This is a genomic window from Duganella sp. Root336D2 (assembly GCF_001425005.1).
GTDB lineage: Bacteria > Pseudomonadota > Gammaproteobacteria > Burkholderiales > Burkholderiaceae_D > Rugamonas.
In genome coordinates, this window is the sequence record NZ_LMDB01000004.1 from 1 (window position 1) to 115343 (window position 115343).

Below are 115343 nucleotides of genomic sequence, written 5' to 3' on the forward strand. Positions count from 1 at the left end.
AAAATGGTCGTCAGGATGGTCTGGAAGATACCGCCGCCAAGTTAGCGGGCAAATTCTCGCTTACTCCAGTGACTGAATTTCCGGTAATTCGAGGCGCCCGACGGAGAAGCAATGAACTGGCCGATTGAAGAACTTGCAGTCGTATTAGACTTCCCCGGCGAGTTCGAGTCCACGCAAGAGGCGGCCAAAAAAGTACGGGGGGCGAAGGCCACGCGCGTGGTTGTACGCGATGTCCAGACGAATCTCCACCTTCGCATAGCGGTCCCTGAAGCGAGCGACGAAATGGCCATTGGAAAAATCATCGTTGTTTCATGGGGAAGGTCCCCGTAGATGTAGAGCTGCAGTTGCTTACCCAGGGGGGTACAAAAAGTGCAAGTCACGCTGGCGTAGGACCGTAGCCTCCCTTCCAGAGTATAAACGTGGACAAAAAAAGTTCATGCGACTCGTGCGCAAACAAAGCACGGTTGATAAGGTGGGGAGCAGCCGGCTGGTCCCACTACCAAAAACAGGTCGCCTTTAATAAATACCTGGGCCGAACGGTGGCGCTAAGGCGCGACCTACTTGCCTTGGGGAGCGGAAGGGGAGTCGATGAGAGCTGTTGGAGCTGTTGGAGCTGTTGGAGCTGTTGGAGCTGTTGGAGCTGTTGGAGCTGTTGGCGCTGTTGGCGCTGTCCGCGCCGTCCACATCGTTTCGCCAAAAAGCGGGACCAGCAGCGCCGCCAGCAATAGCCAAATTCCGGCAATGTACCAAATGCTAGAAATTTGCCATCGGCACCAAACAATGCCCGATTCGAACGCGTTCATCAAAGGGGCTGGCCGGCCATTCAAAAATTCAGGCGAAAACCGATGGCCTGCCCGAAAAAACAGGTCGTCTATCGGCAAATGATTGTGCGGACAATCGGCCTTGAGTGTGTCGTACTCCAGTTGAAACTTCTCTACGTCCTGCAAGGTTGGGATGGCTGGCGGTGTGCTGCTTGCGCTGGCCGCTAAAGAAAGCGCGACTCTCCGCCAGAACCCATTTAGCTTCTCGGCGTTGCCATGCAAAGCCTCCGCCACAGCCCCAGTCCTAGTCCCCCATTCAACAAGGCTTACAGTGAGCAAGAACACGCCGAGGGCAGCCGATATTGTCGAAAGATAGTTATCCGCTGGCATTGCGGACGTCGCATAGACTTTTTGAAGGTAAGCCATCGCTACCGTCAGCGCCGACATGAATGCCAAACTTACCGTCGCAAATATCTCGCGCCGACGAAGACGTCGAGCCGCGTTATACCGGGCACTGGACGTGCGCCATGCATCCTTTTGTAGCGTCTTCAGAGCATCAATCATGGTCTTTTAGTTAGAGAGGGGTGCGGGCTTTCCCTCGTTAATCAGGTCATATCCTCTTCATCAGCAACTGATTAGGTCCCAATGAAGGTGTCAACGTAGTTGAGCCGTACTGCTGGCATGGGGCACTTCCGCTCCTCAAGCAACTTGGGAGGTTCCGCTTTCGCGTAGGGAAAATCCGCACTGAGCCAATTGTATCGAACTCATCAGTAAACTGCACCTTCGTCAGCTTGCATTGCTGCCAAATTATGATTTACGTACTTCTTATACCGAGCGGTAATTTGCTCATCGGTTAGCGTTTCTTCATCGCTAACGCGCCCCCTGACTCTAAGAAAGTCTAGCTGTTGAGCAATCGTGGTAATCGCGTCGTAATCTCGAATGTAGCCGCCATGCGGATTAAACTTCATCTCCCAGTAGGACCGGCGTAATTTCTTAAGGCCTGGCGGAGCTGAGTTATCGAATTCATGCAGACGACTAAAAAGTCCCGAAATTGCACTGTCTAGCTTATGCAGGAGCTCCAAGTCGGTAATTTGACTAAAGTATGCTATCCAACCGTAGCGCTTATCTTCTTGGACCGCCCCTGTTATTCGTTCGTTTAGCTCAAGCAAAAAGATTTCCTTAAGACGCTCCTCATTTAAATACTTAAACCTCTCCAACCGCTTCGCCTTATTGTGCCTAAAATCGCTGAATTTTGCGGCAATGGATTGGATGAGTTTTTCGATTGTCGAATCACGTACAGTAATCGTTTCACCCTGAAAAACGTAACCCAAATACCCAAAAGACTTTGACAACGGGGCAATCTGGCTCTTGCCAGACGTCAGAGAATGCAACCCCAATCCGCGTCGCTGCAGTCTACGTTGAAGTGAACTGAATGCAGCGTGAACTTTTTCATGTGTGCCGTACATTAATACATCATCGACGTATCGATAGTATGTGACTCCATATTTTCCCATCGCTTCGTCAACGTCCTGCATATAGATCGAAGCGAGAATATTGGATATTGCCAGCCCTTGCGGGACGCCATTCTTCTCACGGAACTCCGACTGGCGATGGCGCTGAGTGTTTTTCGGAACGGTTGGGGCCTGTAACGCATGCGACAACAACGAAATCGCCGATTTGGATTTGACTCGCTTCCCAAGAACATTCAGTAGGCGCGGGCGTTGAATTGTGTCATAGAAGGTCTTGATGTCCGTTGAGCAGACCCATGTATCTTCCTGACTGCTTTTAGACAAATCCTCAGCAACTCGCCGGACGTATGTAGCTGCAACATTTTTCGGCACTCGGTCTGGGAAGAGCTGCGCCAAATACCTGTTCAATTGGCAAAGCACTATCCTGTCGCGTACGGTTGGGATACCAATTATCCTTGGGGCTTTTCCTCGCCCTTTTAGTTTCAGAACTTCAAGGTAAGGGGCGAAGCGATAAGTTCCATCCAAGCATTTCCGTGAGGCTATCGAAATCTGATTCTTTGCCTGAAGCGCGAACTGGAAGCCATTAACCCTATCAATACCTTTTCCGCTGGTATCTGAGAATTTCTCATGGAAAACGAACATCAATTCGTCCTCCGAGAACATATGTTCAAAAAGCTCTTCTGGAGTTTTCTTTACCTCCTCAGGGAATACCAACTTGACTAGCTCTTGAATGGTGAGTTTCTTAGGGACAAAAGTCATTATATGGTCCGTATGATGGCCTGGTCGAGTTTTCGATGAACAAATGAAATAGTAGTCAAGATGTCTAGCGCATCTTCCTCGGGCATTTGCCATTCAATCTTTGCTCGATGAGCTAACGGATTTCTAATCATGCCGAAAAGCCCTTTCAGCAGATGCGCGAACCCCTTCTGCTCGCCCTCATCAGTTTGATTTTGGAGTTTGTTAATAGCAATGATGGGGCCGCCCGCCATCCCAAATGCAGCGTCTACAAGTTGCGCGCCATCCCCGTCCTCACCCGACAGTTCATTGATTCGCGTCTTTATCGATTTCATCGCCTCGAAAACAGCATGAAAGTAATTCGACTGAACCAGTTCAGCCTTGCAAAAATCAAGAACCCGGTCATGGACGTTACGCTTCCGCAGTTGTTCGCCCATCTTATTTGCACGCGCAAGTGCCTCATTGAGCGTAGAAACGGGCGTGGTACGGCCGACCTTTCCATCGTCACGAACATAGTACCCAGCAAAAGCCAACACGGCATTAAGAGCGGATTGGCGCCGTTGGAACTTGTCCGGAGTCGAAATATATCGTGCAGGACTCATCACTGCGTTGACAAGCTGGATGGCATGATTCCCGACGCCGTGCTTGTTGTGTAGCACTACAAGCGAGTTGTATAAGCGCTTCCATTTGGTCTGGTTAGCGCCGTCATCAGGGAACGCCAGGTTGGCCAAAAGAACCGTAATTTCCGGTCCTGTTAATCCGTCATCGGTGTCGCCGACGATTCTTGCAATTTGCTCAAGCTGCGGTTGATTTAATGGTGGTAGGCTCTGCGCCATACATATCCCCTGTTACCAATTCCGAAATGCGAACGCCACGTTTCGCTCAATGTATTTGGTCGGCAACTAACGGTCAACCGTCGATTGGGGGGATTGGGTTACAGGGCGGTTACACGGGCAAAGGAAATGCGCCATAAAACAAAAGGGTTATATGCTAGTTGCATATAACCCTTTGTTTCTACTACTTAATTCTGGTGCCGGCTGCAGGACTCGAACCCGCCACCTGATGATTACAAATCAACTGCTCTACCTGATGAGCTAAGCCGGCTGTAAAACTGTCGCCGCGATTATACGCTATTTAATGCGAGTGAGGGTTGGACGGCTGCCTTTCTTTGGTGGCTCGCCGCCATCATCCGGTCCATTGTCGTCGTCGTTGCGTGGCGCCGGGGCGCTTGGCACGGAAGACAGGGTCGGAACGGGCGCAATTTCTTCGACCGGCGCAGGCGTTTTCGCTACGGTGGCCTGGCCCAGCAACGGCTCGAACGCCATGCCTTGGCCATTTTCGTTGGCATAAATCGCCATCACGTTATTGACCGGCACGTAGATTTCGCGCGACACGCCGCCGAAGCGGGCGTGGAAATGAATGGCGTCGTTATCCATCTTCAGGCCGGAGGTGGCGCCGAAGCTGATATTCAGGACGATTTCGCCCTTCCGCACGTATTCCATCGGTACCTGGGTTGCTGCGTCGACCTTGACCGCCAGGTAGGGGGTATAGCCGCAATCGGTGCACCATTCGTAAATGGCGCGCAGCATATAGGGCTTGGTGGAGATTTCTGACATGTTCAAACTATATGGTGCGGCGCGCGCATTGCAAGCAAAGGCGCGCCGCCGGGGCCGCAATTAACGGCGCATTACTTTCTCGGACGGAGTCAGCGCTTCGATGTAGGCAGGGCGCGAGAAGATACGCTCGGCGTACTTCATCAGCGGCGCTGCGGTCTTCGACAGCTCGATACCGTAGTGGTCAAGACGCCACAGCAGCGGGGCCACGGCCACGTCCAGCATGGAGAACTCGTCGCCCAGCATGTACTTGTTCTTCAGGAACAGCGGAGCCAGGGTCGTCAGGCGGTCGCGGATTTCTGCGCGGGCCTTGTCGTGGCTCTTGTCGCTCGTCTTGTTGCGCTCGCTTTCCAGCGTGTGCACGTGAACGAACAGTTCTTTCTCGAAGTTGAACAGCATCAGGCGGGCACGCGCGCGCATCAGCGGGTCGGCCGGCATCAGCTGCGGATGCGGGAAGCGCTCGTCGATGTACTCATTGATGATGTTCGATTCGTACAAAATCAATTCGCGTTCGACCAGGATCGGTACCTGGCCATACGGGTTCATGGTCGAAATATCTTCCGGCTTGTTGAACAGGTCAACATCGCGCACTTCAAAGTCCATGCCCTTTTCGAACAGGACCAGGCGGCAGCGCTGGGAGAATGGGCAGGTTGTGCCCGAATAGAGAACCATCATTTTCCTAGTTCCTTAGAAACAAAGGGGGCGAGACCGCGAACGGTTCACCCCAGTTGGGCCGCCCGGCGTACCTGGCGGCGCAAACAGGCGCCGGAAATCCGGCGCACGCAATTATTTGACTTCTTTCCAGTACGACGCGTTGAGGCGCCATGCCAGGGTAGCGAAGATAGTCATGAAGATCAGCACCCATACGCCCAGCTGCTTGCGCTTCTGTGCGGCTGGCTCGGCCATCCACTCCATGTAGCCAACGATGTCGGCGACGGCAGTGTCGAACTCCAGCTTACTCATGGTGCCCTTCGTAACTGGCTCGAAGCCCACGAACTTGTGCACCTTCTTGCCGTGATCATGCGGGTCTGCCACTTCTTCAAACTTGGCAGCCTGCACGCCCTGCAGCTCCCACAGCACGTGTGGCATGGCCGCATTCGGCAGCACCATGTTGTTGAAGCCGGTTGGGCGGGTGTCGTCCTTGTAGAAGGTACGCAGGTAGGTGTACAGGTAGTCGCTGCCGCTGTTCGACGGCGTTGCCTTGGCGCGGGTGATCACGGACAAGTCCGGCGGCACCGTGCCGAACCAGACCTTGGCATCCTTGGCTGGCATGGCGGTGGTCATCATTTCGCCCACTTTTTCGCCGGTGAACAGCAGGTTGTTCTTGATCTGGTCTTCGCTCAGGCCCAGGTCGCGCAGGCGGTTGAAACGCATGCTCGACGCATTGTGGCAGTTCAGGCAGTAGTTGACGAACAGCTTGGCGCCGTTTTGCAGGGCAGCCATATTGTGCGAGCGATCCGGTGCCTTCTCCAGCGGGAAGCCGCCTTCGTTGGCGAAGGCCAGCACTGGTACCAGGGCCAGGAGGGCCAGCAGTTTCTTTGAAAAGATCATTTATTAGTCCTTTGCTTAGCGTTCTGGTCGTTCGATTAGTGCGCGTGGAACACAACGCGGTCCGGCACTTTTTTGAACGTACCCATGACGCTCCACCATGGCATCAGCAAGAAGAAGCTGAAGTAGTACAGGGTTGCAACCTGGGCGATCAGCGTGCCGACTGGGCTAGGCGGCTGGGTACCCAGGTAGCCCAGGGCTACGAAGGAGATGGCCAGGCCAGCGTACACATACTTGTGCCAATCAGGACGATAACGGATCGATTTCACTGGCGAGTGGTCGAGCCATGGCAGGAAGGCCAGGATCACCACGGAACCGCCGAAGAACACCACGCCCCAGAATTTCGCATCCAGTGCGCCTGGCAGCATGCCCACGATCATCAGCAGCGCGATCACGCTGACCGCGACCTTGACCATGCTCGACAGCTTGGACTTCATCCACAGGAAGGCCGTGTAGGCAGCGATGCCCACCATCAGCACCCACAGGAAGTCCGAAGTCGTGGCGCGCAGCACCGAGTAGAAAGCGGTGAAGTACCAGGTCGGAGCAATGTGCGGCGGGGTCTTCATCGAATCGCCCGGCAGGAAGTTGTTGTACTCCAGGAAGTAGCCGCCCATTTCAGGCGCGAAGAACACCACAGCCGAGAAGATGGTCAGGAACACGGACACGCCGAACAGGTCGTGCACGGTGTAGTACGGGTGCGATGGGATCGAATCCACTGGGTGGCCGTCCGGGCCCAGGTTTTCTTTCACTTCGATGCCGTCCGGGTTGGACGAGCCGACTTCGTGCAGCGCGATCAGGTGGGCAGCCACCAGGCCCAGCAGGACCAGCGGGATGGCGATCACGTGGAAAGCGAAGAAGCGGTTCAGGGTCGCGTCGGACACCACGTAGTCGCCACGGATCCACAGCGACAGGTCAGGGCCGATCAGCGGAATAGCGCCGAACAGGTTGACAATCACCTGGGCGCCCCAGTACGACATCTGGCCCCATGGCAGCAGGTAGCCGAAGAACGCTTCGGCCATCAGGCACAGGAAGATGGCGAAACCGAACAGCCAGATCAGTTCACGTGGCTTGCGGTAGGAACCGTACATCAGGCCGCGCGTCATGTGCAGGTACACGATGATGAAGAAGGCCGAGGCGCCGGTCGAGTGCATATAGCGCACCAGCCAGCCCCATGGCACTTCGCGCATGATGTATTCAACCGACGCGAAGGCCAGGCCGGCGTCCGGCTTGTAGTGCATGGTCAGGAAGATGCCGGTGACGATCTGCAGCACCAGCACCAGCATGGCCAGGGAACCGAAGATGTACCAGAAGTTGAAGTTTTTCGGAGCGTAGTATTTGCCCCATTGGTCGTTCCACAGCTTGGTGGCCGGGAAGCGGTCGTCGACCCAGCCCAAGGCCTTCTTGGCAATTGGTGCGTCGGCAGGGAATTTGGTTTCCTTGAATGCGGCCATGGATTATGCCTCGCCTTTCTCGTCTTTACCGATGATCAGCTTGCTGTCGCCCAGGTACATATGGCGCGGCACTTGCAGGTTGTCCGGGGCAGGCTTGTTCTTGAACACACGGCCGGCCAGGTCGAAGGTCGAACCGTGGCATGGGCACAGGAAGCCGCCGAGCCAGTTGTCTGGCAGCGAAGGCTGTGCGCCAGGGGTGAATTTCGACGAAGGGGAGCAGCCCAGGTGGGAGCAGATGCCCACGGCCACCAGGATTTCAGGCTTGATTGAGCGATGCGGGTTGCGCGCGTATTCCGGCGTCAGGTCGTCCGGGGTACGCTCAGATTTCGGATCGGCCAGCTCGGCCTCGTCTTTCGCCAGCGTTGCCACCATATCCGGGGTACGCTTCAGGATCCAGACTGGCTTACCACGCCATTCGACAGTTTTCATTTCGCCCGGCTGCAGCGTAGAGATATCCACTTCCACCGGTGCACCAGCTGCCTTCGCGCGCTCGGACGGCTGGAACGTGCTTACCAGGGCGCCAGTTGCACCCAAACCGACCACACCACCTGCCGCACACGTTGCGACGAGGAGTCCGCGACGGCTCGAATCGACCTGCTTCTCGTTACTCATACAAACCCCAATCAGTCAAAAATCCAAAATCTTTATTGTCAACAAAGCTTCTAGCAACCTTAAATTATAAAGTAGTGAAGTTGCGATTTAAAGCAAAACCTTGCAATTAGCTAATCCATCCCAATGTTGCGCCCCTTGCGCGTTCCATGAATTTGCAGCAAAGTTGACACAAATCCATAAATTTTTGGGGAGAATATGTTATGGGAATGATGCAAGACTTCAAAGAATTCGCCATGAAGGGCAATGTCATCGACCTGGCGGTCGGTGTCATCATCGGCGCGGCCTTCGGCAAAATCGTCGATTCCCTGGTGGCCGACGTCATCATGCCGCCAATCGGCATGCTGCTCGGCGGCCTCGATTTCGCCAACTATTACATTCCTCTTAACGGACAGGCGCACAACCTGGCCCTGGCCGAAGCGAAGAAACTGGGTGCGGTGATCGCCTATGGCAATTTCTTCACCATCTTGCTGAATTTCGTCATCCTGGCCTTCGTGATCTTCCAGATGGTACGCCTGGTCGCCAAGCTGCGCCGCGAGGAAGCGCCGGCTGCCGCGGCGGCAGAACCTGTACCACCTTCAGAAGATATCGTGCTGCTGCGCGAAATTCGCGATTCTTTGCGAAAATAGGAGTTAACTCCCATTTTGTAGCAATACCGCCATGCGAAGACTCTGGTTATTGTTTGCACAAACGGTGACCATCGCTTTGGCACTGTTCTTTGTATACACGGCCGTGCAGCGGCCGGCGCCGGCCACCGGCACCCCGGCTGCCGCAGCGGCCAGCCGCACTGCAGTGCTGGCCGAGGCCATGCCGCCCTCTCCCGGCTCCTACCGGACCGCCGCCGGCCGCGCCATGCCCGCCGTCGTCAACATCCTGACCACCAAGGCGGTACGCAAGCGCCATCCGCTGTCGCGCGATCCGTTCTTCAAGCGTTTCTTCGGCGACCGCGACGAGGAAGATGACCAGAACAGCCTGGGTTCCGGCGTCATCGTCAGCCCGCAAGGCTACATCCTGACGAATTACCACGTGGTGGAAGCGGCCGACGAAATCCAGGTGGTGCTGCCGGATGGCCGCAAGGCGGCCGCCAAGATGGTCGGCACCGATCCGGAAACCGACCTGGCGGTGGTACGCATCGAACTGGACAAGCTGCCGGTGGTGAACCTGGGCCAGGTCGAACAGGCCAAGGTAGGCGATGTGGTGCTGGCCATCGGCAATCCCTTTGGCGTCGGCCAGACCGTCACCATGGGCATCATCTCCGCCCTGGGCCGCAATAACCTGCATATCAACCACTTCGAAAACTTCATCCAGACCGATGCTGCCATTAATTTCGGCAACTCGGGCGGCGCCCTGATCGACACCCAGGGCAACCTGCTGGGCATTAACTCGGCGATTTACTCGCAGACCGGCGGCTCGGTCGGCATCGGCTTCGCAATCCCCGTCAGCACGGCGCGCAACGTGCTGGAAGCCATTATTAAAGACGGCCATGTGGTGCGCGGCTGGATCGGCGTCGAGTCGCAGGAAATTACGCCGGAACTGGCGCGCAGCTTCAGCCTGGACCGCGATTCCGGCGCCATCATCGCCGGCGTGGTGCGCAACGGCCCGGCCGACAAGGCCGGCATGAAGCCCGGCGACATCCTGCTGTCGGTGGACGGCAAGCCGGTCAAGGACACCAATGAAATGCTGAACCTGATCGCCCAACTCTCGCCCGGCGGCCAGTCGACCATGCGCATCCTGCGCAAGAGCCGCGAAAGCGAACTCCAACTCACCGTGGGCAAACGCCCACCTGCGAAAAAATAGCCATGCACCTGCGCGACCTGACCCGCTACCTGACGGAACTGTCCGACAACAACAACCGCCCGTGGTTCGTGATGAACAAGCCGCGCTACGACATCCTGCGCGAGGAATTCCTGGAGCTGGTGACCCAGGTGATTGCCGAACTGGGCAAGTTCGACGCCCAGGTCAAGTTCTGCAACCCGAAGAAAGCCATGTTCCGCATCAACCGCGACGTGCGCTTCGCCCACGACAAGAGCCCATACAAGACCCACTTCTCGGCAGCTATCGCGCCCAACGATATGCGCCGCCCGAGCATGGCGGGCGGCCCGACCTGGTATTTCCAGATCAGCCCCGACGGCGTGCTGGGCATCGGCGCCGGCGAATATATCCCGCCGCCGCACCGCCTGAAGGCGCTGCGCAAGCATATGGTCAACGATGCCGCCGGCTTCAAGAAGGCCCTGGCCAACAAGGCGCTGAAGGCGCGCTACGGTTCGATCACCGAGGAACACAAGCTGCAGCGCCCGCCGAAGGGTTTCGACCCGGAACATGAGCATATCGAATTCATCAAGCTGAAAAGCTTCTTCGTCTACCAGGAAGTGAAGCTGCCGCTGAACAAACCGGACGAGCTGCTCGGCATGATCGCCGGCGCCTTCAAGGACGCCTGGCCGCTGGTACAGTGGATGCGTTCCGCTCCGGTGGAAGAAGTGGAAGCGGCGTAAAATACCGCATCATGGCACTCCTGCGCATCCTGCTGCTGGCACTGGTCTTTCTGCTCAACCACTCGGTTGCCGCGGCGAAATCGGTGCACACCTGCTGCCTGGACGCCGATTGCCCGGTTTCTGTCTGTGCCGACATGGGCTGCCTGCCCGCTTGCGCGCCGCCGCTGGCGGCAGCAGCGGCCCGACCTGCGCTGCCGCCGCTTGCTGGCAACGGTGACGCGGCCCTGGCGCCGTCGCATCACTTCTCCGATCCGATTGACAGCATCTGGCGCCCACCCCAATAGAGCGGCCGCCTTGTCCGCGCGGGCCAAGCGCCCGCTTCCTGCCACATCTTTGGAGTACACCATGAAGAAAATCATCATTGGCGCCAGCCTGTTGCTGGCATCCGCTGCCGCCTTCGCTGCCAGCAACGACTGCTGCATGAGCATCGAATGCTGCCTGCGCATGCTCGGCTGCTGCTGAAAGGCTAGCTAAAACATGAGCACACACCGCATCGCGGTTATCGCCGGCGACGGCATCGGCAAGGAAGTGATGCCGGAAGGCTTGCGTGCCATGCACGCGGTCGCAGCCCGCTTCGGGCTGGACCTGGAATTCACGACCTTCGATTGGGCCAACTGCGACTACTACGTGCAGCATGGCCAGATGATGCCGCCCGACTAGTTCGACCTGCTGAAGGGCTTTGATGCCATCTACTTCGGCGCAGTCGGCTGGCCCGATGCGGTGCCCGACCATATTTCCCTGTGGGGCTCCCTGATCAAGTTCCGCCGCGAGTTCGACCAGTACGTGAACCTGCGTCCGGTGCGCCTGATGCCGGGCGTGCCTTGTCCGCTGGCCGGGAAGAAACCGGGCGATATCGATTTCTACGTGGTGCGCGAGAACACCGAGGGCGAGTATTCCGCCGTCGGCGGCCGCCTGTTCGAGAACACCGAGCGCGAGGTCGTGCTGCAGGAAGCCGTATTCACGCGCAAAGGCGTCGACCGCATCCTGCAGTTCGCCTTCGACCTGGCGCAATCGCGCCCGAAAAAGCACCTGACTTCCGCCACCAAATCGAACGGCATCGCGATCAGCATGCCGTATTGGGACGAGCGCGTGAAAGCCATGTCCGCCAGCTATCCGGAGGTGCGCTGGGACCAGTACCACGTCGACATCCTGGCGGCGCGCTTTGTGCTGAGCCCTGAGCGCTTTGACGTGGTGGTGGCGTCCAACCTGTTTGGCGATATCCTGAGCGACCTTGGCCCGGCCTGCGCCGGCACCATCGGCATCGCGCCTTCGGCCAACCTGAATCCGGAACGCACCCTGCCGTCCCTGTTCGAGCCGGTGCACGGTTCGGCGCCGGATATCTACGGCAGGAACATCGCCAACCCGGTCGCCATGATCTGGTCCGGCGCCATGATGCTCGATTTCCTCGGCAATGGCGACGCCCGCTACACGCAGGCGCACGACAGCATCATGCGCGCCATCGAAACGGTGCTGGTGCAGGGTCCGCGTACGCCGGACATGGGCGGCTCGGCTTCCACCACCGACGTGGGGATGGCCATCGCCGCCCTGGTTTAAGCACCCAGCAGTGCCCTGACCGCCGGCAGGTGGCGTTCGCTGACCGGCACCCGGTCGCCGCAGCGCAAGACCAGCTGGCTGCCCCCTTCGGCGTCGCGCTCCAGCGACGCCACCTCGTCCACCCGCACCAGGGCGCGCCGGTGCACGCGCAGGAAGCCGGCCGGGTCCAGGTGCTGCTCCAGCCGCGCCAAGGGCACCCGGTGCAGCACGCGCCGCTGCGGCAGGCGCAGTTCGACATAATTGCCCGCCGCCTCGATCCACAGCACTTCCGCAACTTGCACGCATTCGATGCGGCCGACCGAGCGTACGTTCAACTGCTGCAGGTATGTCTTCCCTTGCGGCTCCGCGAAGGCGCGCATGGCGCGGGCATAGGCGGCGCGCTGGCGTTGTTCCAGCATGGCGGCGGCGCGCTCGAGCGCCTGCGCCAGGCGCTGGTCGTCGAAGGGTTTGAGAAGGTAATCCAGCGCATGCACTTCAAAGGCTTCGATGGCATGCTCGTTATAGGCCGTGGCGAAGATCACCAGCGGCGGTTCTTCGCGCTGCGCCAGCTCGCGCGCCAGCGCCAGTCCGGTTTCCTGCGGCATCTGGATGTCGAGGAAGATCACGTCCACTTCCTGGCTTGCCAGGGCTGCGCGCGCCGCCGCGGCACTGGCGCATTCCCCAACCAGCTGCCAGCCCTCATGCGGCGCCAGGCCGTAGCGCAGGTTGATGCGGCCGGGTTCTTCGTCGTCGACGATCAGGGCGCGGATCTTCATGCGGCGAAATACATCGGCATATTGATCTCGGCGACAAAGCGGCCATCGGCGCGCCCGGTGCGCAAGCCGGCGCCGCTGCCGCAAGCGATGCGCAGGCGCGCCTCGATATTGCGCAGGCCCATTCCCATGCCGGGGTTAGCCGTCACTTCACGCGCCGAATTGCTGATATGGATGTGCAGCATGCCTCCTTGCTCGGAGAAGCGCAGCTTGATATCACAGTCGCCGTCATGGCAATCCAGGTCGTGGCGCAGCGCGTTCTCAACCAGGGGCTGCAGCAGCAAGGGCGGGCAATCGGCAGCCAGCACCGCTCCGCTGTCGCCTTCGATGGACACATGTAGCCGGTTACCGTAGCGCATCGACTGCAGCGAAAGATAGTCGCGTACGAACTGCAATTCCTCCGCCAGCGTGACCCAGTCGCGCGAACTGGCCGCCTGGGCATAGCGCAGCAGGCCGCTCAGGCGGCTGATTGCGCTCAGGGTCGCGCCCTTGTCGTCCATGCGCACCAGCGCACTGACGGCGTTCAGGGCGTTGAACAGGAAGTGCGGCTCCAATTGCCCTCGCAGTGCGGCCAGGCGCTGCTGCTCCAGCTCAAGGCGCAGGCTCAGGTTATCGGTCTCGCGCGCACGCTGGATTTGCCAGATGCGGATGCCGGCCACCGTAACAAAGGTGAAGGTGGTCCAGGTCAGCTCGAGGAAGACGGCGAACCAGCTCCTGTCATTTTGCAGGGAGACGAAGGCGCATTCCAGCGGCAGGAACAGGAGCAGGACCAGCAGGTAAGTGCGCACTATCCCGCGCGGGCTGGCCAGCGACTGCGGCCAGCGCTCGAGGACGACATACAGGACGGCGCTGAACAACACCATCAGGGCATGCGCACCGCCCCAGTCGCCGAGGAGCTCCCAATAAGAGGGATTGGCGCCGCGCTGCAGCAGCGAGCCATAGGAGGAGGCAGCCCCGGTCAGGCAGACGACGCTCCACACCAGCACGCTGGTGCCGAGGATACGCAGGAAATGCAAGGTTCTCATGGCTGGACAGTATACCGCTCCTTTTCACCGGGGCCGACGGGCCTTGTCACACGGTCGTCCGCCTTCGTCACACCGGCTTTCCTGCATTTCAGGTCGTCATTTCTGCATTTCGTCGCACACCGGTAGTGCTGGACACCGCACATATCTATAGTTCAATCAACGAAACGCGAAATGAACTTAACCCAACCGAATGGAGAGCAAAATGAACATCGCCAAAAACATGGAATACATCTTCCTCGCAGCAGTTGCCGTCATCAGCGCAACCGGCTTCGCCACCGCGGCCACCCCGCTGAAACACAGCGCGCCGGCAGCCGTCGTCGCCAAGGCCCAAACCCAGGCCATGCCAGTGGTGACGGTCACCGCCAAGCGCCTGACCGCTGCTGAAAAAGCCGCACTGTAATTCGAACGCAATCGATATCCCACGGAGCCTCAACATGAAAAAGTTCTTCACCGCCACGATGATGACCGCAATGATGTTCGCCGCAGGCGGCATCGCCCACGCGGAAGAAATCATCACCGAAGCGCGCACTGTTGACGGCCGCCCTGTGAAAGTAGTCCTGGATGGCGTGGTAGACCTGAAGCTGAAGCAAGGCGCACCGGCACTGGTGCTGTCCGGCGACAAGCGCTACCTGCAAAAGATTACGGTGACGCAGAACGGCGACACCATCCGCATCGGCACCGAAAATATGCGCGGCATCCATATCGGCCCGCGCAACCTGAAAGCGGAACTGAGCCTGCCGCAGCTGCGCGAACTGGTTTCCGCCGGCGTCGGTTCGGCTGAAGTAAAGGGATTCGACGGCGACGAAGTTCGCCTCTCCCTGGAAGGCGCCGGCGCCGTGAGCATGGCATCGCGCTTCAAGAAGGTCGATGCCCGCCTGACCGGCGTGGGCAGCATGACTGTCAGCGATACCCAGGCCGACGTGGTGGACCTGAACCTGAAAGGCGCCGGCCAGATCGCGATCTCCGGCCAGAGCAAGCAGCTCAACGCCAGGTTGGGCGGCATCGGCAGCCTCGATGCAAAACAACTGCAAAGCGATAGCGTGGATGCCGACATGACCGGCCTTGGCAGCGCCACCTTCAACGCAAAGACTTCCGCCAACCTGCGCCTCTCTGGCATGGGTTCGGCAACTGTGTACGGCAAGCCAGCCAACCGCCAGTCCACCGCACGTGGCATGGGCAGCGTGTCCTGGAACTGAAGCCAACGATTCCCTACCAACTCGTGAGTTGTTTCACGGTGCTTGCCGCCCGCTAACCCCGGGCGGCTTTTTTATTCCCGCGTCCTTGCCCAGCACGATGCGCAGTTGCGCCTCGCCGCTGGCGCGGATTTCGACCCGCGTCTGTTCCACATTGAAGGGGATGGTGTTGGTCAGGCGCACGACCTGCATTCCTTCCGCCCGTAAGCGCCGCGCCACCGCGGCGGCCATGCCGCGGATGCCGTTGCCGTTGCTGACTTCCAGGCGCGTCGGCGCGCCGCGCTCCACTCTTGCGACTTCAACCAGCCCGGCGCCGACCTGCCGCACTTCGACGCGCGCCATCCCGTCCGGCCACAGGCCGCCGCCAGCCCCGCTGGCCTTGTCCTGGCCGGCCGCGCCCTCCTCCCGCTCGCGCAACAGGCGCGCATGGCGCATTGCTTCCAGCGCACGGGCGCTGTCTCCGATCGCCTCCAGCAGCGCAGCCAGGTGTTCCCACGCAACCGCGCTGGATGGCGCCATCAGGCAGGCCCGTTCCAACGCCGCCTGCGCTTGTTCCAGCTGTCCGCCAAGGTAGTAGGCGTAGCCAAGGTCGCCAAACAGGGCCGCGCCGGGCGTGCGCCGCGCGCGCTCTTCCAGCAGCGCAATGGCTTCCTGGTAGCGGCCATCCCCGGCCAGCGCTCCGGGGGCGGGCGTGGCGGCCGGCGTGGCCGAACCGAAGGCGGGAGGCGGCGGCAGCACCGGCATGCTGCACGCCGCCACCAGCCCAACGGCGGCGGCAATGATCGTCTTACGCATGGCAAGCTCCTAACGCGCGCTTTGCGCAACAGGATGGAATACGGCTTTCATCTGGATCGATGCGGGCCCCAGCAATACAATCATGAGTGCCGGGAAGATGCAGAAAATCAGGGGAAACAGCAGTTTCAGCGCCACCTTGGCCGCCGCCTCCTGCGCTACCACCGCCCGTTTGCGGCGCAGGTTATCGGCATGCACGCGCAGTGAATCGCCCATGCTGGTGCCGAAGCGCTCTGCCTGCACCAGCATTGCTACCAGCGCGTCCACGTCTTCCACCCCGCTGCGCAGGGCCAGGTTGCGCAGCGCACGCTCCTTGGAAAAGCCGGAGCGCATCTCCATCAATACAAGCTGCAGCTCCTGCGCCAGCGCCACGCTCTTGATGTGGATTTCGCCGGCGACTTTGGCCAGCGCACGCTCCATGCTCAGGCCGGCCTCGACGCAGATGGTCAGCAAGTCGAGCGCGTCGGGCAGGCTTTCGAAAATGTCGCGCTGGCGCAGTTGCGCGCGGCGCGCCAGTACGCCATTCGGCAGGTAGTAGCCGATGGCCGCACTGGCAAACAGTACCAGCAGCAGGTGGCCGCTGCGTCCCGCCAGCGTTGCCACCAGCGCCGGCAGGGCCAGGGCCAGCAGGGATTTGGCCGCAAAATACAGCTTTGGCGCAGCCGGTTGGCGCCAGCCGGCATTCATGAAGCGCGTGCGCAGCAGCGACTGCTCCCAGCCGTCTTCCGGCAAGGACAGGCGGCTGAACGGCTCGGCCACCCGCGCCACTTTTTCGATCCACTCGCCCTGGCCCGGCGCGGGCATCATTTCGGCAGCGCCGGTGAAAGACTTCAGGCGTTCGCGCAAAGGCACGCTGGAAAGCGCCAGCATGGCCCACAAGGCCAGGCCGGCCACCGCGCCAAACACCAGCAGCAGAAACAGGATATCGCGGATATCGGCGCCGCTCATACGCGCACCCTGATCACCTGGCGCATCCATAACATGCCGGCCACCATGGCGCAGGCGCCGTACCACAGCATGCGTTGCCCGCCCGGGTCCTGCCACAGGACCGCGCTGTATTTCGGATTGCTTACCTGCATGGCGGCCATCAGGCCAAGCGGCATCAAGGTCAGGACCCAGGCCGACATGCGGCCTTCCGCCGACATGACCCGCACTTGCGCCAGCAATTGCAGGCGGGCGCGCGTCATGCGCGAGACATTGTCCAGCAGCTCGGCCAGGTTGCCGCCCGATTCGCGCTGGATCAGGACCGCAATCACCAGGTAGCGCAAGTCGGTCAGCGGCACGCGGGCGGCCAGGTTGTGCAGCGCGTCCTGCATGGTGACGCCGAAGTTGACTTCCTCGTAGGTGGCGCGGAATTCGCCGCCCAGCGGATCGGCAACTTCATCGCCCGCCATCTGCATCACATTGGCAAAGGAGTGGCCGGCCCGCAGGCCGCGCGCCAGGAAGTCGGCCATCTCGGGCAGTTGCGATTCGATGCGGCGCACGCGCGCGGCCCGGGTTCGCAACAGCAGCATGGCCGGCGCCGCCAGCGACAGCACGCCAACGATGATCGACGGCAGCGGCGGCATGTGCACGGCGGCCGGCGCCAGCAGTCCCGCCAGCGCAGCGCCGGCCTGCACCTGCAGGAAGCGCGCCACCTGCCAGCGCAGGCCCGCTTGCAGCAGCAGCCGGTCCAGCGCGCCGATGTGCGGGATACGCCGCAGCAGTGCATCAAGCGCCGGCGCTTTGGCGTAGCGGCGCTCCTTGAGGATGCTGATGGCGCCGCCGGCAGTGTCGGTGCGGCCCGACATCAGCCGCAGCCGGCGTGCGATGCGCTGCGCGCTGTGGCCATGCGTGCTGCTCCACCACAGCCAGGCCGCCTCGCACAGGCAGATCACGGCTGCGAACAGCAACACGGAAAATCCGGTCCAGGCGAAATCCATGGCGGCCTCCCTATTCGTACACCTTGCCGGGATCGAAGACGCTGTCCGGCACCGGCACCCCGAACATGCGCAGGCGTTCGGCAAAGCGCGGCCGCACGCCGGTGGCGTAGTAATGCCCCTGCACCTTGCCCTGCGCATCCACGCCGGTCTGCTCGAAGTGGAAAATCTCGTGCATGGCCACCGTGTCGCCCTCCATGCCGGTCACTTCCTGCAGGCTGACCAGCTTGCGCGTGCCGTCGGTCAGGCGCGACAGCTGCATCACCACCGTGATTGCCGAACAGATCTGCTGGCGCGCCGTGCGCGGCGCCAGGTTGGCGCCCGCCATGCCGACCATGCTCTCCAGCCGCGACAGCGCATCGCGCGGCGAGTTGGCATGGATGGTGGCGAACGAGCCCTCGTGGCCGGTGTTCATGGCCTGCAGCATGTCGACCGCCTCGGCGCCGCGCACTTCGCCCAGGATGATGCGGTCGGGCCGCATGCGCAGCGCATTGCGCACCAGCGCGCGCTGCGTCACCTCGCCCTTGCCTTCCACATTCGGCAGGCGCGTTTCCAGGCGCACGATGTGCGGCTGGCGCAGCTGCAGTTCCGCCGCGTCCTCGATGGTCACGATGCGCTCGCTGGGCGGGATGAAGCCGGACAGCACATTGAGCAGCGTGGTCTTGCCGCTGCCGGTGCCGCCGGAGATCAGCACGTTCAGGCGCGCCTGGCCCAGCGCCTTCAGCACTTCCGACATCGGCGGCGTCAGGCTCTTGAACTCGAGCAGCTTCTCCATCGACAGCGGCTGTGCCGAGAAGCGGCGGATCGACAGGATCGGCCCATCCACCGCCAGCGGCGGGATGATGGCATTGACGCGCGAGCCGTCCGGCAGCCGCGCATCGACCATCGGGCTCGACTCGTCGACGCGCCGGCCGACGCGCGACACGATCTTTTCGATGATCTTCATCAGGTGCGTGTTGTCGTGGAAGGTGATGCCGGTCAGCTCCAGCCGGCCGCTGCGCTCGACATAGACCCGGGCATGGGTGTTGACCAGGATATCCGAGACGCCGGGATCGGCCAGCAACGGCTCCAGCGGCCCGAAGCCCAGCATCTCGTTCTGGATGTCCAGCACCAGCTTGTGGCGCTCGCCCTGGTTCAGCACGATGCGTTCGTCGTCGACGATGCGCGCCACCAGCAGCGCCAGTTCGTGCTTGAACTGTTCCGGCGTCAGGCGCTTCAGGCGTTCCAGGTCGATGCGCTCCAGGATCATCTGGTGCATGGACTTCTTCAGATCCTGGTAGGCGCCATCGGCCATTGCCGGGGCGCTCGAGGCCTGCTGCCCATCATCGCCCAGGGCCAGGCGTTCGCGCAGACTCATGGTCGGCTCCCTTTCAATGTTCGGTTTCGGCGCGGCCGAACAGCCGGTCGAACAAGCCTTTGCTCTCGGGCAGGCGGCGCTCGGTGACCGCCTCCACCAGCTCCGCCAGGCTGCGCGCCACCGGGCTGCTGCGCGCCAGCTGCAGCAGCGGAATGCCCTGGTTGACCGAATCGGTGGCCGACAGGTAGTCGTTGGGCACCGTGTGCAGCACGTCGGCCCCGAGCGCCTGCTCCAGGTCGGCCAGGCGCAGCTTGCCGCCCTTCTCGTAACGGTTGACGATCAGGCGCGTGCGTTCCTGCGGGTAGCCCAGCGAACGGAAGATGTCGAGCAGGCGGCGCCCGTCGCGGATATCGGGCAGCGCCAGTTGCAGCACCGGATAGATGGCGTCGGCCTGGTCCAGCGCGCGCAGCGACAGCGCATCGATCTGGCGCCCCACGTCCAGCAGCACATAGTCGTAATGCTGGCGCGCCACGCGCAGGATGGCGTCGATATGGTCCGGCTTCATCTGCGTCGCCAGCGCCGGGTCGTCGGCTGCCGCCAGCACACCGTAGCCCGGCGCCACGTGCACCAGGCACGATTCCAGGAATGCCGCGTCGAGGCGGCCGATCTGGCTGCAGATATCGGACAGGGTCATGGCCGGCTTCTGGTCCGACACGTACAGCGTGGCATCGCCAAACTGGCCGTGCAGGTCGAGCAGCAGCACCTTGCGCCCGGCCAGCGCCGCCAGCGCGTAGCCGAAATTGGTGGCGAGGAAGGTGGCGCCGCTGCCGCCCTTGCAGGAAATGAAGGCCAGCGCCTTGCCCTCGCGCAGCGCCGTCACGCCGCGCTCGATCTCGATGCGGTCCAGCGCCTCATGCAGCGCGCGGTGCACCAGCGGCAGCGGCAGCACTTCGCGCATGCCGACGCGCATGGCGCGGATCAGCAGTTCGTGCTGCGGCGCGCGCGTCAGCAGGATGAACGAGGCGTCGGGATAATGCCGCGCCAGCGGCTCCAGCAGCTCGGCCTGCCCCGGCTCCGCCTCGCTGGCATCGAACAGCACCAGCTCGGGCGGCTGCGGCAGCAGGCGCTCCAGGGTGTCGCGCAAGTTGCGCCGCGTGGCCGCCAGCTGCAAGGCCGGCAGGCGCGCCGAGCCCTGTGCCGCCAGTTCCGCCTGCAGCCGTTCGTCATTGCTGATCAACAGCGCTTTCATGGGACCCTCCTTTGCTTGCGGGTTCAGGGGCAAGGTGCCTGGCCCGGCACGTAGCCCAGCGATTCGGCAGCCACCAGCGTGCTGGCGGACGGCAGCACATGCGGCACCGGCACCAGCGGCAGCAAGGGCTCATAGTCCAGCGCGGGGCAGGCGGCGCCGCTGCCGCACAGGCTGACGCGCACGAAGCTGATGCAGCTCGGGCCATGCGGGTCGCGCGCGCAGTTGACGCGGTTGGCCAGCGGGCAGGCCGGCAGCAGCGGCAGCGGGGCCAGCACGCCGGCGCTGTTCTGCCACAGGTAGTCGATGCGGATACTGGCGCTGCTGACATTGGGGGCCAGCGGCAGCGCGCCGTCGTCGGTACGGAACATTGCGGCCCGGCGCAGCGCCTGCATTGCCGCCGGGTCGCTGAAGTCCGTGATCGCGGCGGCGCGCGCGGCGCGCTGGCTGACTTGCGGCAGCATGTTCCACAGGAACAGCAGGCGGCCGTATTCGAACAGGGCAAACAGCAAAGGCATGAAGACCATGCAGACCAGGCCGAATTCGATGCTGGTGTTGCCGCGCGCGAACCATGCCTTAGTCGCCACGGCCGACCTCCGCATACGCGCTCAGCGTCACCGGGGCGGCGCCGAAATCGACCACGGGCTGGTTGTCGACGACCACCAGCACGCCGATCCTGCTCGGGGTGCTGGTCGCCTGCAGTTCGTCGCAGTGGCCGGGATCGCACATGTACTCGACGTGCAGCGTTTGCACGTCGACCCCGGCGGCGGCCAGCGTTTCATCAATCAGGTAGCGGGCGCTGTCCAGGGCTGCGCCGCGCCGGCTGCCATCGCGCAGGATCTCGAGCGGCACCGTGGACAGCAGGCGCGCGGCGTTGCTGGCGGCCCGGTCCACCGCCGCGCCGTTGATGGCAAGCCGGCCCGTGTTCAGCAGCAGCACCAGCAACGGCGCCAGCGCCGCCATGACCAGGGCGGCCTCGATGGCGGCGACGCCGCGGCAGCGCAGGCGCTTCATCGCAGCAGCTCCACGTCGGTTGCCAGCGCCGCCAGCTCTTGCGCGCTGAGGATGCCGGCGAACTCGCCCGGCACCTCGGCAGCCGAGGCCTGCGCCGTCAGGAAGAAGCGTGCCACCGCCAGCACCGTGCCGTCCACGCTGGTGCCGGCCGCGACCGGGCACGCCAGCAGGGGCACATACAGCAGGCGCCGGTCTTTGCGGCCCGGGTATGCCGTGGGCGCGGTCTTGAACAGGGTGTTGTTATAGGGTCCCAAGGCCGGCCAGTTGCTACCGGTGGCGCTGAACGCCGGCGCGGCGGGGTACAAGCTGTTCCAGTGGCTGGCAAGGAAGGCGCTGTTGTTGCTGCGCCTGGCCGGACCGTATGCCCACAGCGTGCCATATTGCGCCGGGGGCGAGGGCGGCAAGGGGTAAGCGCCATCGGCGACGCTGGCCAGCGGCTTGCCGGCGCCCGGCGTGCTGGACGCGGCCGCGGCCTGCGGCGGATAGCTGCTAAGCCAGCTCGCCAGCGACCCGCGGTATTCGCGCACATTGCTGTCCGGCGGCGCCGTGAACGGATCGCAGGCATCGCTGCCGCTGTAAATCCCGAAGCGCGAGTTGAGCTGCTGCCACAGGCCGAAGCTGCCGCTGCGGCGCAGATGCAGCGCGCCCGCCAGCGAGGGGTAGGCCAGTTTGCCGACGCACATGAAGGGCGCCACCTGGCTGTTCTCGGTGCTGGCTGGCACGGCGGCGCTGCCGGGCGGGCTGGCCGGATCGAGCAGGAAGTACTCGCCGCTGGCGGCGCCCGGTGCCGGATTCAGCGCCAGCAGGTTGTAGGCGACGCCGAAGCGCAGGCCGTAGTCGATGCGCTCGTCCAGGCCGGCGCCGTTAAAGCGCGTCGCGGTCGGCAGGCTGCTGGGGGCGCAGATCGCCAAGGGCAGCACGCGCGTGCCGTTCGGGCCGGCCACGGCGCGCGCGCCTACCGTTGTGGCCGCGCTGCCGCCCAGCAGGCGGCCGAAAGCGACCGGCAGTACGGTGAAGGCTGCGCCTTGCGCGGCCATGTCGGTGCGCACATAGCGCAGCCCAGCGGGCGCGCCCTGCGCCGCGCCGGCGTCCAGCCAGGGCCCGGCCAGGTCGGCGGCGAACGCCAACACGGCGGGATTGAGCACGACACGATCGACGCCGCGCACGTAGCGGCTGCGCACCGCGGAGCCGGCGGCGATGACCGCCTGCGCGACGCCGCCTGCGGTGCCGTCGAGTTGCTGGGCGGCGCTGAGCGCGGCCGAATCGGCCACCTGCTGCAACTGGCTTTGCCGCTGGAAGGCCATCGACAGTTCCAGCGCCAGCGCGCAAACGCCGATCGCCAGCGGCAGCATGACGGCCGTCAGGACCAGGATGGCGCCGCGCTCGCGCTGCCGCTTCATTTGCGTTCTCCCGTCTCCGCTGCGGGAGCGCTGAAGGACTTGCGGTAGCGCGCCTGGGCCGCCGCCGCTGCCGCGCCGTCCAGTCCCGCCCCCTCGCCCTCCGGCTTGACCAGGTGCGCCGTGATGACGAACAGCAGTTCGCTGCGGTCGTTCTGGAAATCGGTGCTGCGGAACAGCGCGCCCAGCACCGGTATTTCGCTCAGCAGCGGCACGCCCCTCATGCTGTTGACCTGCGTGTGCCGGATCAGGCCGCCGATGGCAAAGCTCTGGCCATCCTGCAGCTGCACCGTGGTGCTGGCGCGGCGCGTGGTAATCAACGGGAAGATGGCGCGCCCGCTGAAGCTGCCGTTGCTGACGCCGATGCCATCGCGCGACAGCTCCGACACTTCCGGCGCCACTTTCAGGTTGATGCGCCCGCCCGCCAGCACGGTAGGAGTGAATTTCAGGCCGACGCCGAACTCCTTTTCCTCCAGCGTGGTGCGGTTGTTTTCCTGCGCCACCGGCACCATCACCTTGCCGCCGGCGAGGAAGTTGCCCTCCTGCCCGCTCAGCGCCATCACGGTCGGTTCGGCCAGGATGCGCACCTGGCCGTCCTGCCGCTCCGCATCGAGCCGCAGGCTGCTGCCGTTCGACCTGGACAGCGCCAGGCCGCCGCCCAGTGTGCCGCTCAGGAAATCGGCCAGCACCATGGCAGTCCAGCTGCCGCTGGCGTGGCGCAGCGACAGGCCCGCTTCCAGCTTGTCGAGCAGGGTCTTGGAAACTTCCGCCACTTTCACTTCCAGCCTGACCTGCTGCGGCGCGCTGACCGCCAGCAGGTTCACCAGGCGCGGACCGGCGGCCGCCGCCGGCGTCGCTGCGCCTTCCTTGCGCGCCAGCGGCTGCGGCGCCTGGCGCACGAAGGCTTGCGCCAGGTCCAGCACCTGCGCCAGCGTGGCGCCATCGCTCACGCTGCCGCTCAGGACGATGGCATCGGCGGCGGCACTGGCCTTGATGCCGCTCTCCTGCGGCATCAGCTCGGCCAGGCTGGCGCGCAGCGGCGACACGTCCAGCCCCACCGCCACTTCCACCACGCTGCAGGCGCCGGATCTGCCTTGCACGATCAGGTTGGTGCTGCCGATTTCAGCGCCGACCAGGTACAGCGTATCGGGCGCCACCAGCGTTGCCTGCAGCACGTGCGGGTTGCCGATGCTGCGCCCGCCGACCGTGTCGGGCAGGCGCATCAAGGTGGACTTGCCCAGTTCCAGCGCCAGTTTGCCGGGAACGGCCGGCGAACCGGCACAGCGCAGGTTGTCGCCAAGCGCCGGCGCGGCGGGAAGGAGCAACAGGGCCAGCACGGCTGGCAGGCAGGCAGGGACGGATCGCATGGCGCCTCCTCACAGGCATTCCTTGCTGCTGCGGTTGCCGTCGATGACGCCGATGCAGTAGCGCGCCGGCGCGGCGGAAGGAGGTAATGCGGCGCGCGCCAGGCGCGGCCCGGCGGCAGGCGCCGCGGCGCTGGCGGCGCCGGCAGCTGCCGCGGCGGCTTCCATGCCCAGCACGCTGTGGCGGGTGGCGCCCGGCGTCGCGCCCGGCCGCGGATCGACCTGGTTGCGCAGCACCAGCGACAGCGTGCCGACGCTGCGCGCCAGGTCCAGCTGCTCGGCCTGGCCCGGTGTGACTTCCAGCGTGACGGCGTTGACCACGCGCGGCTTGGTATCGTCGCGCGCCACTTCCTGCGCCACGGCCAGCACCAGGATCCGCTCCAGCACGATCTTCGATAGCGCGGTTTCGCTGGCGCCGTTGCTGCCGTTGTTCTGTGCCGGTGCATACACCAGGATGTCGACGAAGTTACCCGGCAGGGCAAATCCCGCCACGCCCACCACGTCGTTGACGCGCACCGTGATGGCGCGCTTGCCTTCGGCAATCAGGGCAGACAGGCCGCCCAGCGTGCCGGCCGGCGCCAGCTTGGCGTCCGTCACCGGTTCGCCGCGCTGTATGCTGGCCTTCATCACACGGCCCGCCAGCGCTGCCGGCTCGCGCTGGGCCCCGGCCGGCATGCTGTTGGCCGGCCACTCGGCCAGCGCCAGCATGTCCGGCGCCAGGCGCTGGCCGAGGCCGACATCGGCTGCCGCCACCGCAATGCGCACGGTGGACGCAGCTGGCTGGCGCAGCCAGCGCGAGGCCAGCAGCACGGCGGCCAGCCCCAGCACCGTCGCCATCGCCAGCATCGACAGGGCGCGCCGGCTCTTCATACGGCACCATCGGCAAACATGCTGGACCAGGCCTGGTCCAGCGTGGCGGGATTCAGGCTGGGCACGGTGCCGGCGAAGCCGGCAAATTCCGCTACCCGCGCCACGATTTCGCGCGGCAGGCTGGCCAGCAAAGGCTGGCCGCTGCCCCGGTGCAGCTCGCCGACCAGGTAGGCCAGCGCCGCCTCATCGGCTTCCATGCCGCGCGCCCGGCATTGCTGGCGCAGCAGGCTGCGGTAGCTGGCTTCCGGCAGCGGCCCGAGCGCAACCTTGTAGCCGATGCGGCGCAGCGCAGCGCCATCGAGCAGGGTTTGCGGCGCCAGGCTGGTGGCGAAGGCCAGCGCGGCCTGGCATGGCACGCTGAACGCATGCCCGCCGGGCAGTGCAAGCCGCTCGGTGCCGGTATCGAGCAGTTGCGCCAGGCGGTTCAGCAGCGCAGTGGCCGGCAAGCGTTGGCGCCCCAGGTCGTCGATGATCAGCAAGCCGTGGCAAGCCTTCAGCTGCGGCGGCGCCAGATAGCAGCCGCCGGCGGCGTCGTGCCGCAAGTCCAGCATGGCGCCATCGAGTTCCGCCCCCAGCTGCACCACCGGACGCTGGCACAGCAGCCAGCGCAGGTCGCCGCTGCGGGCACTGGAAGCGCGGCCCGGCAAGGGCGGCGGCGCCAGGTGTACCGCAGCGTCGTACAGCTGGATGATGGCGCTGCCCACGGCCACCGCATACGGCACCGCCACCACGCCCTGCAGCAGGCGTCCCAGCTTGCGCGCCAGCGTGGTCTTGCCGCTGCCGGAAGGCCCGTACAGGCAAACCGAACGTCCCGCATGCATGGCCGCGCCCACCAGTTCATGGATGCGCGGCGGCAGGCAGTCGTCGGCAAACAGGCTGGCTACGTCGGCGGCCAGCACTGGCGGCAATTGCAGGGCCTGGCGTTGCAGCAGCGCGCGCCAGGCCTCCAGCGGGACCGGCGCCGGGCCCACATAGGGCGCGCGCTCGAGCCACTCCGCCGCGCGCTGGCGGCCGATGCCGGTCAGCTGGTACTGCACGTCGATATCCGAATCGCCGCGCCACGCCACTTCCACCAGTTGTTCGCCTTGCAGGCCGTCCAGCACTTCCCGCAGCACATTGATCGACAGCCGCAAACGGCCGGTCAGCACCGACAAATGGCATTTGCCCGCGCCCAGCAAAGCCTTGCCCGCCAGCTCGGCCAGCAGCGCCGGCTCCAGGCCGGTGTCGCGCACCGTGCGCGGCGGGGCTGGCAGCAGCGGCTGTTCATCGTCCGCAAAATCGATCATGGTGTCCTCCTTTTGGAAACGATGATAGCCATGGGTTTCCGGTTGGATATTGAGGTGGAGCAAAAGATCAGCGATGCGCCAACGCAACGGTCGCCAAGGTGCCGGCCGCGATCGCTACCGCGTACGGCATGCCTTCCGGCTTGCTGCTGCCGCGCCAGCGCGCCAGTTGCAGCCAGCACAGGGCCAGCAAGCCGCCCGCCAGCGCACTGAGCAAAGAAAGCTGCAGCGCCTGCCAGGGCCCGACGAAGCTGCCCGCCATGGCAAGCAGCTTGACGTCGCCGGCCGCCATCCCGCCCAGCGCATACAAGGGCAGGAACAGCAGCAAGCCCACCGCTGCGCCGGCCAGGCCCTGTACCAGCAGCGCGCCGCCGCCCAGGCGCCAGTGAAGTGCCAGCGCCAGCAGCAAGCCTGCCGCTACCAGTACATTGGGGATCCGGCGCCAGGCCAGGTCCGATACTGCCGCCTGGAGCACCAGGCACAGCAGGATGATCTCGAGTCCGCTCATGGCGTCAAGGCTGGCAACCCGGCCGCCGCCGGGCGCCAGCCCCCCCCATCAAGGCGTCAGCGCGCTCACCACGCTGTTGAACACGGCGGTCAGCTCGCTCGAGACGCTGGTCATTGCCGTGCCGACTGCCAGTGCAATCAGCGAAGCGATCAGGCCATACTCGATCGCCGTCACGCCCCGCTCATCCCTGATGAAACGCCTCACTGCAGAAAGTGCCTTCATGATGAACTCCCTTTCGCTAGGAAAACTCTGATGCCTGGGCTGCGCATCATTGGCTTTACTATAGGAGCCATTCCTACGAGCAAGTTGATATTGCGCAAGTTTTCCGCACAGAACTTTTTCTCTCTGTCCCGTGTTCTATGTCACACTGGAGGTATGGGAGGGGTGTTGCAATGAGGTCGCGTTTCGCATGAAACTACGCAAAGTTAATTGCCGAGAATGCAAAAAAGATTTATCCTGATCAGCTATTCTTTAGAAAGCCCCTTGTTTTGCCGCTGAGCGCCTAGTTATCGGACACTCACATGGATTCCCTTTTGAAACATATGGTGGACATGACCGGCCACCGCGATCACACGATGCTCGACATCTCGGTAATCTCGGCGGTAGCGGAATTGGCATCCGCCACGCAGGCACGTGTGCTGAGCATCGTCAATATACGAGGCCAGCTGTACGTGCGCGCGCGCGCCGTGATCGAGCAAGGCCGTCCCGCGCGCATGGAGGAATACATGGACCCGGCCATTGCGGGCGACCCGGTCAGCAACTTCCCGGCCCTGGCGCGCTGCCTGGCCCACCACGAATCGAGCGCCGACTACATGTCGCCCGAGGGTGAGCACACACTCTGGCTACCGATCTGGATGGGCGACAAGGCCGATACTTGCCTGGAAATCATCAATCCGACCCCGTACACCAGCGACACCATCCATATCATCGGTGGCGTTGTCAGCGTATACCGCAATTTCCAGAACCTGCTCGATTACAGCGAGCGCGATTCGCTGACCGGCCTGCTGAACCGCAAGACCTTCGACGACCAGCTGGCCAAGATGCTGCAGGCTTCGGCCGAGCACGACGTGCTGGCCTTGCCGCCGGACGGGCGCGAGCGCCGCAATCCGCAGGAACAGGAAAAACAGTGGCTGGCCGTGGTCGATGTCGACCATTTCAAGGCAGTCAACGACAAATTCGGGCATTTATACGGCGATGAGGTGCTGATCCTGATCGCCAACCTGCTGCAGTCTTCCTTCCGCGCGCAGGACCGCGTGTTCCGCTTTGGCGGCGAGGAATTCGTGGTGCTGCTGCGTTCTTCGACGCTGGATAACGCCAAGAAGATCATCGAACGCTTCCGCATGAACGTCGAACAGAACGTCTTCCCGCAAGTCGGGCAAGTGACGGTGAGTGTCGGCTTCGTCAGCATCAGCGCCTATGAGGCGCCGGTGATCATCCTCGGCCGTGCCGACCAGGCCCTGTATTACGCCAAGAGCCACGGCCGCAATATGGCCTGCCATTACGATGAGCTGGTCAGCGGCGGCCAGCTGCAGACCGTCGAATCGAACGATACCGCCGAATTCTTCTGACGCTCAGGCCCCTGCCAGGGTCAGGAAGCGCATCGGGTCCACTTGCCACTTGGCCGGCGATTCATGGCCCACGATCTTGTCGCCGCCACCGAAGCCCAGGCCGCGCGACAGGTCGACCGTTTCCGGCTTGATGTAGACATTTTTCCTGGTATTGAAGAACACGTTCACCTTCGGCGCCAGCAGGTTGCTTTCGTGCGGCTCGACCACAACGCCAAGTCGGCCCGATTCCAGCATCACCAGCGTGCCGACCGGGTAGATGCCGACGCAGCGCATGAATTCCTGCACCAGTTTCGGGTTGAAATGGTGCTTGCTCCATTCGTAAATCTTGCGCAGGGCGGCCGCGGCCGGAAGGCCCTTGTGATACACGCGGTCTGCCGTAATGGCATCGTAAACGTCGACAATTGCCGCCATCTGCGCAATCTCGCTGATTTCGTTGCCGGCCAGCTTGTCCGGGTAGCCGGTGCCATCGAGCCGCTCGTGGTGGTGGCGCGTGATGTCCAGCGCCAGCGCCGGCACGTCCGGCGACTCCTTCAGGATGTTGAAGCCATCCATCGGGTGCTTCTTGATGATGGCGAATTCCTCGTCGGTCAGCGGCCCCGGCTTGTTCAGGATCGCGTCCGGCACCAGTGCCTTGCCGGTATCGTGCAGCAGGCCGCCGAGGCCGGCCTCGCGCACGATGTGATCGTCCATCTCGCGCGCATTGGCGAAAGCCACCAGCAGCGCGCACACGCTGACCGAGTGCAGGAAGGTGTAATCGTCCTTGGACTTGATGCGCAGCAGGCCCAGCAAGGCGCCCGGGTTGCGCAGAATGGATTCCGTGATGTTCTGCACCACCGGCTGCACCGAGCCGATCTCGATTGCCTTGCCGAGGCGGGCATCGGCCATCACATTGCGCACCACGCCGGCGGCCTGGTGGCGGATCTGTGCCGCCCGCTGCAACTCCTCGCCGAGGGAAGTGCGGATGATGCGCGACGGCTCTTTAGCGATCTCTTCGACTTCACGCTCGGTGGCGGCCTGTGCTTCGGCGAGCGAAGGCGCATCCTCCACATCGAGTCCTTTGGACGCATCGATCACCACATCATGGATGCCGGCCTGGATGATCTTCTGGATCTGCTCCTGGCTGGAAATCTCGAAGCGGTTGCGGACGAACGGGTGGGTCATCCAGTCGCAACTCAGGTCGTGGATATACATGCCGACCTTTAACTGCGCCGAATCGACTTTCTTTAACATGGTGAGGCTCGCGAGATAAATCCGTGAAGAACGTTAGAATAAGTATACACAATGTTATCCTACGGGAATATGGAACTTCGCCAACTGCGCTATTTTGTCGCCATTGTTGACCACGGATCGTTGTCTCGAGCCGCACTGGTATTGCATGTTGCACAACCCGCGCTGACCCAGCAGCTACGCCAGCTCGAAGAGGAACTGGGCGCCCAGCTGCTGCACCGCAGCGCCCAGGGCGTGGTCAGCACCGATGCCGGCAAAGTGTTTTACGACCATGCGCAAGCAATCCTGAAGCAGGTGGCCGACGCCCGCTCCGCCGTCACCCAGTCGGCGCGACCTTCCGGCAGTGTCACCATGGGCCTGCCGCACAGTATTTCCGGGGCCCTGGCGCTGCCCCTGCTGACCGCCGCGCGCGAGCAATATCCCGACATTACGCTGCAGTTGACCGAAGAACTGACCGGAAACCTGGCAGAACAGCTCAAAAGCGGCCGGGTCAACCTGGCCGTCCTGTTCGACGACGGCCAGTTGACGCCGTTTTCCACCACCCCGCTGGCGGAAGAAGAACTGCGCTTCATATGCCGCCACGACGCCGTGTGGTTTACCGACCGCGACACGGTGACGCTGCAGCAAGCCCTGAACACCACCCTGATCCTGCCCGGCTTGCAGCATGGCGTACGGCCGCGTATCGAAGCGATGGCGCGCGCCGCCGGGCTGGTGATTGGCAACGTCATCGAAATCAACTCGATCGCCATCCTGAAGTCCGCCATCATGGCCGGCATGGGCGCAACAATCTTGCCGGTTGCACCAGTTTTGCCTGAAATCGAACTCGGCCAGATGCGCAGCGTGCGCATCAACAATCCCGCCATCAGCCGTACCGTGGTGTTGTGTGCTTCGCGCAACATCCCCCTGACCAACGCCGCCAACGCCATCGCCGCACTGACCCAGCAAGTCGCCACCGAGCTGTGCCAGCGCAACACCTGGCCCGGCGCCCGCCTCCTCAGTTGAGCCCGTGTCACACCTTGGGGTCACACCCCAAAGGTGACACGAGCTCAACTGTTCGATGCATGTGCTCGTGTCACACTTCGGGTGTGACCCCATGGTGGGACACGGACTGGGCCGTTAGGTCAGCTTATGTCGTGCAAGGATGCGGCGCAAGGTGCCGTCGGCCTGCATTGATTCCAGCGCACGCTGGAACAGGCCGACATCGCTGGCATCAAAATCCAGCGAGCCGGCCAGCCAGGCGGTGCTGGTGCCGACCGGCGCGCTGGTTTCGAACCCGCTTTCGCTCGCCCCTTGGCCTTTCAGCGAAGCGGAAATGATGCGGCGCTCGCCGAACGCCGCGTCGGCCATGCCGCCCAGCAGGAAACGGTGCACTTCATCGATCGAACTGGCTTCGACAAGGCGCGTGAAACCCTGTTCTTTCAAGATGGCGGCCTGGGCGGCGCCGCGCAGCAGGGCGATGCGCTTTTCCTTCATCTGCTCCAGCGGCAGAAGCTTGCCGCGCACTGCGAGCAGCACATAGTTTTCCTCAAATAGCGGCACCAGCCAGCGGTATTGCGCCTCGCGCTCCGGCAGGCGGGTCAGCGGGTAGATGGCAGTGGCGGGCATGGTGGTGGCCAGGAATTGCGCGCGGCGCCAGGGCACGAACTGGGTCGCCGGCCGCACGCCGGCCCGCTGGCATAACTCCGCCACAATTTCTTGCAGGCCGCCTGGCTGGCCGCTTTCATGCACCAGGGAAGGCAAGTGGCTGGTCACCAGCTGCATCTTGCGCGCCACACCGGCCAGCGCCAGCACCGGTCTGGCCAAAAACACGGCTGTCGCCGCCAGGATTGTTCGTCGAGCTATCATTTTTTCTTATACCCCCATCCCCAAACCGTATTTCCGTATACGTAAAGTAAACCGTAAACTCGCCCGTTGAAAAGGCCTGCACACCCGCAGGCGTTGTGACTTAGGCAAGGACGCGCTTACCCGGCGCCGACCAATGCCAGGCACGCACCGAATCATGATTTTGGAGACAGCCACCATGCCAGACGGCAGCAGCTCGCCTGTACTACACGACGTCACCCTCGACGACAAATTCACTTCCACCACCGGTAAAGTCTTCCTGTCCGGCATCCAGGCGCTGGTGCGCTTGCCAATGATGCAACAATTGCGCGATGCGCGCGACGGCCTGAGCACCGGCGGCTTCATTTCCGGCTACCGCGGTTCCCCGCTGGGCGGCCTGGACGAGACCCTGTGGAAGGCGCAAAAGCACCTCGAGAAACACAATGTGCAATTCGTGCCGGGCGTGAACGAGGACCTGGCGGCGACCGCCGTCTGGGGCTCGCAGCAGGTTGACCTGATCGGCCCGGCCAAGTACGACGGCGTGTTCGCCATGTGGTACGGCAAGGGCCCTGGCGTGGACCGCTGCGGCGACGTCTTCAAGCATATGAACCATGCCGGCACGTCCAGGCATGGCGGCATCCTGCTGGTGGCCGGCGACGACCACGGCGCCTATTCCTCCACCCTGCCGCACCAGTCGGACCACATCTTCTCCGCCTGCATGATCCCGGTCCTGTATCCATGCAATGTGCAGGAATACATCGACCTCGGTATCCACGGCTGGGCCATGTCGCGCTTCTCCGGCTGCGCCGTTGCCTTCAAGGCGCTGGCGGACACCGTGGAGTCGAGCGCTTCGATCGACGCCGATCCTTTCCGCGTCGACGTCAAGATTCCGAAGGACTTCGTGATGCCGGAAGGCGGCCTGAATGCCCGCCTGTCCGCGATCCCGCTGGGCCAGCAAGCGCGCAACCAGGAAGCGCTGATGCAGGACTACAAGATCTACGCGGCCTTGGCTTACGCCCGCGAGAACAAACTGAATCACACCACCATCGATTCCAAGAACGCCAAGCTGGGCATCATCGCCTCCGGCAAGTCCTACCTGGACGTGCTGGAAGCGCTGGAAGAACTGGGCATCGACGAAGCCATGGCCGCCACGGTCGGCCTGCGCCTGTTCAAGGTCTCCATGCCATGGCCGCTGGAGCCGGACTCGGTGCGCGAATTCGCGCAAGGCCTGGACGAAATCCTGGTGGTGGAAGAGAAGCGCCAGTTCGTCGAATACCAGCTGAAGGAACAACTGTACAACTGGCGCGACGACGTGCGTCCACACATCATCGGCAAGTTCGACGACAAGGGTGAGTGGGTTGCGCCGCGCGGTGAATGGCTGCTGCCGCCGAAGGCCGACTTCTCCGTGTCGCAGGTGGCGCGCGTGATCGCCAGCCGCGTAGCGCGCTACATCGCCGACGCCGGCATCCAGGACCAGATCAAGGCCCGCCTGAGCTTCCTTGAAGCCAAGGATGCAGTGCTGAAGAAGGCCATCGAGACCCCGTTCCGCCCGGCCTTCTACTGCTCCGGCTGCCCGCACAACACCTCGACCAAGGTGCCGGAAGGTTCCTTCGCGCTGGCCGGCATCGGCTGCCACGTGATGGCCACCTCGATCTACCCTGAGATGAACAAGCTGACCACCCATATGGGCGGAGAAGGCACGCCGTGGATCGGCCAGGCTGCATTCAGCAAGGTGCCGCACGTATTCCAGAACCTGGGCGACGGCACCTACTTCCACTCCGGCTACCTGGCGATCCGCGCCGCCGTGGCTGCGAAGGTCAACATCACCTACAAGATCCTGTACAACGATGCGGTGGCAATGACCGGCGGCCAGCCTGTTGACGGCACTGTTTCCGTGCCGATGATCGCGCAGCAGATGGCGGCCGAAGGCATCAAGCGCATCGCGCTGGTGACCGAAGACCTGTCGCGCTATACCGACCGTTCCGCCCTGCCTGCCATCGTTTCCCTGCACGACCGCAAGGAGATGGACGCCGTACAGCGCGAAATGCGTGAACTGCCCGGCTGCACCGTCATCATCTACGACCAGACCTGCGCCGCCGAGAAGCGCCGCCGCCGCAAGAAGGGCGAGTTCCCTGACCCGAGCAAGCGCATGGTCATCAACGAAGCCGTGTGCGAAGGTTGCGGCGATTGCGGCATCCAGTCCAACTGCGTCTCGATCCTGCCGAAGGAAACTGAATTCGGCCGCAAGCGCACCATCGACCAGTCTTCCTGCAACAAGGACTACTCGTGCACCAAGGGCTTCTGCCCATCCTTCGTCACCGTCGAAGGCGGTACGCTGAAGAAGACCAAGACCGGCACCGCGAAGAACGATGACTGGGGCGATATCCCTGCGCCGGCACTGCCAGGCCTCGAGCACCCATACAATATCCTGATCAATGGTATCGGCGGCACCGGCGTGATTACCGTCGGCGCACTGATGGGCATGGCCGCGCACCTGGAGGGCAAAGGGGCTTCCGTGCTGGACATGACCGGCATGTCGCAGAAGAACGGCTCCGTGACTTCCCACGTCAAAGTGGCGAAGACCCCGGCCCACCTGCGCGCGCAGCGCATCGCCACCGGCGAAGCAGACCTGATCCTGGGCTGCGACATGCTGACCTCCGGCGCCTATGACGCCGTGTCGAAGATGCGCCCTGGCCGCACCTTCGCCATCGTCAACCAGCACGAGCAGCCGCCAGGCACCTTCGCGCAGAACGCCGACTGGCAGTACCCGGCTGAAAGCGTGGAAGCCCTGATCACCGAATCCGTCGGCGGCGCGCAATCGGTGGACTTCATCAACGCCACCAAGCTGGCTACCGCGCTGATGGGCGATTCGATTGCATCCAACCTGTTCATGATGGGTTACGCATGGCAGAAAGGCCGCATCCCGCTGAGCGAAGCCGCCCTGCTGCGCGCCATTGAACTGAATGGCGTGGCGGTTGAATCGAACAAGCGCTCCTTCCTGTGGGGCCGCCGTGCCGCCGTGGACTTCAAGCGCGTGGAAAAGGTTGCGACCCCGACCCAGGCGGTCGTGGTGCAGATGCCACAATCGCTGGAAAACGTGATCAAGAAGCGCGTCGAGTTCCTGACCGCTTACCAGGACGCTGCTTACGCTGCGACCTATGAAGACCTGGTGCAGCAAGTGCGCTCGAAAGAGACCCTGCTGGGCCTGGGCAACAAGCTGTCGACCGCGGTCGCCAAGTCGCTGTTCAAGCTGATGTCCTATAAAGATGAATATGAGGTGGCGCGCCTGTACACCGACGGCCGCTTCGTGGAGCAGCTGAAGACCCAGTTCGAAGGCGATTTCTCGCTGAAGTTCAACCTGGCGCCGCCGCTGTTCGCGAAGAAGGATGCCAAGGGCCACCTGGTCAAGGCGGAGTACGGTTCGTGGATGTGGAAGGCGTTCACCCTGCTGGCCAGGTTCAAGGGCCTGCGCGGTGGTACGTTCGACATCTTCGGCTACACCGAGGAGCGTAAGATGGAACGCGCGCTGATCACCGAGTTCCGCGGCGTTATTGCTGAGCTGCTGGGCGGATTGTCGGCTGCGAACCATGAGCAGGCGGTGGCGATTGCCAACCTGCCGGAGAAGATTCGTGGCTTTGGCCATGTGAAGGAAAAGGCTGTCGCGGAGTACCAGGTGAACCGGGCGAAGATGATGGCTGCGTTCAAGGGCGCGGGTCACGCACACGCTGCTTGAAACCGGCAAGACTGGATCTGACCCAAGGGTCAGACCCGCTATGCGGCAGCCGCCGGTCGGGTCCGACCCTTGGGTCGTACCCTGATTTACCGGTTTAGAATCGCTTGACTTGACGTTAACGTAAACGTCATATAATCAAAATTCCCCCGTTCCAAGGAACAAAAATGAACGACCTCGCCAACGCCAAGAAACTGTCCGCTGAGCCTGAGCAGGCCAAGACCGCGAACAAAGTCCGCTTTGTCACCGCCGCGTCCCTGTTCGACGGCCACGACGCCTCGATCAACATCATGCGCCGCATCCTGCAATCGCAGGGCGCCGAAGTGATCCACCTGGGCCATAACCGCTCGGTGGACGAAGTGGTCACCGCGGCCCTGACCGAAGACGTGCAAGGCATCGCCATCTCCTCCTACCAGGGCGGCCACGTCGAATACTTCAAATACATGATCGACCTGCTGCGCCAGCGCGGCGGCTCGCATATCAAGGTCTTCGGCGGCGGCGGCGGTGTAATCGTCCCGAGCGAAATCGCCGACCTGCACGATTACGGCGTCACCCGCATTTTCTCGCCGGAAGACGGCCAGCGTATGGGCCTGGTCGGCATGATCCAGTGGATGGTGCAGCAATGCGACGTCGACCTGTCCACCTACTCGCCAACCCAGCTGGATGCGATCCGCAACGGCGATATCGAGCAACGCCACCGCCCGCTGGCCCAGTTGATCACCGCGCTGGAAAACGGCAAGGCCTCCGACAAGCTGCGCGCCGAACTGACCGAGGCAGCCAAGGCGGTCACCGCCCCAACCCTGGGCATCACCGGCACCGGCGGCGCAGGTAAATCCTCGCTGACCGATGAACTGATCCGCCGCATCCGCCTGGACCAGGGCGACGCGCTGAACATCGCCGTGATCTCGATCGACCCGTCGCGCCGCAAGTCCGGCGGCGCACTGCTGGGCGACCGTATCCGCATGAACGCGATCAACCCATGGAACGGCAAGATCCGCGTCTTCATGCGCTCCCTGGCGACGCGCGAGGCCGGCTCCGAAATATCCCAGGCCCTGCCTGACGTCGTCGCGGCCTGTAAAGTGGCGGGCTTCGACCTGGTGATCGTGGAAACCTCCGGCATCGGCCAGGGCGACGCCGCGATCGTGCCGCACGTCGACGTCTCCATGTATGTGATGACGCCGGAATTCGGTGCCGCATCGCAGCTGGAAAAGATCGACATGCTGGACTTCGCCGACTTCATCGCGATCAACAAGTTCGACCGCAAGGGCGCGCAGGATGCATTGCGCGACGTGGCCAAGCAATACCAGCGCAACCGCGAAATGTGGAGCAAGCGTCCGGAAGAAATGCCGGTATTCGGTACCCAGGCCTCCCGCTTCAACGACGACGGCGTGACCGCGCTGTACCAGGGCCTGCTGCCGGTACTGGCTGGCAAAGGCCTGAAGACCGTGAAGGGTGTACTGGCCCCGATGGAGGTGCGCTTCAGCTCCGGCAAGAACGTGATCGTGCCGCCGGCACGTGCGCGCTACCTGGCCGAAATCTCCGACGCCGTGCGCGGCTACCACAAGAAGACCCAGGCGCAAGCCAAGCTGGCGCGCGAACGCCAGCAGCTGCAGGAATCCAAGCGCATGCTGGCCGTCGCCGGTAAATCCGTCGTGGACTTCGACGACCTGATCGTCGAGCGCGACCACGCCATGGAGGCCGGTTCCAAGAAGCTGCTGGCGCAATGGCCGGATATGCAGCAAGCCTACGCCGGCGACGAATACGTCGTGAAAATCCGCGACAAGGAAATCCGTACCGGCCTGGTGCAGCACACCCTGTCCGGCACCAAGATCCGCAAGGTGTCGCTGCCGAAGTACCAAGACCACGGCGAGCTGCTGCGCTGGCTGATGCTGGAAAACGTGCCCGGCTCCTACCCGTTCACCGCCGGCGTGTTCGCCTTCAAGCGTGAAGGCGAAGATCCAACCCGCATGTTTGCCGGCGAAGGCGACGCATTCCGTACCAATCGCCGCTTCAAACTGGTTTCCACCGGAATGGACGCCAAACGCCTGTCGACCGCCTTCGACTCCGTCACCCTGTACGGCGCCGACCCTGCGATCCGCCCGGACATCTACGGCAAGATCGGTAACTCCGGCGTGTCCATTGCGACCCTGGACGACATGAAAGTGCTGTACGACGGCTTCGACCTGTGCAACCCAAGCACCTCGGTGTCGATGACCATCAACGGCCCTGCGCCTGCCATCCTGGCGATGTTCATGAACACCGCCATCGACCAGCAGGTCGGGAAGTTCGTCACCGAGAACAAGCGCCAGCCTTCGGAAGACGAATTCCAGAAGATCAAGGACTGGGTGCTGATGAACGTGCGCGGCACCGTGCAGGCCGACATCCTGAAGGAAGACCAGGGACAGAACACCTGCATCTTCTCGACCGAGTTCTCGCTGAAGGTGATGGGCGACATCCAGGAATACTTCGTGCACCACCAGGTGCGCAACTTCTACTCGGTGTCGATCTCCGGCTACCACATCGCGGAAGCGGGCGCGAACCCGATCTCGCAGCTGGCCTTCACGCTGTCGAATGGCTTCACCTTCGTGGAAGCCTACCTGGCACGCGGCATGCACATCGACGATTTCGCGCCGAACCTGTCGTTCTTCTTCTCCAACGGCATGGACCCGGAATACACGGTGCTGGGCCGCGTGGCGCGCCGCATCTGGGCCGTCACCATGAAAGAGAAATACGGTGCCAACGACCGCTCGCAAAAGCTGAAGTACCACATCCAGACTTCCGGCCGTTCGCTGCACGCGCAGGAAATCGACTTCAACGATATCCGCACCACGCTGCAGGCGCTGATCGCGATTTACGACAACTGCAACTCGTTGCACACCAACGCCTACGATGAAGCGATCACCACGCCGACCGACGAATCCGTCCGCCGCGCGCTGGCGATCCAGCTGATCATCAACCGCGAATGGGGCCTGGCCAAGAATGAGAACCCGAACCAGGGCGCCTTCATCATCGAAGAGCTGACCGACATGGTGGAAGAAGCCGTTCTGCAGGAGTTCGAACGCATTGCCGAACGTGGCGGCGTACTGGGCGCGATGGAAACCGGCTACCAGCGCGGCAAGATCCAGGAAGAGTCGCTGCTGTACGAGCACCAGAAACACGACGGCACGCTGCCTATCATCGGCGTTAACACCTTCCGCAACCCGAAAGGTTCGGAAGCCCCGGCCACCATCGAACTGGCCCGTTCCACCGACGACGAAAAGCAATCGCAGCTGACCCGCCTGGCGGACTTCCACGCCCGCAATGCGGATGCGGCACCGGCCGCCCTGGCCGCGCTGCAGAAGGCCGCCATCGACAACGAAAACGTGTTCGCCAAACTGATGGACGCCGCCCGCGTCTGCTCGCTGGGCCAGATCACGACCGCGCTGTTCGAAGTCGGCGGCCAATACCGCCGCAACATGTAATCGAAGCAAGGTGTCAGACCCAACGGGTCTGACACCGGTTTACCGGTTTCAATGGAAAAACAGCCACACCAGCAGCAGCACAATCCCCGGCACCCCCAGCAGCCAAGCCAAGAAATACTTCCCCATGACAGCCTCCCTGTGACGTTGAACAATAGTCACAGGCTACGACCCGCACCGCAGGCCGTCAGTTAGCTGGAACACACGCAGCTCAACGAACAAGCTATCATTTGGTGATTTGATAACCTTGCGGGGATTGCAATGGCATTAGTGTTGGGGCCTATCTTGAAGTTCTGTGGCTGTGCCGACGGCATGTGGGCTGTCAGCGCGCTGGCGGTGTGGACAGGCGAAGTAGCGCCGGCGGTAACAGCGGCCGTGCTGCCTGGTGCCGCGGCCGAGGTTCGACCGCTGGCCGTCGAGTCCCGCCGCTTGCGCACCCGTTTGCACAAGCGCGCAGTGCATGTCGTCGAGAGCTGGCGGTTCACTATTGAGCAGCACGCCACGCGCGAGCAGCAAGTCCAATACCTCGTCGACGGCCAGGCATTCACTTTCACCGTGCCGGCGCGCGACAGCGCCCCCACCTGCGCCTACACCTCCTGCAACGGCTTCTCCGACTACAAGAAAATGAAGGACATCCCGCAGGACCCGGTCTGGAACAAGATGCGCGACAACCACGCGCAGCGTCCCTACCACCTGCTGCTGATGGGCGGCGACCAGATTTACAGCGATGCAATGTGGACCACCACCGCCCTGAACGACTGGGCCGCCGCGCCAAACGACAAAAAACTCGCCAACAAGCCGATTACCAAGACGCTGCAAACCGAAGTCGACGATTTCTTCTTCGGTAACTACCTGAAGGTGTGGGCGTATCCGCATGTGGCGCGCATGTTCGCCACCGTTCCAACAGTGATGATGTGGGACGATCACGACATCATCGATGGCTGGGGCTCGTATCCGGACAAATTCCAGCAGTCGCCCGTGTTCAAGGCGATCTACAACATCGCGCGCGACTACTTCCTGCTATTCCAGCAGCACAGCACATCGGAGGCCGACGTGCCGCTGCGCCTCCCGTCGCAGCCTGGCTTCACCAAGGCCGCCCGCATTGGCGACTACGGCCTGCTGGTGCTCGACCTGCGCAGCGAACGCTCGCCGGAGGTCGTCATGGGCGATCAATCATGGCAGGCCGCCTATACCTGGCTGGAGTCCCAGGAGGACTGCAAGCACTTGCTGATCATGTCCAGCATCCCCGTCGTGCACCCCGACTTCAGCACGCTGGAAATGCTGCTGTGCGCCATGCCGGGCCAGCAGGAACTGGAAGACGACCTGAAAGACCATTGGCTAAGCCGCACCCACCAATGGGAACGCCTGCGCCTGATCCACCGCCTGCAGGAATGGTCGCAGCGTACCGGCGGCCGCGTGACCATCCTCTCCGGCGACGTGCACGTGGGCGCCATCGGCGCCATCGAATCCAGCCAGAAGCAGTATAAGGGCAAGCCGATCACCATCCACCAGCTGACTTCTTCGGGCGTGGTACATCCGCCGCCACCAGCGATGGCGCTGTTCTACCTCGAACACGTCGGCGACAAAGTGGAACAGCTGGAAGGCGGTATCACGACCTCGATGTACAAATTCCCCGGCACCTCGCACCGCTACATCGGCGCACGCAATTACCTGAGCCTTGAGCCTGACCGCATTGTGGACGGCCGCTCGCGCAACCGGCTATGGGCCAACTGGTATGTGGAGAATGAAGCACAGCCTTACCGGCAAGCGATCCTTCCGCTGACAGACTGATTAACTTGCGACGGCACCGGTTGTAGCACCAGCCAGTAGCGCCGGCTGCCATAGTTCCTGAAGGCTGGCAGCGGGCTTGCCGTTGATAAGGGCGAGCAGCATGTCGGCCATCCTGGCGCCGGCGGCGCGGGCGTTGGGCTGGTCGATGGTGGTGACGTCGATGTCGGCCAGGGTGTCGGCCATGCTGCCCCACACGATCAGGGAGATATCCCTGCCGATTACGATGCCGGCGTCGAGCAGCGCGCGCACTGCACCTACGCCGGCGAGGTGGTTGTCGACCACGATTGCGGTCGGTCGCGGCGTGGCGGCCAGGAGCGCTTGTACAGCAGCGTGACCAGCGCGGCGGTCGATGCAATCGTCCACCAGGTGGCGCGGATCGGCAGACAGGCCGGCGCCTGCCAGCGTGGCAAGGAAGCTGGCGCGGCGCTGCGCAGCGAAGTTCATTGCCAGCGGCGCGCTGATCATGGCGATGCGCTGGTGGCCCAGCGACAGCAAGCGCTCCAGCGCCACGCGGATGCCGGCTTCGTTGTCGTAGTCGAACCAGGCGTAAGGCGCATCGAGCTCTGTGCGGCCGTGCGCGATGAAGGGGAAGCCCGCTTTCGTGAGATAGGCAATGCGCTCATCGTGCACCAGCGTGCGGCTCACGACCAGGCCATCAACGCGCCGCCCGCGCACCATCTGCTCATAAGACGGCATTTCGTTGGACGGCGACACCGGGGCAATAATGAAATTCATGCGCTTCTCTTCCAGCGCCGCCGACATGCCCCCAACCACCTCGAGGAACATGGCGTCGCCCAGGTCTGCCGGCAGCAGCGGATAGATCGTGCCGAGCACGTTGCTGCGGCCAACGGCCAGGCTGCGCGCCATGGGATTGGCCTCGTAGCCGGATTCGCGCGCGGCACGCAGCACGCGCTCGCGCGTCAACTCGCTGACTTCGGGATAGCCGTTCAGCGCGCGGCTGACGGTCGTCTTGGACATGCCGAGTTTGTCGGCGAGGCTCTTCAGATTCATGGCGAGATTATAGCGGGAGCATCCAGCCCGTCGTCCGTGCCATCCACTGCCCGCTTGAAGAAATACAGCGTCACCAGCACGATTGCAATCGGGACCAGCGTCAGGTAAAACGCGAAGTGGCCGCTGAAGGCGCCGAACACATAGCCGGTGATCAGGGAACCCGTGGTGCCGCCCAAAGCGGAGAAGATCGCCAGCAGGCCAGTCATCGCCGAATGCTGGTGCTTGGGCAGGGAGCTGAGCATCACCGAGTTGATGCCTGGGTAGACCGGCGCCATGAACAAGCCAATCAGCGGAAACACGAAGGCTGCCAGCGGCGCATCGCGCCACCCGGCACCCGCAGGAACCACAACGTCATGCGTCATCGGCAGCGCAACCAGCACCACCGCGCCCATGCCGAACAGGCAAGCGTTCATCACCGGATACCAGTTCACGCGGCGCATCAGCACCCCGGCCGACAGCCGGCCTGCAGCAAGACAAGCCGCAAAGATGCTGGTGACCTGCACGCTCATGGCGGCCGGCAGGTGCAGGATCTCGTTGTTGAAGGTCGGCAGCCAGGTACCCACGCTCTGCTCGATCAATACGTACAGGAAAGCCGTCAGCACGAATACGCACACCAGCGGCTTGAAGAACAGCTTGAGCATGGCCGCAAATTCCTGCGGCAAGCTGCGCACTCCCGGCGGCGCGGCCAGGCGTTCGTCGAACGGGGTGAGCAGCAACAGCGTGAAAGTCAGCGCGCACAGGCCAGCCAGCGCCCAGTACACATGCAGCCAGCTTTGAGAATGCGAATCGTCAGAATCGATGAAGAAGCTGAACACCCAATAGGCGCACAGCACGCCCACCATGAAAAAGCCTTCCAGCGTATTCATGATGCCTGCATGCTGGCGGCGGTCGGCGGCCACCAGGCCAAGGGTGGAGTAGACCGACACTTTAACCAGCGCGAAGGCAACGCCGACGCACAGGAACAGCATCTTGGTGGTCAGGAAGGAAGGCAGCAGCGGCATCGACAGGCAAGCCGCCGTGACAATGGCGAGCCCGGTCAGCATCGCCTTCTTGTACCCGATGCGCGGCAGGAAGCTCGCCACCAGGAAGGAAACCACGGCAATCGGCAAGTCCTTGAACCCTTCCAGCACGCTGGCGGCGGATTTGCTGACACCGTAGTTGTTGATGACCTGCAGGATCACCGTGCCAACGCTGTTCAACAGGATGGCGAAGGTGAAATAGATCAGGAACAGGACCCAGATGATGCGCCGGTTTTGCATAGTGTCTCCATTATATTTTTGAATTGTTCCAGTCCCGGGATCACCGTATCTGCCTGCCACAGCGTGGCCGCCTGGCCTACGCCAATGGCAAACATGCCGGCCGCCTTGATAGCGCTTACGCCGGCAACAGCGTCTTCCACGCCAACGCAATCGGCCGGGTCTACGCCCAGTTCCGACGCCGCGCGCAGGAAGATTTCGGGATCGGGTTTGCCGCGCGCGATCGTCGCCGCGTCGACGACATAGTCGAACTTCTCGGTGATGCCGAGGCTTTCCAGCACTGTGAAGGCGTTCTTGCTGACCGACGCAAGGCCCACCTTCAAGCCTTGCGCGCGACACCAGTCCAACGCGGCTACTGCGCCGGGCAGCAGGTCGGCGGGCGACATCTCGGCGATCAACGTCTTGTAGTGTTCGTTCTTGCTGTCGGCCAGCGCCAGCTTCTCGGCGTCGCTGTAAGTACGCGGCGCACCGGCCAGTATCAGCTCCAGCGAGCCCATGCGGTCGATGCCCTTCAGGTTTTCGTTGAAGGCTTCGTCGAAGTGCACTTGCTGCGACTGCGCCAGTTTCTGCCAGGCCAGGAAGTGGTAATGGGCGGTATCGGTGATCACGCCATCGAGGTCGAAGATAACGGCTTTCATGCGAGCTCCTGGACCGGCGCGGCCGGGGTAATGGTGACGGGCACGCCGCGGTGCCGGAAGGCCAGTGCTTCGCCGCGCAGCAGGGTGTACTGCGTGCCGCCTGGGCTGACGCGCACCTGCAGCAAGCTGCCATGCAGGTGAATGCGGAACTGGTAGTGCTGCCACTGCTTCGGCAAGGTCGGTGCAAAGCGTACTTCGCCGTTTACAACGCGCATGCCGCCAAAGCCGTAGGCCACGCCCAGCCAGGTGCCGGCCATGGCCGCGGTGTGCACGCCGTAGTGGGTGTTGCCGTGCGTGTTGTCCAGGTCGAGCCGCGCAGTCTCCATGAAGTAGTCGTAGGCCTTCCCTGCGTAGCCCACTTCGGAGGCGATGATGCTGAAGATGCAGGACGACAGCGAGGAATCGTGCGTGGTCACCGCTTCGTAGTAGTCGAAATCGCGCTTCTTGTCGTCCAGCGTGAACTGCTCGCTCAATAGCAGCAGCGCCAGCACCACGTCGGCCTGCTTGCAGACCTGGTGGCGGTAGATCACCATCGGGTGGTAGTTCAGCAGCAGCGGGTATTTGTCGGCCGGCGTTCCTGCGAAGTCCCAAACTTTCTTGTCGAGGAAGCTGTCATCTTGCGGGTGGATGCCGAGCGCTGCGTCGTATGGCAGCAACATGGCGTCAGCGGCGCGGCGGAGTTCTTCCAGTTCGCCGTCGGCCAGCGCCACGGCGGCGGCAATGCGCGGCCATTCCTGCGGGTAATCGCGTTCGATGCGCTCGGCGGCCGCTGCAGCAAACTGCATGTGCAGCTTGGCCATGGCGTTGGTGTAGTAGTTGTTGTTCACCAGCGCGGTGTATTCATCGGGCCCTGTCACTTCGTTGATCACGAAGGCGCCCGCGCGGTTGTAGCTGCCGATGCCGAGCCAGATGCGCGCGGTCTCGATCAGGATTTCGGCGCCGTATTGCAGCAGGTAGGCATCGTCGCCCGTGGCATCCATGTATTGCTTGATGGAGTAGGCCACGTCGGCGTTGATGTGGTACTGCGCGGTGCCGGCGGGGAAATAGGCCGAGCATTCCTCGCCTGCGATGGTGCGCCACGGGTACAACGCGCCTTTGGCGTGCGACATCTGGCGCGCACGTTCGCGCGCGGCAGGCAGCCCGGCATAGCGGTACTCCAGCAGCTTGCGTGCAATCTCGGGCTTGTTGTACAGGAAGAACGGGAAGATGTAGATCTCGGTGTCCCAGAAATAATGGCCTTCGTAGCCCTCGCCCGTCACGCCCTTGGCGGAGATATTCGTTTTACCGTCGCGCCCGACCGACTGCAGCAGGTGGAACTGGTTGAAGCGGATACCCTGCTGCAGCGCGTCGTCGCCCGCCACTTCCACATCGGCCTGGGCCCAGAAGTCGGCCAGGTAGGCTTCCTGCTGCGCTGCCAGCTGGTCGAAGCCGAGGCCGCGCGCCGCCTCGAGTTCCGCGCGCGAACGCGCCATCAATTCGTCGGCGGCATGGTCGCGCGAACTGTAATAGCAGCCGTACTTCACCAGCCGCACGGCCTGGCCGTCGCGTGCATCAACGGAATATGACTGCACCAGGCGCGATCCTTCGACGCGCTGCGCGAAGATATGCTGCACATCGATCACCTGTGCGGCAGCGCTCACCAGCGTGAAGCCGCTGTTGTGGGTGCGCTGCTGCAGGGCGGCGAAATGCGGAGCCAGCTCGGTGCCGGTCAGCGCCAGCGCCGGGCCGGTGGTGGCGGAGCCGACACGCGGATCGTCGCCGGCTTCCAGGTTGCGCACCACGCCATCCACCGCGCATTCCAGCCGAAGCGCACCATCAAAGCCAAGCGGCGTCACCGTAAATTCAATCGCAAACAGGTGTTTGCTGGCGAAGCTGACCAGGCGGCGGCTGCGTACCTGCAGGCGGCGGCCGGACGGCGCTTGCCACACGATTTCGCGCTGCAGCAGGCCGCTGCGGAAGTCGAGGCGGCGCTCGTAGCTCTCCAGGTGGCCCTGCAGCAGGTCGAAGCGCTCTTCGCCCACCCACAGCACGATGCCCTTGGCGTTCGGCACATTCAGCATGAACTGGTTGTTGCGTGCCAGGCCGTAAGCATTCTCGGGGTACTGGATCGGCTCCGATTCATAGAAGCCGTTCAGGTAGGTGCCGTCCAGCGAGGTACCGGCCGGGCCGGCATAGCCTTCTTCCGGCGTGCCGCGCAGGCCGATGTAGCCATTGCCCAGTGCGAACAGGGTCTCATCCAGGAAATTCGACGCCGCATCGAAGGATGTTTCGCGGATACACCAGGCATCGAGGGGGTAGGTATGCTGCATCTTCTTCCTTCTTTTTCGATTCAAACCGGTTTGGATTCGGTATAAAAAATTTTTACGTAGCGCGCACGATGAGCGCCGTCGGCAAGGTTTCGGAAGTCACGGGACGCCCCTCCAGCAAGTCCAGCATCTTCTTGGCCAGCAGCACGCCGCCATCGCGCAGGTACTGGTGCACGCTGGTCAGGGCCGGCACAAAGCTCACTGCACCCGGCGTATCGTCGTAGCCGATAACCGACACCTGTTCCGGTACCCGCACATCGCGCTCGGCCAGCGCACGGATCGCGCCCATCGCCAGCAAGTCGCTGGCGGCAAACACGCCGTCGAACGACAAACCTTTCTTTTTCAGCAGGGAATCCAGGCAATCAAAGCCGGCTTCGAAGGTAAATGCCTTCGGCCGCATGATGTGCACGCTGCCCTGCCCTCCCAGCGCGTCGATGAAGCCCGCACAGCGTTCCTGCACCTCGGCGTGGTCGACGTCGCCAAGGAACAACACCTTCTTGCGACCCAGTTCGATGAAGCGCTGGGCGACACTGATACCGCCCTTGCGGTTGTCACTGCCGACCACCACGGTGTCGGCACCGGCTTCCGGCGCGCCCCACACCACCAGCGGCTGGGTACGCTTTTTGAGCGCCGTCACCGCTTCGCCATGCGAACCCTGGCCCAGCAGGATCAAGCCGTCGGCGCCTTGCACCGGGGCGGTATCCAGCAACTGGCGCGAGGTCAGCACCACGCTGTAGCCGGCAGTCGTCAGCTCCTGCGTGATTCCGCCCAACAATTCCAGCGGGTACGGGTCGGACATTGGCCGCCCCTTCTCGGGCGTCATTTCCACCACAACTGCCACCGAATACGAACGCCCCATGCGCAGGTTGCGCGCGCTGACGTTCAGGCGGTAGCCTTGGGCTTCCGCGATCTGGCGCACTTTCTCCCGCGTTTCTTCCGTGACGAGGGGACTGCCACGCAGGGCGCGCGACACGGTAATTTTCGAAACCCCTGCCAGCTTGGCGAGGTCTTCCATAGTTTTATTGACAGCCATGCGGGGCATTATGACAGATTTCGAAACCACGCAACAACAAAATGACATCGATAACATTTCGTTTGACATCGATATCATTTCTTGTTTCAATGGTCAGGCCTTGGAAAGCCGAATCACATAAAACGAAAGAAGAGACAAGTATGAAAAACCATCGGAAATTCCTGTTGTCGTCCATTTCCATCGCTGTACTGACCTTGATCGGCCAGGCCCAGGCCACGGAACAGGAAGGCCAGCAAGCCGCGGTGGAAGCCGCACCAGCCCCGTCGGCGGCAGACGCCGCCGTCCAGAAAGAAATCCAGCAAGTGGTCGTGACCGGCGTGGCTTCGGCGCGCGGCGCGCGCAAGCTGGACTCCGCCTTTTCCATCACCACCGCGTCGGAAGAACAACTCAAACAAGCCGCTCCGATCAGCACCGCCGACGTCATGAAACTGGTGCCGGGCGCCTTTGCCGAATCCACCGGCGGCCAGTCGGGCGCCAATATCCAGGTGCGCGGCTTCCCGTCCGGTTCCGATTCGCCATTCGTGTCGGTGCAAATGCAGGGCAACCCGCTCTACCCGGTGTCCACCCTGTCGTTCTTCGAAGGCTCTTCGGCTTTCCGCCTGGACGACACCATTGAGCGGGTGGAAGTGCTGCGCGGGGGTCCAAGCACTATCTTCTCCAGCGGCCAGCCGGGCGCCACCATGAATTTCATCCTGAAGAAAGGCGGCGATACGCCGGAAGGCTCGGTGCGCTTCACCACCGGTACCGGCGAACTGCGCCGGGTCGATGTCTTCTACGGCGGCAAGATTTCCGATGGCTGGTATGGCACCGTCGGCGGCTTCTACCGCAACACCCATGGCGTGCGCGATTCCGGCTTCCCTTCCGATGATGGCGGCCAAGTCACTGCGACCCTGACCCGCAAGCTGGACCAGGGCGCAGCGACCTTCTACGTGCGCCGCACCGACGACAAGAACGCTTTCTATACCGGCGTGCCGCTGGTCTCCAGCAACGACGGGCACACCATTACGGAATTCCCGGGCTTCGATCCGCTCAAGGGCACCTTGATGAGCAACGAGATGCGCCGCTTCACCGTGGAAGCCGGCCCGGGCAAGACCCTCAATTACGACCTGGGCGATGGCCGCGGCCTGAAATCGACCGTGCTCGGCATGGAGTTCGACCAGAACATCAACGGCTGGAACGTATCGAACAAGTTCAATCACTTCGACGGCGACTTGAACACCATTGCCATGTTCACCGGTAACAACCCCTTGTCCATGTCGGCTTATAACACTGCCGCACTGGCAGCAAATGGCGGCGCCACCGCTACCGCCACCTACCTGGATGGCACCGCGGTCGCGGGCAACCAGCAGGTGGTGCAAGCCGGCTTGTGGGCGGTCGAGAAGAAACTGAAGTCCTTCACCGACGAGATCCGCGTCAGCAAGGAGTGGATGCAGGACAACACCCTGACCGTGGGCGGCTACTTTGCCAACTACTCCTCGGACGACGTGTGGTACCTGGGCAGCAGCCACCTGATGACGGCCGTGCCGAACGCGCGCCTGATCAACGTCAAGCTGGACAACGGCGTCATCGTCTCCAACAACGGCAAGGACGGCAGCGTGTTCTATGCGCCGGTTGCCTCTTACGACGGCAGCAACACCGCCTTGTTCATCGCCAACGAATGGAAGGTCAACGACCAGGTCAAGATCGACGGCGGCATCCGCCGCGAGCGCCAGAAGCTGGATGCGACGATCTCCAACCTGGCCAGCGGCGACACGGACAACAACCCGCTGACGGTCTACAACAACAATACTTCGATGCCGACCGGCGCCAACACCGCGCTGAACCGCACCGATTCCGCCAACAGCTTCACGATCGGCGGCAACTACAAGCTGGCCAAGGATATGAGCGTGTTCGCACGTGCCAATATGGGCCACACCTTCGTCGCCTTTGACGACCTGCGCAATGCTGGCACCCAGGCCAGGGTCAATGACCGCAGCATCCTGCCGACGCCGAAGATCAAGCAGTACGAGCTGGGCTTCAAGACCGCCGGCCAGTTGTACAGCGCCTATATCAACTACTTCCACACCGACTTTGAAGGCATCGCCTTCCAGCAGATCCTGTCGAACGGCACTATCCTGAATTCGGTGTCCGGCTCCAAGGGCGATGGCGTGGAAGTGGAGCTGGCCGTGCGCCCGATCCGCGACCTCTCGCTCAGCCTGTCCGGCAACTGGCAGGACTCGAAGTACAAGGACAATCCGCTGACCGAAGGCAAACTGGTGCAGCGCCAGCCGAAGCTGCAATATCGCTTCACGCCGACCTACCGTATCCCGATGGGCGAGAACAATGCGCTCAAGCTGTACGGCACTTACACCTATGTGGGCGACCGCTGGGCCGACCAGTCGAACCTGCAATACCTGCCTTCCTACAAGACGGTGGACCTGGGCGCCTTGTACACCATCGGCGACAAGATCGAGCTCCGCCTGAGCGGCAACAACATCACCAACGAGCTCGGCCTGACCGAAGGCAACTCGCGCCTGACCACCGGCGGCAGCGGCCCTATCAATGCGCGCCCGCTGTTCGGCCGCAGCTGGGAGCTGTCGCTGGCCTACCGTTTCTGATGCAGTAACCCTTCCTTAGCTTTCCCCTCCGGGCGCCGCAGGATTTTCCAAGGCTGTGGCGCCCTTTTTTTCGCTTGCAAACTGAGCTCTAGCATTCGCCTGGGTTTTCGCCTAAGCTGACCGTGGTGCCTGAGTGAAAGCTTGCGACGAAGGTAGGATTCGTGGATAGGCTAAATCCCGTTAACGCTCTGCAGACTGGCGCGGCATTTGCTGAACGCAAGGTGCAGCAGGATCGCGACCGGGTCGCGCAAGATGAAGACCGCCTCGACCAAAGCCGCGCAACCCTGGAGCGCGACAGCCAGGAACTTTCCCGTACCCAGCTCGCAAGCCGCCGCGCGGAAGCCGCCAATACGCCCGCGCTTGCCCTACCCCGGCTCGACAACGCGATCGAGCAGCGCATTCCATCCGGCGTGCTGCCCGCGCCACCAACCATCAACTCCCTGGGCCAGGCAATCGGCAAGCTGATCAGTATCGCAGTCTGATCATTTTTTTTGCGGCGGCGGCTGCAGGCGAGCCTGTGCACGAATTGCCGGTGAATAGCCGCCGGCCGCCGACCGCTTGTATAACTCCAGCGCGCGTGCATTGTCCTGGGGCAGCAACTCCCCCTTTTCCAGCACCTCGCCGAGCGCGAATTGTGCCATCCGGTCCTGCTTTCCAGCCCCGTCCTCGAGCAGTTTCAAGCCCAGCTGGGGTTCAACGCCTTCGCGCACCAGCCATGCACCGAGTGCCCCCATGGCCATGGGATTGCCCTGGGCAATGGATTTCTCCAGCAGTTCGCGCCCGCGCTGCTGGTCCTGGACTCCAGCCATCCCGCTCAGCAGCGACACGCCCAAGGCCATTTGTGACTGGGAGCGGCCCTGGGCAGCGGCCTTCTCTGTCCAGGCCCAGCCTTCCTCGGGGTTCCTTGGCGTGTCCTTCCCGGTGATTAACACGTAACCCAAGGCCTCTTGGGCGATGGGATGTCCCAACTCGGCAGACTTGCGCAGCCAGCGCATGGATTCTTCGATATTGCGTTCAGCGCCACGGCGGTTCGCATAGATATTGCTCAGGCGGTACATGGCGTCGGCATCGCCTTGGGCCGCCAGTACCTTGTCCTTCTCGAAATCAGCTTGCAGTTGCTGCGGCGTTCTTTTGGCTTCCAGGGTCCAGACGTACTGCATCCTGGTCCAGGTCGGCTCAGTGCGGCCGACGCTTTCCGGCGGGGTGAACTGGCACTTGGCCAAACCGTCCTGAGCCGCCAGGTCCAGCTGGGCGTGGCCGCTCGACTTTTCAACGCGCGACTCCAACACCTTGCCGTCCAGGCCGACCAGGAAGGCCAGCGTCACCGTGCCGACCTGCTCATTGCGCAGCGCCTCCTTCGGCCATTCAGGCTTGGCGCAAGTCTTCAGGTCAGCGGAAATCTGCTTCGCGGCAGTCCGGTCGGTGCGTCCAACCGTGTCCGCCTGGGCCGGGAGGATAGCCAGGCCGGCCAACAGGGCTGGCAGGAGTTTCAGTAAGGTCATGGTAGTCACTTGCCAGGAAGTTAATATTTTCCTCACTGTAGCACGACTCTCTCTGCTGTGGCAGGGACCACAATTTCAGAAACTGCTGGTACGGTTTCATGGCATCCTCCACCAGGCGGCGCTGGCCTGCGGTTGGGCGATATTCAGCGCTTCGCCGATCATCGGCGTGGCCAGGGTTTGGCTGCGGGCCGCGGCCAGGGCGGTGATCTGCTCGAACGGGTCGTCCCAGCTGTGCATGGCCAGGTCGAAGGTGCCGTTGTGGATCGGCAGCATGACCTTGCCGCGCAAATCGATATGGGCCTGCATGGTTTCTTTCGGCTGCATATGGATGTCCGGCCACTGCGGGTCGTACGCGCCGGTCTCCATCAAGGTCAGGTCGAATGGTCCGAAGCGCTTGCCAATCTCCTTGAAGCCCTTGAAGTAGCCGGTGTCGCCGCTGAAAAAGACCTTCAGGCCGCCGCTTTCTATCACCCATGACGCCCACAGGGTCTTATTGCTGTCCCACAAGGTGCGGCCGGAGAAGTGCTGGGCCGGGGTGGCCGTCAGCTTCAGGCTGCCCGCTGACACCGATTGCCACCAGCCAAGCTGGCGCACTTTTTCGGCCGGCACGCCCCAGGACACCAGCGTGTCGCCCACGCCCAACGGCGCCAGGAAGTACTCGGTCTTGGCTTCCAGCTCGCGAACAGCAGCGTAATCGAGGTGGTCGTAATGGTTGTGCGACAGGATCACGCCCTTGATCGGCGGCAGTTCGGCAATGCTGACCGGTGGCGCATGGAAGCGTGCCGGACCCGCCCACTGCACCGGTGAAGCGCGCTTGGAGAATACCGGATCGGTCAGCCAGAACTCGCCGTTGAGCTTGAGCAGGATGGTCGAATGCCCCAGTCGGAACAAGGTATTGTCCTGTGCCGCCAGCAATTGCTCGCGAGTGAGTGCTTGCACCGGCAGCGCCTGGGCCGGCACGGTGTTGGCCGGCTTATTGAAGGTGAACTCCCAGAAAATCTTCAGCGTCTTGAGCAAGCCCGGCTGCCGGCGCGGGGCATCGTTCCGGTACGCAGGGCGGGAATCGGCAGCATTGCAAATAAGGCTAGTCATGATGGGGCTTGCTCCAGGTCGGCAGGGATGGCACAAAGATATTACACTACACAGTGTAGTTTCGACTTTGGGAAAAGTAAACTACCCGGTGTAAAATATTCTTTATGAACCAAGCCGACAAACTCACCGACCGCAAGCGCGCCGCCATCATCACGGCCGCCATTGCCGAATTCCGTGCCCGTGGCTTCGAAGCCACCAGCATGGACCGCATCGCGGCCGCCGCCAGCGTTTCCAAGCGCACGGTGTACAACCACTTCGCCAGCAAGGACGAGCTGTTCGAACAGATCCTGCAGGAATTGTGGGATTGCAGTGCCGCCCTGAACGCCATCACCTATCAGCAAGGCCAGCCGATCAAGCCGCAGCTGATGGAGCTGATGCGCCAGAAAATGGCCATGCTGCGCGACGCTTACTTCCTCGACCTGGTGCGCGTCGCCATTGCGGAAGCGATCCATGCGCCGCAACGCGCCGGCGACATGATGACCAAACTGGGCAAGAAGGAAGAAGGCGTGGCCAGCTTCCTGCGTGCGGCCCAGGAGGACAAGGCACTGAAGGCGGGCGACCCGGCCTTCATGTCGCATATGCTGCAGGGCCAGTTGAAATCGTTCGCCCTGTGGCCGCAAGTGGCGATGGGCAAAACGCCGCTGACGCCGCAGGAGCAGGAGGCGGTCATCAGCGCCACCGTCGAAATGTTCCTGTCCTACTACGGCATTAATTGAAGCGTACAGCGTACACCGGCGGCAGCGTGGTGGAAATGGTCTGCCAGTGCTCGCCGCCATTGGTCGACAACCAGGCGCCGCCGGTGGTCGACGCCATCAGCAAGGTCTTGCCGTCGTCGGCCACCGCCAGGCCATGGCGATACACCAGGTCGTAGCAATGCTCCTGCGGCAGGCCGCCGCGCAAGGTGCTGAAACTGGCGCCGCCATCGGCGGTGCGGTTGACGGCCAGCGCCGCCTGCACCGGCACCCGCTGCTGGTCGGCCACGGCCGGCGCGAACCAGGCGGTCTTGCCGTCGCGCGGATGCACCGCCACGGCGAAGCCAAAGCTCGACAGCGGCGCCGTGACTTCTTCCCAGCTGGCCCCGTTATCGCGCGACTGCCAGATGCCGTTATGGTGCTGGCACCACAGCACGTCCGGCTCGGCGGCGCAGCGCACGATGCGGTGCGGATCCTGTACCGCGCCGTTGTCCTGCATCTCGGGCGGCATGTAGCGCGCGGCCATGCCTTGGGTGCGCAGCTGCCAGCTTGCGCCGCCATCGCGCGTCAGCCAGGCGCCGCCGCAGGAGACGCCGACCAGCACCGCATTGCTGTCGCGCGGGTCGACGCAGATGCTGTGGATGCCCGGTACGTCGTAGCCGCCGCCAAACCACTGCGCGCGTTCGGCAACGTTCCACAGCGACTCCACCAATTGCCAGCTTGCACCGCGGTCGCCGGAGCGGAACAGGCCGCCCGGCAGGGTGCCGGCCCACAGCACGCCCGGCTGGTCCGCTCCGCCCGTTTCGAGCGACCAGATTTGCTTGAGGGTCCAGTCCAGCTTGTCGCTGCTGTCCTGCGGTTTGGGCGGATAGGCCGGCACCGCGATTTCCTGCCACGCCGTACTGCCGGCATCGCGCCGGTGCAGCTTGGCGCCGAAATGGCCCAGGTTCAGGCACGCATAGGTGGCGCCATCGCGCGCATCGTGCAGCACCATCGATACCGGGTCGCCGAAAAAGGCTTTGTCCTCCTCCAGCGTCCATTCGCCATTGCGGTAAGCCAGTTCGAACAAGCCTTTGCGGCTTGCAATGAAAGCGCGGTCTGCCATGTCACCCTCCGGATAAGGCTTGCAGCACGTAAATCTTGGAATCACTGCGCAGCGGCTCGTTCAGTTCACTGCGCTTGCCGTCGATGAACACCACGACGTTGGCACGCAGGCGGCCCTGTTCGTCCAGCACATAGGCCCCCAGGCGCGGGTTTGCAGCAAAGGCCTCGTCCAGCGCTGCGCGCAAAGTGGCCGCCCGGGTCTCCAGCGTCGGAACCGGCAGGAAGCGCGCCAACTGCTGGGTGAAGATGATCTGGGCCATGGGAAAGCTATTCTAGCGCGCTTTGGCCTACAATAAACTCGTCTGCATAACCGGAGCCGCGCATGGGTATCACCCCGCAGGAACTCGAGCTGCTGATGCACGAAGTGGAGCAGGAAGACCCGATCGATTTTGCCGACCTGCCGTTCGACGAACAGGAGTTGCGCGAACTGGTGGCCAACCATTTGTGCGAAATGGCCGATGCCATGGAGCGCTTCAGTGAAGAAGACCGCCGCCTGACCCTGCTGGCGGTGGCGGCCAAACTGGTGCTGGAAAACCTGGTGCTGCATGTGCAGCTGCTCAGGCGCCACGGCTTGCCGCTCAACGAGCAGACCGCCGCCCTGCTGTCGCGCCTGCGCAAGGGCGACAGCGACGCCGGCTAGACGCGCTGCGCCGGCTGCAGCATATTGCGCGCCAGGCGCAGGCCGAACTTGCCGATGCCCTGGTCCCAGGGCGTGAAGCGCGGCAGCTGGTACCAGTCGGTCTCGCCGCGGCTGACGCCCCACGCGGTGGAGACTGCCGCCTCGAAGCCCATCTCGCGCACCATGGCGACGTGCTCGGGCAGGTAATCCTGGCCCGGCTTGCCGTTCGGGTAAGCGAACACGCGCACCGGCGCATCGAGCGCCGCCTCCAGCGCAGCCCTGCCCTGCGCGATTTCCCGGCGCGCCTCCGCCAGCGGCAAGCGCGCCAGGATCGGATGGTTGACCGTATGCCCGCCAATGCCCATGCCGGCCGCATGCAGCGTGCGCAATTGCAGGCTGCTCATCATCAGGTCGCGCGGCAACGCCATGCCGGCCAGGTTGGCCACCTGGTCGACCTGCTGCAGCCGCTGCTCCAGCGGCAGGTATTTGAGCTGGCCAAGCAGGGCGCCGATCGTGCTGCGCCGTGCTTCCCAGCTATCGATGGCATGCCGCCCCAGGCCCAGCGCCCCCACGTCCAGCACATCGCCCGGCGCCCGGCGCACGGTTTCGATCACGGTATCGTTCCACATGCGGCCGCCGTCCAGGAAGCCCGTGGCAATGAAGAAGGTCGCATGCAGGCCGTGCTTCTGCAGCACGGGTAGCGCGACTTCCGCGTTGTCGGCGTAGCCGTCGTCGAAGGTGATGCAGGCGCTGCGCGCCGGCAGGCGCCCTTCTGCCGCCAGCCGCACGGCGTCGAGCAAGGGCAGCACTTTGAAACGTGATTTGAGCCATCCAAGCTGGCGCTCGAACTGCTCACGGTGCACCTCGCCCGGGAACAGCGGGTCTTGCGCCGGCAGGACGCGGTGGTAAATCAGGATGGCCGGCGCATGGCTGCCGCCGCCGGACAGCAGTGACAGGGCGCCACGCTCCAGTTGCCGCTTAAGCCACACCTTGCGCCTCCTGTTCCTGCGCGGAGCGCGCGGGCGCCGCCTGTTCGTTCAAGGTCTTTTGCACCAGCAGGCGGGTCGCCACCATGAGCACCATGATGTAGTAGGGCACGTCGAAGTAGGCCAGGCTGAGAAAGGCGCCGCCGACCAGGAAGCCGATCAGGCTTACCTGCAGCATGCGTACCAGCTTGCTGGCCCATTCCAGTTCAGGCACCTTGCCGGCGTGCCGGATCACCCAGGTGCCATTGCGCCAGACCACCAGGTACATCAGCAGGAAGAGCGCCAAGCCGACATAGCCATGTTCACCCAACACCTGGAAGTAGATGCTGTGGGCGGCGTGGATATCGTCCGGATTGGGCGCATACAGCTGGAAGATGTATTTGTTGTAGATCTGGTAGCCGCCGCCGAACAGCGGATGGTCGTTTGCCAGGTTGATGGCCATCTTCCAGGCATTGATGCGGCCCATCGCCGAACTGTCCTGCTCATAGGTGTTGATGGTATCGATCCGGCTGTGCCATTGCTCCGGCATGAATACCAGCGCCAGCGGCGCCAACGCCACCATCAGCGCACCGAGCTTCAATTTTTCCTGGCTCTTCAGCCACAGGAAGCCCAGCATGGCTGCCAGCGCCACTGCCGCGCCGCGCGAGTAGGAACCGAGGGCAGCCAGCACGCATAGTCCCGCTGCCGCCCACATTGCGCGTTTGCCCCATTTGCCGCTGATCAAGCCTGTCAGGAACAGCATCAGGGGCACCGCCATGATCAAGGCCAGCGCGATCTCGTTATTTCCTTCGATGAAGGTGCCGGCTGGACCCCAGACGCGGTAAGCACCGGCGCTGCGGATAGTGAACAGCCCGCCCTTGACGCCATAAAAGCCCAGCGAGATCACAATCGCCCACACCACCATTTCAATGTCCTTGCGGCTGCGCACCAGCATCGCCACAACCAGGGTCATCAGCATGATTTTCACCACTTTGTTCAGCAACGGCAACGGGTTTTCCGGGCCGATGGCAAACAAGGTGGTCAGGCACATCCAGCCCGTAAACGCCACCAGGATCCAGGTCAGGCCGGTATTCGGGAACTTCACTTCCTTTGACTTGGCCAGCATCGCCAGCAGCGTCGTGCCCGCGATGATCGCCGCGAACGGCATGCTCTGCGCCCACCCCCAGCTCTGGGTATGCGGGTTCATGACGCTGATCCAGATCCACAGCACGGCACCGTAGAACGGGCGCTTGAAGATGAACGGCAGCGAGCCGAAAACAATCAGGGTAATGATTATGTCGCGCATGGCGCCTCCCGGCTTACTTCGTCAAGGCGTTCCATGGGGTCTCCAGCTTGGTCACGCAATAGCGGTACTTGCCGCTCTTTTCCGGCAGGATTTCCGGCACCAGTTCCACCTCGATCCGGACCTGCTTGCCCATGCGGGCATGGAAGCCGGCTTCAACAGTCTGTCGCGCCTTGTCGTCGAACTGGCCGTCGTACACAATCTGCACGCGGGTCCAGTCCAGGGTCTCCTGGATCACCTTGAAGGCGCGCACCGCCGGCAGGTCGCGCATGATATAGGCCAGCGCGGCGCTGTGGATCAGGGTGCCGTCCTGGTTGATCAGGAAATCGGTGGTGCGGCCGTGGATTTCCTTCAGCACCGGCAGGGTGCGGCCGCAGCTGCATGCTTCGGTGTCCAGCGCGCCGACGTCGCCGGTGCGGTAGCGGATGAAGGGGAAATCGCCCGACTGCAAATGGGTCACCACGATTTCGCCCGACTCCCCGGCCGGCAGTTGCCGGCCCTCCGGGTCCAGCACCTCGATCACTATGTCTTCGCTCGTGATGTGCAGCTTGCCGGCCGGGCACTGGTGGGCGATGAAGCCGGAATCGCGGCCGCCGTAGCCATTGGCCACGGGGCAGCCGAACACGCGCTCGATCTGCTCGCGCTGCGACTGGTACAGGCATTCGGAAGTGACGAAGGCCACGCGGATGCCCAGCTGGTCGAGGCGGATGCCACTGTCTTCGGCATGCGCGGCGATGCGCGCCAGCACGGTGGGGTAGCCGAACAGCATCTTCGGCTTGCGCTGGCGGATGCGCTGCACATGGCCATCCAGCCCTGCCGCGGTGGTGGCGAAGGCCGACATCAGCTCGGTGCGCATCAGGGTGTCGCGCACCATGCGCACGCGGTCCTGCGCGCCCAATTCGATGGGCGAACCCCAGATCACGATTTCGCGGTCGCCGATATCGACATCCCACCAGCGCGTGGCGCGCCATTTCGCCGCCACATCGTGGCTGACGCGGTGGCGCCCGACAAAGAAGGTGAGCGGCGCGCCGGTCGAGCCGCCGGTGTTATAGCGCACCAGGTTCTGCGCATCGTCGGCTTTCAGCGCGTCGATATTGCCGCGGATCGCGGCCTTGTCCAGCAGCGGCAGGCGCATCAGGTCCGCTACGCCCTTGAAGTCGCGCGCGGCGTCGAAGCCGATGCCGGCAAAGGCCGCGCGGTAGTAAGGGACGTGGCGCTGGGCGCGCAGCAGCAGCGCGCGCAGGCGTTCGAGCTGCAGTTGCTGCAGCCTGGCCGGCGGCCAGTACTGGGTCTGCTCCATATGGCGGCGCACGGCCACGCTGCTGTGCTTCTTGAGCTTTTCATGCAGCGGGAACAGCAGGCCGGAGACCAGGGCGGTGTAGATCATGGGCGGCGCCCTCCTTTGCTTGCCAGCGCCTGGCGGTACACGTCCAGCAGGCGCGGCTTGACGCTTGACCAGGCATACTGCGCCACGCTGGCGCGGCCGGCGCTGCGCAGCGCCTCGGCCAGCGCCGGTTGTTCGGCCAGGCGCAGCACGGCTTGCGCCATCGCCGCCGGATCGGCCGGCGGCACCAGCAGCGCGGTCTTGCCGTCTTCCACCACATACGGCACGCCGCCGACATTGGTGCTGACCACCAGGGCGCCGCTGGCCAATGCTTCCAGCACCGAATTGGGCATATTGTCGACCAGGCTCGGATTCAGCATGATGTCGGCGTTGCGGTACAGCGCCGGCATGTCGGCCGTGTCGACGCGGCCGGTGAAATGCACGGCATGCGCCACGCCCAGCCCCAGCGCCAGCTGTTCCAGTTCGCCGCGCAGCGGGCCGGAGCCGGCCACCGTGAGCCTGGCCTCGGGATGGCTCTGGCGGATGAGCGCGAAAGCGCGCAGCGCGCTGGCGTTGTCGTACACCTCTTCCAGGTTGCGCGCCACCAGCAGGCGCAAGGCGCCGCGCGCACGCGGCGCTGCGTCGGCGGCAAAGCGCTCCAGGTTGACGATATTGGGCACGATCACCGAGTTGATGCCGTGCTGGCCGAAGACATGGGCCAGGAAGCCAGAAGGCACGGCCAGCGCGGCGCAGCGGCGCAGGCTGGGCCGCATCCAGGCTGCGGCCTGCTTGAGGAAATTGGCGGCCTCGCCGCCCCGGTAGTTGACCACCACCGGGGTGCCGCGCAGGTGCGCGATCCAGATCGCCGGCGCCGCAAACAGATGCCAGGACCAGCCGGAATTGGCCATCACATGGAACACCTGCACCCGGCCGGCGGCGCGCCACAGGCCCGCCACATAAGGCAGCATGCGCAGCAGCGCGCGCACCCCGCGCAGCTTGCCGGCCCAGGCCGGGCGGTAGGGCGCGTTGGTCTGCACGAATTCGACGGCGATGCCGGCATCGCGCAGCAAGCCGGCCAGCTGCAAGGCCTGGTTGGCCATGCCGCCGGACGGCGGCGGCAGCGGGCCGACCAGCGCTATGCGCTGCACTTCCGGCGCATCCATGGTGCGCGGCACGGCGGCAAAGGCTTGCTGCGGCGCGTTCATGCCAGTGCCTTCTCCGTGATGCTGCCGTACACGTTGCGGTAGCGCGCCACGCTGGCGGTCCAGTTGCGCTCTTCCTCGACGAAGCGGCGCCCCGACTGGCGCAGTTGCTGCCATGTTTGCGGCGCTTCCAGCAGCGCCAGCACCTGCTGCGACAAGGCTGCCGCATCGCCGGCGGCAAACAGCACGCCGGTGCGGCCGTCGTCGATCAGTTCCTTGTGGCCGCCCACGTCGGAGGCCACCATCAGGCGGCCCTGGGCCATCGCTTCCAGCGGCTTGAGCGGCGTGACCAGGTCGGTCAGGCGCATCTTGTGGCGCGGGTAGCACAGCACGTCCACCAGGTTGTAGTAGCGCTGCACTTCGCTGTGCGGCACGCGGCCGGTGAAGACCACCTTGTCCTCGACGCCGAGCGCCCGGGCTTGCGCCCGCAGCGCTGCATCCTGCGGGCCGCCGCCCACCAGCAGCACGCGCGTTTCCGGGCGCCGGGCCAGCATGGCCGGCAGTGCGTTGAGCAGGATGTCCAGCCCCTCGTAGGCGTAGAAGGAGCCGATGAAACCCAGCACGGTCCTGCCCTCCAGGCCAAGCTGCCGCGCCAGCGCTTCGTCGCGCGCGCCGCCGACTGCGAAGTCGCCAATGTCGACCGCGTTCGGGATCACCTCGATTTTCCTGGCCGGGATGCCGCGCCCGATGATCTCGCTGCGCAAGCCCTCGCAAATGGTGGTGGCGGCGTCGACGCGTCGCAGCGCCCAGGTTTCCATGGCGCGCGTCAGGCGATAGCGCACGCCCCATTCCTTGCTGGTGCCGTGGTCGACCGCGGCGTCTTCCCAGAAGGCGCGGATCTCGTACACCACCGGGATGCCGAGCTTGCGCCCGACGCGCAGCGCGGCTACGGCGTTCAGGGCCGGCGAATGCGCGTGCAGTACGTCGGGCTTCACTTCCCGCGCCACTTCAAGCAGGCGCGCGGCCAGCGCGTTGATGACAGCCACCTGGTTCAACACCGGCAGCTTTGCCAGCGGCCCGCTGGCTGGCGGCGTGCGGTAGAACTCCAGTCCGTCGACGGTTTCGCAGGCCGCACTGCAGGCGCCCTGCTTCGGGCTGGTGATATGGAAGGTCTGCCAGCCGCGCGCACGCTGGGCCTGCAGGATGGAGCGCGTGCGGAAGGTATAGCCGCTGTGCAGCGGGATCGAATGGTCCAGCACGTGCAGGATACGGATACTCATGCCTGCATCTCTTTTTTCAGGAAGGCTTCAAACATCAGCAGGGTCCAGATCGGCGCGCTGTAATCGCGCCGGCCGGACAGGTGCTGCTCCACCAGTTCGCGCAGGTAGTCCTGGTTGAACATGCCGGTATCGGCCAGGGTCGGGCCCAGCAAGGCTTGCTGCACGCGCTCGCGCAGCGGGCCGCGGAACCAGGCCGCCAGCGGTACCGCAAAACCCTGCTTGCGGCGGTACAGGATATCGTGCGGCAGGTATTTCTCCATCGACTTCTTGAAGATGTACTTGCCCTCGCTGCCGTTCAGCTTCATCTCCGGCGGCAGGCCGGAAATCCACTCGACCAGCTTGTGGTCCAGCAGCGGCACCCGCACCTCCAGCGCATGCGCCATCGACGCGCGGTCGACCTTGGTCAGGATATCGCCCGGCAGGTAGGTTTTCATGTCCAGGTACTGGATCATCGACAGCGGGTCGTCGGTCGGCGAGCGGGCGGCGTGGCCGCGCATCACCTCGATCGCGCCGTAGCCTTGCAGCGCGGCCTTGAATTTCGCCGAGAACAGGCGCGCGCGCATGGCGTCCGACATGATCGAGACGCCGTGGAAATAGCCCTCCACCAGGTCGCGCGAAAGCGCTTCGAAGGTGGTCTTGGCGCGGAACATGCGCGGCGCCCAGTCGGCCTTCGGATAGACCCGGCCCAGGGTGCCGAACACCGGCTTGCGCAGCGCCTGCGGAATGCGCCCGCGCACGCTCTGCTCCGCCATCGCATAGCGGTAGCGGCGGTAGCCGGCCAGGTTCTCGTCGCCGCCGTCGCCCGACAGCGCGACGGTGACGCGCTTGCGCGCCAGCTGGCACACGCGGTAGGTCGGGATCGCCGAGCTGTCGGCATACGGTTCGTCGTACAGGTGGGCCAGGGTGTCGAGCAGGCCGTAGTCGTCGGTGTCGACGGTTTCCACGAAATGGTCGGTCTTATACAGCTGGGCCACCTGCTGCGCATATTCCGATTCGTCGAAGGCCTTGTCCTTGAAGGCGATCGAGCAGGTATGCACGGCGCCTTCGTCCAGCCCGGCCATCATGGCCACCACGGCGGAGGAATCGACGCCGCCGGAGAGGAAAGCGCCCAGCGGCACCTCCGCCACCAGGCGGATCTTGACCGCTTCGCGCAGGCGCTCCACCAGCTCGCCCTGGGCGTCGCTTTCGGTCATTTTCTCGTGCAGCTTGAACGGCACGTCCCAGAACTGCTGTGGCGCCGCCAGCGGCGCGCCGACTTTCTGCGTCAGGCGGAAGCCGGGCGAGAGCTTGAGCGCGCCGCGGTAGATGGTCTTCGGCTCCGGCACGTAGCCGTAGGCGAAATAATCCTCCACCGCCTGCGGGTCGATCTCGCGCGGCAGCGAAGGATGCATGCGCAGCGCCTTCAGTTCCGAACTGAAGGCGAACCAGCCGTCCGGCGTCATGGCGTAGTACAGCGGCTTGACGCCCAGGCGGTCGCGCGCCAGGAACATCACCTGCTTGTTGCGGTCCCACAGGCCGATGGCGAACATGCCGCGGAAGTGGTGCACGCAATCTTCGCCCCACTGTTCCCAGGCGTGCACGATCACTTCGGTGTCGCTCCTGGTCTTGAAGGTGTGGCCCAGCTCTTTGAGCTGCGCGGTCAGCTCGCGGTAATTGTAGATTTCGCCGTTGTAGCAGACCATGACGCTGCCGTCCTCGTTGCCGAGCGGCTGCTGGCCCATGGCGATGTCGATCACCGACAGGCGGCGGTGGCCGAAGCCCACGCCCGGTTCGATGTAGGTGTCGCCTTCGTCAGGCCCGCGGTGGTGCTGGGTGTCGTTCATGCGGCGCAGCAGCGCCTCGTCCACCGCGCGCCCGCCGCGCGCATCCATGATCCCTGTTATTCCGCACATGATGGTACTGGCTTTCTGATTTTGAGCTTGCGTTCGCACAAGCTGTCGTACATGTCCTGGTAGCCGGCCACCATGGCCTGCATGCTGTATTTGCGCAGCACCCGCTCGCGGCCCGCCTGGCCGTGGCGGCGCGCCAGCGCCGGTGCTTCCACATAGTGCTTCAGTGCGGCGGCCATGGCCGGCGCATTGGACGGCGGCACCAGCTGGCCGGTGACGCCGTTCTCGATCACTTCCGGAATGCCGCCCACGCGCGTGCCGACCACCGGCAGGCCGCTGGCCATCGCTTCCAGCGCCGAGCCGGGCGTGCCCTCGGCAATCGAGGACATCACGAACACGTCGAAGCTGCGCAGGATGTCCGGCACGTCGTTGCGCGCGCCCGGCAGCCATACCGCGTCGGCAATGCCGGCTGCCGCGGCCTTGTCGCGCAGCTTTTGCAGCAGCGGGCCGTCGCCGACCACCGCCAGGCGCAGGCGCTCCCGCTGCTGCGGCAGCAACTCGCGCAGCAGCAGGAAGGCATCCATCAGGGTGGCATGGTCTTTCACGTCCTGCACCCGGCCGACGGCGCCGATCACGATCTCGCCGCCGTTGAAGAAAGGCCGCGCCTCGCGCTCGCCGCGCACGCGGAAGCGCTCGGCGTCGATGCCGTTGGCCAGCATGCGGCTCTTGGCCGGCGGCACCCCGATCACGTCGCGGTTCCACTGCTCCATGGCGGCCGAATTGGCATAGCACACGTCGTAGAACGGCAGCATCAGGCGGCGCAGGAAATTGTGCTTGCGGTTGCTGCCGTCCGGATCGGTATGGTCGCGGCCATGGGCGCCGTTGACGCGCACCGGCACCCCGGCCAGCAGCGCCGCCGGCGCATATTCGATGGCCGAAAAATTATAGGTGTGCAGCACGGCCGGCTGCAGCGCGCGCAGCAGGCGCCACAGCACGCCGTGCGTGGCCAGCGACAGGCCGGGTTGCTTGCCCAGCGTGTGCACGGCAACACCGGCCTTGTTGATGCGCTTGACGAAGTCCGGGTTGACGCGCGTCAGGCATACGATGGCATGGCGGTAGCGCTCCGCCGGCATGCGGTTGATGCGTTCGACCATGAGGTTTTCCATGCCGCCAAAATCAAGCGCATACGTCAGGTGGACGATGAGAGGAATGTCGTTCATGGCCAGGAATCAGGGTCGCCGCGTGCGGGCCAGGGCCTGGTCCAGCGGAACGAGGTTGCTATCGAGGAAGGCACGCATGGCGGCACGCGCCACGGCGGGGTCTTCATCGTAAGGCGAGAATACCATCACGGCCGCACCGTCGCCGTTGCCGGACAGGAGTTTGCCCTTGATCTGTAACAATTTGCCAACATAATTACTGCTGGTCATGCTGCCGTTGACCCAGTACCACTGCCACACCAGCAGGCGCCGGCCTTCGCCGCCCAGCATCGCCTCGCGCACGGCCATATGGCGCCCGCCGAAATGCTCGTCGCGCAGGTCGGCGCTGTTTTCGCGGAACTCGCTCTTGCCGGGGCTGAAGCGGTTGCTCGTGCTGACCAGTTTGGGGCCGCCCGGCACGTCGCGGTAGAACAGCACCGTCAAGCCGACCGGGTGGCTGCCGCCGAAGTACTGGCGCAGCGCGCTGCTGGCCGGGGCGTAGTCGGGCTGCCAGGCGGTGAAGCGCTGGCCAGGCGCGGTGGGCGAATCGAGCACCAGCCGGGCTTGCGGCAGGAGCGGCGCGGGCTGGTCGGCGCGCGCTGCCAGCGCCGGCCACACCAGCAACACCGCCAGCACCGCGGCAGCGCCGCCGGCCAGCGCGCGCCATGGCAGCGGCTGCAGCGGGCCGGCACTGGCCGGCGCTTCGGCGCCGGCCGGGCCGTCTTCGCGCCAGAAGCTGCCGACCCAGAACAGCAGCAGCATCACGATGCCGAAGAATACCCAGCCGTAAATCAGGTGGTCGACGCCAACGGCTACCGTCATGTCGCTCAGGTGGCCCATCATTACGATCATGTAGGCGCGCACGCCGTTGGCAAGCAGCGGCACCACGATCGAGGCCAGCACGAAAGCGACGCGGCGCCACATGGTGCGATAGCTCAGGTAGGCGAACAGGCAGCCCAGCGTGATCGAGGAGATCAGGTAGCGCAAGCCGCTGCAGGCATCCACCACCGACCAGTTGCCGCTGGGGATGGAGAAGCTGTTACCGTCGCGCAGGACCGGGATGCCGGTCAGGCGCAGCGCATCGATGGTGAAGTTGGCGGTCAGGTCGATCAGCGGCGGGATCAGGCTTTCGCCTACCGGCACCGCAAACAGGATAAAGGCCAGCGGGAACAGCAGCGCGCCGGCAACGCGCCGGCCCAGCACGGCCAGCACGGTCAGCGGCAGCATGGCCGCCAGGGCGTACTGGCGCACGATGCCGACATCGGCCAGGTCGGCCAGCAGCCAGGCGGCGCCGCAGCCGGCCAGCAGCAGCATGGCCGGCCAGCATGGCTGCAGCGGCAGCTGCTGCAGCACTGCCCGCTGGCGCCACACCAGCCACAAGCTGAGCGGCAGGATCAGGAAGCCGTGCGCAAAGGTTTCCGAGCGCTCCCAGATCTCGGCCACGCTGAGCGCGGTCTTATGGAATACCAGCAGCGGCAGCAGCATGACCAGTGCCACCAGCAGCGCATTGCGGGCGGCAGCTACAGGGCCGGGCGCCGCGCCGGGGGCTGCGGCCGGGCCGGTGGAAGGGACGGTATTCATGCCGGGTTCCAAAGGGCTGGGGCTGCGCCAGCTGGCTGCGCAACCGGGGTTTCGATCATATGGTCCAGCGGCGCCAGCCGGGCATCCCAGCTGTAGGCCGCAAGCACGCGCGCACGGGCAGCCTGGCCCAGCGATGCCAGCGCGGCCGGCGGCCCGGCCAGGGCGGCGCCGGCCGCGGCGATCCATTGCTGCGGCCCGTCGGCCAGCAGCAGCTCGCGGCCGCTGCCGGCATCAATGCCTTCCAGCGCCTGCGGCGTGACCAGCACGGCTTTTGCCATCGCCATCGCTTCCAGCACCTTGTTCTGGATGCCGCGCGCGATGCGCAGCGGCGCCACCGACAGCGTGGCATGCGCAACATAAGGCCGCACGTCCGGCACGGTGCCGGTCACCGTGATGCCCGGTTGCGCAGCCAGCGCCTGCACTTCGGCCGCCGGGCGGGCGCCGACAATCACGAAGCGCACGGCCGGGTCGCGCGCGCGCAGCGCCGGCAGCACTTCGGCCGCGAACCATTGCACGGCATCGACGTTGGGCCAATAATCCATGGCGCCGCAGAACACCAGCGCCTTGTCGCCGGGAGCATATGGATTGGCCAGTTCGCCCGGCGCGAAATAGGACGTGTCGACGCCGTTGCTGAACCAGCCGGTGCGGGCCGCGCTCTCCGGCGCCAGGGTGCGGAACAGTTCCGCTTCCGGCGCCGAGACGAACAGCGCGGCGTCGAAAGCGGCGGCAATCCGCCGCTCATAGCGCAGCAGGCGGCTGGCTTCGTAGCCGAACAGCGCGCTGGCGGGCCAGGGCTTGCGCCCGGCGTACTGGCGCCATTTGTCGGAGTCGACATCACAGAAATCGATGACGCGCCTTGCCTGCGGCCAGGCTTCGGCATATTGCGCCATGGGCGAGGAAAACACCACGATGCGGTCGATGCCGTGCTGCTGCATGGCCTGGTTGACCCAGCCCTGCAGGCCGGCGTCGCGGTAGTAGTCGTAGGACAGCGAGCGGTTGCGCAGCACGGCGCCCAGGCTGCGCACGCGCGCCGCGCGCGGCGACAGCGCGGCAAAATGCGAGGAGGCGCACAGCGCCTGCACCGCCGCCACATGCTGCCAGTCGTCCGGATCGTCGACGAAGGTGGCCAGGTGCACGCGATAGCGCTGCGCCAGGTGCTTGAGCAAATGCCAGGAGCGGATCTTGTCGCCCTTGTTGGGCGGATAGGGCATGCGATGCACCAGCAGCAGCAGGTCTTCCACGATTTACCCCAGGTTCTTGACGATGAAAGGGCCGAGCGCATTGGCCAGCGGCAGCGGCATTGCCTTCCACAGCTTGATGAAGAGTTGGTATTTCGGGTTCAGCGGGTTCACGTCCGGCAGCGCGTCGGCGGCGAACAGCTGGTATTCGTAAGGCAGCGGCTGCGCCGTGAAACCCCAGTTCTTCTTGAAGTCGAAGGCGCCGGTGCCTTTCTTGCTGCGGCCGAAATCGAACATGCGGTAGCCGTTGGCGGCGGACGCCTGCATCAGGTTCCAGTACATGAAGTCATTGCCGGCCACCTCGCGCGCCAGGTCCATGCCGCCGCCGTAGTAAGGCAGCACTTCGTCGCGGAAGAAGAAGCTCAGCACGCCGGCCACCAGCTTGCCGTCCTGCGTGATGACGCGCACCTCGCAATCGTCGCGGAAGGTCTGCTTCAGCAGGGCGAAGTATTTTTTCGGGAACACCGGGGTGCCCAGCCGGTGCACGCTGTGCGCGTAAGCGCTGAACATGCGGTCGACATTGTCGTCCACCTCGCCCTGCAGGCCCAGCTTGATACCCTTGCGTACCATCGCGCGCTGCTTGCGCGGGATGGCGTTCAGATTCTCTTCGTCGTCGCCGCTGATCGCCTTGCGGAAGGTGTAGTACAGGTCCTTGCCCTGCCATTTCGCGTCGCCCGGGTGGGCCGGCGCGTAGTTGCGGTACTCAAGGTGGCCGACGCCCAGCGCAGCGGCCAGTTCTTCGGCGGCTTTGTCCAGCAGCCGGCGCGCAGTATCGGTGATGGCAGCGACGCCGCCGTACACGCAGAACGGCAGCGCGGCCAGGTAGTGGCCGAACATGCGGCTTTTCATCCGGGCCAGCGGCAGCACGCCGGTGATCACGCCGCCTTCTTCCACATAGAAGAACCAGGTCGGGTGGCCGTAGCATTGTTCGATCACGGTTTGCCAGCCGCTGCGGTGGAAGAAGGTCGCGTCGGGGCAGGTCTGGACGAAGGCGTCCCAGCGCGCGCGCTCGTCGGCGCCGCTGCCGAGCAGCTGCACCAGAACCGGCAAGCCGCTGTCAGGCACCCGTGCCTGGCACCCGTCCGGGGCAGTCGCGCTGTCCGGCTCCGGCCCCTGGGCCTGGCCCGGGCCTGGCGGTTTCCCGGCAGCGACCGCCAGCGCAGTGGCCGCTTCCGCTTCCGCCTTGGCGCGTGCCGCGCGGCGTTCCGCCGCCGCTTCGATAATCGACGTCATGGCTGCCCCAGGAAAATGCGGTCCATGCGATCCCACGCGAAATCGCGCGTCAGAGCCCTGATGCGCGACTCCATGCGGTGCAGGTTGACGTAATGGCGGAAGCGCGTCTTCAGTCCCAGCCCTGCCGGGCGCGGCTGGCCCGGATCGAGCTCCCACGGGTGGCAGTAGAAGATGGCCGGCTGGCCATCTGCCTTGTTCACGCGCCGCATCATGCCGCGCGACAGCGCATACGGCAGCAGGCGGAAATAGCCGCCGCCGCCGGCCGGCAGGTTGCGCTGGCCCACGCGCACCGTGGTGATCGGCACTTCCAGCAGGCCCTGCTCGCCGTTCGGGTGGAAGGCGAAGCGCGGCGCATCCGGCATGCCGTAATGGTCGTGCGCAATCGGGTAGATCGAAGAACTGTAGCGGTAGCCCGCTTCCTGCAGCACGTCGAGCGCCCACAGGTTGGCCGGGCCGATCGAGAAGCTCGGTGCGCGGTAGCCCAGCACCTGCTGGCCGCCGATGTCTTCCAGGATCCGCTTGCTGCTGGAGATATCGTCCATGAACTGCGCGCGCGACTGGTCGGATGCGCGCAGGTGGCCGTAGCCGTGGCTGGCCAGCTCATGGCCGCCGGCCACGATGCGGCGCACCATGTCCGGATAGCGCTCGGCGATCCAGCCCAGCGTGAAGAAAGTGCCCTTGGCCTTGCCCTCGTCCAGGATGGCCAGCACGCGCTCGATATTGGCCTCCACCCGGCACTCGCGCTGCGGCCAGCTTTCGCGGCTGATGTGCGGCGCGAACGCCGACACCTGGAAGTAGTCTTCCACGTCGATGGTCATCGCATTGCGAACGGCCGCGCCCATGCTCAGCCCCGCGCCTTCAGCCAGTCCAGCACGATGGCGGCGATGCGCTCGGCGGCGCGGCCGTCCCAGAAGTGCGGGATGCGGCCGGCCTTGCCGGCGCCGGCCAGCTGCGCCTCATAGGCCGCCAGGATGTGCGCCGGGTCGTTGCCGGCAATGGTGTTGGTGCCTTCGTCGACCGTGATCGGGCGCTCGGTGTTGTGGCGCAGCGTGATGCACGGCGTGCCCAGCGCAGTGGTCTCTTCCTGGATGCCGCCGGAATCGGTCAGCACCACGCGCGCATCCTTCATCAGGCCCAGCATCTCCAGGTAGCCCATCGGCGGCAGCAGCAGCACTTCCGGCCGGTCCAGCAGGTGGCTCAGGCCGAACTTCTCGATGGTGGCGCGGGTGCGCGGGTGGACCGGGAAGATCACCGGCGTGCGCTCGGAGATTTTGGCGGCCGTTTCCAGCAGGCCTTGCAGCACAGCCCTGTCGTCCACATTCGATGGGCGGTGCAGTGTCAGCACGGCGTATTCGCCCTGGCCGGCCTTGAAGTCGGGGCGCCCGGCATCGGCCGCGATGCGCGGCGCCGGGACGGCGCGCGCCAGGTTGGCGCGCAGGGTATCGATCATCACGTTGCCGACGAAGTGCACGCGCCCGCCGGCGATGCCTTCCTTGGCCAGGTTGTCGGCGCCGCTCTCCTCGGTGGTGAACAGCAGGTCGGACAGCTGGTCGGTCAGCAGGCGGTTGATTTCTTCCGGCATGGCGCGGTCGAAGCTGCGCAGGCCCGCTTCCACGTGGATCACCGGCACGCCCTTCTTGGCCGCCACCAGCGCGCAGGCGATGGTGGAGTTGACATCGCCCACCACCAGCACGGCAGCCGGCCGCACTTCATCCATGGCCGGCTCGAAGCGCTTCATCACGTCGGCGGTCTGCTGGGCATGGCTGCCGGAACCGACTTCCAGGTTGATGTCCGGGCTGGGGATGCCCAGCGCGTCGAAATACTGCTGGTTCATGGCCACGTCGTAGTGCTGGCCGGTGTGCACCAGCAGCGCCTCGACCTGCGGCTTCAGTTGGGCGAAGGCGGCCATGATGGGCGCCATCTTCATGAAATTCGGGCGCGCGCCGACGACGCACAGGATACGGAAGGCACTCATTCGTTGCTGTCCTGGTGGATGTTGTAAGACGAAGGCGAACGCACGATCTTCTTCAGGATCGACAGCACCGACGCCAGGGATTTCTCGACGCGCATCATGCGTTCGTCCAGCACCGCCGGGTACGGGCTGCCGAACGCCAGGTCGGCGCCGCCGGCGGCGTGCGGCGCGCCAATAGCGCCATCGGCGGGCGCCGCCTCGGGCGGCGGCGGCTGGAATTCCTGCGCGATATCGCGGATCACCGTGTCGACGTCGCTATCGGTGAACTCCTGCATCTCTTCCAGGAAGCCCATCAGCAGCAGGCGGTCCATCAGGTGGTTGGTCTTGCGCGGGATGCCGCCGGTGTACTGGAACACGGCAGCATAGGCGGCCGGCGTCAGGTGCGGGTTGCCGCGCCAGCCGACGGTGCGCATGCGGTGCTCGATATAGGCATTGCTTTCGCTGCTGTCCATCGGGCCCAGGTGGTAGGTCGCGATCACGCGCTGGCGCAGCTGCGACATGCCGGGGCTGTGCAGGGTGGCGCGGAATTCCGGCTGGCCCAGCAGGAAAGTCTGCAGCAGCGATTTCTCGTCGGTCTGGAAATTGGACAGCATGCGCAATTCTTCCACCACTTTCGGTGTCAGGTTCTGCGCTTCGTCAACCACCAGCAGGGCGCGCCGGCCGTCCTGTTCGCACTGGCGCAGGAAGACTTCCAGGCGCCCCAGCAGGGTGGTCTTGCTGGCCGTGTCCTCGCAAGGCAGGCCGAAGCCGCCCACCACGCCGCGCAGCACGTCGTCGGAATTGAGGTGGGTGTTGACCAGGTGGCAGGTGATGATCTTGTCCGACGCAATCTGGTTGAACAGGTTGCGCACCAGCGTGGTCTTGCCGGCCCCGACTTCGCCGGTGATGACGATGAAGCCCTCGCCCTGCGACAGGCCGTACTCCAGGTAAGCCATGGCCCGTTTATGGCCTTTGCTGCCGAAGAAGAAATGCGGGTCGGGCCGCAGGCGGAAGGGCTTGTCGCTGAGCCCGTAATAGCTTTCGTACATGAGAAGGCCTTGATGCTTAGAATCTCGTTGTCAATGTCGCGGACACGGCATTTTCCGTGTATTTCTGGCCGCCCAGCCCGAGCGAACCGCGCACGTGGCGCAGCTCCACCATGCCGGTGGTACGCTGGGTATACGTGCGCGACAGGTTGAGGCGCACGTCGCGATGGTTGCTGCCGCGCGCATCGCTCAACGATTTGACATTCATGGCATTGCCGATCAGGGTTGCCACGGTTTGCGCCCCGGGCCGGTAACTGATGCTGGCCATGGCGCCGATCTGCTCGGTATTGTCGTTCAGGGTGGCCAGCGAGCTGCCCAGCAGCACGCTGTCGACCTGTTGGCTCGACAGCATTTGGCGCTTGTTCTTGAACATGCTGACCGTTGTCGTGGTGCGCGCCAGCTGCCATGCCATGCCGGCGTTCAGCTGCTTGTTCAGCGAATAGCGGTTGCTCAGGAAGTTGACGCTGGTGGCCAGCGAACGCGGCAACCCGGCCGACTGGATATAGGCCTGTACCACGGCAGCGCGCAGCAGTGCGTCCGGCACCTGGGCGCGGAACAGGTTGTCCAGCATGGCAGCGGTATCGATCGCCTGCGGCAGCACGAACTGGCTGCGGGTCGAACTGACGGAATCGCTGTAGCTGATGTTCCACACGGTGCCGCGGCTGCGGTGCTGCAGCGCCAGGCTGTAGCTGGGGCCATAGAAGCGGTGGCCGGCGGTGGCCTGCAGCGAGGTGCGCGCGGACGGCGTCCATTGCAGCGAACCGCCATAGGCCGCGCCGGACTGGGCGCCGCCTACGCTGCTGAAATCAAAACTGTCGTAACCGCCGTACATGCCGAGATTGAGCTGGGGCGTGGCCGCGTAGCGCAGGTTGACGTTGGCGGCCTTGGAACTGGTGCTTTGCTGGCGCTCGCCGCCGCCGGCAACCGGCAACTGCTCGTCGAACACCGAGCGCGACGCCGTGGCATCCCAGCCAAAACGGCGGAACGTCGGCCCACTGGTCAGCTGGGCGCTGATGGTGTCGCCATCGCTGCGGCGCATGCCGGCGTTGTCGGTGCTGACCGAGTCGCGCGTGTAGCGCAACTGGCCGTTGGCAAACGCGCCGAAGCGGTGCACCAGGTAGGGGCTGATGCGGTAGGTGCGCACCTCGGTGCGGTTGGTGCTCACATAATCGTTGCCGGCTTGCTGCGGGCCAAAGGCCGAGGTGGCTTGCTGGTGGATGCCGGCCTGGGCGTCGAGGTACAGCAAGTCGTCCAGCAGGCGCGACTTGAGCAAGCCATTCAGGTTCTGGTTGTGGCGCTGGGCGCCATTGCGGCGCGCGCCGGCATATTCGTACAGGTTCAGCGAATAGTCGAGGCTGAAGTCGAAGCGCTGTGAATGGTTGAGCAACTGGAAGCCTGGCGTGAGCTGCAGCACCCAGCCGCTCTCGGCCCGCTCATCCGTCTGCAGGCCGACGTTATCGGAATACGTGGCGCGCGCCGCGGCGCTGGGCGTGAAATCCCACGCGGCATGCGCCGGAAAGGCCAGTGCCAGGCCTGCTGCCAGCGGCAGCAGGGCCAGCCCATGGCGCTTAGCCATAGTGATAATCATAGGTTTCGGTACCCGGGAATTCACGCGACTTGTTGTAGATCAGGTTGACGTTGCTCAAGCCTTCCAGCTGGCGCAGCGACTCCTTGACCGCATGCTGGGTGGTGCGTTCCGACTCCACCACCATGACGATCTGGCCCATATTCGAGGCCAGCACATGCGATTCGGACGTCAGCAGCAGCGGCGGCGAATCGAAGATCACGATACGGTCCGGGTAGCGGTTCGCGATCTCGTTCACCAGGTTTTTCATCATGTGCGACGCCAGCAGCTCGGTCGCCCGCGGCGAGCTGGTGCCGGCCGGCAGGATCGACAGCGTATTGACGTTGGTGCGCAGCATGACGTCGGCCATGTCGACATTGTCGTCCAGCAGGATGTCCATCAGGCCGCGCTGGGCCGGCAGGCCGAGCGTGCGCAGCACCGATGGACGCGCCACGTCGGCGTCGACCAGCAGCACGGTATGGTCCAGTTCCATGGCAATGCTCATGGCCAGGTTGATGGCGCAGAAAGTCTTGCCTTCGCCCGGCAGCGAACTGGTAATCATGATCAGGTTGCCCGGGTTGTCGCCCGGCTTGCGGGCGGCGAAAGCGCGCTTGATCAGCGGGCGCTTGATGATGCGGAAGTCTTCCACCAGGGCGGTGCGGCCGCCGGCGGCCGTCACCAGGCCGGATTCATGCATGCGCATCAGGTCCAGTTCCACCACATGGGTGGTGCGGCGGCTGGCGTCGCCGTGCGGCTGCAGGGTGGCCAGCGTCGGTACCACGGGCGAAGGCGCCGCGGGGGCGGCAGCCGCAGCAGCTGCGGCCGCAAATGCTGCTTCGGCTACCGGAGCCGCGGCCGGTGCCTGGGGAATGGTGGCCTCGGCAGTGGCGTCGGCAGGACGCGCTTGTCCGAGGCGATTGGCGGCTTTTTCAATAATGCTCACTTGATGGACTCCCTGGGTGTTGCGCAGCTCAGGCGGCGCGCAGCAAGGTAATGGTGAGGACACCGCCAAACGCGGTCAGCAGCGAGGCCACGGCCAAGCCAAAGACATACACCCGGCGCCGGCGCGACGAGCGCTGCTGCTCGGTCCAGTTCATGCCGATGGTGCCGAGGATCGGCACGCCGGTCACTTCGCGCAAGCTGTGCTGGCTGAGGAAGGTCGGCCGGACTTGGCTCATCAGGAACGCACTGCCCAGGCCGGACAGCAGGGAGGCCACGAAGACGATCGAATAGTAGCGCGCGCGGTTCGGGCCGACCGGGGTTTGCGGCACGATCGGCGGGTCGATCACCCGGAAGCTCATCATGTCCGTGGCCGAACTGAGGTCGCCGGACAGCTTGGCCGATTCACGGCGCTGCACCAGCTTTTCATAATTTTCCTTGTTGATCGCGTAGTCGCGGTTGAGCTGGGCCAGTTGCGCCTCCACTTCCGGCGCTGCCGTGCTCTGCGAGCGCATGCGCTCCATGCGCGACGAATATTCGCCGACGCGGGCCTTGAGCGACGCCACGCGCGCTTCTTCCACCGACAGCGCCACGTTCATCTGCTGCAGCATCGGGCTGTAGCCGGCGCCCGGGTCGCCGCTCTTGGCGGCCTTCTTCGCCTCTTCCTTCTTGCGCTGCTGCAGGTTGGCAATCAGGCGCTTGGCGGAAATGATGTCCGGATGCTCTTCGGTGTACTGCATGCGCAGGCCGTCGAGCTGCTTTTCCAGCGTCGAGATGCGGCCGTCGATTTCCGGGTTGGCGATATTGGTCGCATCGGCCGCCGGCGCCATGTCTTCCCCGGCGATCTGGCGCTTGATGGCATTGCGCGCCTGTTCCGCTTCCAGCAATTCCAGGCGCGCCTGGTTCAGCTTTTCCGACAGGTCGCCCAGGTTGCTCGAATAGTCGGTGCCCTGGCGCGGCAGCAGCCCCATATGGCGGATCTTGAATTCCTTCAGCGAATTTTCGCCGGCCGCCAGGCGCTCTTCATACATCTTGATCTGGTCGTCGATGAATTGCACGGCCTTTTCCGAGTCCTGCTTCTTGCCGCCGAACGAGCCTTCGACGAAGATGGTCAGCAGCGCCTGCACCACTTCCTTGCCCAGCTTGGGATTCTCGTTGTTGTAGGAGATGGTGTAGATGTCGTCGCGCTCGGTGCCGGTGACCTTGATCGCCGTCATCAGTTCGTCGACCTGCTTTTCTTTCTCCTTGCTGTCCTTGGCCTTGATGTCCAGGTCGACCATGCGCAGCACGCGCTCCACATTGGGGCGGCTGATCAGGGTGCGGCGCATGAACATCACCTGCTGCTCCACGTTGGGGGTGGTGGTCATGCCCGCCATCAGCGGCTTGAGGATGCTCTGGGTATCGACGTAGACCCGGGCCGAGGCCTGGTAATCGCTGGGCAGGCGGTATACCACGGCCCAGCCGACCAGGGCCACCAGCCAGGCAATGGCAACGGCATACCAGCGGTATTTCCCGATTGCTTTAAGAAAGGTCAACAGCAATGCCAAAATTTCTGCCATCTCGATCACTCATCCCTGGTTAGGCAGGCAAACTGTCGCAAATGCCTACATCTAATATTGCCTAAATAACATCTAATCTCTATCATACAGCAGAACGCGCTGGCTGTTACTATTAATTTATGTCTGTTGCGCACTGCTGACGAAAAGAATTTAACATTTCCACATGGAAATTCACCACTTTGGAGGCTGCATGGCTAAGCTGATTTCACTTTTCCTGGCGGCCTGCCTGGGCTGCGCCGGCCCGCTGGCCGCGGCGGCGCCGCTGACGCGCACCATCGCTGCGGTCAAGCCCAGCGTGGTCGGCATCGGCACCTTCAACCGCACCCGCAGTCCCGCCATCGTATTCCATGCCACCGGCTTTGTGGTGGGCGATGGACTGTCGGTGATCACCAACGCCCACGCGGTGACAGCGCTCGATTCGGAAAAGCTGGAAACCCTGGGCATCGTCACCGGCAAGGGCGACCAGCTGCAGTTCCGCGAAGCCAGCGTGGTCACCATCGACCGCGTGCACGACCTGGTGCACTTGCGCCTGGCTGGCGCGCCGCTGCCGGCGCTGGCCCTGGGCAGCAGCGAGATGCTGGAGGAAGGCAATGAGCTGGCCTTTACCGGCTACCCGCTGGGCATCCTGCTGGGCCTGAACCCGGTCACCCACCGCGCCCTGCTGGCGGCGCAGACGCCGGCCATCCTGCCGACGCCGACTTCGCGCGGCCTCAACCCGCGCGCCGTGCTGCAGCTGCAGCGTGGCGCGCCGTTCACGATTTACCAGCTCGACGGTACAGCCTACCCCAGCAATAGCGGCAGCCCCGTGTATGATCCGGAAACCGGCAGCGTGGTGGCCGTGATCAATATGACCCTGGTCAAGGGCACCAAGGAAAGTGCGATCACCGCCCCCAGCGGCATCAGCTACGCCATCCCGGTGCGCCATGTGCTGGAACTGCTGCAGCAGGGCGGCGCACAAAAATAGCAAGATAAAATGGCAAGACTCGTGGTATAACAGGCAATGCTAAAAAGCAAACAAGGAGAATAATGTGAATACACAAACCAAGCTGGCCCGCGTGCTTGCCGCGAGCGCCGTGATCCTGGGTGCACTGGGCCTGGGCGGCTGCGCCACGTCCCACAGCGGCGCCCCGGCCGATGCCGGCGTCGTGCCGCAGACCGATTACCTGATCGGCCCGGGCGACAACCTGAGCATCATCGTCTGGCGCAACCCGGAAGTATCGCAAGTGGTGCCGGTGCGCCCGGACGGCAAGATCACCACCCCGCTGGTGGAAGACTTGCCAGCCAGCGGCAAGACCTCGACCGAACTGGCGCGCGATATTGAAAAGGCGCTGGCCAAATTCATCCAGCAGCCGGTGGTCACCGTCATCGTCACCGGCTTTGTCGGCACCTATGGCGAGCAGATCCGCGTGATCGGCCAGGCCGCCAAGCCGCAGTCGCTGCCTTACCGCCGCGACATGTCGATCCTGGATGTGATGATTGCCGTCGGCGGCGTCACCGAATTTGCAGCCGGCAACAAGGCCAGCATCATCCGCATGGTCGACGGCAAACAGCAGCAATTCAACGTGCGCTTGAACGACCTGATCAAGGATGGCGATATTTCCGCCAATGTGCCGATGCGGCCGGGCGATATCCTGGTGGTGCCGGAGAGCTTCTTCTAAACTGGAAGTACCAATTCGATAGTTTCCTGCAGGTGTCGAGAATTCTTACAGTTCAAGATATCATTAGCCAACGGGGGCCTGCTGCGCCCCCGTTGACGCAGCTAAGCAGCTGATTTTCCAGCTATTCCTTAGGTGAAACTCGTATCTGGAACGGTACTTGCTTATTCACTAAGCATCACGGGCAGCCGAGCTGCCCATCTCAATTCGCAAGGACGACGACGTGGCCAACGAACAACAGCCAGGCAAGCAACTGAGCGCTAAAGGCGCTGCGCGCCGCCGCTTCACCCGCGCCGGTGCCGCAGCATCCGGCGTGCTGCTGACCCTGCACAGCCAGCCCGGCATGGCAGCGGTGGTATGCGCCGGACCGTCGGGCTTCCAGTCGGGCCTGGTCAGCGCACGCCCCAACGATCCGGGCGCCTGTGCCGGCCGCTCGCCGGGGTATTGGAAAAATACCGATCCGGTCGACAGCAGCGGCGGCCAAGGCAACGGCAAGGGCGGCGGCAAGAAGCCGACACCGGCGCCGCTGCCGGACAAGGTCTGGCCGGCTGGCGCTTTGCCAACCGATAAGTTCCGCAGCGTGTTCACCTGCACCCTGGAGATGAACAGCACCTACGGTTCGGACAGCTGTACCCTCGACTTTATCCTCGGCAGCGGGGCCACCTTCGACACCGACAAGCTGGGCGCCCACCTGGTGGCGGCCTACCTGAACGTACTCGATGGCAAGTCTGGCTTCCAGAGCGTGCCGATGCTGCAGAACATCTGGAATGAGCTGCGCAATACCGGCTACTTCAGCCCGACCGCCGGCGTGAAGTGGGATGCCAAGCAAGTGGTCGACTACCTGTCGGGTACCATGGCTTGATGCCGCAGCAGTGGCAACTGGTGCCGGGCCAGTCCCTGCTGCACCGCAGCTGGGACGGCCAGGTCGTGCTCTACAACGAAGTGTCCGGCGCCACCCACCTGCTGGATGAGCAGACCCTGGGCTTGCTGCAAGCCTTGCGCGACGGCGAACTCGGGCCCGACGAGTGGCACGATGCCGAGCTTCAGCTGGCCTGTGCCGACCTGGGCAAACTCTACCTGGTGGAACCATGCTGAGCGTGGCCTCGCTGGCGCCTGCCGCGCTGCAGGCGCGCCTGGCCGGTGACGGCTTGCGCCTGCGTACCGGCCGTTTCACGGTGCGGCTGCAGGCCGACATGCCCAGCGTGGCGGCCGGCATCGGCCAGTTGTATGGCGACTACCCGCTGCTGCAGGACTGCGATTTCGCCGACTTCCACCTGCAATTGCGGCGCCCCCGTTCGGCGCGCCGCTGGCTGCGCCCGCAGGTGCGCCTGCATTGCGACGGCTATGAAATGTTCCAGCCGATGCCCTTGCAGCACGCCTTTCCCATGTTCGAGTGGGGCTTGAACTGGTGTGTCTCGAGCCGTGCCCACCGCTACCTGATCGTGCATGCCGCGGTGCTGGAACGCCATGGCCGCGCCGTCATCCTGCCGGCCCCGCCCGGCTCCGGCAAGAGCACCCTGACGGCCGCCCTGTGCGGCAAGGGCGGCTGGCGCCTGCTGTCCGACGAGCTGACCCTGCTCGAACTCGACACCGGCCTGCTGGTGCCCAACCCGCGCCCGATCAGCCTGAAGAACGCCTCGATCGGCATCATCCGCGCCTACCTGCCGGATGCGGTGCTGAGCACGCCGGTGCGCGACACCAGCAAGGGCACGGTAGCCCATATGCGCGCGCCGGGCGACGCCGTCCTGCGCGCCGCCGACTGCGCGCCGCCGGCCTGGATCGTGTTCCCCCATTACAGCGCCGGCGCCGCCACCACGCTGGAACCGCTGGCGCGCGCCGCCACCTTCATGGAACTGGCCGGCAACAGCTTCAACTACAGCGTGCTGGGGGCGCCCGGCTTCCACGCCCTGGGCCGCCTGATCGAGCAGGCAGCCGGCTTCCGCTTCCGCTATAGTGCGCTGGATGAAGCCCTGGACACCTTCGCCCGCCTCAATGAAAGCTGACGTGCCGCTCCTGTTGCGCGCCTTGCGCGCGCCGCAGCAGCTGGCCGGCCTGCCGCCGGCCGGCTGGGACCTGCTGCTGCGCCAGGCCGCGCATGCCAACCTGAGCGCCACCCTGCACCATTGGCTGGACCAGCACGGCATGCTGGCGCAAGCCTTGCCGCAGGCGCGCGAGCAACTGTCGTGGGCCGCCGTGATGGCGCGCCGCCACCGCCAGGCCACCTACTGGGAAATCCGCCTGATCGGCAAGGCGCTGGCCGGCCTCGGCCTGCCGCTGCTGCTGCTGAAAGGCGGCGCCTATGCCGCCGCCAGCCTGCCGCCGGCTGCCGGCCGCCTGTTTTCCGACATCGATATCCTGGTGCCGGAAGACAGCCTGGCGCAGGTGGAAGCGGCCCTGATGCGCCACGGCTGGGTCGGCACCCACCACGACCATTACGACCAGCGCTATTACCGCGAATGGATGCACGAGCTGCCGCCGATGATGCATGTCCTGCGCCGGACCGCCATCGACGTCCACCACACCATCCTGCCGCGCACGGCGGCCCAGCGCCCCGATGCGCGCCTGTTGCGCGCGGCGGCGCGAACGCTGGCGGGCGCTGGCGCAGCGCCGGACACGGCCGTCCTGGCGCCGCTCGACATGGTGCTGCACAGCGCCACCCACCTGTTTGCCGACGGCGAGTTCGACAAGGGCTTGCGCGACCTGTGGGACCTGCATTGCCTGCTCACGCATTTCGCTGAACACGAGCCCGGCTTCTGGGAAGCGCTGCCGGCGCGCGCGCGCCAGCACCAGCTGCAGCGCTTCATGTTTTACGGCCTGCGCTACAGCGCCCTGCTGCTGGGCACCCGGGTACCGCCGGCCGCGCTGGCGGCCATGGCGGCCGACGGCCCGCCGCCGCTCCTGCTGGCCGTGATGGATGCACTGTTCACGCGCGCACTGCTGCCGCACCACCCGAGCTGCCGCGGCGCCGGCGCCGCAGTCGCCGACTTCCTGCTGTATATGCGCGGCAACTGGCTGCGCATGCCGCCGCTGCGCCTGGCGCGCCACCTGTTCCATAAAGCATTTTTGACACCCAAAAATTCGCAGGGTGCGGCCGCATAACAGCAGCAACTGCCAGCGCGCTCCCGCTACAATTGCTGGGACATTGCTTTGCACGGAGCATGCATGCGACTCCCTGCCATCGTGGCGGCCAGCCTGCTGGCCCATGCTGCCTGCGCGCAGAATGCCGCCACCCTGTATGAACAAGCCCAGCGCCTGGAACACGGCGAAGGCGTGGCGCGCGACCTGGAACAGGCAGCGGCGCTGTACTGCCGCGCCGCCCGGCTTGGCGCCCCCGAGGCCCAGTACGCGCTGGGCTGGATGTATGCCAACGCACGCGGCGTGGCGCACGACGACGGCATGGCCTGGCGCCTGTTCGGCCTGGCGGCCGGGCAAGGATACGCGGCAGGCACGCGCATGCAGGCGCTGCTGCCGGCGGCCCCCGGCGCCGCGTTGCCGGCCTGCATGGCGCCCGAGCCCGCGCTAGAACTCGACCTCGCCTTGCCCACCCCAGACTACCGCGCCGCCACGCCGCAATTGCGGGCCCTGGTCGACAAGCTGGCGCCGGAATATGAAATCGAGCCGGCCCTGGCGCTGGCCGTCATCGCCGTCGAGTCCGGGTTCAACCACAGCGCCGTCTCGCCCAGGGATGCGCGCGGCCTGATGCAGCTGATCCCCGCCACCGCCTCGCGTTTTTGCGTGCTCGACGCCTTCAATCCTGAGCAGAACCTGCGCGGCGGCCTGGCTTACCTGCGCTGGCTGCTGGCGCGCTACAGCGGCGACGTCACGCTGGCCACGGCCGCCTACAATGCCGGCGAGCAGGCGGTCGACCAGTATGGCGGCGTGCCGCCCTACGATGAAACGCGCGCCTACGTACGGCGCATCGGGAAACTGTACGGCAAATCCAGCCATCCCGTTACGGCAGCAGCACCGGAACGCTGCGTGCACCGCATAGCAATTCGCGCACGCCGATGATATGCTTGCCCGATGGAATGGGACGCGATCATCATCGGCACCGGCATGGGCGGCGCGCCGCTTGGCTATGCGCTGGCAAAGGCCGGGCAGCGCGTGCTGTTCCTTGAAAAAGGCAAGTCCCATCTGCAGCCGGGCGCGCTGACCAACAGTTACGCCGAAACGCATTTTGCCGCGCCGGCCGCGCCGGGCCCGCAGCACCGCGCCACGCTGCAGCGCGCCGGCCGCTACAGCGATACCATCCGCACCAACGCCGGCCCGCGCACCCAGCATTTCGTGCCCTTCATCGGCAGCGGCACCGGCGGTTCCAGTGCCCTGTACGGCATGGTGCTGGAGCGTTTTTTTCCTTCTGATTTCGCGCCGCGCGCCCAGCATCCGGAGGCGGCAGACGCCGACTTGCCGGAATCCTGGCCAATCGCCTACCAGGCGCTGCTGCCGCATTACGAGGAAGCAGAGCGACTGTTCCGCGTGCGCGGTACGCCGGACCCGCTGCGCCATGAGCGACTGGGCGACTGGGCCGCGCACTTCCGCGCGCCGCCGGCGCTGACGCCCGCGGCCGGCGAACTGTTCGCGTTCTTTGCGCAGCGCGCGCTGCACCCCTACCGCCTGCCGCTGGCCTGCGAATTTGTCGACGGCTGCGACGCCTGCCAGGGCTACCTGTGCGACCGCCGGTGCAAGAACGACGCCAGCCGCGTCTGCCTGGAGCCGGCCCTGTCGCAGCATGGCGCCACGCTGATGGATGAATGTGAAGTGGTGCAGCTGGAAGCCACGCACGAGGCCGTGACGGGCGTGGTATGCGAGCAGCGCGGCCAGCGCCTGACCTTGCGCAGCAAGCGGGTGTTCCTGGCTGCCGGCGCGCTGGAAACGCCACGCCTGCTGCTACAGTCGGCCTCCCCGTACTGGCCAAAAGGCCTGGCTAACTCTTCCGGCCTGGTGGGGCGCAACCTGATGCGCCACCACATCGACCTGTACGTGATCAAGCCGAAAACGCCGGCCGGTTTCGACAACCGCCAAAAGGAATTCGGCTTTAATGATTTCTACCAGCGCGACGGCCAGAAGCTCGGCTCGGTCCAATCCTTCGGCCGCCTGCCGCCGGTGCCGGTGCTGGCGGCGTCGATGGAAGACGATATCCGGCAAGGCGCCCTGCCCTGGCTGGCGCCCCTGTTCAAGCTGGCGCAGCCGGTAATGAAGCCCATCCTCAGGCAATTCGTGCACGAGCGCCTGGTGCTGGCCACCACGCTGGAAGACTTGCCGTATGCCGACAACCGCGTCACGCCAGCCAGCGGCGATGCCCGGCTGGCACTCGAGTACCGCGTACGTCCGCATGCTGCGGCACGCATCGATGCCATGCGCCGGCTGATGAAGGACGCGCTCAGGCCTTACGCCTTTGACCTGGTGAAACAGGCCGGCAATAACCAGCGCATTGCCCACGTCTGCGGCACCTGCCGCTTCGGCAGCGATGCGCGCAGCAGCGTGCTCGATGCCAACAACCGCGCCCACGGCCTGTCCAACCTGTACGTGGTGGATGGCTCCTTCTTCCCGTCCAGCGGCGGGACCAATCCCAGCCTGACGATTGCCGCCAACGCCCTGCGCGTGGCGCGCCACCTGACGGGAAAAGGAATCTACGATGATCAAGCTTGAAGATTTGCGCGGCCACTGGGCGCTGGTAACGGGCGCCTCGGGCGGCATCGGCGCCGAATTCGCGCGCGAACTGGCGCGCAACGGCGTCAACGTGGTGCTGGTGGGACGGCGCGCAGAACGCCTGCAGGAACTGGCGCAGCGCGTCGAGCAGGAGCTGGGCGCCAGGGCCGAAGTGGTACGCGTCGACCTCGCCAAACCAGGCGCGGTGGCCCATGTCAAGGAGCGCCTCGACGCGGTTGGCATCCGCATCCGCCTGCTGTGCAATATCGCCGGCATGGGGCGCTGGAACCGCCTCGAACACTGGGAGCTCAATGACTACCGCGACATGATCGAGGTCAACAACAGCGCCATGGTGGAAATGTGCTACCACTTCCTGCCCGACCTGGCATCGCATGCGGGCAGCGCGGTGATCAATGTCTCGTCGCAGGCCAGCTACCAGCCGGTGCCGTACATGGCGGTGTACGCCGCCTCGAAGGCCTTCGTGCAAAGCTTCAGCCAGGCCCTGCACGGCGAATGGAAGGAGCGCGGCATCCTGGTGCAGACCCTGGTGCCGGGACCCACCGACACCGAATTCGACGCCAAGGCCGGCGCTTACGCCAGCGCCCTGGCCACGCGCGGCAGCACGGCCGAAGTAGTGAAAGCTTCGCTGGCGGGCCTGGCCAAGGGCGACCCGGTGGTAGCCTCGATCAAGGGCACGTACAAGCAGCGCTTCTTCGCCGGCCTGTTCCCGCACAGCATGGTGATCCGCGAAGTGGGCAAGATGTTCAAGCCGCCACAATAAAAAAACCGCGCCGAAGCGCGGTTCCCGGAAGCATCGCGGCTTAGGCGCGGCGACGCAGGCGAGCCAGACCCAGCAGGCCAATGCCCATCAACAGCATGGTGCCTGGTTCCGGCACGCGGGTGAAGCGGTTTGAGCCATCAACCTTGAACAGGATGTCGTTGCGGGCCACCACTTCGGTGCCGAACGGGTCGCCGTTGTTGCTCGAACCGTTGCGGTGGAAGCCGGTGGTGGTCGAGGTGTCAGCCGGATAGTTCAGGCTCGACTGGAAGTCGATGCCGAACAGCAGGCTGGTCACGCCTTCCAGGTAGTTGGCGTCGATGAAGTCGGTCGGCGACAGCAGGCCTGCGTGCAGGCGGGCGGAACCCTGGCCGTTATTCGGTGCCAGCAGCTGGAACACGGACGAGTTGGAATCGATGGTCAACAGGGCGATCATGATGCCGTCGTCGAAGCCGACGCCAGTCGCGGTATTGGCGTTCTGGTTGGTATCGAAGTAGATCGCGACCTGGTTCTGGCCTGGCGCCAGGTTGAAGTTGGCGGTGGCGGTGCCGCCCGGGCCTGGCACGACGCTGGACACGACTTCGGTCATGCGGGCAGCGATGGTGATCTCGAACAGGCCGTCAGCCGAACCGTTCGCTTCGCCGTCCAGGCGGCCGCCCAGCGATGGGCTGCCGGTGCCGCCAGCCTTGCCGACCAGGGTGGCCTGGTACAGGAATTCGAAAGTGGAGCCAACTTGCAGCGGGGAACCGAAGGGGCCGATGCCCTTGGCCAGGCCGCTGCCGGTTTCAGCCCAGTCCAGCGAATTGACATTGGTCGCCAGGACATTGGTGCCGTCCTTGATGGTGAATGGGGTGATCACATCTGCCTGGGCTGCACCAGCAGCGAACAGCAGGCTGGCTGCAGTAGCGAGCGGGAGCAGTTTGCGGAAAATCTTCATTGTTTTGACTCCTGAGTTAAGGGGCTGTTTTGACCTTTTGCTGCTCTCCGGCCTCGCAGCGGGCACATACTCCTATGAGCAATAGTTGTGCCAGTCACCCGGTTCCCATAGAAATCAATAACTTGCAAGATTACTGTTAGTACCATGTTGGTATTAACTTATGTCGTTGTAAGGATTTTCGACAGTAACTTGCTAAAAGATTCCGACGACCGATAGTTACCGAATATGACCATCAGTTGGCGCGCGGCAGCGCTCGCGGCCGGCGTGGCCAGCAAGCCTTCCACGGCCTGCCGCAGCGCCGTCTCATCGAAGCGGTCGGCCCGCAGCAGCGCTCCGGCACCGGCCGCGACAATTCCCTGCATATTCAGGAACTGGTCGAGGTTGCCGGCAATGCCCACCAGCGGCACGCCGGCCGCCAGCGCCTGGTGGCTGGTCGGGCTGCCGCCGTTGCAGATCACCAGCGCGGCGCGGCGCGCCGCCTCTTCACCCGGCAGGAAGTCGGCCACGCGCGCGTTGTCCGGCACCGCATCGAGCTTGACCATGCCCACGGTGGCGGCCAGCACCGTCAGCGGCAAGCCGGCCAGCGCGCGCAGCACGCCGGGCAGCAAGGCGCCATGGCCCGAGCTGCCCACGGTCACGTACACCAGCGGACGCCCGGCCGGCAACTGGTCCCACCAGTTTGGCAGCGGCAGCGGCGGCGACCACAGCACGGGGCCGATGAAGGCGTGGTTGGCGGGCAGGTCGTGCGGCGGGAACAGTTCCGGCACATCGGCGTACAAGGTGTAGTCGGCATCGGTATACACCCGGTTCAGGTCCCAGCCCAGCGACGGCAGGCCATGCCGGCGCCGCACCTTGTTGAGCGGAATGGTGTGCAGTGCAAATGCCAGCGGGCGCGCCAGCTTGAACAGCGCATTGGCCAGCGGGATCGGCAGGAAGCGTGTCAGCGGCAGGCTGGGCACGATGTATTCCTGCTCCACGAAGGGGCTCCAGTAGGCATTGATCAGCGAGACATAGGGCACGCCGGCCAGGCGCGCGCTGATCGACAGCGACAGGCGGAAGTCGCCCACCACCACATCGGGCCGGACCTGGCGCAGCAGTTGCAGGTCTTCTTCCACATAGCCGGCCAGCGTCGCCGCGTCATACACCGGCTTGCCATCCGCCAGCGCCTGCAGGAATTGCTGGTTCGGGATGCTGTGGATGGTCCAGCGCACCAGGTCCGCGCCTTCGAAGCAAAAGCCGTAACGGTCGGCACAGGCAAAGTGCACTTCGTACTCGGTACGGTCGAGGCTGGCCGACAGCGCCAGCGGGCGGCCGACGTGCGCCAGCGTGACGGCTTCGGCAACGAACAGGATTTTCTTGCGCTGCATCATGGGCCGCCCGGCCTATTTCATCAGCTCGGCCAGCGGCTTGCGCAGCGAGCGCGCCGTGGGCGCCTTGCCGGCGCCGAGGCGGCCCATGAAGACCGCGGTTTCCGGCGCGGCGCCGATCACGCCGGTGAGCTGGCCATACAGGCGGCGCGCCGACTCCTGCAGCTTGTCGAGGCGGGTGAAGCGCAGTGCATGGCGCACATAGCGGCCGAAAATCAGCGGCGTCATTTCCGGCTGCATGTGCAGGCCGAGCGTGGTCAGGGTCAGCCAGAAGCGCTGGGTGGCGCGGCCGGCGGCCACGTAATCGTCGATGCCGGCCGGCGCGCGGCTGGCACGGATCACGAAGTGGGCGGCGCAGGCCATGCCGGGCAGCAGGTCCATCTGCAGGCGCGGGGCCCAGGTGCCCATCAGGGTATTCATGGTGTTGACCCGCTGCCAGCTCGCCATCGCCCACTTCATCAGGGCCAGGGTGCCGTGGTCGACGCCCAGCGCCTGGTCCGGCACCTTGTCCGGGCTGTGCGTCTTGCCCCAGTCGATGATGCTGCGGTGGACCTCGTACGCTTCCGGCATGGTCAGGCGCAGCTTGGCGTTGTTGAACATCAGCCGCGCCGCCGCCCAGCGGCCGCCGAAGCCTTCGATCCACTGCACCTGGTGCGCCGGACCGACCGCCGCTTCCAGCGCCTGCTTTTCCTGCGCGCTCAGCGGCCGCGTGCTGAGCGGGCGGCGCTGCACGCTGCGCGTGGTGATCGCCGCCAGCAACGGGCTGGGCTTGATGGCGGCATCAGGCGTGAAGCGCACATCGAACACGGGGTGGGTATCCGGGCTGTCGCCGCGCCGCAGCGCATCGGCGCGCAGGCCATGGCCGCTGGCGGCCAGCGCCATGGTTTCCAGCATGGCGCCCACGGCGACCTGGCTCGGATGCCCGTCCAGGTCGTACACCACGTGCTCGCGCGTGTCGTGGCAGTGCACGGCCACATGGTCCGGCGCCAGGATTTCGAAGCGCCACACCTGCGTGTTGTCGCCGCTGGGGGCCCAGCGCGCCAGGTCCAGGATCTGTTCGATGGTAGTCATGATTGGGCCATTTTCGCAAAGGCGCGCTTGCCGATCATGATGGCCAGGCGCTGGATCGGGTTGTTGTTGCCGCCGGGGCGCCAGGTGCGCACCAGCTGGTTGCGGTAGGCATCGAACTGCATGCCGTGCGGCGCCGCCCGCACATCGCCGCGCCCGAGCAGGATCTTGAGCGCTTCGGTGGCGGCGATGCCGGCGCACAGCTGGCAAGCCATGATGGTCGACGGCCCGCGCCGTTCGGCGAAATTGACGGCCGACGGCACCACCAGGTAGGGCCGGTGCAGGCCGGCCGGCGCCAGCCCGACCACAAAGCGGATCGCCTTGTCGCTTTCGGGCAGCTGGCCCCAGCCGAAATACTCTTCAAACGTCATCCGGCCCGGCAGGAAGTTCAGCAGCGCCGCGCCCATGCCCAGCGGCGCCACGGTGGTGGCCGGGATGCCGCGCGCGGCGCACAGGGCGAAGGTCTGCTGGCGGATGTCGAAGGCGAAGAAGTCGAGGCTGTCGATGTAAATGTCGACGCCGTCGAAAAATGCCTCGAGGTTGCCGGCATTGATTCCGTCCGGGAAGGTCTTGATCTCGAGTTCGGGATTGACGTCGCGCGCCATGCGCGCCATCACGTCGATCTTCGGCAAGCCGCGCGTCGATTGCATGGCGCCGACCTGGCGGTTGAAGTTGGCCAGGTCGAATTTGTCGAAGTCGGCAATGTGGAAGGAGCCGACGCCCAGGCGTACCAGGGTCATCAGGTGCACGCCGCCGACGCCGCCGGCGCCGGCAATGGCCACCCGCTTGCCGCGCAGGCTGGCCTGCTCGGCTTCGGTGACCCAGCCGATATTGCGGGCAAAGGCCTTGCTGTAGATGAAGGGGTCGCTCATCGCGCTTAACTGCCGTTCAGGACTTTCAGCAAAGCAATGGCATCGTCCAGGTGCGGGAACGAGGTGCCGGCAGCCACCAGTTTTTCCAGCTCCACCCGGGCGCCCTTCTTGTCGCCCGACTGGCTGAGCGCAACCGCCAGGTGGTAGCGCAGCATGGCATTGGCCGGCTGCAGCGTGCTGGCGCGCTTGAGCAGCGGCAGCGCGCGCCCGGTGTCGCCCTTGCCCACCAGCAGCCAGCCGGTGGTATCGAGCACGGCCGGGCTGTCCGGCGCCGCCTTCAGCGCCTTCTCGGCCGTGGCCATGGCGCGCGGGTCTTTCATCTGGCTGTAGGCCCAGGCCAGGTTGTTCAGCGCCACCGGGCTGTCGGGCGCGGTCTTCAATACCAGCTCGAGGTCGGCCGCCGCAGCGGCATACTGCTGGCGCGACAGGGCCAGTTCGGCCGCATACATGGCGGCGGCCAGGTCGCCCGGCTGTTCCTTGCGGTGCTGTGCCAGGCGCTGGTCGGCGTCGCGTGGCAGGCCCGCTGCCAGCAGGGTGCGGTGCAGGGCCAGCAGGATGCGGCCGTCCTTTTCATAGCCATAGGCCGTTTCGTACAGCGCCACCGCTTCCTTGTATTTCTGCTGGCGCGCCAGCAGGTCGCCTTCCAGCACATAGCCGGCCGCCTGCTGCCCTTCTTCCTTCTGCATCTGGCGCGCGATGGCCAGGACTTCGGCCGGGCGGTTCTGCTGCTGGGCGATTTCCGCCAGCGCCAGGCGCGCCGGGCGGTATTTCGGGTCGATCGCCAGCACTTTTTTCAAGTCGCTGCTGGCGGCCGCGGCATTTTTCAGCATCAGGTGGGCGGTTGCCATGCCGAACCAGGCGCGCAGCGATTTCGGTTCCAGCTGCACCATCTTGCCGAAGCTTTCCAGGGCGCCGCTGGCGTCCTTGTTGGCCAACTGCACCTGGCCCAGCAATTCGGCCAGGTAGGGGCTGGCAGGATCGTCCAGCTGCAGCTGGCGCGCCAGTGTGCTGGCCTTGGCGACCTGCCCGGCCTGCAGGTAGGCATGGGCCAGGCGCGTGCCCAGCTCGCTGGCCTTGGGCTTTTCCGCCACCGCTTTTTCCAGCCAGCCGAGCGCTTCCCCGCCCTTGCCCTGCTGGCTGGAAATATCGGCCAGCGCCGTCATGGCGCCGACATTGTGCGGGTCGTGCTGCAGCACGATGGCGAAACGCTGGCGGGCCGCTTCCGGCTGCTTGTCCTGCAAGTCGAGCTGGGCCAGGTTCAGGTTGGCGGCCAGGTGGTTCGGCTGCAGGGCCACGGCTTTCTCAAAGGCCGCGCGCGCCGCCGGCGCGTTCTTCTGCGCCAGGTAAATGCCGCCTTCCAGGTTGCGCACCACGGCGCTGTCCTTCTGGCTGGCGTGGTAAGCCTTGATTGCCGCCAGCGCCTTGTCGTAGCGGCGCATGCTGATTTCGGTGTGGATCAGGTAGAGCGCGGCCTGCTCCGACTTGGGGTCGAGCTCGGTGGCCCGCTGCAGCTGCTCAAGCGCCTTGTCATACTGGCGCTGGCCCAGCTGGGCCAGCCCGATCGACAAGTGCAGCGTCGCTTCATTGGGCAGCACCTGCGCCGCCTGTTCGAAATACTGCAAGGCCGCAGCGTAGTCCTTGTTGCGCAGGTTCGATTCGCCGGCCAGCACCAGCAGCTGCGGGTCCTTGGCGCCGCTGCGCAGCAACGGCGCCAGGGCTGCCGCCGCTTCAGCCGGCTGCCTGGTGGCCAGCAGGGACTGCGCCAGCAGTTTGCGCGCAAACAGGTCTTCCGGGAATTTCTCCAGGTAGGCGTTCAGGTAGCCCTGCGCCGCGGTGGCATTGCCCAGCTTGAGTTCGTTGGCCCCTGCCAGCAGCACGGTCGGCATATGGCCGGGCGCCACCTTCAGCAGCTTGAGCAGGCTGGCCTGCGCTTCGCTATGCTTGCCCTGGGTGTGGTCGAGCAGGGCTTGCAGGTAGAGCGCATGCGGGGTGTCCGGGTGCAGCTTGTCGAGTTCGCCGATATCGGCCTTGGCGGCGTCGAATTTCTTGAGCGCGATTTCAAGGTCGGTGCGCTCGACGCGGGCCAGCAGGTGGTCGGGCTGTACGCCGAGGGCCCGGCCCAGCGCCGCCAGCGCGGCCTCGCTCTGGCCCAGCTTGCGCAGCAGCGCAGCCTGGTAGCGCAGCACGGCCAGGTCTTGCGGATGGCTGCGCTGCGCCTGTTCGGCCAGCGCCACCGCGCCGGCGCTATCGCCAGCCCGCTGGGCCAGGCGCGCCTGGCCCAGCAGCGCATTCGCCTGGCCGGGTTCGCCGGCCAGCGCTTGCGCATAAGCTTCCCTGGCCTTGGCGCTGTCGCCCAGCACCAGCCAGGCATCGCCGCGCAGCGCCAGCAGGGCCGGCTTGGCATGGGCCGCGTCGGCGCTGCTTTCATCGAGCGCTTGCTGCGCCTTGTCCTGCGCCAGCAAGGCGCGCAGCAGCTGCGGCAAGGCGCGGACGCGCTCGATATTGAGGCCGAGCGCCTTGCGGATTTCCTTTTCAGCCAGGGCGGGCTCGTTGTTGTCGTTGTAGACGCGCGCCAGCAGCAAGCGGATTTCGCCGTCCTGCGGGCTCTTGTCGGCGGCGTTCTTGAGCTGGATCAGGGCCGCCTTGCTGTCGCCCTTCTGCAGATACTGCTGGGCTTCCGTCATCAGCGTGGCGCTGGTTTCGGACTTGAGGCAGCCGGACAGGCCGACAGCCAGCATCAGGCTGCCGAAGATGGCGAGGGCGCGCTGCGCCCCCCGGTTCTCGCGACGTGGCATGGAAACCCCTGCATGGTGGTCAGGATATTGACAATACCACAATAATTGTCAATCGACTATCAAATCTCAATAGACTATTGGAGGTTCTTCAGGCGCTGCACAATGCCGCATTCTTCACGCGGCGAATAGAACAGCGGATAGAAGGAACGCGCCGCCATCGCCACTTCCGCGCCCTGGCCGCCGTATTTTTCAATCTGTTCGCTGACATGGGCCAGTTCGACCACCAGCAGGTAGGCCGGCGCATCGACGCGCGGATTGGTCTTCAGTTCGCCCAGCCGTTTGAAGCCGAGCATGGCTTCGTAGAAGCGCCGGTGGCGCGGGTTGATTTCGATGAAGATGTGGGTGCAGTGGTGCAGGTCGCGCGCGTAAATCACCGACAGGTGGAACAGCGATGCCATCTGCGACTTGCTGCCGCCATTGTCGAAAGCGAGCTTGGTGATCTCGCACACGCGGGCGCCCGGGATCATGCGCACCGAATCGACCTCTTCCTTGAAAATTTCATCGGCCATGATGCCGATCGAAGAGTCCAGCCCGAGGGTCAGGGTACCGACCACTTCGCCCTTGTCGCTGGCGGTCAGCGTGATCCGGTTCGGATCATCGCTGAGTTTATGGGTCCCGGCATAGCCACGCCAGGAGTACATTTTGTTGATTAGCAGGCTAGCCTTGCTGCGGCCTTCAACCGTATCGATCATGCGTATACCAAAAGATTTTTCGTCGGTGACCAGGTCTTCCATATTTTCCGGAAGCAAGTCCTCGAGCGTGGCGCGCGCATGGGAGTCGGCTGGAGTCTTCCGGATGGGCTCGGCTTCCAGCACAGGGATGGCAGTTCCATTCATGGCTCTTCCTCCTTTGGTACCCGCAAGCCTTACGGCTTGCCACTACCAATGAGCACGGCGAGCGGCGCGGACGCCGTGCTCAACGGCAAAATATAGTTGATTACACTTGCGGGGGTGCGCACGATTGATGCCGGGACGAAAATGTATCGGGTTGCAAGTGAGTTATGTAAAAATTACTAACTTTCTACATGTTGGCATGGCAGCGCCCGCTGCACAATACCTGTGAAGTAAATGTTGGGAAAATGACTCTATTGTTTTCGATAACACAATAGGCGTAGAGGAGGGGGTGGCCGCACGCGGCTGCGCGCGTGCGGGTTTTACTGCGCAGAAGTTGCTAGTTATTCAAATTGCTTTTGCAAGTTACGTGCTTCGTCGGTCTGGGCGAAGCGTGCATCGGCCATGGCGGCCTGCAGTTCCTTGCGGGCGCCCGCCTTGTCGCCCTTTTTCCACAGCGCCGCCGCATAGTGGCCGCGGATGTCGGACGCCTTGGGCGCCAGGTCGCTGGCCTTCTTCAGCACCGTCAGTGCGCGCTCGAGCTGGTTCTGCTCGGCCAGGATCCAGCCCAGGGTATCCATGACGGTCGGGTTGTCGCCGGCCAGTTGCTGGGCCTTCTCGGCCGTCGCCAGGGCGCGCTTGTCCTTGTCCTGCTGGTAGGCCCAGGCCAGGTTGTTGAGCGCCATGGCGTTGTCCGGCATCTTGGCAATCACGCTTTCCAGCTGGCCGATGGCGGCTTTGTATTGCTTGGCGGCCAGGTTTTGCTCGGCAGCATACATCAGGCCCAAAGGCTCGTCCGGATGCGCCTTGCGCCAGGCGGCGATCTGGGCATCGGCTTCGGCGCCGCGGTTGGCCGCGCGCAGTGCCGCACTGAGCTTGAGCACCAGGTCCGGCCGCGCCGCCAGTGCGAACGCTTGCTGGTAAGGCGCCACGGCCAGCGCCGGTTTGCTGGCGCGCATCTGCAAGTCGCCTTCGAGCAGGAAGCCGCTGGGCTGCTTGGGCTGGGATTTTTGCAGGCTGCGCGCCACGGCCAGCGCATCGTCCGGCTTGTTCTGCAGCAGGGCCAGGTCCGCCTGCAGCATATGCGCCGGCACCGACCCCGGATCGAGGCCCAGCGCGCGCTTCACGCTCGACTGGGCGCCCGGCAAATCCTTTTTCTGCACCTGGACGCTGGCCAGGTAAAGCTGGGGCTGCGGCAGCTTCGGCGCCACGCTGACCAGCTTGCTATAGCTTTCATAGGCGCCATCGGTGTCGCCGGTCATCTGCTGCGCGCGGCCCATCATTTCCAGCGCCAGCGGCGCTGCCGGATGCACGATCAGCACATTGCGCATATGCGCCACCGCCTTGGCCGGCTGGCGCGTCTGCAGGTAGTAGCCGGCCAGGCGCACCGCCGGCACCAGCGCATCGGGGTCGACGGTGGCGGCTTTTTCCAGCCATTGGGCGGCTTCGTCGCGCTGCTTGGCGCGCTCGGCCAGTTGCGCCAGCGCCGTCATGGCCGGGACATTGTCCTTGTCCTTGTCCAGCAGTTTCAGCAAGTGCTGGCGCGCGGCATCGGGCTTTTGCTCCATCATTTCAAGCTGCGCCAGGTTGACCACCGTGGCATAGCTGGCCGGCGCCAGTTCCACCGCCTTGCCGAAGGCGGCGCGGGCGCCGGCCTTGTCCTGCTTGGCCAGCAGCACGTGGCCGCGCAAGACGTGCAGTTCAGCATCCTTGCCATGCTTGCCATCCTGTTTGGCCAGCACGGCCAGGGCCTGGTCGTAGTTGCCCATGGCCAGCTGGGTGCGCGCCAGCGCAGTCGCGGCCGGCAGCGAGTCGGGCTCCAGCTCGAGCGCCTTCTGCAGCATGGCCAGGCCTTTGTCGCGCTCGCCCAGCGCGATGCGGGCTCCGCCCAGGGCAATATAGCTGGCGGCGCGTTTCGGGTTGAGCGCGACGGCTTGCTCCAGCAGGGCGGCGGCCTTGGCCGGTTCGCGCTGCAGCATATGGGCTTGCGCCGACAGTTCCAGCAGGCTGCCATCGCTGACCTGGCCCTTCAGCACCGGTTCCAGCACTTTCTGCGCTTCCGCCGGGTTGTTGCCGCGCAACAGCGTGGCCGCCAGCAGCTTGCGGGCAAACTCATTGCCCGGCTGCATTTCGAGATAGGTGCGCAACTTGGCCTCGCCCTGCTTCAGCGTGCCGAGCTGGAAATCGACCGCGCCCGAGAGCAGCAGGCTCGGCGCATGTTTGGCCGCGCCTTTGGCTATGGTTTGCAGGTTGTCGCGCGCTGCCGTGTAATTGCCGCGCGAATAGTCGAGCAGGGCCTGGGTGTACAAGGTGGTCAGGCTGCGCGGCGCGGTCTTCTTGGCGGCATTGATGGCGGCCTGGGCGGAATCGAGCTTGCCGGCCACGATGTCGAGGTAAGCCTGCTCCAGGTTGGCGCCGCTATTGGTCGGGTCCAGCTTGAGTACTTCGGCAAAGGCGGCGCGCGCCTCTTCCGGCTTGGACTGGGCGCGCAGCAGCTCGCCCTTGAACGTCAGCGCATTGATATTGCCGCCGTCCTTGGCGATGGCCTGCTCGGCCAGCGCGCGCGCGCCCTCCAGGTCGTTGCCGATGGCCGCCAGGCGCGCCATGCCGGTCAGCGCGTCTGCGCTGTTGGGTTCGGCATCCAGGGCGCTCTGGAATTGCTTTTTCGCCTCATCGAGCTTGCGCAGGCCGATCAGGGCCTCGCCGCGCACCGCCAGCATGGCCGGGCTTTGCTGGAACTTTTCCGTTTCATCGAGCATCTTCTGCATGTCGCCCAGGCGCAGCAAGGCCTCGGCCAGCAGCAGTTCGCTGTCCTGCGGCCGGTATTTCAATTCGAGCGCGCGGCGCGCTTCCTTTTCCGCCGACACCGGATCACCCAATTGCAGCGACAGCTTGCCCAGCTGGTAGCGCGCCTCGCCGTTGTTGGGGTCCTTGGCCAGCGCATTCTTGAGCTGGATCTGGGCGCCCTTGCGGTCGCCTTTCTGCTGCAGCTGCTTGGCATCGGCCAGCAGGCTTTCCGGGGTATCCGACTTGCAGCCGGCCAGCAGTGCGCTGGCGGCCAGGGTGGCGGCAACGGCCAGCCGGGTTACGCGATGTGCCATATTGTCCTCAGTAAGCGTATCGTTTGTTATGCGTTGCGGTGGGCGCGGAACCATTGCTCCAGCATCATCAGCACCCAGACCATGGTGCCGTGGTAGCCGGCGTGCTCTTTCAGGTGGGTGCCGACCAGTTGTTCGATGAACTCGCCGCGCACCACCTTGCGCGCCTTGAGGTCGCTCAGGCTGTCCGCCGCCAGCTGCTGCAGGGAGCGGTGCTGCTGCAGCCAGACGCCGAACGGCAGGCCGAAACCGTGTTTCTGTTTGCTGATGATGGCATCGGGCAAGAAGCCGCGCAATGCTTCCTTGAAGAACCAGCGCAACTGGGTGCCATTCAGCTTCTGCTGCGGGGTCAGGCCTGCCGAAAAAGCCACAAGGGCATCGTTCAGGAAGGGGAAAGCCGCCTCGACGCCGGCCAGCTCGCAAGCCTTCATCACTTTCGGCAAGTCGTTGTCGGCCAGCGTGATCTGCAAGTCCAGCGCCAGCATGCGGTTGATCAGGGAGCGCGCTTCGCTGCGGCCGTAGTTGCGCTCCAGGGTAGCGATCGGGTTGCCGATGTCGGCCGCCGCCAGGAAGTCGTCGGTAAACACTTGCTGCGGGCCGTAGCGGCCCAGCAGGTTATAGGTTTCCAGCCGCGCCGGCATGCCGACCGAGGCTTGCTCGATATAGCTGCGCGCCTTGCGCAGCAGGCGCACCCGCTCGCCGCCGGGGAAGTTGAACACGGCCGGCTCCAGCAGGGCCTTGCGCACCAGGCGCGGCACCCGCTCGTACAGCTCGAACACGTGCTGCTTGGCATAGCGCTCGTTGCCGCCGAACAGCTCGTCGCCGCCATCGCCGCCGAACATGCGCTGCACGCCGTCGGCTTTTGCCATGCGCGCGCAGTAGTAGGCCGGCACCGCCGACGCATTGCCGAAAGGCTGGTCGAACACGGCCGCCACTTGCGGGATGGCCGCCACCACGTCGTCCGGCGTCACATAGTATTCATGGTGCCGGGTGCCGAAATGGCGCGAGGCCAGGCGCGCATATTCCATTTCGTCGTAGCCCTGGGCTTCGAAACCGATCGAATAGGTGTCGGCCGCCACGCCGCCGACCTGGGTCAGCATGCCGGCGATGGTCGAACTGTCGGTGCCGCCGGACAGGAAGGCGCCGACCTTGCGCTCGCCCGCGGCTTGCTTCACGCTGTGGCGCAGCAGCGACAGGAAATCTTCCTTCAGTTCGCCGAACGAGCGCTTGCCGTCTTCCTCGAACTGCATGCGCCAGTAGGTGTGTTCTTCGACGCGGCCCTGGCGGTAGTGCAGGTAGCGCCCGGGCAGCAGGCGCTGCTGGCCCTGGTACACGGTGGCCGGCGACGGCACCATGTGGAAATAGACGTAGTTGTACAGGCCCTGGTGGTCGAGTACGCCGGGCGTCAGCGGGTGGCGCAGCAGCGCATCGGCCGAGCTGGCAAACACCAGGGTTTCGCCGGCCAGCTGCCAGTTCAGCGGCTGGATGCCCATGCGGTCGGTGGCCAGCAAGGCCTCGCCGCTGCGTTCATCGAGGATGGCCAGCGTGAAGCAGCCGTGGATCTGTGCACAGGTGCGCTGCGCGCCCTGCGACCACAGGGTGGCGACCGTGGCGGCCACGCCCTGCCCGGCCGCCTGCGCCGCCAGCGCCGGGTCATCCAGGCGCGGCTGGCCCCACAGGGCCACCAGCAAGCCATCGCGCTGGTACACGTCGGCACTGCCGTCCAGCGCCGCCACCGCCAGCGCGCTGCGCTGGCCGCAGCGGGCATGCAGCGTGCCCTGGTCGAAGCGGGACAGCGGCGCTGCCATCTGCTCCAGCAATTCCGGCGCAGCGGCCAGCCCCATCCATCCACAGATCCCGCTCATATGCTTCCCTTCCGCTTACACGAAAACTTCGACCGCGGCCGGGTGGCTGAGGAATGCCGCCGGGCTGGCCGTGGCGCCGTAGGCGCCGGATTGCAATACCACCACCAGGTCGCCCGCCTGCGCCTGGCCCAGTTCCATCTGGTCGGCCAGCAGGTCGAGCGGGGTGCACAGCGGCCCCACCACCGAAGCCTGCTCGCGCGGGCCGCCGGCCACACGGGTGCCGATCACTACCGGATAATTCTTGCGGATCACCTGGCCGAAATTGCCGGAGGCCGACAAGTGGTGGTGCAGGCCGCCGTCGGTCACCAGGTAGACCTGGCCGCGCGATTCCTTGCGGTCCACCACGCGGCACACATAAGCGCCCGCTTCGCCGACCAGGTAGCGGCCCAGCTCGATGACCACCTCGGCGCCGTGCAGGCGCGGCCGCACCTCATCCATGAGGCGCGCCAGGTTCGCCCCCACCGCAGCCAGGTCGAGCCTTTCTTCGCCCGGGAAGTAGGGAATGCCGAAGCCGCCGCCGATGTTCAGGATGCGCGGCGCGCGCGGCGCCGCTTCGGCCAGGCGCAGCGCCAGCGCGAAGGTCTTTTCGTGGGCCTCCTGCAGCGCCGCCGCCTTCAGGTTCTGCGAACCGCTGAAGATGTGGAAGCCATGGAAATCGAGCCCCAGCGCGCCGATGCGCGCCAGCATCGCCGGCACCCGTTCGGCATCGACGCCGAACTGCTTGGGGCCGCCGCCCATCTTCATGCCGGACGATTTCAGCTCGAAGTCCGGGTTGACCCGCACATTCACTTTCGGCACCACGCCCAGGCGCTGGCCGAGCACGGCGGCGCGCTCCATCTCGCCTTCCGATTCCAGGTTCAGCACGATGCCGGCGGCAAGCGCGCAGGACAGTTCGGCTTCGCTTTTGCCGGGGCCGGCAAAACTGATCCTGGCCGGCGCCATCACGCTGTCGAGCGCCACCCGCAGTTCACCGCCGGAAGCGACGTCGATGCCGTCGACCAGGCTCGCCATATGCTGCACCACGGCCGGCATCGGGTTGGCCTTCATGGCGTAATGCAGGTGCACGTCCGGCGGCAGCGCGGCCCGCAGTTCGGCCACGCGCTGCGTCATGGCGGCGCGCGAGTAGGCGTAAAACGGGGTCTGGCCGACGCGGGCCGCCAGGCGCGGCAGCGGGATGCCGCCGATCAGCAGGCAGTCGTCTTCGACCGCGAACTGCAGCAGCGGCGCGTGTTGCGCCCGGCGCGGTGCGTCCATGCTCATACGCCCTCCGCGAAGATGTTTTCGTACTGGGTCGACAGCAGCTTGCGGTCGATCTTGCCATTCGGGTTGCGCGGCAACGGCGTGGCGGACACGATCACCTTCTGCGGCTGCATATAGGCCGGCAGGTGCGGCTTGACGGCCGCCAGCAGCTCGGCGTCGGTGAAGGATTCGCCGGCGCGCGGGAAGGCCAGCAGCACGATGGCCTGGCCCAGGCTCGGGTGCTTGACGCCCAGCGCCGCCGCCTCGCCCACCTTGTCGCGCGCATACACCACTTCTTCCACCTCGGTCGGGCTGACGCGGTAGCCGGAAGTCTTGATCATTTCATCGTTGCGGCTGATGAAATAGAGGAACCCTTCCTCGTCCCGGCGCACGATATCGCCCGACCACACGGCCATCTCCACCAGCGGCAAGCCATACTGCGGCGAGGCGTAAGGCTTGAAGCGCTCGGCAGTCTTGGCCTGGTCGTTCCAGTAGCCCAGCGAAACCAGGGCGCCACGGTGCACCAGTTCGCCCGGCTCGTTGGGCGCGCATTCGCTGCCGTCGGGGCGCAGCACCACCACTTCCGCGTTCGGGATGGCCTTGCCCATCGAGTCGGGTCGGCGCTCCAGTTCGGACGGCGGCAAATAGGTCGAGCGGAAGGCCTCGGTCAGGCCGTACATCAGGAACGGCTTGGCATGCGGCAGCGCGGCGCGCAGCGCGTCGAGGGTGGCGCGCGGCATGGCGCCGCCTGAATTGGTCAGGTAGCGCAGCGTGCAGTCGGCCGGCCAGGCCAGCGGCGCCAGCTGGATCCACAGCGGCGGCACCGCCGCCAGGCCGGTGATCTTTTCCGCCACCACGGCTTTCAGCACGTCGCCCGCGAACAGGTGGTTGATCAGGACCGCGGTGGCGCCGACGCGGAAGGCGGTGGACAGCTGCGACAGGCCATAGTCGAAGGACAGCGGCAGCACGGCCAGCAGGCGGTCGGCCGCCGTGTTTTCCAGGTAGCTCGAGACGCTGACGGCGCCCGCCACCATATTGCGGTGCGACAGCACCACGCCTTTCGGGCGGCCGGTGCTGCCCGAGGTGTACAGGATGGCTGCCATATCGGTATCGATGCAGCGGTGCGGCGCGGCCGGCGGCGCATCCTGCATGGCCGCCGCCCACGGCAGCACGTGCAGCTGCGGCAAGCTGGGCAAATCGTCCGCCTTGCCGGTCACGATCACGGTGTGCAGGTCGGGGCAGGATGGCAGCGTGCCGGCCAGCAGGCGCAGGCGGTCGGCCGAGGTGACCAGCACCCGCACATTGCAGTCGCCCAGGATGTAGCCGACCTGTTCCGGCTTGAGCAGGGGGTTGACCGGCACGAACACGCCGCCGGCGCAGGCTGCGCCAAACATGGCAGCCACGTTCTCGATATTCTTTTCCAGGTAGACCGCGACCCGCTCGCTGCGGCGCAGGCCCCTTGCCAGCAGGCCATGGGCGGCGCCTTCCACGGCGGCGGCCAGGGCGGCATAGTCCAGGCGGCGTTCACCGTACACCAGGGCCTCGGCCTGCGGCGTACGTTGCGCCGAAGCAAAAATAAATTGATGGATCAGGTCGCTCATATTACTTCGTCAATAGGAATTGCATTAATTATATTGCAAAATTATAGGATCCTTGCCGTGCATCATCCCGTAATGCGCTGCCGCTGCGGGTTTGTTGCAACAATCCACGCACAAGCCAGAGTATTGCATTTAATATATGGTTTTCTGTGCAAAATCAATCCGCGTCGTGAAAAATCCTGTCCGCCCCCCGTCGTCGCCGAAGCCGGCCATTGCCCTGGTTGTCGGCTTGTGCAGCCACGGCTTGTCCGTGGTGCGCGGCCTGCACGAGGCGGGAGTCGAAGTGTACGCCCTGGAGAAGGATGCGTGGCGGCCCGGCGTGCGCAGCAATGCCATCGTGCGCACTTTCCTGTGCAGCGAAGCCGAGATGGCCGACCTGGCGCCGACCCTGGCCGCCTTGCGCAGCCGCCTGCCGGCCGGGCGCCAGGTGGTGCTGTTCCCCAGCAATGACACCCATGTGCGCCAGATGGGCGAGGGCATGCAGCTGCTGCTGCCGCACTACCTGCTGAGCTGGGCCGCTTGCGCCGCCGACGTGCTGCGCTTGCAGCGCAAGAATGAACTGGAACAGGCCGCCCGCAGCCAGGGCTTGAATTATCCGCGCTCGGCCACCCTGCTCAGCGTCGACGAAGCCGAGGCGGCCGTGGCCGCCTTCCGCTACCCGGTGATCCTGAAACCGGCGCGCCCGCTGTCCTCGTTCAAGACGGCCCTGGCGCACGCCCTGCCTGAACTGCTGGCGCTGCTGCAGCAATACCAGGGCGACTTGCCGATCCTGGCCCAGGAATACATTGCCGGCGGCGACCAGAGCCTGTATTTCGGCGCCCTGGTGCTCGACCGCGGCAAGGTGGTGCAGGAAATGGTCGGCCGCAAGATCGCCTCGTTCCCGCCGGCGCGCGGCCAGACCACGGTGGCCGAAAGCGTCGACGAGCCGGAGGTGCTGGCCTTGACGCGCCAGTTCTTCGCCGGGCTCGAGATGTCGGGCCCGGTGTCGCTCGAGCTCAAGCGCGCGCCGGACGGCAGCTTCTGGGTCATCGAGCCGACTGTCGGGCGCACCGACTTCTGGCTCGAGCTGTGCGTGGCGGCCGGCTTCAACCAGGTCTACCAGGAATTCCAGCTGGCCTTGGGCCAGCCGGCCCAGGCGGGCGCGCTGCGCGGCCCGGTCACCTGGTTCGACGCCGAAAACGATACCCTGTCCTACTGGCGCGCAGTGCGCGCCCAGCGCACGCTGCGCCCCTACGGCGGCAAGCGGCCGGCATTTACCTACTGGCGCGCCAGCGACCCGCGGCCCTTCCTGCAGGCTTGCCGCGTCGGCCTGGCCTGGCGCTTGCGCGCGCGCCTGAAGCGCCTGCTGGGCACGCCGCGCGAGCAGCGCGGCAATGCCTTGCGCGTGCGCGAGCTGTCGATGGACCAGCCGCTGCCGCCCGAGCTGGCGAACTGGCTGCGCACACACCAGCCCGACCCGCTGTTCTGCACGCTGGACTGGTACCAGGCCCTGGTGCGCTTTGAACGCGAAGTGCATCCGGACAGCGGCCGCAGCTTCAGCTGGCTGTTTGCCTGGCGCGGCGAGCAGCCCTGCCTGGCGGTCGCGGTCGAACGGCTGCCGGGCCTGCTGCGCAGCATGGAAGTGCGGCTGCTGAGCAATTTCTATTCGCCCTGCGTCGGCCTGTTCATCGACCGCGACCTGCTGGCGCCGGCGCAAGGCTGGCAGGTGCTGCTGCAAGCGCTGGACCAGCTGGAGAAGGGCTGGCTCAAACTGAGCGCCGCGCCGGCCAGCCTGGCGCAGGCCGAGCAGGCCAGCGAAGGCTTGTCGGCCCAGGGCCATGCCGTGCTGCGGGTGCCGCTGTCGGCCAATTATTCGGCCTACGCCCCGGACCTGGACAGCTACTGGGCCAAGCGCCCGTCGCAGCTGCTGAATACCCTCAAGCGCAAAGGCAAGGCGCTGGCACGGGAAGCGCACCGCTTCGAAGTGGTGACCGCACCGACCGCGCAGCAGGTCGAGCATTACTGGTCGACCTACGGCCATAGCTGGAAGGGGCGGGAGCCGTCGCGCTCCTTCATCGATTGGCTGATGCAATGGAGCGCCGCGCGCGGCTACCTGCGCCTGGGCTTGCTGTACCTGGACCAGCAGGTGGTGGCCAGCCAGCTCTGGCTGGTCAACGACGGGGTGGCGCATATTTTCAAGCTGGCCCAGGATTGCAATGCCGACCGCTTCTCGCCCGGCAGCCTGCTGACCGGGCACCTGATCGAACATGTCTACCGCCACGACCAGGTCGAGCGCATTGATTTCATGCTGGGCGCCGACCCCTACAAGGGACTCTGGATGGAGCAGGAAAATCCCTGCTTCACGCTGGAGGTGCTGAACCGGCGCCATGTGCTGGCGCCCGCGCTGCGCCTGTACCTGTCGGTGCGCGCCCTGCTGCGCCAGCGGCGCGCCGGCCGCGCCAGCGAATTGGCAGTCGCGCCGGGCTGAGCGCGGCCGCGCCACAGCCACAGCGCGCCCCATTCCATAATCGACAACAATGATGCACAATATGCAATTCAGGCGACAAATGGCCGCCGTCCGCGGCCCGGCGTGCTGGACCGGTAAAAAGCGGACCATGTACCATGTCACTTTTATTGCTGCCACGGAGTAACGCATGTATTTGGAAGAAGTGAAGACCATCCTGACCGATGTGCTGGCCCTCGGTCCCGCCGGACGCAGCCTGGACCAACACTCGGCCCTGCTGGGCAGCCTGCCCGAGCTCGATTCGATGGCGGTGGTGCAACTGATCGGCGCCCTGGAAGAACAGTTCGGCTTCACCATCGACGACGACGAGATCGACGCCGCCACCTTCGCCACCCTGGGCAGCCTGGCAGCGTTCGTGCAGCACAAGCTGACTGCATAATGCCGCCACCGGTACAGCCTTTGTTCATCGGCCAGGGCAGCGCGGCGCGCTTCGGGCTGTACCATGCCCCGGCCGCGCCCTGCCGCGGCGCCTGGCTGTACCTGCCGCCCTTCGGCGAAGAAATGAACAAGGCGCGCCGCATGGCGGCGCTGCAGGCGGCGGCCCTGGCGCGCCAGGGCTATGCCGTGCTGCAGCTCGACCTGCACGGCTGCGGCGACAGCGCCGGCGATTTCGGCGACGCCAGCTGGGACAGCTGGCTGGCCGACGTCGCCAGCGGCCTGCAATGGCTGGCCGCCACCCTGGGGCCGGCACTGCCGCAGCCGCCCGGCCTGTGGGGCCTGCGCCTGGGCGCGCTGCTGGCGCTCGACTATGCCAGCCGCGCCGCCGCGGCCCCGGCCGCGCTCCTGCTGTGGCAACCGGTGCTGCAGGGCAGCGCCCACCTGACCCAATTCCTGCGCCTGCAGGTCGCGGCCCGGATGCTGGGCGAGGAAGGCGGCGCAGGCGGCACGGCCAGCCTGCGCGCCGAACTGGCGCGCGGCGCGGCCCTGGAGATCGCCGGCTATACCCTGGCGCCGGCCCTGGCACTGGGCTTCGACGGCCTGGACGCCAGCCGCCTGCTGCCGCCCTGCCCGGTGCACTGGTGCGAGGTGGTGGCGCAAGACGGCCGCGCGCTGCCGCCGGCTGCGGCGCGCGTGCTCAAGGCCTGGCAGGAGGCGGGCGTGGCCGCCACGCTGCGCCTGGCGCCCGGTCCCCAGTTCTGGGCCACCCAGGAGCTGGCCGAAGCGCCGGCCCTGCTGGCAGCCACCTGCAACTTGCTGGACGAGGCTTGCCATGCCTGACGACCGCGCCCTCAGCTTTGCCTGCGGCGGCGACACCCTGGTCGGCATCCTCAGCCCGGCGGCCGGCCCCGCCGCGCGCGGCGTGCTGGTGATTGTCGGCGGTCCGCAATACCGCGCCGGCAGCCATCGCCAGTTCACCCTGCTGGCGCGCGCACTGGCCGCGCGCGGCATCCCGGTGCTGCGCTTCGATTACCGCGGCCTGGGCGACAGCGCGGGCGCGGCGCGCGGCTTCGAACAGGTGGAAGAGGATATCGGCGCCGCCATCGACGCCTTCCAGGCCGCGCTGCCGGGCTTGCGCGAGGTAGTGCTGTGGGGCTTGTGCGACGGCGCCGCCGCTGCCCTGTTTTACGGCCACCGCGATGCGCGCGTGGCCGGCCTGGTGCTGCTCAATCCCTGGGCCCGCACCGCTGCCGGCCTGGCGCGCAGCACCCTCAAGCACTACTACTGGCAGCGCCTGCGCGAGCCGGAGCTGTGGCGCAAGCTGTTCAGCGGCCGCTTTGCCGCCCGGGCCGCGCTGCACTCCATGCTCGGCCTGCTTGGCGCGGCGCGCCGGCCCGCCGCGCCGGAGCAGCCGGCCGGGCCGGCAGCGGCCATCGCGCGCGACGGCAGCGCGCCGCCCCTGAGTGCCGACTTGCCGGCGCGCCTGCTGGAGGCGATGCAACGCTTCCAGGGCCGCGTCCTGTTCATTTTCAGTGGCGCCGACCTGACGGCGCAGGAGTTCCTCGACATGACCAAGGCTTCGCGCCGCTGGCAGCAAGCGCTGGCGGCCCCCGCCGTGCAGCAGCACACCCTGGCCGGCGCCGACCACACTTTCTCCACCCGTGCCTGGCGCGACCAGGTGGCCGACTGGACTGCGCAATGGGTGCTGGCATGGTGAAGCGCGTACTGATGGTGGCCTTCCATTTCCCGCCGCTGCGCGGCAGCAGCGGCATCCAGCGCACGCTGAAGTTCGCGCAATACCTGCCGGCCCTGGGCTGGCAGCCGCTGGTACTGTCGGCGCATCCGCGCGCCTACGCCAACCAGGGCCCGGACCAGCTGGCGGAAATCCCGCCGGAAGCGGTGGTCAAGCGCGCCTTTGCCATCGATTCCGGGCGCCACCTGGCCTGGCGCGGCCGCTACCTCGGCTTCATGGCCTGGCCCGACCGCTTTGTCGGCTGGTGCCTGGGCGCCGTGCCGGCCGGGCTGGCGCTGGTGCGCCAATACCGCCCGCAAGTGCTGTGGAGCACGTACCCGATTGCCAGCGCCACCCTGATCGGCCTGCTGCTGCACAAGCTGACGCGCCTGCCGTGGGTACTCGACTTGCGCGACCCGATGACCGACACCAATTACCCGCGCGACCCGAAGGTGCGCGCGCTGTGGCGCTGGATCGAACGCAAGGCCGTGCACAACGCGGCGCTGGTGGTATGCAATACGCCCAGCGCGGTGGTGACCTATACCACGCGCTATCCGCATCTGCCGCGCAGCCGCTTTGCCATGCTGGAAAACGGTTACGACGAAGAGAATTTCCGCAACGCCGGCGCCCAGGCAGCGCGCGCCGCGCGCGCGCCCGGCCAGCCCTTCACCCTGGTGCACAGCGGCATCATCTACCCGTCCGAACGCGACCCGGTGCCGCTGCTGCGCGCCCTGGCCGAACTCAAGGCTGCCGGCCTGATCGATGCCGCCCAGCTGCACATCGTGCTGCGCGCCACGGCCCACGACGACTACGTCAGCGCGCTGCTGGCCGAACACGGGATCAGCGACCTGGTCAGCCTGGCGCCGCATGTGCCCTACCAGGCGGCGCTGGCGGAAATGCTGGCGGCCGACGGCTTGCTGGTGCTGCAGGCCAGCAACTGCAACCACCAGATCCCGGCCAAGCTGTACGAATACCTGCGCGCCGGGCGGCCGATCCTGGCCCTGACCGATGCTGCCGGCGACACCGCCGCCACCTTGCGCGCAGCCGGGGTCGACACCATTGCCCCGCTCGACGATAGCGCCGGCATCCGGCACGGCTTGCTGCACTTCCTGCAGCTGGCACGCGCCGGCCGCGCGCCGCTGCCGGCGCCGGCCGCCGTGGCTGCCGCGTCGCGCCAGGCGCGCACCATCGAACTGGCACGCATGCTGGACAGCTTGCTGCCCCAATCGCAGGCCCTGCCGGCTCCGGCCGGCACCACGGAGGAAGTATGAAAACCCGGTTCCTGGCGCTGGCCGCCATGCTGTACGCCGTTGCCGTGCCCGGCAGCGCCCGCATGTATTGCGGCGACACCTCGATCAACCAGCACGACTTCCGCACCGTGCCGGACTATTTCCTGAAACTGGTGCACTCGCGCCACTTCACCGACGACATCGAGCAGGGCATCCGCGGCGAATCCGGTACCCTGGGCGGCGACCTGGAGTACACGCTGGTCCACATCCCGAACCATCCGCGCGCGCTGAACACGGCCTTGCGCCTGGCGCCGCGCACCCCGAGCGGCGTGCTGGAAGGGGCCAAGCTGCCCATCGAATGCTATTTCGAGCGCGCGGTACGCTTCTATCCCGACGACAGCAACGCCTGGCTGATGTATGCGCGCTTCGCCTATGCCAAGGGGCGCCAGGGGCAGGCGCTGGATATGCTGCAGAAGGGGCTGGAAATTTCCCCCGAGGACCCGGCCATCAACTACAACATCGGCCTGATCTATGCCAAGCAGAAGAAGTTCGAGCAGGCCCTGCCCTATGCCCAGAAGGCCTACGCGCTGCAGTTCCCGCTGCCGGCGTTGAAGCAAACCCTGGTCAAGGCCGGCAAGTGGGTGGAGCCGCCGCCGCTGCCGGAAGAAAAAGCGGAAGAAAAAGCGGAAGAAAAGACTGACGAGGAAAGCAAGGCGGAAGCCCGGCGCGAGGACAAGCCTGGCGAGGGCGCCGCCCCCGCCGCCTCGGCGCCACCAGCCAAGCCATGATGCGGCTGCTGTGGCGGCGCGGCGCCGCCCTCGCCGCCCTGCTGCTGCTGATGGCGGCTGCCAGCGTGTATCCGGCGCCGCGCCTGCCGCTGGCCATCCTGCTCAGCGGCTACATGGCGCTGCTGCTGTGGCGTCCGCAAGCCTGGCTGCTGGCCGTGCCGGCCCTGCTGCCGGTACTGGACTTTGCGCCGTGGACCGGCTGGTTTTTCCTGGAAGAGCTGGACTTGCTGCTGCTGGCCACCTGCGCCGCCGGCTACTGGGCCGTGGGGCGCGAGGCGGCGCCCACCAGGCTGCCCGGCCTGGCCCGCTTCGCGCTGGGCCTGTTCGTGCTGTGCTACCTGGTGGCGGCCTGGCGCGGCGTGATGCCGCTGGCGCCGCTCGACGCCAACTCCTTTGCCAACTACACCAGCCCGTATAACGGCTTGCGCGTGCTGAAAGGGGTGCTGTGGCCGCTGCTGCTGCTGCCGCTGCTGCGCGCCACCGCGGGCGAGCAGGGCGGCAACCTGCAGCGCCTGCTGGTGCCGGGCATGCTGCTGGGCCTGGCCGCCTGCAGCCTGGCCGTGGTGTGGGAGCGCATGGCCTTCCCCGGCCTGTTCAATTTTTCCAGCGATTATCGCCCGACAGCGCCGTTTTCCGCCATGCATACCGGCGGCGCCGCGCTCGATGCCTACCTGGCGATGGCCTTTCCCTTTGTCACGCTGTGGCTGGTCAACCACCCGCCGCCGCGCCGCCTGGCGCTCGGCCTGGCGGCACTGGGCCTGGGCCTGTTTGCCGGCCTGACCACCTTTTCGCGCGACATCTACCTGGCCTATACCGCGGCCGGCGCGGTGATCGTGGTGCTGGGTTCGGCCCACCATTTGCGCGGCGGCACCCTGTCGGCGCGCCGCATGGCCGCGGCGCTGCTGCTGCTGTTACTGAGCTACTGGGTCCTGAGCCAGGTGTTTGTGCATGGCGGCTACCGCGGCCTGGGCGCTGCGCTGGGCTTGCTCGCCACTGCCCTGCTGCTGGGCGGCGCCGCGCCGCGCCTGCCCCGGCCCCCTGCCGCTGCCGGCCTGGCCCTGCTGCTGCTGCTGCTGGTGGGGCTGGTTGGCATGCTCGGCGCGGCCAGCCCGATCGCCAAAGGACCCTACCTGGCTTACGCCATCGCCCTGCTGTGCGCGGCGGGCGGCGCGGCGCTGCTGGCGGCCGCGCCGGCGCCGCAGCGGCGCTGGGGCGTGCTGCTGCTGGCGGCGGCGCTGCCGGCACAGGCGCTGGCGGCGGCCCTGGTGGCGCGCCACTACGGCGGCAACCTTGCGCTGCCGGGCATGGCGCTGGCGATCCTGCTGGCCCTGGCCATCGGCGCCGGCCGCCTGCTGCCGCAGCCGCCCTGGAAACTCGAGCGTGGCACCCTTACCGTGGCCTTCTTCAGCGCCATCGTGTTTGCCGCCCTGATCCCGATTTCCAGCAGCTACTACACCGGCAGCCGCTTCGCCACGGTCGGCAACGACCTCACGGTGCGCGTGACGCACTGGAGCGATGCGCTGGACATGATGGACGGCACGGCCATGGCAACCGCGTTCGGCCAGGGCCTGGGCCGCTTCCCGATCGCCTACATGTGGCACAACACGCAAGGCGAAGTACCGGGCACCTTCAGCTATGCCGACGAGCCGGGCAACCGCTACCTGCTGCTGGGGGCGGCCCAGTATGCACGCGGCTGGGGCGAGGTGCTGCGCATGCTGCAGCACGTCGATGTGCAGCCCGGCAAGCAGTACCGCTTCCGGCTCGACATCCGGCGCAAGAGCGCGGACGCGCTGCCGGTGGCCATGGTGTGCCAGCGCTGGCTGATCTACCCGCAGGATTGCAGCGTGGTCAAATGGCAGGCCGCGCCGCTGGTTGAGGGCTGGCAAACCGTGCAGGGCGAACTGCCGCTGCGCGGCGCGCGCGGCAGCTGGGGCGCGCCGCTGGTGCTCGAACTGTACAACCGCTCGCACAAGGCGCCGCTCGAGGTCGACAACGTGAGCCTGGTGGAAGCCGGCAGCGAACGTGAACTGATACGCAACGGCAGCTTCAGCGGCGGCCATGATTTCTGGTTCTTCAGCAGCGACCGCAACCACATGCCCTGGCACGTGAAGAATTTCGCGGTCAACCAGGTGTTCGAACTGGGCTGGGTGGGCGCGCTGGCCACCGCCTTCCTGCTGCTGGCCCTGGGCGGGCGCATGGTGGCGCGCGGCCTGGCCGGCGACAGCTATGCCACTGTCAGCCTGGCGGCGCTGACCGGCTGCATGATGGTAGGGCTGTTCGATTCCATCACCGACGTGCCGCGCCTGACCATTGTGTTCCTGCTGATTGCGCTGGCCGGCAGCCTGAAGCCGGCACGCAAGCGCATCAAGCTGCGCCGCCGGCGCCCGGAAGCCGAAGCGGAGGAGGCCGGCGCCGTCTCGACCTGAAGGCTCAGCTGGCCTTGATGGCGTGCCGCTCCAGCAGGTCGTACAGCGTCGGGCGCGACACGCCCAGCAGTTCCGAAGCCTTGACGATATTGCCCTCGACGCGGGCCAGGGCGCGGATGATGGCGCGGTACTCGGCTTCGTCGCGCACCTGGCGCAGGTTGAACGGCTCTTCTTCCACCGGCGCGCCGGACAGGCCCAGGTCGTCGGCCGTGATGGCCGGGCCGTCGGCCATGATGATGGCGCGCTTGATGCAGTTTTCCATTTCCCGCACATTGCCCGGCCAGTCGTGGTGCGCGATCTGCGCCAGCGCATCGGGTGAAAAGTGCAGGTTGGCGCGGCCTTCCTGGGCGCAGAAGCGGTTCTTGAAGTGCTGCGCCAGCAGCACCGAGTCGCCGTCGCGTTCGCGCAGCGGCGGGATGGTCAGCACGATTTCCGACAGGCGGTAATACAGGTCTTCGCGGAAGCGGCCGGCTTTCACCAGCTCTTTCAGGTTCTGGTGGGTGGCGCAGACGATGCGCACGTCGACCGGGATTTCCTCATGGCCGCCAACGCGTTCGATCACGCGCTCCTGCAGGAAGCGCAGCAGCTTGGCTTGCAGCGGCATCGGCAGGTCGCCCACCTCGTCCAGGAAGAAGGTGCCGCCATTGGCCGCTTCCACCTTGCCCTTGGTCTGCTTGACGGCGCCGGTGAAGGCGCCTTTCTCGTAGCCGAACAGCTCGGACTCGAGCAGGGTTTCCGGAATCGCGGCGCAGTTGATCGCCATGAAGCGTTCCTTGGCGCGCGGGCTGCCCTGGTGCAGGGCGCGCGCGATCACTTCCTTGCCGGTGCCGGACTCGCCCAGCACCATGGTGGTGGCGGTGCTGGGCGCCACCTTCTCGACCTGGCGGCAGACCTTCTGCATGCCCGGGTCGCGCGAAATGATGCCCGACAGCGGGCTGTCGGCGCTGCTTTGCTGCATGCGGCGGTTTTCCTGCTGCAGCCCGTGCAGCACGAAGGCGCGCCGGATCACCAGCGCCAGCAATTCCGGCTCGCACGGCTTCTGGTGGAAGTCGTAGGCGCCCATGGCAATGGCCTGCACCGCGTGCGAGCGGTCCTGGTTGCCGGTCAACACGATGACCTTGGTGTCCGGCGCCAGCGCCAGGATCTGCTGCAGCGTGGCCAGGCCCTCGGTGGCGCCATCCGGGTCGGGCGGCAGGCCGAGGTCCATGGTGCAGACTGCCGGTTCGTGGCGCCGCAGCTGGGCCAGCGCGGCTTCGCGGTCGCCCGCTACCACCACGTCGTAGTCGTCGAAACTCCACTTGAGCTGCTTTTGCAGGCCGGGATCGTCTTCGATAATCAACAGCTTGGGTTTGCTCTGGCTCACAACGGGTCCTTGCGCCTTCAGGCGGCTTGTTCAATGGTTTGCTGGCGGTACAGCGGCAGGCTGACCGTGAATGTAGTGCCTTGCTCCGGCGCGCTGCGCACCTGCAGCGTTCCACCCAGCTGGTGGATGTATTCCCGGCTTTCGAAAGCGCCGATGCCCATGCCGGCCGACTTGGTCGAGTCGAACGGCTTGAACAGGCGCTCGCGGATGAAGTCTTCGCTCATGCCGCTGCCGGTGTCGCTGACTTCCACCAGCACCCGTTCGCCGTCGCGCGCCAGGCGCACGCCGACCCTGCCGTCGCGCGGGGTGGCTTCGATCGCGTTCTGGATCAGGTGGCCCAGCACGCGTTCCAGCCGCTCGCCTTCGGCCAGCACTTTCAGGCCGGCCTCGGCCAGCTGCAGCGAGGGCTTGGGCTCGAAGGCAGCCTTGAGCGTTACCGCCTGCGCCAGCAATTGGCCCAGGTCATGCGGCACGGCGCGTTCCGGCGAAGCAGTACGGCTGAGCTTTTGCAGCATCAGTTTCATTTTCTGCACCGACAAGGTGACGGTCTCCATCATATCGCGTTGGAACTCCGGATTGTCGGCATGTTTTTCCGCATTGGCCGTCATCAGCGACAACTGCGCCACCAGGTTCTTCAAGTCGTGCACCACGAAGGTCGACAGGCGGTTGAAGGAGTCGAACTGGCGCGCCAGCATCAGGGCATTGTCGGCTTCCTGCTGCGTCAGGTAGGAGGCGGCCTGGGTGCCGGCAATTTTCAGCAGGTCCAGCACTTCCCAGTTCAGCTTGACCTCGCTGCGCGACGCCATCAGCACCACAAATCCGGCCAGCCGCCCCTGCAGCAGCAGCGGCAGCACCAGCCAGGCCTTGGGGAAGGCCAGCAGCCAGGCCGGCAGCGGCACTTGCGGGTCGTGCAACTCGTGCGTGCCCACGTCCACCAGCCACTGCTTGCTTTCCATCAATTGGCAAAACGCCGAATCGGCCGCTTCGCTCGCATGCTGGGCCTGCACATGCCAGGAGGCCAGCGGCTCGAAACGCTGTTCGCGCCGTATCCACAGCGCGCCGCCCTGGCTTTCCACCAGTTCGGCCAGGGCCGAGATGGTGCGTTCGCCCAGGTTGGGGCCGGTATCCGACAGGGTGCGGGTAAAGGCCAGCCACTCTTCGCGGTAGTCGTAGTTGTAGCGGTAGAAATGCTTGCTGATGAAAACTTTGAGCCAGGCGCGGAAGGATCCCGAGAACAGCACGCCCGCCAGCAGGAAGGTGGCGCCAAACAGGAAGGCCAGCTGCATCAGGCCGCCCCAGGAACCGCCGACGAAACGCAGGTAGTAGGCCGCCAGGCTCATGGCCAGCAGGTAGACCGCCGAACCGAGCAGGGCCGCGGAATGGAAGGCGACGCGGCGCGACACTGCCAGCTGGGCCGGCCAGGAAGCGCGCCGCAACAGCGAAATCGCCAGCAGCGGCACGATCAGCGCATTGACCAGGCCGCGCGCCGCCCACAGTTCAGGGTCGAGTTCGCGCAGCAGCAGCATATCGCTGTACAGGTAAAAGTCGTAGGCAAACAGCGCACCCAGGCCGAGGCAGATGAACTTCATGGCCCAGCGTATCTGCACGCTGCGGTCGCGGTACAGCTGTTCCACCAGCAGCATGCCCAGCACCGCCATGCCGAGGCGGCCGATGGCCAGCACATGGAAGGCCAGGCTTGGCGGCAGCTGCTGCGCCAGCAGGCTGGCCAGCAGCATGGCGCCATACACCGCCAGGCTGGCCTGGAAGGTGCGCGCGGCGCGCTGCCACAGGCCCAGCATGGCCAGCAGCACGGCGGTCCAGGCCGCGTTGCGCAGCCACTCGGCGCCATGCAGCACCCACAGCGCCCACGGCACCACGGTGGCGCTGGCCATCACCGCGCCCCACAGCACTGTCAGCAGTGAAGCGGCGGCCAGCACGCGCTGGTGCGGACGCTGGTCCGGGCGCTGGCGCCAGCCGGTCAGGACCAGCACGCTAAATAACAGAAACGCCAGCGCAGCGCTGGCGTAACTGAAGGCGGTGATACTGGTCGGCATCAGGACTCCATGTGCTTAACGGCCTCCCCTGAACATGACCACCTTGATGGTATCGATCAGGACCAGCACATCGAGCAGCAGGCTGTTGTTCTTGACGTAGTACAGGTCGTACTGCAGCTTCTGCAGCGCGTCTTCCACCGTATCGCCATAGCCATAGCGCACCTGGGCCCAGCCGGTGATGCCCGGCTTGATGCTGTGGCGCACATTGTAGTAAGGCACGCGCTCGGTCAGCTGCTCGACAAAGTAAGGACGCTCGGGGCGCGGGCCGACGAAGGACATTTCGCCCTTCAGCACGTTGAGGATCTGCGGCAATTCGTCGATCCGCAGCTTGCGGATGATATTGCCCACGCGCGTGATGCGCGGGTCGTTCTTGGCGGCCCATTGCGGGGTGCCGTTCTTTTCCGCGTTCTTGAACATGCTGCGGAACTTCAGGACGCGGAACACGCGGCCGTCCATGCCCACCCGTTCCTGCGAATAGAACACCGGTGCGCCGTCTTCGATCACGATGGCCAGCGCGGTGATGAGCATCACCGGCAGGGACACCACCAGCAACGACAGGCTGGCCACCACGTCCACCGCGCGCTTCATGAAGGTGCGCATGAAACTCTGGTCGAAGCCGCCGCCGAACACCAGCCAGGAAGGCTGCACCGACTCGACCCGGATCTGGTAGGTTTCGCGCTCGAAGAAGGTGGCGGCGTCGGTGACCTGGATGCCGTACAGCTTGCACTCGAGCAGTTCCTTGATCGGGAAGGCGCCGCCGCGGCGGTTCTGCACCGAGACCACGATTTCCGATACGCGCTGGGCGTTTGCCAGCGCTACCAGCGAACCGCCTTCGGGCAGGTGCAGCAGCTGGTTCTGCGGCACGCAGGTTTCTTCCGACGGCACCGCCACATAGCCGGCCACGTCGTAGCGGCGGTAGTTGGTGTCGCGCGTGGCCAGCTCGCCGCACTCCTTGGCCATGCTGCCGCAGCCGAGGAAGATGATGCGGGTCGACAGGAAATGCGTGCGCGACGTTTTCATGAACATGGCGCGCGCCAGCAGGATGCCGAAGCCGGAAATGATGAACACCAGGACCAGGATGCCGCGCCCGAAATACAGGTCCGGCGCCAGGTAAAACACCAGGGTCAGGATGCAAAAGCCCATGGCGAAGGAAGGCATCAATTGCAGGAAGAAGGGATTGCGCAAGCCTTCCTGGAAATTGATCTGGTACATGCCCAGCGCAGACATGCTGAACACGATAGCGGCCGCAAAAATACAGGCCGACATGAAGAAGTGGTCGAGCTTCGGTATGGCGAACTGTTCACCGTCGAAAAAACGCAGCCCAGCGCCAGCGTAGAACGAGCCAATCAGGATCAACACCTCCAGGAAGAGCAGGCTGAAGACAACCTTGGAAATGTAGTGATTGGAAATTCTTAGCATTTTTATTCCCTCCCGCTTTACTGCTCATGCTGGCCGTGTAAGCGCGCGGAGCCTTGCGGCCATGTCTCGTTAACTAGTCTCGTGGGGCCAGGTGGCGGACGTACCAGTCCATGGCCTCCTTCAAGCCTTCGCCAATACGGTGCGAAGGATTGAAACCCAACAGCTCGCGCGCCTTGCTGATATCGGCCTGCGAATGGCGCACGTCGCCGGCCCGGAATTCCTGGTATTGCGCCTGGTGCTGCAACAGGTGCGGGAAACGCTCCTGCAGCAACTCGCGCATCATCAGGTACAGCTGGTTGAGACTGGTGCGCTCATTGAGCGCCACGTTGTACACCTGGTTGGCAGCGCCCGGCTTGTCGGCCATGGCTGCCAGCAGGTTGGCTTGCACCACGTTGTCGATGAAGCAGAAATCGCGGCTGGTTTCGCCGTCGCCATTGATGAACAGGGGACGGTTGCGGATCAGGGCCGACACCCACTGCGGTATCACGGCCGCATAGGCGCCGTCCGGGTCCTGGCGCGGGCCGAACACGTTGAAATAGCGCAGGCCGATGGTTTCCATGCCATACGTGCGGGCGAAAACATCGGCATACAGCTCGTCGGCATATTTGGTGACGGCATACGGCGACAGCGGCCGGCCGATGGTGTCTTCCACTTTCGGCAGCGCCGGATGGTCGCCGTAGGTGGAACTGGACGCTGCATAGACGAAGCGCCGCACCCGGGCGTCGCGCGCCGCCACCAGCATGTGCAGGAAGCCGGTCACATTGGTGCCGTGGGTCAGCAGCGGATCGTCGATCGAGCGGCTGACCGAACCAAGTGCGGCCTGGTGCAGGACATAGTCTTTCCCGGCGCAGGCTTGCTGGCAGGTCGCCAGGTCGCGGATATCGCCTTGGATGAAGCTGAACGAGGCCCAGGCCGCGGAACCGACCGCTTCGCGCACCTGGTCCAGGTTGTGCTGGTGGCCGGTGGCGAAGTTGTCCAGGCCCGTGACCTGCTGGCCGAGCTTGAGCAGCGCCTCGACCAGGTTGGAGCCGATGAAACCGGCAGCACCCGTCACCAGCCAATGGTATCGCTGGCCACGCAAATGCAGCCGCACGTCGTCAAACTTGCCCACTACAGCCCTCCCAGGCTTCCCTGATATTCTTGTTACAGGCGCCAGACGCTGTAACCAGCTTCTTCCAGGCCTGCCATATTGAATGCCGATTTCACATCGATGAAGACGCCGCCCGGATTCAGCTTGGACGACAAATCCCCGAGCGACAGCGCCAGCAATTCCTGGTGCGATACCGCAGCCACGACCGCATCGGCTTGCGGCAGGCTGTCCCAGCTTTCCAGGCGAATGCCGTACTCGTGCACCGATTCCTCCGAATCAGCCACCGGATCGTGCACGTGCACGTCGAGGCCATACGACTTCAGTTCAAACACCACGTCCGCCACCTTCGAATTGCGCAAGTCCGGGCAGTTTTCCTTGAAGGTCAGGCCCAGCACGTTCACTTTCGCCCCCTTGATGTGGCAGCCCGCCGCGATCATCTGCTTGACGGTTTTCTCGGCCACGAACTTGGCCATGCCGTCATTGATGCGGCGCCCCGCCAGGATCACCTGCGGGTGGTAGCCGATCATGTCGGCCTTGTGGGTCAGGTAGTAGGGATCGACGCCGATGCAGTGGCCGCCGACCAGGCCGGGACGGAAAGGCAGGAAATTCCACTTCGTGCCAGCCGCCTGCAGCACTTCCAGCGTATCGATGCCTATCTTGTCGAAGATGATTGCCAGCTCGTTCATCAGCGCGATATTCAGGTCGCGCTGCGTATTTTCGATCACCTTGGCCGCTTCCGCAACTTTCACGCTGGAAGCCCGGTATACCCCAGCAGTCACTATCGATTCATATAGTTTAGCAACCTCTTCGAGAGTTGCTGGATTATCTCCCGAAACCACCTTCAAAATCGTTGTCAGGCGGTGCTGTTTGTCGCCTGGATTGATACGTTCCGGCGAATAGCCGACGTTGAAGTCTTGCGGCCATTTCAGTCCGGAATGTTTTTCCAGCACGGGGATGCAGACTTCTTCGGTGGCGCCCGGGTACACCGTCGATTCATAGACGACGATGGCGCCCTTCTTCATGTACTTGCCAACCGTGGTCGAGGCGCCGACCAGCGGGCTGAAATCGGGCGAATGGGCGTTGTCGACCGGGGTCGGCACTGCCACCACGATGTAATCGGCCTCGGCCAGCGCGGCCGGGTCATAGGTCACGTGCAACTGGGTCGCTTCGCGCAGTTCCGCTTCCGACACTTCGCCGGTCGGATCGCAGAATTGCCGGTAATTTTCAATCTTGGACTGCGACAGGTCGAAACCGATAGTCTTGCGCTTCTTGCCAAACTCTACCGCCAAGGGCAGGCCCACATAGCCCAACCCTACGACTGCTACCACCTTGTTCTGATCCATATCAGTTCCCGTGAGAATTGCCACTTACTATTATGCTAACAATATATTCCAGAAGCCCCGCAACTACAATGTACAGTTCACAATTTGCGTCCGCCGGGCGGCTAAAAAGTGGGCCCTGCACTATGGTGCGTGTAACAATTCAGCGGGCTTTCCGTTGGCCAAATGCGACAGAAATGTATGGAATGTTTGCCAATTAACTTGTCCATTTGATACGGCTTGTCAATTTTACACGGAAGCCCGGAGGCTGTCACAGCCTTTTGATTGCACTGCACCATAAAGCAACGCGGCGACCCGCGGGCCGCCAGCATTGCCTAAATGATAAATGATTATTGCGACAAAGCGATGACCGTTCGCTTGGCAAGAGGCGCCGGCGCCACACCTTGCGGCAGCGCGCTGCGGGCGGCGATCTGTTTCAGCTTGAACACTGCGATCGCTTGCGCCACCCATTCGGCCTGGCGCGCCAGGCTGCCGGCGGCCGCGGCAGCCTGTTCGACCAGGGCGGCGTTCTGCTGCGTGATGTCGTCGATATGCAGCACCGCCTGGTTGACCTGGCCAATGCCGCGGCTTTGCTCCTGGGTGGCATGGTGGATCTCGTCCATGACGCGGGTGACGCGGCCGACCGATTCGATCACTTCGCTCATGGTGGCGCCGGCGTTACTGGTCAGCCTGGCGCCGGCATCGACCTTGGCGATCGAACTGTCGATCAGCTGCTTGACTTCCTTGGCGGCGCTGGCAGAGCGCTGGGCCAGGCTGCGCACCTCGGTGGCCACCACGGCAAAG

Annotated in this window: 98 protein-coding genes, 1 tRNA gene and 1 pseudogene (1 of these 100 running past the window's edge); 33 read left to right on the top strand and 67 right to left on the bottom strand. The window is 64.8% G+C overall.

Going from position 1 to position 115343, the window contains the following annotated elements; translation table 11 throughout:
- The first annotated feature begins 111 nt into the window (after positions 1-111).
- A complete protein-coding gene (locus tag ASD07_RS06230) occupies positions 112-330 on the top strand; it encodes a hypothetical protein (protein WP_055926824.1) in 219 nt (72 codons plus the stop codon).
- 227 nt (positions 331-557) lie between these two features.
- Here the strand turns inward: ASD07_RS06230 and ASD07_RS29965 are convergent, their stop codons facing one another.
- The 9 genes from ASD07_RS29965 to petA all read right to left on the bottom strand — a co-directional run bounded on the left by ASD07_RS29965 (position 558) and on the right by petA (position 8189).
- Positions 558-1325 carry an SLATT domain-containing protein gene (locus tag ASD07_RS29965; protein ID WP_156397901.1) on the bottom strand — a complete coding sequence of 256 codons (768 nt, stop codon included), beginning with the start codon at positions 1323-1325 and terminating at the stop codon, positions 558-560.
- Between the two features lie 203 nt (positions 1326-1528).
- The gene (locus ASD07_RS29970; RefSeq protein ID WP_082507163.1) at positions 1529-2989 is read right to left on the bottom strand and encodes a reverse transcriptase domain-containing protein; all 1461 of its coding nucleotides are present in this window, start codon (positions 2987-2989) and stop codon (positions 1529-1531) included.
- Entirely contained in the window at positions 2989-3801 is an 813-nt protein-coding gene (locus ASD07_RS06240) for a TIGR02391 family protein (protein ID WP_055926826.1), read from the bottom strand. Before ASD07_RS06240 ends, ASD07_RS29970 begins: the two co-directional genes overlap by 1 nt.
- 192 nt (positions 3802-3993) lie before the next feature.
- A tRNA-Thr gene (locus tag ASD07_RS06245) sits at positions 3994-4069 on the bottom strand.
- A 26-nt stretch (positions 4070-4095) separates the two neighbouring features.
- Positions 4096-4581: a ClpXP protease specificity-enhancing factor gene (locus ASD07_RS06250; RefSeq protein WP_055926828.1), complete on the bottom strand. Its 486-nt coding sequence runs from the start codon at positions 4579-4581 to the stop codon at positions 4096-4098.
- A gap of 60 nt (positions 4582-4641) precedes the next feature.
- A complete protein-coding gene (locus tag ASD07_RS06255; RefSeq protein WP_028103178.1) occupies positions 4642-5253 on the bottom strand; it encodes a glutathione S-transferase N-terminal domain-containing protein in 612 nt (203 codons plus the stop codon).
- 111 nt (positions 5254-5364) lie between these two features.
- Positions 5365-6129 (bottom strand): cytochrome c1, encoded by a 765-nt coding sequence (locus ASD07_RS06260; RefSeq protein WP_055926830.1) that lies wholly within the window; start codon positions 6127-6129, stop codon positions 5365-5367.
- 35 nt (positions 6130-6164) lie between these two features.
- Positions 6165-7577, bottom strand: coding sequence for a cytochrome bc complex cytochrome b subunit (locus ASD07_RS06265; protein WP_055926832.1), 1413 nt, complete (start codon positions 7575-7577; stop codon positions 6165-6167).
- A 3-nt stretch (positions 7578-7580) separates the two neighbouring features.
- Entirely contained in the window at positions 7581-8189 is a 609-nt protein-coding gene (gene petA / locus ASD07_RS06270) for a ubiquinol-cytochrome c reductase iron-sulfur subunit (protein ID WP_055926834.1), read from the bottom strand.
- Between the two features lie 200 nt (positions 8190-8389).
- Between petA and mscL the strand changes: the two genes are divergently transcribed.
- From mscL to ASD07_RS06295, 5 genes and pseudogenes are all read left to right on the top strand, one after another.
- Positions 8390-8815 carry a large conductance mechanosensitive channel protein MscL gene (gene mscL / locus ASD07_RS06275; RefSeq protein WP_055926836.1) on the top strand — a complete coding sequence of 142 codons (426 nt, stop codon included), beginning with the start codon at positions 8390-8392 and terminating at the stop codon, positions 8813-8815.
- Between the two features lie 31 nt (positions 8816-8846).
- Positions 8847-9983 (top strand): Do family serine endopeptidase, encoded by a 1137-nt coding sequence (locus ASD07_RS06280; protein WP_055926838.1) that lies wholly within the window; start codon positions 8847-8849, stop codon positions 9981-9983.
- A 2-nt stretch (positions 9984-9985) separates the two neighbouring features.
- Entirely contained in the window at positions 9986-10678 is a 693-nt protein-coding gene (locus ASD07_RS06285) for a DUF2461 domain-containing protein (protein ID WP_055926840.1), read from the top strand.
- Positions 10679-10689: 11 nt separating this feature from the next.
- Entirely contained in the window at positions 10690-10962 is a 273-nt protein-coding gene (locus tag ASD07_RS06290) for a hypothetical protein (protein WP_055926842.1), read from the top strand.
- Positions 10963-11155: 193 nt separating this feature from the next.
- Positions 11156-12232 (top strand): annotated as a pseudogene (locus ASD07_RS06295) (tartrate dehydrogenase).
- Here ASD07_RS06295 and ASD07_RS06300 read toward each other — a convergent pair.
- Both ASD07_RS06300 and ASD07_RS06305 read right to left on the bottom strand, forming a co-directional pair.
- Positions 12229-12987 carry a LytTR family DNA-binding domain-containing protein gene (locus tag ASD07_RS06300; protein WP_055926844.1) on the bottom strand — a complete coding sequence of 253 codons (759 nt, stop codon included), beginning with the start codon at positions 12985-12987 and terminating at the stop codon, positions 12229-12231. The pseudogene ASD07_RS06295 and the gene ASD07_RS06300 sit on opposite strands and share 4 nt — an antisense overlap.
- Positions 12984-14009: a sensor histidine kinase gene (locus tag ASD07_RS06305; RefSeq protein WP_055926845.1), complete on the bottom strand. Its 1026-nt coding sequence runs from the start codon at positions 14007-14009 to the stop codon at positions 12984-12986. Before ASD07_RS06305 ends, ASD07_RS06300 begins: the two co-directional genes overlap by 4 nt.
- Positions 14010-14211: 202 nt before the next feature.
- Here ASD07_RS06305 and ASD07_RS06310 point away from each other — a divergent pair, with 202 nt between their 5' ends.
- Positions 14212-14409, top strand: a complete 198-nt coding sequence (locus ASD07_RS06310; protein ID WP_055926848.1) for a hypothetical protein — start codon at positions 14212-14214, stop codon at positions 14407-14409.
- 34 nt (positions 14410-14443) lie between these two features.
- Positions 14444-15205: a GIN domain-containing protein gene (locus ASD07_RS06315; protein ID WP_055926850.1), complete on the top strand. Its 762-nt coding sequence runs from the start codon at positions 14444-14446 to the stop codon at positions 15203-15205.
- A 33-nt stretch (positions 15206-15238) separates the two neighbouring features.
- Here the strand turns inward: ASD07_RS06315 and ASD07_RS06320 are convergent, their stop codons facing one another.
- From ASD07_RS06320 to ASD07_RS06380, 13 genes are all read right to left on the bottom strand, one after another.
- Positions 15239-15997, bottom strand: coding sequence for a LytR C-terminal domain-containing protein (locus tag ASD07_RS06320; RefSeq protein WP_055926852.1), 759 nt, complete (start codon positions 15995-15997; stop codon positions 15239-15241).
- Positions 15998-16006: 9 nt separating this feature from the next.
- On the bottom strand, positions 16007-16942 hold the full coding sequence (locus tag ASD07_RS06325) for a type II secretion system F family protein (RefSeq protein WP_055926854.1): 936 nt from the start codon (positions 16940-16942) through the stop codon (positions 16007-16009).
- A complete protein-coding gene (locus tag ASD07_RS06330) occupies positions 16939-17916 on the bottom strand; it encodes a type II secretion system F family protein (protein WP_055926856.1) in 978 nt (325 codons plus the stop codon). Before ASD07_RS06330 ends, ASD07_RS06325 begins: the two co-directional genes overlap by 4 nt.
- 10 nt (positions 17917-17926) lie before the next feature.
- Entirely contained in the window at positions 17927-19270 is a 1344-nt protein-coding gene (locus ASD07_RS06335) for a CpaF family protein (RefSeq protein ID WP_055926859.1), read from the bottom strand.
- A gap of 13 nt (positions 19271-19283) precedes the next feature.
- On the bottom strand, positions 19284-20459 hold the full coding sequence (locus ASD07_RS06340; RefSeq protein ID WP_055926861.1) for an AAA family ATPase: 1176 nt from the start codon (positions 20457-20459) through the stop codon (positions 19284-19286).
- 23 nt (positions 20460-20482) lie between these two features.
- A complete protein-coding gene (locus ASD07_RS06345; RefSeq protein WP_055926863.1) occupies positions 20483-21043 on the bottom strand; it encodes a TadE/TadG family type IV pilus assembly protein in 561 nt (186 codons plus the stop codon).
- The gene (locus ASD07_RS06350; protein WP_055926865.1) at positions 21033-21470 is read right to left on the bottom strand and encodes a TadE/TadG family type IV pilus assembly protein; all 438 of its coding nucleotides are present in this window, start codon (positions 21468-21470) and stop codon (positions 21033-21035) included. The genes ASD07_RS06345 and ASD07_RS06350 overlap by 11 nt, the downstream gene beginning before the upstream one ends.
- Positions 21467-22870, bottom strand: coding sequence for a pilus assembly protein TadG-related protein (locus ASD07_RS06355; RefSeq protein WP_055926867.1), 1404 nt, complete (start codon positions 22868-22870; stop codon positions 21467-21469). The genes ASD07_RS06350 and ASD07_RS06355 overlap by 4 nt, the downstream gene beginning before the upstream one ends.
- Complete coding sequence (locus tag ASD07_RS06360) at positions 22867-24234, bottom strand: type II and III secretion system protein family protein (protein WP_055926869.1); 1368 nt, start codon at positions 24232-24234, stop codon at positions 22867-22869. The genes ASD07_RS06355 and ASD07_RS06360 overlap by 4 nt, the downstream gene beginning before the upstream one ends.
- Positions 24235-24243: 9 nt before the next feature.
- Positions 24244-25101: a Flp pilus assembly protein CpaB gene (gene cpaB / locus ASD07_RS06365; protein ID WP_055926871.1), complete on the bottom strand. Its 858-nt coding sequence runs from the start codon at positions 25099-25101 to the stop codon at positions 24244-24246.
- Positions 25098-26387 carry a hypothetical protein gene (locus ASD07_RS06370; RefSeq protein ID WP_055926873.1) on the bottom strand — a complete coding sequence of 430 codons (1290 nt, stop codon included), beginning with the start codon at positions 26385-26387 and terminating at the stop codon, positions 25098-25100. The genes cpaB and ASD07_RS06370 overlap by 4 nt, the downstream gene beginning before the upstream one ends.
- A 67-nt stretch (positions 26388-26454) precedes the next feature.
- Positions 26455-26892, bottom strand: a complete 438-nt coding sequence (locus ASD07_RS06375; RefSeq protein ID WP_055926875.1) for a prepilin peptidase — start codon at positions 26890-26892, stop codon at positions 26455-26457.
- A gap of 48 nt (positions 26893-26940) precedes the next feature.
- Positions 26941-27114, bottom strand: a complete 174-nt coding sequence (locus tag ASD07_RS06380) for a Flp family type IVb pilin (RefSeq protein ID WP_055926877.1) — start codon at positions 27112-27114, stop codon at positions 26941-26943.
- A gap of 299 nt (positions 27115-27413) precedes the next feature.
- On the opposite strand from ASD07_RS06380, the gene ASD07_RS06385 reads away from it, so the two are divergent.
- Positions 27414-28460 carry a GGDEF domain-containing protein gene (locus ASD07_RS06385; RefSeq protein ID WP_055926879.1) on the top strand — a complete coding sequence of 349 codons (1047 nt, stop codon included), beginning with the start codon at positions 27414-27416 and terminating at the stop codon, positions 28458-28460.
- Positions 28461-28463: 3 nt separating this feature from the next.
- On the opposite strand, the gene ASD07_RS06390 is transcribed toward ASD07_RS06385, so the two are convergent.
- Entirely contained in the window at positions 28464-29690 is a 1227-nt protein-coding gene (locus ASD07_RS06390) for an HD-GYP domain-containing protein (protein ID WP_055926881.1), read from the bottom strand.
- A 69-nt stretch (positions 29691-29759) separates the two neighbouring features.
- Between ASD07_RS06390 and ASD07_RS06395 the strand changes: the two genes are divergently transcribed.
- The gene (locus ASD07_RS06395; RefSeq protein WP_055926882.1) at positions 29760-30689 is read left to right on the top strand and encodes a LysR substrate-binding domain-containing protein; all 930 of its coding nucleotides are present in this window, start codon (positions 29760-29762) and stop codon (positions 30687-30689) included.
- A 114-nt stretch (positions 30690-30803) separates the two neighbouring features.
- On the opposite strand, the gene ASD07_RS06400 is transcribed toward ASD07_RS06395, so the two are convergent.
- Positions 30804-31496: an ABC transporter substrate-binding protein gene (locus ASD07_RS06400; protein ID WP_229207073.1), complete on the bottom strand. Its 693-nt coding sequence runs from the start codon at positions 31494-31496 to the stop codon at positions 30804-30806.
- Between the two features lie 211 nt (positions 31497-31707).
- Between ASD07_RS06400 and ASD07_RS06405 the strand changes: the two genes are divergently transcribed.
- The 3 genes from ASD07_RS06405 to ASD07_RS06415 all read left to right on the top strand — a co-directional run bounded on the left by ASD07_RS06405 (position 31708) and on the right by ASD07_RS06415 (position 40487).
- Positions 31708-35241: an indolepyruvate ferredoxin oxidoreductase family protein gene (locus tag ASD07_RS06405; RefSeq protein ID WP_229207074.1), complete on the top strand. Its 3534-nt coding sequence runs from the start codon at positions 31708-31710 to the stop codon at positions 35239-35241.
- Positions 35242-35405: 164 nt separating this feature from the next.
- Complete coding sequence (gene icmF / locus ASD07_RS06410; RefSeq protein ID WP_055926886.1) at positions 35406-38699, top strand: fused isobutyryl-CoA mutase/GTPase IcmF; 3294 nt, start codon at positions 35406-35408, stop codon at positions 38697-38699.
- Between the two features lie 258 nt (positions 38700-38957).
- Positions 38958-40487, top strand: coding sequence for an alkaline phosphatase D family protein (locus ASD07_RS06415; RefSeq protein ID WP_082507165.1), 1530 nt, complete (start codon positions 38958-38960; stop codon positions 40485-40487).
- Here ASD07_RS06415 and ASD07_RS06420 read toward each other — a convergent pair whose 3' ends face one another.
- From ASD07_RS06420 to ASD07_RS06440, 5 genes are read right to left on the bottom strand one after another with little or no spacing between them, the layout of a single operon-like run.
- Positions 40488-41498 (bottom strand): substrate-binding domain-containing protein, encoded by a 1011-nt coding sequence (locus tag ASD07_RS06420; protein ID WP_055926890.1) that lies wholly within the window; start codon positions 41496-41498, stop codon positions 40488-40490.
- Positions 41495-42757, bottom strand: a complete 1263-nt coding sequence (locus ASD07_RS06425) for a sugar MFS transporter (RefSeq protein WP_055926892.1) — start codon at positions 42755-42757, stop codon at positions 41495-41497. Before ASD07_RS06425 ends, ASD07_RS06420 begins: the two co-directional genes overlap by 4 nt.
- Positions 42721-43392 (bottom strand): beta-phosphoglucomutase, encoded by a 672-nt coding sequence (pgmB, locus tag ASD07_RS06430; RefSeq protein WP_055926894.1) that lies wholly within the window; start codon positions 43390-43392, stop codon positions 42721-42723. Before pgmB ends, ASD07_RS06425 begins: the two co-directional genes overlap by 37 nt.
- Positions 43389-45701 carry a glycoside hydrolase family 65 protein gene (locus ASD07_RS06435; protein ID WP_055926896.1) on the bottom strand — a complete coding sequence of 771 codons (2313 nt, stop codon included), beginning with the start codon at positions 45699-45701 and terminating at the stop codon, positions 43389-43391. The genes pgmB and ASD07_RS06435 overlap by 4 nt, the downstream gene beginning before the upstream one ends.
- A gap of 52 nt (positions 45702-45753) precedes the next feature.
- The gene (locus tag ASD07_RS06440) at positions 45754-46731 is read right to left on the bottom strand and encodes a LacI family DNA-binding transcriptional regulator (RefSeq protein ID WP_229207075.1); all 978 of its coding nucleotides are present in this window, start codon (positions 46729-46731) and stop codon (positions 45754-45756) included.
- Positions 46732-46871: 140 nt separating this feature from the next.
- Between ASD07_RS06440 and ASD07_RS06445 the strand changes: the two genes are divergently transcribed.
- Both ASD07_RS06445 and ASD07_RS06450 read left to right on the top strand, forming a co-directional pair.
- Positions 46872-49328 carry a TonB-dependent receptor gene (locus tag ASD07_RS06445; RefSeq protein WP_055926900.1) on the top strand — a complete coding sequence of 819 codons (2457 nt, stop codon included), beginning with the start codon at positions 46872-46874 and terminating at the stop codon, positions 49326-49328.
- A 161-nt stretch (positions 49329-49489) separates the two neighbouring features.
- Positions 49490-49810 (top strand): hypothetical protein, encoded by a 321-nt coding sequence (locus ASD07_RS06450; RefSeq protein ID WP_156397904.1) that lies wholly within the window; start codon positions 49490-49492, stop codon positions 49808-49810.
- On the opposite strand, the gene ASD07_RS29975 is transcribed toward ASD07_RS06450, so the two are convergent.
- Both ASD07_RS29975 and ASD07_RS06460 read right to left on the bottom strand, forming a co-directional pair.
- Complete coding sequence (locus ASD07_RS29975) at positions 49811-50830, bottom strand: TonB family protein (RefSeq protein WP_082507166.1); 1020 nt, start codon at positions 50828-50830, stop codon at positions 49811-49813. It lies immediately after the preceding gene.
- A gap of 96 nt (positions 50831-50926) precedes the next feature.
- Positions 50927-51922, bottom strand: coding sequence for an MBL fold metallo-hydrolase (locus tag ASD07_RS06460; RefSeq protein ID WP_055926903.1), 996 nt, complete (start codon positions 51920-51922; stop codon positions 50927-50929).
- Between the two features lie 104 nt (positions 51923-52026).
- On the opposite strand from ASD07_RS06460, the gene ASD07_RS06465 reads away from it, so the two are divergent.
- Entirely contained in the window at positions 52027-52638 is a 612-nt protein-coding gene (locus ASD07_RS06465) for a TetR/AcrR family transcriptional regulator (RefSeq protein ID WP_055926905.1), read from the top strand.
- Here the strand turns inward: ASD07_RS06465 and ASD07_RS06470 are convergent.
- Together ASD07_RS06470 and ASD07_RS06475 are read right to left on the bottom strand one after the other, a co-directional pair.
- Complete coding sequence (locus ASD07_RS06470) at positions 52631-53719, bottom strand: hypothetical protein (RefSeq protein ID WP_055926907.1); 1089 nt, start codon at positions 53717-53719, stop codon at positions 52631-52633. The genes ASD07_RS06465 and ASD07_RS06470 overlap by 8 nt on opposite strands.
- Before the next feature lies 1 nt (position 53720).
- A complete protein-coding gene (locus tag ASD07_RS06475) occupies positions 53721-53978 on the bottom strand; it encodes a MoaD/ThiS family protein (protein WP_055926909.1) in 258 nt (85 codons plus the stop codon).
- Positions 53979-54040: 62 nt separating this feature from the next.
- Here ASD07_RS06475 and ASD07_RS06480 point away from each other — a divergent pair, with 62 nt between their 5' ends.
- Entirely contained in the window at positions 54041-54358 is a 318-nt protein-coding gene (locus ASD07_RS06480) for a hypothetical protein (RefSeq protein ID WP_055926911.1), read from the top strand.
- On the opposite strand, the gene ASD07_RS06485 is transcribed toward ASD07_RS06480, so the two are convergent.
- The 16 genes from ASD07_RS06485 to ASD07_RS06560 are packed head-to-tail and all read right to left on the bottom strand — an operon-like array spanning position 54355 to position 74487.
- A complete protein-coding gene (locus tag ASD07_RS06485) occupies positions 54355-55326 on the bottom strand; it encodes a polysaccharide deacetylase family protein (protein ID WP_229207076.1) in 972 nt (323 codons plus the stop codon). The genes ASD07_RS06480 and ASD07_RS06485 overlap by 4 nt on opposite strands.
- The gene (locus ASD07_RS06490; RefSeq protein ID WP_055926913.1) at positions 55316-56608 is read right to left on the bottom strand and encodes a putative O-glycosylation ligase, exosortase A system-associated; all 1293 of its coding nucleotides are present in this window, start codon (positions 56606-56608) and stop codon (positions 55316-55318) included. The genes ASD07_RS06485 and ASD07_RS06490 overlap by 11 nt, the downstream gene beginning before the upstream one ends.
- Before the next feature lie 13 nt (positions 56609-56621).
- A complete protein-coding gene (locus ASD07_RS06495; protein ID WP_055926915.1) occupies positions 56622-57992 on the bottom strand; it encodes a phenylacetate--CoA ligase family protein in 1371 nt (456 codons plus the stop codon).
- Positions 57989-59134: a glycosyltransferase family 4 protein gene (locus tag ASD07_RS30690; protein ID WP_229207077.1), complete on the bottom strand. Its 1146-nt coding sequence runs from the start codon at positions 59132-59134 to the stop codon at positions 57989-57991. The genes ASD07_RS06495 and ASD07_RS30690 overlap by 4 nt, the downstream gene beginning before the upstream one ends.
- Positions 59131-60345, bottom strand: a complete 1215-nt coding sequence (locus tag ASD07_RS06505) for a TIGR04063 family PEP-CTERM/XrtA system glycosyltransferase (RefSeq protein WP_055927339.1) — start codon at positions 60343-60345, stop codon at positions 59131-59133. Before ASD07_RS06505 ends, ASD07_RS30690 begins: the two co-directional genes overlap by 4 nt.
- 2 nt (positions 60346-60347) lie before the next feature.
- Positions 60348-62243, bottom strand: a complete 1896-nt coding sequence (locus tag ASD07_RS06510; protein ID WP_055926918.1) for an XrtA/PEP-CTERM system amidotransferase — start codon at positions 62241-62243, stop codon at positions 60348-60350.
- Positions 62231-63400, bottom strand: a complete 1170-nt coding sequence (locus ASD07_RS06515; RefSeq protein WP_055926920.1) for a TIGR03088 family PEP-CTERM/XrtA system glycosyltransferase — start codon at positions 63398-63400, stop codon at positions 62231-62233. The genes ASD07_RS06510 and ASD07_RS06515 overlap by 13 nt, the downstream gene beginning before the upstream one ends.
- Positions 63401-63409: 9 nt before the next feature.
- On the bottom strand, positions 63410-64957 hold the full coding sequence (xrtA, locus tag ASD07_RS06520) for an exosortase A (protein WP_082507167.1): 1548 nt from the start codon (positions 64955-64957) through the stop codon (positions 63410-63412).
- The gene (locus tag ASD07_RS06525) at positions 64954-66198 is read right to left on the bottom strand and encodes a TIGR03087 family PEP-CTERM/XrtA system glycosyltransferase (protein ID WP_055926922.1); all 1245 of its coding nucleotides are present in this window, start codon (positions 66196-66198) and stop codon (positions 64954-64956) included. The genes xrtA and ASD07_RS06525 overlap by 4 nt, the downstream gene beginning before the upstream one ends.
- 3 nt (positions 66199-66201) lie before the next feature.
- A complete protein-coding gene (locus tag ASD07_RS06530) occupies positions 66202-67428 on the bottom strand; it encodes a FemAB family XrtA/PEP-CTERM system-associated protein (protein WP_082507168.1) in 1227 nt (408 codons plus the stop codon).
- Positions 67425-68270: an XrtA system polysaccharide deacetylase gene (locus ASD07_RS06535; protein WP_055926924.1), complete on the bottom strand. Its 846-nt coding sequence runs from the start codon at positions 68268-68270 to the stop codon at positions 67425-67427. The genes ASD07_RS06530 and ASD07_RS06535 overlap by 4 nt, the downstream gene beginning before the upstream one ends.
- A 2-nt stretch (positions 68271-68272) precedes the next feature.
- Entirely contained in the window at positions 68273-69403 is a 1131-nt protein-coding gene (gene wecB / locus ASD07_RS06540) for a non-hydrolyzing UDP-N-acetylglucosamine 2-epimerase (RefSeq protein WP_055926926.1), read from the bottom strand.
- Positions 69400-70428 carry an XrtA/PEP-CTERM system-associated ATPase gene (locus tag ASD07_RS06545; RefSeq protein WP_055926928.1) on the bottom strand — a complete coding sequence of 343 codons (1029 nt, stop codon included), beginning with the start codon at positions 70426-70428 and terminating at the stop codon, positions 69400-69402. The genes wecB and ASD07_RS06545 overlap by 4 nt, the downstream gene beginning before the upstream one ends.
- 16 nt (positions 70429-70444) lie before the next feature.
- Positions 70445-72001 carry a TIGR03016 family PEP-CTERM system-associated outer membrane protein gene (locus ASD07_RS06550; RefSeq protein ID WP_055926929.1) on the bottom strand — a complete coding sequence of 519 codons (1557 nt, stop codon included), beginning with the start codon at positions 71999-72001 and terminating at the stop codon, positions 70445-70447.
- Entirely contained in the window at positions 71994-72932 is a 939-nt protein-coding gene (locus ASD07_RS06555; RefSeq protein WP_055926931.1) for an XrtA-associated tyrosine autokinase, read from the bottom strand. The genes ASD07_RS06550 and ASD07_RS06555 overlap by 8 nt, the downstream gene beginning before the upstream one ends.
- A 28-nt stretch (positions 72933-72960) precedes the next feature.
- Positions 72961-74487, bottom strand: a complete 1527-nt coding sequence (locus tag ASD07_RS06560; protein ID WP_055926933.1) for an XrtA system polysaccharide chain length determinant — start codon at positions 74485-74487, stop codon at positions 72961-72963.
- A gap of 190 nt (positions 74488-74677) precedes the next feature.
- Here ASD07_RS06560 and ASD07_RS06565 point away from each other — a divergent pair, with 190 nt between their 5' ends.
- The 9 genes from ASD07_RS06565 (at position 74678) to ASD07_RS06605 (ending at position 82572) form a co-directional block, all read left to right on the top strand.
- A complete protein-coding gene (locus ASD07_RS06565) occupies positions 74678-75451 on the top strand; it encodes a serine protease (protein ID WP_055926935.1) in 774 nt (257 codons plus the stop codon).
- A 64-nt stretch (positions 75452-75515) separates the two neighbouring features.
- On the top strand, positions 75516-76145 hold the full coding sequence (locus ASD07_RS06570; RefSeq protein WP_055926937.1) for an XrtA/PEP-CTERM system exopolysaccharide export protein: 630 nt from the start codon (positions 75516-75518) through the stop codon (positions 76143-76145).
- A gap of 220 nt (positions 76146-76365) precedes the next feature.
- Positions 76366-77004: a hypothetical protein gene (locus tag ASD07_RS06575; RefSeq protein ID WP_055926939.1), complete on the top strand. Its 639-nt coding sequence runs from the start codon at positions 76366-76368 to the stop codon at positions 77002-77004.
- Positions 77004-77237: an HPr-rel-A system PqqD family peptide chaperone gene (locus ASD07_RS06580; protein ID WP_055926940.1), complete on the top strand. Its 234-nt coding sequence runs from the start codon at positions 77004-77006 to the stop codon at positions 77235-77237. The genes ASD07_RS06575 and ASD07_RS06580 overlap by 1 nt, the downstream gene beginning before the upstream one ends.
- Entirely contained in the window at positions 77231-78145 is a 915-nt protein-coding gene (locus tag ASD07_RS06585; protein ID WP_200953770.1) for an HprK-related kinase A, read from the top strand. The genes ASD07_RS06580 and ASD07_RS06585 overlap by 7 nt, the downstream gene beginning before the upstream one ends.
- Position 78146: 1 nt before the next feature.
- Positions 78147-79241, top strand: coding sequence for a nucleotidyltransferase family protein (locus ASD07_RS06590; RefSeq protein WP_229207078.1), 1095 nt, complete (start codon positions 78147-78149; stop codon positions 79239-79241).
- Positions 79242-79304: 63 nt separating this feature from the next.
- Positions 79305-80153, top strand: a complete 849-nt coding sequence (locus tag ASD07_RS06595) for a lytic transglycosylase domain-containing protein (RefSeq protein WP_055926943.1) — start codon at positions 79305-79307, stop codon at positions 80151-80153.
- A gap of 12 nt (positions 80154-80165) precedes the next feature.
- Entirely contained in the window at positions 80166-81791 is a 1626-nt protein-coding gene (locus ASD07_RS06600) for a GMC oxidoreductase (RefSeq protein ID WP_055926945.1), read from the top strand.
- Complete coding sequence (locus ASD07_RS06605; protein ID WP_055926948.1) at positions 81778-82572, top strand: SDR family oxidoreductase; 795 nt, start codon at positions 81778-81780, stop codon at positions 82570-82572. Before ASD07_RS06600 ends, ASD07_RS06605 begins: the two co-directional genes overlap by 14 nt.
- A 40-nt stretch (positions 82573-82612) precedes the next feature.
- Here the strand turns inward: ASD07_RS06605 and pepA are convergent, their stop codons facing one another.
- The 10 genes from pepA to ASD07_RS06655 form a co-directional block, all read right to left on the bottom strand.
- Positions 82613-83506, bottom strand: a complete 894-nt coding sequence (gene pepA / locus ASD07_RS06610) for a flocculation-associated PEP-CTERM protein PepA (RefSeq protein ID WP_055926949.1) — start codon at positions 83504-83506, stop codon at positions 82613-82615.
- A gap of 158 nt (positions 83507-83664) precedes the next feature.
- Entirely contained in the window at positions 83665-84876 is a 1212-nt protein-coding gene (locus tag ASD07_RS06615) for a glycosyltransferase (RefSeq protein ID WP_229207079.1), read from the bottom strand.
- Positions 84877-84888: 12 nt separating this feature from the next.
- Positions 84889-85944: a molybdopterin biosynthesis protein MoeY gene (locus tag ASD07_RS06620; protein ID WP_055926951.1), complete on the bottom strand. Its 1056-nt coding sequence runs from the start codon at positions 85942-85944 to the stop codon at positions 84889-84891.
- Positions 85941-86813 (bottom strand): ThiF family adenylyltransferase, encoded by an 873-nt coding sequence (locus tag ASD07_RS06625; protein WP_055926953.1) that lies wholly within the window; start codon positions 86811-86813, stop codon positions 85941-85943. The genes ASD07_RS06620 and ASD07_RS06625 overlap by 4 nt, the downstream gene beginning before the upstream one ends.
- Before the next feature lie 5 nt (positions 86814-86818).
- Positions 86819-89608, bottom strand: a complete 2790-nt coding sequence (gene prsT, locus ASD07_RS06630; protein WP_055926955.1) for an XrtA/PEP-CTERM system TPR-repeat protein PrsT — start codon at positions 89606-89608, stop codon at positions 86819-86821.
- 74 nt (positions 89609-89682) lie between these two features.
- Positions 89683-90444 (bottom strand): N-acetyltransferase, encoded by a 762-nt coding sequence (locus ASD07_RS06635; protein WP_229207080.1) that lies wholly within the window; start codon positions 90442-90444, stop codon positions 89683-89685.
- 338 nt (positions 90445-90782) lie between these two features.
- Positions 90783-93539 (bottom strand): XrtA/PEP-CTERM system TPR-repeat protein PrsT, encoded by a 2757-nt coding sequence (prsT, locus tag ASD07_RS06640; protein WP_055926957.1) that lies wholly within the window; start codon positions 93537-93539, stop codon positions 90783-90785.
- A 26-nt stretch (positions 93540-93565) separates the two neighbouring features.
- A complete protein-coding gene (locus ASD07_RS06645; protein ID WP_055926959.1) occupies positions 93566-95401 on the bottom strand; it encodes an asparagine synthetase B in 1836 nt (611 codons plus the stop codon).
- A gap of 15 nt (positions 95402-95416) precedes the next feature.
- The gene (locus ASD07_RS06650) at positions 95417-96655 is read right to left on the bottom strand and encodes a pyridoxal-dependent decarboxylase, exosortase A system-associated (RefSeq protein ID WP_055927358.1); all 1239 of its coding nucleotides are present in this window, start codon (positions 96653-96655) and stop codon (positions 95417-95419) included.
- 2 nt (positions 96656-96657) lie between these two features.
- On the bottom strand, positions 96658-98241 hold the full coding sequence (locus tag ASD07_RS06655) for an acyl-CoA ligase (AMP-forming), exosortase A system-associated (RefSeq protein WP_055926961.1): 1584 nt from the start codon (positions 98239-98241) through the stop codon (positions 96658-96660).
- A gap of 166 nt (positions 98242-98407) precedes the next feature.
- Here ASD07_RS06655 and ASD07_RS06660 point away from each other — a divergent pair, with 166 nt between their 5' ends.
- From ASD07_RS06660 to ASD07_RS06690, 7 genes are all read left to right on the top strand, one after another.
- A complete protein-coding gene (locus ASD07_RS06660) occupies positions 98408-100705 on the top strand; it encodes a GNAT family N-acetyltransferase (protein ID WP_156397906.1) in 2298 nt (765 codons plus the stop codon).
- 166 nt (positions 100706-100871) lie between these two features.
- Positions 100872-101120, top strand: coding sequence for an acyl carrier protein (locus tag ASD07_RS06665; protein ID WP_055926965.1), 249 nt, complete (start codon positions 100872-100874; stop codon positions 101118-101120).
- Positions 101120-101959: a hydrolase 2, exosortase A system-associated gene (locus tag ASD07_RS06670; RefSeq protein ID WP_055926967.1), complete on the top strand. Its 840-nt coding sequence runs from the start codon at positions 101120-101122 to the stop codon at positions 101957-101959. Before ASD07_RS06665 ends, ASD07_RS06670 begins: the two co-directional genes overlap by 1 nt.
- Complete coding sequence (locus tag ASD07_RS06675) at positions 101952-102836, top strand: hydrolase 1, exosortase A system-associated (RefSeq protein WP_055926969.1); 885 nt, start codon at positions 101952-101954, stop codon at positions 102834-102836. The genes ASD07_RS06670 and ASD07_RS06675 overlap by 8 nt, the downstream gene beginning before the upstream one ends.
- Positions 102830-104122 carry a glycosyltransferase gene (locus ASD07_RS06680; RefSeq protein WP_055927361.1) on the top strand — a complete coding sequence of 431 codons (1293 nt, stop codon included), beginning with the start codon at positions 102830-102832 and terminating at the stop codon, positions 104120-104122. The genes ASD07_RS06675 and ASD07_RS06680 overlap by 7 nt, the downstream gene beginning before the upstream one ends.
- Entirely contained in the window at positions 104119-104868 is a 750-nt protein-coding gene (locus ASD07_RS06685; protein WP_055926971.1) for a tetratricopeptide repeat protein, read from the top strand. Before ASD07_RS06680 ends, ASD07_RS06685 begins: the two co-directional genes overlap by 4 nt.
- A complete protein-coding gene (locus tag ASD07_RS06690) occupies positions 104865-107294 on the top strand; it encodes a hypothetical protein (RefSeq protein ID WP_156397907.1) in 2430 nt (809 codons plus the stop codon). The genes ASD07_RS06685 and ASD07_RS06690 overlap by 4 nt, the downstream gene beginning before the upstream one ends.
- 4 nt (positions 107295-107298) lie before the next feature.
- On the opposite strand, the gene prsR is transcribed toward ASD07_RS06690, so the two are convergent.
- The 6 genes from prsR to ASD07_RS06720 all read right to left on the bottom strand — a co-directional run.
- Positions 107299-108657 carry a PEP-CTERM-box response regulator transcription factor gene (gene prsR, locus ASD07_RS06695; protein ID WP_055926975.1) on the bottom strand — a complete coding sequence of 453 codons (1359 nt, stop codon included), beginning with the start codon at positions 108655-108657 and terminating at the stop codon, positions 107299-107301.
- 17 nt (positions 108658-108674) lie between these two features.
- Positions 108675-110711 (bottom strand): XrtA/PEP-CTERM system histidine kinase PrsK, encoded by a 2037-nt coding sequence (gene prsK, locus ASD07_RS06700; protein WP_055926976.1) that lies wholly within the window; start codon positions 110709-110711, stop codon positions 108675-108677.
- 15 nt (positions 110712-110726) lie between these two features.
- Entirely contained in the window at positions 110727-112130 is a 1404-nt protein-coding gene (locus ASD07_RS06705; RefSeq protein ID WP_055926979.1) for a TIGR03013 family XrtA/PEP-CTERM system glycosyltransferase, read from the bottom strand.
- A 73-nt stretch (positions 112131-112203) separates the two neighbouring features.
- On the bottom strand, positions 112204-113241 hold the full coding sequence (locus ASD07_RS06710) for an SDR family oxidoreductase (RefSeq protein WP_055926981.1): 1038 nt from the start codon (positions 113239-113241) through the stop codon (positions 112204-112206).
- A gap of 32 nt (positions 113242-113273) precedes the next feature.
- Positions 113274-114563: a nucleotide sugar dehydrogenase gene (locus ASD07_RS06715; RefSeq protein ID WP_055926983.1), complete on the bottom strand. Its 1290-nt coding sequence runs from the start codon at positions 114561-114563 to the stop codon at positions 113274-113276.
- A gap of 326 nt (positions 114564-114889) precedes the next feature.
- Positions 114890-115343: the 3' end of a PAS domain-containing methyl-accepting chemotaxis protein gene (locus ASD07_RS06720; RefSeq protein ID WP_055926985.1), read on the bottom strand. 1184 nt of this gene lie beyond the right edge of the window; 454 of the gene's 1638 nt are visible here — the last part of the coding sequence; its start codon lies off the right edge, out of view — the gene reads right to left on this strand; it ends in the stop codon at positions 114890-114892.

What these genes read in the sequence shown, in the direction of transcription:
- ASD07_RS06280 (WP_055926838.1), top strand. Translation starts at nt 8,847, where the DNA reads ATGCGAAGACTCTGGTTATTGTTTGCACAAACGGTGACCATCGCTTTG.
- ASD07_RS06375 (WP_055926875.1), bottom strand. Translation starts at nt 26,892, where the DNA reads ATGAGCGGACTCGAGATCATCCTGCTGTGCCTGGTGCTCCAGGCGGCA.
- ASD07_RS06645 (WP_055926959.1), bottom strand. Translation starts at nt 95,401, where the DNA reads ATGAGCGGGATCTGTGGATGGATGGGGCTGGCCGCTGCGCCGGAATTG.
- ASD07_RS06620 (WP_055926951.1), bottom strand. Translation starts at nt 85,944, where the DNA reads ATGACTACCATCGAACAGATCCTGGACCTGGCGCGCTGGGCCCCCAGC.
- ASD07_RS06325 (WP_055926854.1), bottom strand. Translation starts at nt 16,942, where the DNA reads ATGAGCGGCGCCGATATCCGCGATATCCTGTTTCTGCTGCTGGTGTTT.
- ASD07_RS06680 (WP_055927361.1), top strand. Translation starts at nt 102,830, where the DNA reads ATGGTGAAGCGCGTACTGATGGTGGCCTTCCATTTCCCGCCGCTGCGC.
- ASD07_RS06230 (WP_055926824.1), top strand. Translation starts at nt 112, where the DNA reads ATGAACTGGCCGATTGAAGAACTTGCAGTCGTATTAGACTTCCCCGGC.
- ASD07_RS06650 (WP_055927358.1), bottom strand. Translation starts at nt 96,655, where the DNA reads ATGGACGCACCGCGCCGGGCGCAACACGCGCCGCTGCTGCAGTTCGCG.
- ASD07_RS06395 (WP_055926882.1), top strand. Translation starts at nt 29,760, where the DNA reads ATGGAACTTCGCCAACTGCGCTATTTTGTCGCCATTGTTGACCACGGA.
- ASD07_RS06335 (WP_055926859.1), bottom strand. Translation starts at nt 19,270, where the DNA reads ATGAGTCTGCGCGAACGCCTGGCCCTGGGCGATGATGGGCAGCAGGCC.
- ASD07_RS06545 (WP_055926928.1), bottom strand. Translation starts at nt 70,428, where the DNA reads ATGTACGAAAGCTATTACGGGCTCAGCGACAAGCCCTTCCGCCTGCGG.
- ASD07_RS06535 (WP_055926924.1), bottom strand. Translation starts at nt 68,270, where the DNA reads ATGGGCGCGGCCGTTCGCAATGCGATGACCATCGACGTGGAAGACTAC.
- ASD07_RS06615 (WP_229207079.1), bottom strand. Translation starts at nt 84,876, where the DNA reads ATGATGCAGCGCAAGAAAATCCTGTTCGTTGCCGAAGCCGTCACGCTG.
- ASD07_RS29965 (WP_156397901.1), bottom strand. Translation starts at nt 1,325, where the DNA reads ATGATTGATGCTCTGAAGACGCTACAAAAGGATGCATGGCGCACGTCC.
- ASD07_RS06310 (WP_055926848.1), top strand. Translation starts at nt 14,212, where the DNA reads ATGAACATCGCCAAAAACATGGAATACATCTTCCTCGCAGCAGTTGCC.
- cpaB (WP_055926871.1), bottom strand. Translation starts at nt 25,101, where the DNA reads ATGAAGAGCCGGCGCGCCCTGTCGATGCTGGCGATGGCGACGGTGCTG.
- ASD07_RS30690 (WP_229207077.1), bottom strand. Translation starts at nt 59,134, where the DNA reads ATGAACGCGCCGCAGCAAGCCTTTGCCGCCGTGCCGCGCACCATGGAT.
- ASD07_RS06390 (WP_055926881.1), bottom strand. Translation starts at nt 29,690, where the DNA reads ATGTTAAAGAAAGTCGATTCGGCGCAGTTAAAGGTCGGCATGTATATC.
- ASD07_RS06405 (WP_229207074.1), top strand. Translation starts at nt 31,708, where the DNA reads ATGCCAGACGGCAGCAGCTCGCCTGTACTACACGACGTCACCCTCGAC.
- ASD07_RS06460 (WP_055926903.1), bottom strand. Translation starts at nt 51,922, where the DNA reads ATGACTAGCCTTATTTGCAATGCTGCCGATTCCCGCCCTGCGTACCGG.
- ASD07_RS06605 (WP_055926948.1), top strand. Translation starts at nt 81,778, where the DNA reads ATGATCAAGCTTGAAGATTTGCGCGGCCACTGGGCGCTGGTAACGGGC.
- ASD07_RS06250 (WP_055926828.1), bottom strand. Translation starts at nt 4,581, where the DNA reads ATGTCAGAAATCTCCACCAAGCCCTATATGCTGCGCGCCATTTACGAA.
- ASD07_RS06350 (WP_055926865.1), bottom strand. Translation starts at nt 21,470, where the DNA reads ATGAAGCGCCTGCGCTGCCGCGGCGTCGCCGCCATCGAGGCCGCCCTG.
- ASD07_RS06580 (WP_055926940.1), top strand. Translation starts at nt 77,004, where the DNA reads ATGCCGCAGCAGTGGCAACTGGTGCCGGGCCAGTCCCTGCTGCACCGC.
- icmF (WP_055926886.1), top strand. Translation starts at nt 35,406, where the DNA reads ATGAACGACCTCGCCAACGCCAAGAAACTGTCCGCTGAGCCTGAGCAG.
- ASD07_RS06470 (WP_055926907.1), bottom strand. Translation starts at nt 53,719, where the DNA reads ATGGCAGACCGCGCTTTCATTGCAAGCCGCAAAGGCTTGTTCGAACTG.
- ASD07_RS06440 (WP_229207075.1), bottom strand. Translation starts at nt 46,731, where the DNA reads ATGGCTGTCAATAAAACTATGGAAGACCTCGCCAAGCTGGCAGGGGTT.
- ASD07_RS06420 (WP_055926890.1), bottom strand. Translation starts at nt 41,498, where the DNA reads ATGAATCTGAAGAGCCTCGCCGACAAACTCGGCATGTCCAAGACGACC.
- ASD07_RS06585 (WP_200953770.1), top strand. Translation starts at nt 77,231, where the DNA reads ATGCTGAGCGTGGCCTCGCTGGCGCCTGCCGCGCTGCAGGCGCGCCTG.
- ASD07_RS06675 (WP_055926969.1), top strand. Translation starts at nt 101,952, where the DNA reads ATGCCTGACGACCGCGCCCTCAGCTTTGCCTGCGGCGGCGACACCCTG.
- ASD07_RS06595 (WP_055926943.1), top strand. Translation starts at nt 79,305, where the DNA reads ATGCGACTCCCTGCCATCGTGGCGGCCAGCCTGCTGGCCCATGCTGCC.
- ASD07_RS06255 (WP_028103178.1), bottom strand. Translation starts at nt 5,253, where the DNA reads ATGATGGTTCTCTATTCGGGCACAACCTGCCCATTCTCCCAGCGCTGC.
- pepA (WP_055926949.1), bottom strand. Translation starts at nt 83,506, where the DNA reads ATGAAGATTTTCCGCAAACTGCTCCCGCTCGCTACTGCAGCCAGCCTG.
- ASD07_RS06495 (WP_055926915.1), bottom strand. Translation starts at nt 57,992, where the DNA reads ATGATCTACACCGCCCTGGTCTCCGGCCTGCTGTTCCCGCTGCATGAA.
- petA (WP_055926834.1), bottom strand. Translation starts at nt 8,189, where the DNA reads ATGAGTAACGAGAAGCAGGTCGATTCGAGCCGTCGCGGACTCCTCGTC.
- ASD07_RS29975 (WP_082507166.1), bottom strand. Translation starts at nt 50,830, where the DNA reads ATGACCTTACTGAAACTCCTGCCAGCCCTGTTGGCCGGCCTGGCTATC.
- ASD07_RS29970 (WP_082507163.1), bottom strand. Translation starts at nt 2,989, where the DNA reads ATGACTTTTGTCCCTAAGAAACTCACCATTCAAGAGCTAGTCAAGTTG.
- ASD07_RS06265 (WP_055926832.1), bottom strand. Translation starts at nt 7,577, where the DNA reads ATGGCCGCATTCAAGGAAACCAAATTCCCTGCCGACGCACCAATTGCC.
- ASD07_RS06465 (WP_055926905.1), top strand. Translation starts at nt 52,027, where the DNA reads ATGAACCAAGCCGACAAACTCACCGACCGCAAGCGCGCCGCCATCATC.
- prsT (WP_055926955.1), bottom strand. Translation starts at nt 89,608, where the DNA reads ATGCCACGTCGCGAGAACCGGGGGGCGCAGCGCGCCCTCGCCATCTTC.
- ASD07_RS06290 (WP_055926842.1), top strand. Translation starts at nt 10,690, where the DNA reads ATGGCACTCCTGCGCATCCTGCTGCTGGCACTGGTCTTTCTGCTCAAC.
- ASD07_RS06490 (WP_055926913.1), bottom strand. Translation starts at nt 56,608, where the DNA reads ATGCGCGACATAATCATTACCCTGATTGTTTTCGGCTCGCTGCCGTTC.
- ASD07_RS06475 (WP_055926909.1), bottom strand. Translation starts at nt 53,978, where the DNA reads ATGGCCCAGATCATCTTCACCCAGCAGTTGGCGCGCTTCCTGCCGGTT.
- prsT (WP_055926957.1), bottom strand. Translation starts at nt 93,539, where the DNA reads ATGGCACATCGCGTAACCCGGCTGGCCGTTGCCGCCACCCTGGCCGCC.
- ASD07_RS06425 (WP_055926892.1), bottom strand. Translation starts at nt 42,757, where the DNA reads ATGCAAAACCGGCGCATCATCTGGGTCCTGTTCCTGATCTATTTCACC.
- ASD07_RS06560 (WP_055926933.1), bottom strand. Translation starts at nt 74,487, where the DNA reads ATGGCAGAAATTTTGGCATTGCTGTTGACCTTTCTTAAAGCAATCGGG.
- ASD07_RS06415 (WP_082507165.1), top strand. Translation starts at nt 38,958, where the DNA reads ATGGCATTAGTGTTGGGGCCTATCTTGAAGTTCTGTGGCTGTGCCGAC.
- ASD07_RS06445 (WP_055926900.1), top strand. Translation starts at nt 46,872, where the DNA reads ATGAAAAACCATCGGAAATTCCTGTTGTCGTCCATTTCCATCGCTGTA.
- ASD07_RS06510 (WP_055926918.1), bottom strand. Translation starts at nt 62,243, where the DNA reads ATGTGCGGAATAACAGGGATCATGGATGCGCGCGGCGGGCGCGCGGTG.
- ASD07_RS06565 (WP_055926935.1), top strand. Translation starts at nt 74,678, where the DNA reads ATGGCTAAGCTGATTTCACTTTTCCTGGCGGCCTGCCTGGGCTGCGCC.
- ASD07_RS06385 (WP_055926879.1), top strand. Translation starts at nt 27,414, where the DNA reads ATGGATTCCCTTTTGAAACATATGGTGGACATGACCGGCCACCGCGAT.
- ASD07_RS06370 (WP_055926873.1), bottom strand. Translation starts at nt 26,387, where the DNA reads ATGATCGATTTTGCGGACGATGAACAGCCGCTGCTGCCAGCCCCGCCG.
- ASD07_RS06305 (WP_055926845.1), bottom strand. Translation starts at nt 14,009, where the DNA reads ATGAGAACCTTGCATTTCCTGCGTATCCTCGGCACCAGCGTGCTGGTG.
- ASD07_RS06260 (WP_055926830.1), bottom strand. Translation starts at nt 6,129, where the DNA reads ATGATCTTTTCAAAGAAACTGCTGGCCCTCCTGGCCCTGGTACCAGTG.
- ASD07_RS06715 (WP_055926983.1), bottom strand. Translation starts at nt 114,563, where the DNA reads ATGGATCAGAACAAGGTGGTAGCAGTCGTAGGGTTGGGCTATGTGGGC.
- ASD07_RS06655 (WP_055926961.1), bottom strand. Translation starts at nt 98,241, where the DNA reads ATGAGCGACCTGATCCATCAATTTATTTTTGCTTCGGCGCAACGTACG.
- ASD07_RS06355 (WP_055926867.1), bottom strand. Translation starts at nt 22,870, where the DNA reads ATGAAGCGGCAGCGCGAGCGCGGCGCCATCCTGGTCCTGACGGCCGTC.
- ASD07_RS06240 (WP_055926826.1), bottom strand. Translation starts at nt 3,801, where the DNA reads ATGGCGCAGAGCCTACCACCATTAAATCAACCGCAGCTTGAGCAAATT.
- xrtA (WP_082507167.1), bottom strand. Translation starts at nt 64,957, where the DNA reads ATGAATACCGTCCCTTCCACCGGCCCGGCCGCAGCCCCCGGCGCGGCG.
- ASD07_RS06625 (WP_055926953.1), bottom strand. Translation starts at nt 86,813, where the DNA reads ATGAGCGACCCCTTCATCTACAGCAAGGCCTTTGCCCGCAATATCGGC.
- ASD07_RS06670 (WP_055926967.1), top strand. Translation starts at nt 101,120, where the DNA reads ATGCCGCCACCGGTACAGCCTTTGTTCATCGGCCAGGGCAGCGCGGCG.
- ASD07_RS06300 (WP_055926844.1), bottom strand. Translation starts at nt 12,987, where the DNA reads ATGAAGATCCGCGCCCTGATCGTCGACGACGAAGAACCCGGCCGCATC.
- ASD07_RS06635 (WP_229207080.1), bottom strand. Translation starts at nt 90,444, where the DNA reads ATGAATGGAACTGCCATCCCTGTGCTGGAAGCCGAGCCCATCCGGAAG.
- ASD07_RS06330 (WP_055926856.1), bottom strand. Translation starts at nt 17,916, where the DNA reads ATGGATTTCGCCTGGACCGGATTTTCCGTGTTGCTGTTCGCAGCCGTG.
- ASD07_RS06705 (WP_055926979.1), bottom strand. Translation starts at nt 112,130, where the DNA reads ATGCTAAGAATTTCCAATCACTACATTTCCAAGGTTGTCTTCAGCCTG.
- ASD07_RS06435 (WP_055926896.1), bottom strand. Translation starts at nt 45,701, where the DNA reads ATGCAGCATACCTACCCCCTCGATGCCTGGTGTATCCGCGAAACATCC.
- ASD07_RS06315 (WP_055926850.1), top strand. Translation starts at nt 14,444, where the DNA reads ATGAAAAAGTTCTTCACCGCCACGATGATGACCGCAATGATGTTCGCC.
- ASD07_RS06665 (WP_055926965.1), top strand. Translation starts at nt 100,872, where the DNA reads ATGTATTTGGAAGAAGTGAAGACCATCCTGACCGATGTGCTGGCCCTC.
- ASD07_RS06600 (WP_055926945.1), top strand. Translation starts at nt 80,166, where the DNA reads ATGGAATGGGACGCGATCATCATCGGCACCGGCATGGGCGGCGCGCCG.
- prsK (WP_055926976.1), bottom strand. Translation starts at nt 110,711, where the DNA reads ATGCCGACCAGTATCACCGCCTTCAGTTACGCCAGCGCTGCGCTGGCG.
- ASD07_RS06380 (WP_055926877.1), bottom strand. Translation starts at nt 27,114, where the DNA reads ATGAAGGCACTTTCTGCAGTGAGGCGTTTCATCAGGGATGAGCGGGGC.
- ASD07_RS06320 (WP_055926852.1), bottom strand. Translation starts at nt 15,997, where the DNA reads ATGCGTAAGACGATCATTGCCGCCGCCGTTGGGCTGGTGGCGGCGTGC.
- ASD07_RS06480 (WP_055926911.1), top strand. Translation starts at nt 54,041, where the DNA reads ATGGGTATCACCCCGCAGGAACTCGAGCTGCTGATGCACGAAGTGGAG.
- mscL (WP_055926836.1), top strand. Translation starts at nt 8,390, where the DNA reads ATGGGAATGATGCAAGACTTCAAAGAATTCGCCATGAAGGGCAATGTC.
- ASD07_RS06340 (WP_055926861.1), bottom strand. Translation starts at nt 20,459, where the DNA reads ATGAAAGCGCTGTTGATCAGCAATGACGAACGGCTGCAGGCGGAACTG.
- ASD07_RS06685 (WP_055926971.1), top strand. Translation starts at nt 104,119, where the DNA reads ATGAAAACCCGGTTCCTGGCGCTGGCCGCCATGCTGTACGCCGTTGCC.
- wecB (WP_055926926.1), bottom strand. Translation starts at nt 69,403, where the DNA reads ATGAGTGCCTTCCGTATCCTGTGCGTCGTCGGCGCGCGCCCGAATTTC.
- ASD07_RS06515 (WP_055926920.1), bottom strand. Translation starts at nt 63,400, where the DNA reads ATGAACGACATTCCTCTCATCGTCCACCTGACGTATGCGCTTGATTTT.
- ASD07_RS06530 (WP_082507168.1), bottom strand. Translation starts at nt 67,428, where the DNA reads ATGACGTCGATTATCGAAGCGGCGGCGGAACGCCGCGCGGCACGCGCC.
- ASD07_RS06690 (WP_156397907.1), top strand. Translation starts at nt 104,865, where the DNA reads ATGATGCGGCTGCTGTGGCGGCGCGGCGCCGCCCTCGCCGCCCTGCTG.
- pgmB (WP_055926894.1), bottom strand. Translation starts at nt 43,392, where the DNA reads ATGAAAGCCGTTATCTTCGACCTCGATGGCGTGATCACCGATACCGCC.
- ASD07_RS06285 (WP_055926840.1), top strand. Translation starts at nt 9,986, where the DNA reads ATGCACCTGCGCGACCTGACCCGCTACCTGACGGAACTGTCCGACAAC.
- ASD07_RS06550 (WP_055926929.1), bottom strand. Translation starts at nt 72,001, where the DNA reads ATGGCTAAGCGCCATGGGCTGGCCCTGCTGCCGCTGGCAGCAGGCCTG.
- ASD07_RS06360 (WP_055926869.1), bottom strand. Translation starts at nt 24,234, where the DNA reads ATGCGATCCGTCCCTGCCTGCCTGCCAGCCGTGCTGGCCCTGTTGCTC.